The organism is Candidatus Poriferisodalis sp., assembly GCF_965203655.1.
In the GTDB taxonomy this organism is placed as follows: Bacteria; Actinomycetota; Acidimicrobiia; order Acidimicrobiales; family Poriferisodalaceae; genus Poriferisodalis.
Genome location: NZ_CBDBDD010000008.1, coordinates 401,556 through 516,190, shown reverse-complemented (window position 1 = coordinate 516,190; position 114,635 = coordinate 401,556). Strand labels below are relative to the sequence as shown.

Genomic DNA, 114,635 nt, shown 5'->3' with positions numbered 1-114,635 from the left:
CTCGACTTCCACCTGTCGAGCTCGCACCGACATGGCCAGCTCGCCTGCGTTCGCGCAGTCGGCACGGTGCACCGAGATGCCGCGCCCGCTGGTCGCGAACCCCAGCACCTCGTCGCCGCGCACGGGGCTGCAGCATCGCGCCAGGCGCACCAGCGCATCGTCGTGTCCGTCGACGTGCACACCTGCGGAGCGGCGGCGGCGCGAGCCGCGCTGACGAGCCGGGCGGGCCGGGAGCTGAACACCGTCGCTCTCGCCTCGCAGGTTGCTGACGAGCCGTTTGGCCACCGAATGGGGCCGTATGTCGCCCTTGCCGATGGCCTCGAACAGCAGGTCCAGGTCGGCACGACTGAACTGCTCCGCCACGGCCCGCATCTCGTCGCCGTCGATGAGCAGCGACGCCTTGAGCCCTTCCGACCGCAGCGAGTCCGAGACCGCCTCGCGTCCTGCGGCCACCCACTCCGACCGGTCGAGTCGTGCAAACCAGCGCCGGATGCTGTAGCGAGCCCGCGGCGTGACAGCGATCTCCAGCCAGTCACGCGATGGCCGAGTCCCGGGGTCGTCGGATGTGAACGCCTCGATCGAGTCCCCCGAGCGCAGGAGGCGGTCAAGCGGCACGAGCCTGCCGTCGATCTTCGCACCGATGAGCGAGTCGCCGATGTCGGTGTGGATGGCGTACGCGAAGTCGATGGGCGTGGCCCCTGTCGGAAGCGTCACCACGTCGCCCTTGGGTGTGAAGACGTACACCTCGTCGTGGCCCAGATCGCTGGCGATGGTGCGCATGAACTCGGCCGGGTCGTCCGACTCGGCCTGCCACTCGACCAGCCGGCTCAGCCACGGCATGTCAGCTTCGGCCGCTGCGCTGCTCTTCTGGTCTGACTTGTTGCCCGCCTTGCCGCTGCCGTTGCGCTCGGCCTTATAGCGCCAGTGCGCGGCCACGCCGTATTCCGCACGCTGGTGCATCTCCTCGGTGCGAATCTGCACTTCCACTGCCGTGCCGGACGGGCCAACCACCGTCGTGTGCAGCGACTGGTACAGGTTGAACTTGGGCATAGCGATGTAGTCCTTGAAGCGGCCGGTCACCGGCTTCCAGGTCGCGTGTATGGAGCCCAAGGCTGCGTATGCATCGCGAATGGTCGGCACCACGACCCTGATGCCCACGAGGTCGAAGATCTCGTCGAACGAGCGGTTCTTGATGACCATCTTCTCGTAGACGCTCCAGTGGTGCTTCTTGCGCCCGGTCACCGTCGCGTCGATCTTCATGCGCGAAAGCTGCTCGCGGACCTCCGAGAGCACCTGGTCGACGAATCGCTCTTGGGAGGGTGTGCGTTCGGCCAGCATCCGGTCGATCTCGGCGTAGCGCTTCGGGTACAGCGCAGCAAACGCCAGGTCCTCCAGCTCGTCGCGGACCTGCTGCATGCCCAGGCGGTTGGCGAGCGGGGCGTAGATGTCGAGCGTCTCGCGTGCCACGTCGGCTTGCTTGGCGCCATCGAGCGCTCCGACCGTGCGCATGTTGTGCAGCCGGTCCGACAGCTTGATCATCAGCACCCGGGGATCGTTCGCGATCGCCACCAGCATCTTGCGCAGGGTGGCGGCCTGCTGCGCCTGCTTGGACGCAAAGCGCACCCGGTCGAGCTTGGTGACGCCGTCCACGATGCCGGCGACCTCTGAGCCGAACTCGTCAGACAGCGCCACGAGCTCCACGCTGGTGTCCTCCACGGCGTCGTGCAGCAGCGCTGCGGCGATGGAGGTGTCGTCGAGACCGAGATCGGCGACCACGCCGGCGACTGCCACCGGGTGGGTGATGTAGGCCTCGCCGGTCTTGCGTCGCTGGCCCTCGTGCGCCGTGCGTGCTGCTTCGTAGGCGCGGATCACCAGCTCGGGCGAACGCTTGGGCCAGCGCTGGCGGTACTTCTCGACGACCGGCGAGATGTCGGCCGCGACCGTGTTCGCGATGCGCCGCCACGGCAGCACGCGCGACACCGCAGGCATGGTCCTAGCCAAGCCGGCCGGTGCGGTGTCCGACCCCAACAAGGCCGAACGTGCGAGAACTCACACCCTCATTCTGCCGTGCCCGCTCTGCGAGGACTGCCCAAATCAGATTGGCGCGACGACAGGCGTCCTAGGCTGGCAAGCGTGGGGACGGACCCGAATCTCAGTCTTACCGTCTTTGACTTGTTCGAGGCCGCTGAGCGGATGATCGAGGCCCGGCTTCGCCGAGAGAACCCGGCGGTCACGCAGGCAGAGATCCGAGCCGCCATCGACGAATGGGCCTCGGGAGGCGACCGCCATCTCGACGCCGACGGCTACCTGCGCGAGTTACCCGTTCCCCAGCACTTGCGGTGACCCGCCTCGACGACGCGCTCGGCGAGGACGTCATGAGTTGTACTTCGGCCGCCGCCAGCGACTATGAGGCCGACCACCGCGTGTTCGCACTGTCACCTGACGAGTGGGATCAGCTCAGCGACATCCTGGATCGGCCAGTCAGAGACAAGCCCAGGCTCTCAAGACTGCTCGCTGAGCCGACGGTGCTTGGATGTCATTCGCGAGGACCCGCAGCCGGCTGAGGCGGGTCGAAGTCGAACTGACTTGGCGCACACTGGTCAATCTGCTCCTCCAGCGCATCGCGTTCGGCTGCGTCGACGGACAGGTTCCAGCGAGACTTGACGGCGATCCAGTCCACTGCGTACTGACAGCGATACGACGAACTCGGCGGCCACCACTCGCCAGGGTCACGTGACCGCTTCGCGCGATTCGTCGACGCACTGACCGCAATGAGCGAGCGTGGATCGCCGAGGTCGTTCGCGAACCGGGTCCACGTGGCCTCGGTCCACAGATGCCCGCCGGACTCCCACGCTTCCGCCAGCGGCACGAGATGATCGATGTCGAGTTCAGCTGCTTCCGTGACGACGGCAGCGTCATAGACGGAGAGCCAGGTGCCGTCGCCGCGCTGCTCCTGGCGCAGCACTAGCTCCCGTGTGGACAGGCCGCCGCTGTAGAGCCACCCGTCAAACAGCGCCTCCCGGTCATAGCCAGCCTGGTGCTCTACGGCCACCCGCAGCCGCTCGAACAGCCCGATGACGCTACGCCGCCGCTCGAGGTCGGCTGCCTCGGCCTCCGGGTCGCGAACCGACGCTTCGGGGAACGTGACCGGCGGCAGCACCGCGGTGTCACCACCAGTCGGAGCAAGGCTGCGATCGCCGTCGCTGCCGTCGCCCGTCTGACGCTCGGCCGTCTCATCGTCGGGAGCAACTGCGCTGTCCGCTTGATCACGTTGCAGGTGAGTTGACGTCTCGTCCGGCTGCTCGACCTGCAGGTCGCGTTCGGCAGCGATGTCCAAATCTGTCGGGGGAGCGCTGTCAGGGATGAGACTGCTGGTTGTGCGTCCGCTCGGCTCCGCTGGAATCGAGTTCGCGCCTGCCGTGACGTGGTGAGCGGCCGGCGAGAAGGCCTGCGAACCCTCAGTGGCGTCGCAAGCACCGAGAAAGAATGCGGTTGCGAGCATCCAAATGCACCGCGGGCGTCGGAGTCGCGGCGCACCGCGGCGCATCATTCGGCGTGCCACTCCCGAACAAGTTAGGACACCTGTCTCAGATGCAGCATCGCCAAGCCGATTGATCAACGTGTGTGTCTCCACATGTTCCGGGCAGAATTGCGTGTTACCTCACGGGCAGGTCAGAGGAGCTGCCACGTGGCGTTCGCCGAGTGCTCGAGAGGACGCGGTGTGTCAGATATGGGCCGCGACGCAGCGTACGACGGAGCATTCGACACCGTCATTGGCTCGCAGTGGAAGTTGATCTCAGACGAGCAGCGTGCTGCAGCCGCCTCAGGCGGCCGACGGGGACGACTGGAGCCGGAAGCACCCGATGCCTACGCGGTACACGACACTCGTCGCTACCAACGAGGCCACGCAGATGTCTTTCGAGAGGTCTTCAACGAGGCGTACAAGGACTCTGGTCATGCCCCGCCAGTCAAGGGAGAGCGGCTGCTGGTCGTCGATGTCGGCGCTGGCGCAGCGACAGTTGCCGTGGCATTGCAAGAAGCCCTCGGCAATGCTCGACAAAGACGAATCGAATATGTGGCCTTCGATCCAAACCTGATGATGCGGACGCTCGGAGAGCGCATCCTCGATTATGTCGCCAAGGGATTCAGATCGGCCAAGTACGTGCCAACGCTCGATGATCTCGACCCCAACGACGGCCACCGAGTGCTCTTCGCGTTCAGCTACGTGGCCCACCAAGATGCGGTAACTACTGATCACCTCGAACAGTGGGCGTCAGTCATCGAGGAAGCCGTCGATGCGGCTGACCGAGCAGTGGAACTGATCTACACGACGGCAGCCAACCTCAGCGGTGACAAGTTCCCTGAACTCTGCGCAATGCTCAAACGAGCTGGCATCACACCAAAGACGAAGCCCGTTAGGGTCAAGGTTCAGAGACGGTATCCGAGCATGGACGGCAGTGACGGGCGCGTGGGTTGGGACTGGCAAGACCGAAACTGGCAGGTGCAGGCGGAGCATTGGGTCCTGCGGTCATGAGCATGCGACTCTTTGCGCTGGATGAGGAGAGCGTCACCGCGCCAGACGGTCTGGAGTATCACCCCGACTTCTTGCAGCCTGCAGAGGAGAGCGATCTACTTGAGCTTCTCGCGAGGATTGACGGTGCCAAATGGCTCGCCGACATCTCCCGACGGGTGCTGCACTTCGGATACAGGTACGACTACTCAAGCCGCAGCCTGGACGAATCGGCTTGTATCGGACCGCTGCCTGAGTGGCTGGACCGTCTGGCCCACAAAGTCCGCGAAGCCGCCTCGAGCGAAGCAAGGCAGCAGCTCCGCGCTGCACATCCGTTCGAACAGGCGATCATCAACGAATACTTGCCTGGGCAAGGAATCGCGCCCCACATCGACCGACACTGCTTCGGCCCTGTCATCGCGACGGTCAGTCTGGGCTCAGCGATCAACATGGATTTCTGCCGTGATCAGACCGGCGAGAGTCATGTGCAGCGTCTCGCGCCTCGCAGCCTCGTCCTCCTGCACGGCGATGCGCGCTCCAAGTGGCGTCACGGCATCGCCAAGCGACGCAGTGACATGTGGGATGACCGCAGGGTGCCACGCCAGCGACGCGTGTCCATCACGCTCCGCACGATCGCAGACCAGTAGAGGCTTCGGCGAGGCGAACGGTCGGTCACGCGCTGTGACCTGCGGCGTTGCCTGAACCACCCGCAGCCTGAACGACAGGCGCCAGGCGTCAGTGTCCCATTCCGCACGCCTTGAGAGACCATCTCTTTCCCATATGTTTGTCACAGACATGTGCGAATATGCACGCATGGCGATGGCTGTCAAGAGTTGGGCGTGAACAGCGATCCATTCAGCGACGACGCGTGGGGTCGACCGCAAGCTGGCGCCGACGGCGGACGCTCCGCGACAGCATCATCGTGGGACTGGGACGATGCCGACCCGCTGAGTGATTCGAGAGGCCCATCTGCCTCGCGGGACCCGCAGGGCCGAAGTAGCGGCCGGACGAGCTTCACGGTCGCCGCTCTCCTCGCACTGGTTTCCGTGATCGCCGCCTTCAGTTCGGCCTCGTCTGGCTCCAGCCGCACTGCCAACGTCGTGTGCTTCGTTCTGGCTCTTCTGTTTTACGCCGGCACATGGATCCTGTACACCGCCAAGCGGGTCGAGTCTCACCTCGTTGGCGGCAGACACCGCATGCCAAGTTGGATCGCCGTACGGCTCCTCGCACTTGCAGGCACGCTGTGGGCAGCGTGGAGCCTGGCTCAGGGGCTCGCTCTGTGAGCCGCCGTCGGTGCTGCCTCACAGCCAGCGTTCTTGCCGCTCTCTTGGTCGCGAGTGCCCTCGCGATCACCGGCGCGCCGCGCCACGCGCAGGCACAGGCACAGGCGCAAGCGCCGGCTGCGTGCGATGCCACTGAGGCGGTTCGCCTGCTGATGCTCTTTGACATCAGCGGCAGTCTCAAAGAGACCGACCCGAACGCCCGCCGGCGCGACGGTGGCTTGGCAGCGCTCGGTGATCTCCAAAGACTGCTGAGGCAGCCGAAGTACAGCGAGGTTCGGCTCTTCGTCGCCGCTGACAGCTTCGCGAGCGACTATGGCGAGAGTCCCTGGGTGCGCCTGACGGCGGCTGCTGACGCCGCCGGGGCGCAGCGCCTTGCTGCAAGCATCGAACAGGTCGCAACGCGCGTCGACGGTGGCAATACCGACTATCGAGAAGCCCTGTCGGGTGCCCTGCAGCGCTTCGTCAACGAACAGCAGTCCGAATGCAAACGCATTTTCTGGTTTACCGATGGCGCTCACCACACCGACCCATCGGTCAAGTCCGTCCTGACCGACGAGGAATCCCGTCAGATCGACGAACTGTGCGCGGCCGATGGCGCTGCGGCCCGCCTGAGCGAGGCAAGGGTCGAGGTCACAGCCGTGCATCTCTCCTCACCCGGAAAGGGTGTCCCCGAGACCCTGCGACGGCTGTACGGCGAGAGCTCGAAGCCCTGCGCTCATCCGCTTATGGGCGAGATCATCGATGTGGCCGAGGCCGGATTGCTCGCAGACCAACTCAGCGAGACAGTCGTCGACGACGCATTCGAGTCCATCGAGCAACCCAATCCGCCCGAGCCTTGCGTGGGAGCGAGCACCTCCGATGGGAGTCCGACGTGCGAATACGCGTTCCAGATCGGCCTTCAGACTCAGTCATTCGACCTCTTCATTCACTTGCGAGATCTTGACGAGCCCGAGAGCGTCGAGATCCTCATCCAGCGGCCCGGCGGCGATCCGAGCAAAGTCGAATTTCCTCAGGTGTTCGCCGAGGCCGAGTTACTGCACCGCCCAACCTTCCTGCTCACGCATGCGCCGACGTCCAACTGGCGCAAGATCAGTGCACACCAGGCCGCCCAGGCCTCGGTCAGCAGCCTGGGTTCGACACCTGCCGCCGGGTGGGAGGGCAAGTGGAAGGTGATCTTCCGCGGCCCAGAGCGACTGCTAGCGCGAGTCAGCCCGCCCCGCATCGAAGAAGAGGGCCTTCCCGAGTTGCGGGCTTTCTACGAGCGAGACCAATTGCGTGGCGAAGTGATCACCGAGCATGGCCCGTTCCAGGGCCACGTCGAGCTCAGCGTGGACGCATCCGAGACCAATCTGGATCGCCTGAGAGTTGGCCGAACCGACGGATACACGGTCATGAATGACCTGCGCTGGTCGGCCTCCGACATCGTGAGCGAACTCATGGAGGTGCCCGGCATGATGGGACACCTCGGCGAGACGCGCGGGGTGGTTCTCGTTCAAGCACAGCTCGTTCAGATTGTGGACTGGGGCGGAGAGTCGATTCCTTGGAAGGTGCCCCTGGCAACAGAGTCGCTGCTGATTGAAGTCGCCGGGGCCAGCGGATGGGAAGACGATTCCCCGCATCCCTTCATCGCCAACGTCACCCCCGACGATGAGCAGTGGTTGACATCGGCGGGGTCGTTCACCGTTGTCGCAGGGGCGGGCGCGCGCGATGGCCGCCTGGAGTTGGATCAAATCGAAGCCGCGGCAGCGGAAGGCCACTCGCTCGAACTCAGTGGTATTGCACCGTGGAGTTGCGACGTTCCATCTGGGGCACCTGGCGTCAGTGTCGACTGCCCTCCGATTCACGTCGAGGTCGAGGCCGACGATGACCTGTTCGCAGATTTCGTATTCCACTTCACCGCACGTGTCGTCGATGCCGAGGCACTGCTTGAGACTGCCGAAGCGCAAGGCTTCGGCGACGAGGCCGCTCGGCGGTATTCCCCGAGGCCACGCACCGCGCAGGCTTCCGGCGTCGAAATCCGAGTCGCTAGCGCCAGCGACACACGTGCATGGTTCGGGTTGCTTCTATTGATCGTCGCAATTGTGGCGTTGCTTCTTCGAGTGCATTCTGCGGCTCGAGTAAGACAGTGGCGACACCTCGACAATGATCAGGCGCTCGTCGCGCAGGTCCGGCTCGACGGCGATGAGCTCGTCCGGGTCGACGGTCGAGCCGTCACGCCGAGTCCCGATGAGATGACGTCTGCGCACGCGCTTACGCAACGAAGGACACAGGCCTCGGTCGGGCCGGTGAGGCTGCGGGCGCAATGGCTGAGTGCGCTGCTCGGCAACCGACCTCCCATCATCGCGACGACTTCGCAGGGGGTGTGCCTGGCCGCAATGGGCAGCAAGCGCAAGCGCGGAATCGTCGGCACGGAACTGCGTGACGGTTGGGCGATCGTCAAGTACGGGGACGACACTCGGTTGGTGATTTGGGACCTAGCAAGAGACCAGTCCGATGCCAAAGACGGCGTGGAGCGAGCCGCCCGAGCCGCTGCCAGCGCCTGCATCCGTAGCAATTTTCTTACAGGAGCCGCTCCGGACCCGCCGAGTGGGGAGAGCGGGGAACCTAATAGCGACGATGACCCGCCGCGGCAACTTAGCCCCGACTCGGGTCAACAGACAGACCCCTTGGGCGCCGCATCGACCGAACGGCTTGAAGCGTCGTCGGGGGAACGAATCGACCCGCTCGGAGGTGAGCATGAGGATCCCCTTGCCTAGCCCCCGCTGCATCGAACCGCTGGCCATGAACCCGAGTGGTTCAGCGAAACATGCCCCGACAGGAACGGAGACGAAGCGATGCTCAGACCAGCAATCCTGATTGGTTGCGGTGGTTCCGGCTCGAAGGCGATCCGCTACGTGCGCGACGCCGTCGAACGGAGGATTCGGCATGCCGGCTGGGCAGGTGCGATGCCGACCGGTTGGGAGTTTCTTGCGCTCGACACTCTGAACGTCCAAGAGGACCCGGCAGAGATTCCGCTGTTGCCTCAGTCCGACTTTCACTCAATCTCGCCTTCGCACAACAACTACCAACGACTCGAGCCAGCAGTGCTTGCCCAGCACGAGCCGACGCGAGCCCGGACGCTTGTAGTTAAGGATGACAGCGGCCGGGTCATTGCCTCGAAGAATGAAGGGGCCTACTTGGAGCTCGTGGGCTGGCGCCCACGACCGAGCGAGGTGCGCGTGCCACTGAAGACCGGTGCAGGCGCCAATCGCGCTATCGGACGCTTCGCAGGAATCGACTCGCTCCACCACATTCTGGAGCCGCCGATCAAGCGCGCATTCGAAGCTGCAGAGCAATCATCAGGTGACCTCGCCGAGCTCTCGGAGTTGCTCCGCGTACCGGTCAGGCCTGGCGGCGAAGTGCCGTCTCCAATGGTCGTGGTCTGCGCATCCATGGCCGGTGGCACCGGGGCCGGCGTCGCGCTCGATGTCGTGGAGATCATCAGAAACTCTCATCCCGATGGATCCTTCCCGTCACTCGTGCTTTTCACACCGGACATCTTCAATGAGCCCAAGTTCGACGCCCGTCGAAGCTCGATGGCCGGCAATGCGCTGAGTCTCCTGAGCGAGACCCTCAACGTCTACTGGGACAGCGAGCAGCAAGGCTTCCCGCTTTGGGCTGGGTCGCTGAATCAACCGGGACGCGGACCACAAGCCACCTTCTTGGTCGGCCGCCGCTCGCTGCGAGGGGGCGATCTGGGAACTGCGACTTCTGTGTATAAGGCAGTCGGCGAGTCGCTGGCGAACTGGGTCACCAACTACTCCGTCCAAGAAGCGGTACATCACTTTGTGACGGTCAACTGGGACGATCGGGCAGCTGACAGCCTCGGTGGCTACCCGTTCGGCAAGCAGCACCAAACGGGTGCTGTTTCGTCGTTCGGTGCCGCAACTCTCTCGGTCGGCCGCGACCGATTCGAGCGCTGGGCCACCGACCTGCTTGCACGGGAGGTGCTGGAAGCGCTCGCACACGGGCACTTGCGCAGCGAGTTGCAGGACCCGGGCCGCGGCAATCAACCCGAAAGCGCCATCGTTGAGGATCTGGCAGAGGCCGCATCGCAACACGTCGCTCGCGGTGACGCGACAACTCCTCTTCGGCAGCGGGCCTCCGACGACACGTCGCATCGCGGAGCTCTGTCGGCGAGAGACGCTTATGCGAATGACGATGCCGTTCGAAGTGAGCGCCGCAAGGTCGAATCAGACCTCCACGATGAGTTTCCGGCGAACACTGAAGGCAGCGGTGCCGATTGGCACTCGTGGCTGCATAGCGCAGCGCAGCAGCGGCGTAGCGAGTCTCTTCAGCGCGCTGGTTCATTCGATGCAACGACTTGGGGAACCGAGATGCTGGCGGCGACTTGCCGGGCACTCTCGGCAGTCGTGGCTCAATCCTCTCTCGAAGTCGCCCGCCACGCGGTCGAGCGAGCTGCCCGGTTGCTCAACGACGAGGCAGAGTCACTGCGACGACGCTCCGACGATGCGCGCCGTCAGTCTGACAACGAACTCTCAGAGGCGCTTCGACGAATCCAGGCGGTGCCTTCGACCAGTCGGGATTCCGAGGCATTCAATGAGGCAGTGAGGGGACTCGCGACCGGCATCGCTCGCGTTTGGCTTGCCGAGCGACTTGACATGGCTGCAATGGCTATCGAAGCGGCGAACCACCGAGTTTTCTTTCCGGCCGGTGACACGTTGCGAATGGCAGCGCGCAGCATCGGCATGTCGCTCGGACAACCCGATGTGGAAGCGTGGCCGCGGGCCAACGGCGGTGTGCCACCTCAGTACCGTCCTTCCTCCGTAGAGCTGCCGCTAGAGCAGCACGACACTTGGCCGAGCCTGCTTGACGAACTCTGCAAGGAGGCACAGTCTCCGCGAACCGCATCGTCGCTGCCCGTCAACGCAGCTAGGTTCGCACTCGTCGTCGGCGACGACTCGACCGAGCCGCTGCTGTGGCCCAAGAATGACGTTTGGTCTCCGACGGAAAGTAGCCAAGCTGTCTTCACCTGCCCGTCAAGTGCCTCAGAAATCGCGCAACGGGTGAGCACTTGGGCTCGTCGACCAAGCTCCCGTTTCGATCGCTTCGTCAAGGAGGGGTTAGCCAGCTACCTGGCAGAGCGAGACCCGGTTACCGGCAGCGTTCGCGCAGATCATGCAGACCGTCTGGCGAGGCTCCGCGCTCAGTTGGAGGCGGCCAAGCTGCAGTCGGCGCCGTTGGTGCGTATCGACCCAGCCGTTCACGGCGTGGTGTACCCAGGCCAGCCGCCAGTTGTCGGCGCTGAAGAGCTGCTGTGTGCTCCCTTTCCCTTCCCTGAAAGTCACCCAGCACACGACATCGCGCGGCAGATCATCGGCGAAGACAACTACCAACTGGCGGACTCAGACGTGTCTTCAGTTCTGGTGTCGTCATTTCTCAACAAGCCCGTTCATCCGATGACCTTGGCTTCGTTTACGGAACCGGTTGCAGACGCTGTCCTCGACGCGGCCGACGATCAGGCCGAACTGCAAGCCTCGTTTTGGCGATGGCGGCGCGCTCGTCGGCTCGACCAATTCGTTCCTCTGCCTCGAGTCCTCCGACAAGCGCTGATGCGCGGCTTCGCCGTAGCGCGGCTGTGCGGCTACATCACGTCGGATACCTCGAAACCGCTGCTGATCAGCGGCGACGGTGGACCGGTCGAGTTCCCATACCCACTGCTGACCCAAGTCGAGACCGACGATGTCTTGGCCGGGCTGCTCGAATCGTTCGGACTGACGTATGCCTTTGTGAGCCGCGACAAGCTCGCGGCCTATGAGTCCTACGGGCGCCTCCACGACCTCGGCGAGTCAGTTGGAATTGTCCACACCGATCTCGCCTCGTGGATTCAGACAGGCGACACGCCTCACGAACGAGTCGACGAGCCACGCGCCGTCGGAGATAGTGCACAAGAGCGCAGATCGGCCGCAGACAAGTACCTGTCGCTGAACTTGGAACATCTCGAGAGCGTCGCTGCACAAGCTTTGTCTGGCAGCGAGAGCGAGACGAAACCGCGCGACGGTCGCGCCGAGCGCGGCATTCCAACCCGAGAAGTCGTTGCAGAGGCAATCGGCTGCTACCAGCAGGTGAAGGACTCTCTGCGCGACGTTGACGAGAGTCCAGTCGTATGACTCCCGCCGCGCCGAATCGAAGACTCCTCGCGCCTACAGATGACAGCCTTACGATCTTGGTCGCACGTGACATCAGCGGACTCAGCACCGAATTCAGTGCGTGGTCGCGTGCAGGCTTATTGCGCCCGGTGCTGGTCTGCGGGCGCGACGAACTTGCGCTGTCGGAAGCCGATGTCAAGTGCCAGTCCAACGTCGCCGGAGACTGGTCGGAGCTGGATCTGTCTGAGGCGCTCCGGCAAAGGCCAGTCGAGTCGCTGACGATCGCTGCGCTGCGCCCGTGGACTCCCTCCGACACTGCCAAGAGCAGGCAGGGACTTGAGAACGAGATTCTTGTGCTCAAACGCCTGCAGGATCGGTTCCGCATCGCACAGGTCGAGTTTCAATCGCTGACAGTGTCCGTGCACGATGAGGCGACGTCGGTGGCACACGAGACGTTCTCGCCTCAGTTCGACATGCACCTGATCCACGACGTCGATTCAATCGCTCACCATCGACTGCCCGCCGAAAACGTTGTGAACTCCCATGACGTCGCTGGACGACTGACGTTGTGCGCGACGACTGCCTTGACGATGAGCGGCGCGTGGAGGTTCAGCCGAGGCCACCTGATCGAGACCGATCGCGGCGACGCAGCCGTGAACTCGATACGCGTCGTTCGCCCGCAGGTTCGCATCGTGTTTGCTGGTCGGCTGCTGCGGGAGGCCTCGACAGGGCTGCTGCCGCTCGCTCCGCCCTGGCCCCTGCCCAGCGGCTCCGGTGCCGTACGCGCACAGGCCGGTGCGGTGCCGCCACCCCAGACTGCCGAGGCGATGTGCGCAAGCCTCGGTCTCGATTTCAGCCCATTCGAACCGGAGCCTCAACCCCGAGTCTCATTGCACGAACGATTGAGGGCGGCGTGGCACTCGCTCACCCAGGAGATCGCGCCGCCGATCGACCCGACGAGAGACGAGCTCGCGCTGGAAGGACTGCGCGACCACATCGCCGCAGGCAGGTGGAAGGGATCAGGGCAAGGTCGAGTCGATCCAATCGCACTCCGAAGGAACCTTGAGCGGTCAGGGCTGTCCCACCTGGTAGGTGGCGCGCCGCGTGACCCAGTGCGTTGGGACGTTCTGCGGGAGTTTGCCATCTGCCTCGTCGATGGCGGGGAACCATCAGATGAGGTCGTTCGGCACTTCGAATTCCCAGTTGACGGTAAGGGCAAGCGGCTTGTCTGGAACGACCCGAACAGCATCATTGCGTCAGATCCCCTCGCCGAGCCCGAAGATTGCGCGACCGCCGGTCCAACGGGTGCAGCCGATGATGAACTGTTCGACACCGCTACCGAGGACAACCTGTTTCGACGGCTCCGGAACTACTTGGAAACTCAGCTGCACAGTGCAGCAGAGCGATGCACCGGTCGTCCACGGAACCCAGAACAAGAACTCGAGGCGTACGAGAAGGCGGTGTCAAGCGCGGCCAAGCTGCGTCGAGTTCGCAACATCGTCGCCAGCCTCGTGATACTTGCCGCGTTCATCGTCATCGAACGGTGGATCGGCATTGTCGGTTCGCTGACCGATTTGATCGGGATTGGCACGATCGGCGGCAAGACGTCAAATCCGATCGTGGACATTCTCGTTGGGGTCGTGGTGTCACTCTTGGCGCTGGTATTGCTGGGGGTCACAGCATGGCGGGCCGGCATTGCAGCATTGGAGCACTATGACACGCAGCGGTTGCGAAGATGGAGCGTCGAGTCGGGGCGGCATCACGCCACCGAGGCCACCCGGCTGTGCGCAGCATCCATCGAGTTTGACGACCACGCCGAGATCATCGCGGCCATGCTCCACCGTCCGTACAGCACTGGCGAGCCGAGCGCAAATCGACGCATGGACATCGCCGCAATCCCCCACCCGTTCCCCATGATGATCGCCGTTGCGAACCCACTGCCCGAGCGTGTCGCAACCATGCGCCGACACGGACGCGCCGCGACTGTCGCCAGCGGATGGATCGGCGGCGTCTTCGCCTCTGCCTTGGAACGATGGCAACAAGATTTTGAAGCTGCAGTCGCCGGCCCCTTCGATCATCCCGACGCCGACCACACGCCGCCGGGCTTCGCGAGGCACCGAGACGCGCGCACCAACGAGCCAATGCTCGGGCCTCGAGAGCACCTCGCGCAAGCCATCAAGGACGACGACGGACTGCGTCGCGAGATCACCTCCGACGCAGTCAGCGACATGCTGTCGACCGCTCTTCCGGACGCGTCAGATTCCCGAGGTCCCGCCCGACGTCTGTCCGAGCTATTGGGCTCCGTCACCGTGCCCAGCGCTCGCGCACTCGACGGCTTTGCGGTCGCCGAATTCCTCAACCTGAACCAGGAACCCGACGGCTTGAACTGGGAGATCCTTCGTCCCGGCAGCAGGCCGCCAGGCCAGCACCCATTGGGTCATCAGGTTCCCATCGAGATTCCCGAGGGCCCCGGACACCCAGAGACCCTCATCGCGTCATGGCGGGTTGTGATCTCGGACCCGTTCTCCCCCACTGACCTCGGTGCCTGGGCACCGGAGGGCTCTGCGGATGCAGCGCTTCGCGAGGAGGCACCACCCTCTTCGGTGGTGTGAGGCCCAACGAACCTGTGTTCGTCGGGCAGTCCGTTTTGCAAACTCGGCTGGATCGCTAGCTGGACTGGTTCGCAGGCTGCCTGATGATCGATGCAGACTAGGACCTGTCCCGTTTGGCACCGGCCGCTCGGCTAGCCCAGCCTTGCTCCTCAGCCGACACGGCCTGCGGGTGAGGAACGTCGCCGATCTGAACGTGTCACACCCCCCACATACGGTCGTATGCGTGACGAGTGAGACACACGCCAGCCACCAGCGGCGCACCGCGGCACCGGTGCGGGGGTTGCACGTGCCGGAGGTGGACGTGGCCGGGCTGTGCTCGGGGGGACTGCGGGCGCGGCTGGGAGAGATTGCCTGCGCCGAGTCACGGCTCGCAGCGATGAAGGCCGACGCGCTCGCCGAGATCGCCCGCCGCAGCGGCGACGGTGCTGCCGCGCATGCCGCTGCCGACAAGATGGCAGTGTCGGGCCGCACAGCGCGCAACGACGTCAAGAACGCTGTTCGACTCCGCGAGCTCGACGCCACTCGCGACGGGCTCGCAGCGGGCACAGTCCCGGCCGGGCATGCGCAGGTCATCGCTCGTGCCGCCGGCGACGCACATATTGACGAGGCGTTTCTGGCCGCGCGGGCCCAGCGCGAGGGCTACGACGAGTTCCGGCGCACTGTCGCCCGCCATGTCGCCGAGGTCAGCCGCGACGACGGAGCCTCGGTATTGGAGCGGCAGCGTCAAGCACGCAGCGGCACGATCCGTACTCGTGCCAGCGACGGCATGACTGTGCTGCACCTCGAAGTCGACCCCGTCACCGGCGCACACCTCGGCACCGTCATCGCTGCCGCCGAACGGCGCCTGTTTCGCGACGAAGACCCGACAGCGCAGCGCACACCCCATCAGCGCGCAGCCGACGCCATCACCGAACTGCTGCTGAACCCTCACGCCAAGCGGCCCAGCGGCGCATCGCTCATCGTTGTGGCCGACTACGACATGGTGAACCATCAACTCGCCAACGGGCGTCTCGCCGACGGCACGCCGATCCCCATCGGCGAGATCGCCCGCATCGCCGTCGACGCCGACGTGCTGCCCGCGATCTTCGAGGCAGCCACCGGAGACCTGCGCCTGGGACGCAGCCGACGCACCGCCAGCGATCTCCAGCGTGCCGCCTTGGCGTTACGCGACAAGGGCTGCGTCGGGTGCGGTATCCCGCCCGAACGCTGTCAGCACCACCACATCAACGAATGGCAGTACGGCGGGCCAACCGACTACGCCAACCTCCTCACCGTCTGCCACGACTGCCACACGCACAAGATTCACCAGCAGGGCTTTGTGGCCGAATGGGACCCAGACAAGCCCGGCTACGAACTCCAGCCACCATGACGCACATCAAAGGAAGCGCGGCTGGTGCAACGCACTGGCCGCTCGGGCTCAGCTGCGAACCCGTGTCTCGCGGCCGCCTGACCGCCCCGGCGATGGCGGCCGCTATGGCAGCGGGCTGTGGCCCCACAACTTGCGGGGTCAGCTCAGAGTGAGCCAGTCGGAGTTCTGGCACTGCGTGAACGACGAGATTACGACCGGGGCGGCCCGCCGCCGCGGGCGGCGGCGGATGAGCTGGAGTCCTGCCAATGCGTGAACGACGACATGACGACACCATCTCGCCAACGCACAGCAGGCCCTTTGCCCCGGCACGATCGATCCCCACAGCGCAGCACCAGAACAGCGCAGTACCAAGATATAGCAGCATCAAGATATAGCAGATAGTGCTAGCATCATGTGATGGCATCAACCCGAGCAACCTTCACGCTCGATGCCGAATTGGCGCACTCTGCGCGACGCCTCGGCATCAACGTTTCCGCAGCAGCCCGGCAGGGTCTCGAAGCGGCTGTCGAACGGGCGATGGCTGATGCCGATCGGGCCGCGTACATGGCCCAGCCGGAGCAGCCGGACGAATTCTGGGACCACGCGGAGGTCTGGAGCGAGGCATGAATCGCGGCGAGGTGTGGTGGGCCGAAGTCGGCGGCAAACGACGACCCGTGCTCGTGCTCACGCGCCCTGGGGTCATTGATGTCCGCCAACTCGTGACGGTCGCAGAAATCACCACCACAATCCGAGGACTTGCAGTCGAAGTCGCCATCAGCACCGACGAGGCCAATCTGCCCCAAGAGTCCGTCGTCAACTGCGACGGACTGCACACCATCCGACGCTCATCACTTGTCGATCAGGCCGGTCACCTCGACGCGTCCACTATGCACGACGTGTGTGGCGCTATCGGCTACGCGCTCGCCTGCTGACGGGCCCGGGCCAAGCACAGGTGCACTTGGCCACGCTGTAGAACCAGTAGAGCGTCAGCGGCGGCGTTGGGACTTTGAGCGGCGGGACTTGCGGGGACGGGGCGCGGCGCTGCGGGTGTAGCTCTCGGCGGCGAGCGCCTGGGTGGCGGCTTCCATCGAGTCATGGCGGCCTGCGGCATCGGCCGCAGCCTGCGCGGCGGCCCAGCCCGGCTCGTAGCTCTTCAGCCACGCCACGGTCGGCATCGCCACGAAGATCGAGCTGTACGAGCCGACGAGCAGGCCGATCAGCAGCGCCGTCGCGAACTCCGAGAGCGTGCCCGCGCCCAGGAACCCGGCGCCGACGACCAGCATCGACAGCACCGGCAGCACTGACGTGATCGAGGTGTTGACCGAGCGTGTCAGCACCTGGTTGAGCGACACGTTCGCGAGTGCCGCATAGGTGAAATGACTGCGCGCCGGCAGCGACCGCTCGTTGGTCTTGACGCGATCGAACACGACGATCGTGTCGTACAGCGAATAGCCCATGATCGTGAGGAAGGCCACCACGGTCGCCGGCGTCACCTCGAACCCGAACAGCGCGTACGCACCGACGGTCAGGACGATGTCGTGCCCCACGGCTACAAGGGCGCCGACCGACATCTTCCACTCGAAGCGGAACCACAGGTAGAGCGCGATCAGCACGAAGAACACCACGAGCGCCCGCCGCGCCTTGCCCGCCACCTCGTCGCCGAAGGACGGGCTGACCTGACGCGTCGACAGACTCTCGACGTCGACATCGGCAGCGGAGGCCAGCGCAGCGTTCACGTCGACCGCGCTCACATCGGGCCCGAGCACCCCGCGCACCCGGAAGATGTCCTCGGATCCGGTCACGGTCACGAGCTGCACCCGGGCGTCGGGCACGCCGGCGGCAGCAGCGGCAGCGGCGATGTCATCGGTCGTCGGGACGTCAGCCGCGGGCCCCGACGCAGCCTCGCCAGCATCGTCGGCGGCCTCCTGCGCGCTCGCTGGGACCGGGATCTCCCACACCGAGCCGCCCTCGAACTCGATGCCCAGATTGAGCCCGCGCACCAGCAGCGCCACGACACAGATGAGCACCGCCAGCGCTGAGCCCAGCACCACCTTGCGGGACACGCCCAGGATGTCCCAGGCATTCTCGCCCCGGTAGAAGGTCCGCAGCGCCGAGATCACGTCGCGCCTCCCATCACCGCAGCCGCAGTGGCCGCATCATCGGTACCGGGCAGCACGCCCAGCCGCCGGGGTTCCTCATTGACAAGCTTGCGAGCGATGAACACCACCAGCGGCCGCATGAAGAAGTACGACACCGCCAGGTCAATGAGCGTCGCGAGGCCCAGGTACAGCGCGAAGCCGCGGACGGTGCCGCTGGTGAGCTGGTACAGCACACCCGCACCGATGAGCGACGCTAGGTCGGCCCACACGATCGTGGAGAATGCGCCCTTGAAGCTGGCGTCCGCGGCCGAGCGAATCGCGCGCCCCCGCCGGACCTCTTCCTTGATCCGCTCGTAGTAGACGATGTTCGAGTCGACTTGGACGCCGATCGACACGATGATGCCGGTGGTGCCCGCCAGCGTCAGCGCGAGCCCCCGGCTCTCGCCCAGCCAGCTGATGAGCGACCACAAGATGGACCCGCTGATGGCCAGGCTGGCCACGGCCACGATGCCGAGCAGGCGGTAATACAGCAGCATGTAGATGCCGACGGCGATCAGGCCGACGATGCCGGCCACCACCCCAGCCCGCAGCGTTCCCTCGCCCAGGGTGGCCGACACCGTGCGCACGTCGTCCTGCTCGAATACCACCGGCAGCGCACCGAAGCGCAATGCCACGGCGAGGTCGCGCGCACCTTCCTCGTCGAAGGTGCCCGAGATGACCGCTGTGCCCCCGAATTCGGTGGCCCGGATGACCGGGGCCGACTCGACCACGCCGTCGAGCACGATGGCCACCTGCTGGCCGAAATGCCGGGCGGCGATCTCGTCGAAGCCGACTGCGCCTTCGTCGGTGAGATCGACGTTGACGACCCACTCGTTGTTGAACGTTGCTGCCGCCTCGGCGACCGCCTCGCCGGTCAGCTCGGCCGGACCGAGCACGTATCCCACTGGCTCGCCACGGCCCGGCAGCAGCACGGCCCAATCGGCGAGATCATCCTCGGGCGACGTGAACGCTGGCACGTCATCAACTTCGATCTCCGCCGGCTCGTCGGCCTCAGGTGCCGCGGCTTCGGTCTCGGGCTCGATGATCTCGGGCGGTTCGACCGTCTCTGGCGGTCCGCCCGCTTGATCTGCAGGGGAATCGCCCAATGCGTCGCCAGCCTCTGTTTCGAGTCCTGCCGCCGCCTCTGGGTCGATCAGCTCGAGCAGTTCCTGCGCGGTCATCTCCTGCTCCCCGACCAACTCCTCGTCAGCGGCCTCGGAAGCCGACTCGTCAACAGACTCGGGATGCAGCGATGCGTTGTATGCCTCTGCGAGCTGCTGCGCTCCGCCGAAGTCCACCTCGTCGAACGGATTGAACGTGAGCAGCACGGGCCGGAACCTCAGCTCTGCCGTCTGGCCCACGAGATCGACGGCGCGCTGCTTGTCCTTGACGCCTGGCAGCTGCACGACGACCTGCGCACCCTGGCGGGTGATGTCGGGCTCTGCCACACCGAGGGCGTCCACCCTCGACCGGATGATCTCGATGGCTCGATCGAGCTGCTCGTCATCGGCCGGGGTGGTCGGCCGCAGCAGCACCTCCACACCGCCCTGCAGCTGCACGCCCAGCACTGGCACCCACCCCGCGACGATCACGCCGACCAGCGAGCCGAAGCCGATGATGACGGCCAGCAGCAACGAGACGATCTGCGAGCGGCGCATCTTCGAGTTATCGACAGACCATGTCGGGAAGCGTCAAGCCTGGCTCACTCGGGAGGGTCAACGTCATCCGATTCGGGCGGTCCAGCGGGGCCGCCAGTACTGGCGGGAGTGATGATCTCGCCGATGGCGCGGCGCTGCACGCGCAGCTCGACATCGCTGTCCACCTCGAGGCAGACCACCTCGCCTGGCTCCTCCACCGCGACGATCTTGCCGATGACCCCGCCGACCGTGGCGACCACGTCGCCGACATCGGCACGACTCAGCATTGCCGCCCGCTCCTTGGCCCGCCGCTGTTGCGGCCGGATCATCAAGAAGTACATGAGGGCGAACAGTCCGACGAGCAGGATGATCGAGCCCATGGCGTGCTCCTCGAGGCGCGTAGTCCGACTGACCACCTCTTCGGCTGCAGCCGACGAGGTTCGGTGCGAATGGCCGCCGACTGCGACACCCTGCGTGCAGCATGCCGCCGATCGGAGACCGGCACGGCGGGTCAGCGTACCGGCGTATCAGCCCTCGCCGTCCCTCAGCTCCACACTTCGTTGACCTGGGTGCGAAACGCCGCGAACTGCCCCGCCTCGATGGCGGCACGCGCATCGCTGACGAGGTCAGCCAAGAAGGCGATGTTGTGCAGCGTGAGGATGCGGCCTGCGGTGGGCTCGTTGACGCTCATGAGGTGCCGCAGGTAGCCGCGGCTGAAGCGCACACCCGGTTGCGCCCGGCCATCGGGGCGTGGCGGGCGGTCGTCGAGCGGGGTGGAGTCGCATGCGAAGCGCGCATTGCGAATGTTGATGCGGCCGTTCGGCGTGAGCGCAGTGCCGTGGCGGCCGAGCCGGCTGGGCAGCACGCAGTCGAACATGTCCACTCCCGCTGCGATCGCATCGACGATCCGTGCAGGATCTCCGACGCCCATCAGGTACCGGGGCCGATCTGCGGGCAGCACGCCGGTCGCCGCAGCCAGCGCGGGGCCCATCTCAGCGCGGGACTCCCCCACCGAGAGCCCGCCGATGCCGTACCCGTCGAAGCCGATGCCGGCGATGGTCTCGGCGCTGTGGCGGCGCAACTCGGGATCGGCACCGCCCTGGCAGATGCCGAACAGGGCCTGCCCGCTGGCCGGGTTGTTGCGGCGTGCCTCCGACATTGCTGCAGCAGCCCTGGCTGCCCACAGGTGCGTGCGCCGGGCGGCTTCGCGCACCTCGCGCTGCGGGGCCGGCAGCTCGGGACAGACATCGAGCGCCATTTGGATGTCGGCTCCCAGGCGGCGCTGGATGTCAACAGCGTCCTCAGGCGTCATCCGCATCTTGGTGCCGTCATAGGTCGAGCGGAAGGTCACGCCCTCGTCGTCGACCTTCGACTTGGCGTCATGATCAGCGCCATCGCCACCGCCGGAACGGCCGTCGGGCTGATCGGCGCCGCCTGTTCGGCGGCCGGGCTGATCGGCGCCGCCTGTTCGGCGGCCGGGCTGATCGGCGCCGCCTGTTCGGCGGCCGAGCGACATGATCTGGAAGCCGCCGGAGTCGGTGAGGATGTGGCCGTCCCAGCCGGTGAAGCGGTGCAGCCCGCCCATCGACTCCACGACGTCGGTGCCCGGCCGTGCCTGCAGGTGGTACGTGTTGGCCAGCACGACCTCGAGGCCCAGCTCGTCATAGTCGGTGGCATCGAGGTGGATGACCGCACCTCTGGTCCCCACCGGCATGAACACCGGCGTCTGGAAGGTGCCGCGCGCCGTGGTGACGCGGCCCCGTCGAGCCTGGCCATCCGCAGCCAGCAGTTCGAAGTCGGCCGTACCGGTCGGCGACGCTGCGCTATCGCCGCCCGCTGCGCTCACGCTGCCTCGCTCTCGTTGCGTTCCAGCAACATCGCGTCGCCGAATGACAGGAAGCGGTAGCCGTCGACGAGTGCCCGTTCGTAGAGGTCGCGCCATCGAGGCCCTATGAACGCATCGATCAGCAGCAGCAGCGACGACCGGGGCAGGTGGAAGTTGGTGAGCATCGCATCAACCGCCAGGAACTCGACACCTCTGTGCAAGAACAGATCGGTCCACCCGCACACGTCGGCTGTGCTTGTCGGAGCCGCCGCAACGGCGGCTGGTCCGGCCGCACTCACTGGCCGAGGCTGTCGCGCTGCCGATTCGAGTGCTCGCACGGTGGTCGTGCCCACGGCCACGACCCGTTCGGCGGCAGCGCAGGCGTCGAGCGTGGCCGCGGGAACCCGGTAGTGCTCGGTGTGCATCTCGTGCTCATCGGCGTGCTCGACGGTGACCGGGGAGAACGTCGCCAAGCCAACCGTCAGATCGACGGTCGCAACCGTGACGCCGCTTGATCGCAGCGCGTCCAACACGCCGTCTGTCAGGTGCAGCCCCGCCGTGGGAGCTGCTGCCGAGCCATCCGAGCGCGCGTACACCGTCTGGTATCTCGCGGCCACAGCCGATCTGGCGGCGGAGCCGTCGGCACTGTCGAGCCCGGAGCGCTGCGCTATGGCTCGCCGGGTCACGTCAGGGTCGATGTACGGCGGGAGAGGTGCTTCCCCAGCACGCTCGAGCAGCGCAGCCTGCGAAACGCTGTCGAGCGGAACCCCTCCGACGCGAACGCTGACCGCCCGGCGCTGCTGGTCCATTCGCGGACCCACGATGACCTCCAGCTGCGGATCCCGATCTGAGACCAGCGCAGTGCCCTCAGCGATCCTGCGAGACGGCCGCACTAACGCAGCCCAGCCCGCGTCGCTGTGCGCCGGCGCTGCACGGGACGCCTCCGACGCGGTGCCGGGGAGCGCTGCGTCGGGGTCCGACAGTCCGCCGCCGAGTGGTTCCAGCAGCAGCACCTCGGCAGCGCCGCCGGTGCGCTTTCGCAGCGGCAGGCGGGCGGGCATCACCCTCGTCTCGTTCACCACCAGCACGTCACCGGCACCCAGCAGAGACGGGAGGTCAGAAATGTGCAGGTGAGCGGGCTCACGGCACGGTCCGCGGTCCACCAGCAGCCGGGCCGAGTCGCGTGGCTCCGCAGGCACTTGCGCGATGGCCGCCTGCGGCAGCTCGTAGTCGAACTCGTCCATCCGCATGCGCGCAGCGCTCACGCGTGCTGAGGCTATGGGCGCTCGCGGATCGAACTCACCATGGCGTGTCGTCGGCCAGCGGCTGCTCGCTCTCCGCCGGGGCCGCTGACTCGGCAGCCGAAGCATCCGCTGGCCCGGTGGTATCTGGCCTGGGGGCAGTCGCGGCTGCTGGGGATCCAGCCGCATCGAACAGCGTGATGTCCGCGTCGCTTCCCTCGGAAGCAGCCGCGAGTTCCGCGAGCGGCGGCACGTCCACCCCGAGGTGTGCGTAAGCGGCAGCGGTGGCGATTCGGCCGCGGGGTGTGCGCTGCAGCAGCCCACGCTGGATCAGGAACGGCTCGTACACGTCCTCGACGGTCTCGGTCTGCTCGCCGACGGTGATCGCCAGCGTCGACAGTCCCAACGGCCGCCCGGCATGGGTGACAGCGAGCGCGTCGAGGATCGCCCGGTCGACCTTGTCGAGGCCGAGCTGGTCGACGCCGAATGCGGCAAGTCCCTCCTGTGCCACCGTCACGTCGATGTCACCGCTGGCGCGCACTTCGGCAAAGTCGCGCACCCGGCGCAGCAGCCGGTTGGCGATCCGCGGCGTGCCCCGGCTGCGCGAGGCAATCTCCGCGGCTCCACCGGCATCGATGTTCACACCCAGAATCCCTGCCGCGCGGGTCACGATCGCCGTGAGATCTTCCGCTGAGTAGTAGTCGAGACGCTCGACCAGGCCGAAGCGGTCCCTCAGCGGTCCCGAGATGAGCCCGGTGCGGGTCGTGGCGCCCACCAAGGTGAACCGCGGCAGCTCGAATCTGATCGAACGCGCAGCCGGTCCCTTGCCCAGCACAATGTCGATCGCGAAGTCCTCCATGGCGGGATACAGCACTTCCTCGACCACTTTGGGCAGCCGGTGGATCTCGTCGATGAACAGCACATCGCCGTCTGCTAGGTTGGTGAGGATCGCTGCGAGGTCGCCCGCGCGCTCCACCGCCGGCCCTGAGGTGAGATGCAGTGCGGCACCCAGCTCAACGGCGATGATCCCCGCCAGCGTGGTCTTGCCCAGTCCCGGCGGGCCGGCGAACAGCAGGTGATCGGGAGACTGGCCCCGGGCCAGCGCGGCTCGCAGCGTGATGGCGACGTGCTCGCGTACTTCGGGCTGCCCGACGAAGTCCTCCAGCGACCGCGGACGCAGCGACGCCTCGGCATCGCCGTCGTCGCCGGGCGCACGGGCCGGGTCGGTGACTGCACTGCGACCGCCGCCCGGTTCAGCGGACGAGTCCACCCGCCGGTAACCCTCCGTGCGCGCCCCCCCGTTGCTCATCGCGGACCCAGCTCCTGCAGCGCCACACGCAGCAGCGCGCCGGTGTCGGCTTCGCCGTTTCGTGCCGCCTCGACGCTGACAGCGGCCATGGCGTCACGGATCTCCGACGGGCTGAAGCCCATCTGGCCCAAGGCCGCTCGAACTTCGGCAACTGCAGAACCCGCGCCGTCGCCGACCGCTGCCGCAGCACCGGCGCCAACTGTCTCAGGCGTACCGAGACGCGATTTCAGGTCCAGCACCATCCGCTTCGAGGTCTTGGCCCCGATGCCAGGCACCAGCTCCAGCGCGGCGGCGTCGTCGGCGGCCACAGCGCGCCGCAACTCGTCGGGTGGCAGGTGCGAGAGCACCGCAAGCGCCAGAGCGGGACCCACACCGTGCGCGCTCAGCAGCGCCTCGAAACAGCGCCGCTCGTCGAGCTCGGCAAATCCGTACAGGTCGGAGCTGTCCTCGCGCACGTGATGGTGCACGTACACGAAGCACTCGTCGCCCACCGGTCCGGCGCCAGCCAGCGCGGACGGCGCGACCGTGACGCGGTACCCCACACCGCCGGCCTCGATCAGCAGCTCACCACCAGGATCCTTGTCGAGCAGGCGTCCGCGCACTGAGCCGATCATGATGGGCCGATCATCGCGGGCCGATCATCGTGGCGAGTCTCCGGCCGAGGTCACTGTGCGCCAGGCGGAGCCGCGGCTGCGCCCGATGCGGGCAGCAGCACGCGCGCCCGGGCGCCGGTCGAAGCGCTGTGCCAAGGCGCCTGCGACAGGTGGCACAGCGCGACCGCCGCCGCGTCGGCGGCATCGGCCGGCTCTGGCGGCCCCGGCAGCGCGAGCAGCTCGGCGACCATGCGCTTCATCTGGTCCTTGTCGGCTCCGCCCCAACCCGCAACAGCCTGCTTGACCTGAGTCGGTGTGTACTCGACCACCTCCAGCCCCTCGGCGGCCGCGACCGCCATGGCAAGGCCAGCCACCTGCGCGACGCCGATCGCCGTGCGCGCGTTGACCTGGAAGAAGACTCGCTCCACGGCCACGACCGAGGGCTGGAACTCGGAGATGAGAGCCTGAAGCTCACGCAACTGAGTCGCGAGGCGCGCCGCTTGCGGCTCCGCCGGATCGGTGCGGATGACACCGAGGGCAACTGCCTCAGTGCGGGTGCGCTGCGTCCCAGAGCCCGAGAATTGCTCCAGCACGCCGTAGCCGCAGCGCGACAATCCGGGGTCGATCCCCAATACGAACATCAGTACGAACCGTAGCCCTTGGCATCGTCCGAACCGAGTATGCGCCGCGCCGCTCCGCCCTGTTGGGATGAGAGCCGAAAGGCACACGTGTTCAGCCGGCGATTGCCTCCAGCAGCGAGTCGCTGATGTCGAAGTTGGCGTACACGCCTTGTACATCGTCGTGATCGTCGAGCGCGTCGAGGACAGCCATCACCTGCTTGGCCTCCGACGCGCTGGTGAGCTCGATGAGGTTCTGCGGCGCGTAGGTCAGGTCGGCCGAGGTCACCGCGATCCCCGCTGCGGTGATGGCTTCGCGCACCGCCATCGTGTCGCCGGCGGCAGCGGTAACCCGCCAAGTGTCGCCCTCGCGTTCGACGTCCTCGGCGCCGGCGTCGAGCGCCACCAGGATCAACTCGTCCTCGTCGGGTACCGTGCCTTCAGCCGCAGACCCATCAGGCTCAGGCACCACCGCAGGCACCACCACCACGCCCTTGCGCTCGAATTGCCACGCCACCGCGCCCGGCTCAGCCAGCGAGCCGCCGGCACGGGTGAACAGGCTGCGGATCTCCGAGCCGGTGCGGTTGCGGTTGTCGGTGAGCACGTCCACGAACATGGCCACGCCGCCGGGTGCGTAGCCCTCGTAGGTGACCTGCTCGTAGGACACACCCTCAAGTTCGCCGGTGCCCCGCTTGATCGCCCGCTCGATGGTGTCGAGCGGCACCGAATTGTCGCGGGCCTTCTGGTACATGGTCCGCAGGGTGGCGTTGGCCTCGAGGTCGCCGCCGCCCTCACGGGCCGCAACCTCGACCTGGCGGATCAGCTTGGCGAACAGCTTCCCGCGGGCCTTGTCGGCAGCGCCCTTGCGGTGCTTGATGGTCGCCCACTTGGAATGACCTGACACAAGCCCCCTCCCTCATGCAACTCGACGAGCCACCGGACAGTCTGCCCGATGCGCCTGCTCAGCCGGAATGGCCCGAGGCGACCATGTCGAGGAACATGCGATGAATGCGATCGTCGGCAGTCAGCTCGGGATGGAAGCTCGACACCAGGATCGGGCCCGAACGGCACAGCACCGGCACCACGCCCCGGTGCCGCCAGCTTGCTGTCGCTCCCTGCGCTGACCCTGCCGCCCCCTTCACAGACGCAGTGGCGTCACGAGAGCCCGAGGCCGTGCTCACCGTCGCAAGCACTTCGACGCTGTCGCCGGTTCGTTCCACCCACGGGGCCCGGATGAACACAGCATGGAAGGGATCATCGAGGCCTCCAGAGTCGAGGTCCACGTCGAGATCGATGTCGAGGTCGGCTTCGAAACTGGCAACTTGGCGGCCGAAGGCATTGCGCCGCACCGAGATGTCGATCGCGCTGAAGAAGCGCTGGTCCTCCCGGCCGTCAAGCACTTCAGCGGCCAGCAGGATCATGCCCGCACAGGTGCCGAACGCCGGCATGCCATCGGCAAGGCGAGCGGCCAGCGGTTCGAACAGTCCGCTCGTGCCGAGCAGGTGCGACATGGTGGTCGACTCGCCACCGGGGATCACCACCGCGCCGACTCCTTCGAGGTCGGACGGCACGCGCACCTCGACCGCCCGTGCACCCAGTCGTCGCAACGCCGCGACGTGCTCGGCGGCGGCGCCTTGCAGCGCCACGACGCCGACGAGGGGCAGCCGCTCGGGCGCGTCGGGTGCCCCAGGACTGCTCAGCGTCTACCAGCCGCGGTCGGCGAGCTTGGTCTCGAGGCCTTCCATCTCGAGACCCGGCATCGCGCTGCCGAGGCCCCGGCTGACCTTTGCGACCACCGACGGATCGCGGTAGTGCGTCGTGGCCTCCACGATCGCCTCGGCACGAGGCCCCGGGTCTTCACTCTTGAAGATGCCCGACCCCACGAACACGGCCTCGGCACCGAGCTGCATCACCAACGATGCATCGGCAGGCGTGGCGATGCCGCCCGCGCAGAACAGCGGCACCGGCAGGCGTCCCGTCTCGGCGATCTCCTGCACCAGCCCGAGCGGGGACTGCAGCTGCTTCGCCCAGTCGAACAGCTCGGCGGGATCAGCCTGGGTGATCTTGCGAATGTCGCCCGTGATGGCGCGCAGGTGACGGACGGCCTCGACGATGTTGCCGGTGCCGGCCTCGCCCTTGGAGCGGATCATGCAGGCGCCCTCGGAGATGCGCCGCAGCGCCTCGCCCAAGTTCGTGGCCCCGCACACGAATGGCACCGTGAACGCCCACTTGTCGATGTGATGGGCCTCGTCCGCGGGAGTGAGCACCTCAGACTCGTCGATGTAGTCGACATCGAGGGCCTCGAGAATCTGCGCCTCCCCGAAGTGACCGATGCGGGCCTTGGCCATGACCGGAATAGTCACCGCGGATTGGATGCCCTCGATCATCGCGGGGTCGCTCATGCGTGCAACGCCGCCGTCTCGGCGGATGTCGGCCGGCACCCGCTCGAGCGCCATGACGGCTACTGCGCCAGCGTCCTCGGCGATCTTGGCTTGCTCGGGGGTGACGACGTCCATGATGACGCCGCCCCGGAGCATGTCGGCGAGTCCGCGCTTGACCCGAACGGTCCCGACCAGTTGGGTCTCTGCCTGCTGCGGATCGGAAGGTGTCGAAGCACCGGATTGGGCTGTGCTCGTCGGCCCTGAGTTCATGGGCTCAGTGTATGAGTTCGGCCGCCGCAGCGGCCCGAGTGCTGTCCTCAGAATTCCCTCAGGACGGCGACCCGTGTCTCGAGATCGGCCCGGTAGTCGGGCAGCTCGTCGGGATGGCTGGCCTCAGCCGCGCGCGGGTCGGCCAACCACAGGGGCCAGGTCACCTTCGGCGCGGGAGTGCGCACGCCTGCCCCCGACATCGCGTCGAGCGCATCGGCGAGGCCCGGCGGGTAGCGAGTCAGCTTCACGGCCTCCGCGTCGTCATCGAAGTCGCTGCCCGTGCTGGCCTCTCGTTCCAAGCGGACGTGCACCAGCGGCCACAGCGATCGCCACAGCAGCGCCGGCAATCCCACCGTGGTCACGGCGGTGGTCAGGTAGGCGACGCGGCCGTCGCGGACCTGGGTCAGCAGCCGCGCGACGACAGCCTCGAGCTCGATGCGGCCCAGCTCCGCGAGCAGCCCCCGGGTCACCACCACTGTCGTGCGGTCCGGGCGCCGGCCGAACGCTGCCGCGTTCGCTGCCGCCGCGGGGTGGACGATGATTGCCGGCCGTTCCACACCGACAAGCAAGCAGATGCCCTCGATGACGTTCGCCAGGCGGGGCTCGTCGGAGGCGCTGCACTCCTGAGAGCCTGCGGGCACCATCGCAGACCGCAGGCGGCGCTCGCCGACACTCAGCCAGAACGCAGCGAGCCCGCAAGCCGCGACAAGCGCAATCGGCATCGCCCACCAGCTCAGCGACGTGAACAAGGCGCAGATCAGGCCGGCGATCGCGCCGGCGGCGAGATGGACCGCCCACAGCTCGGCAACCAGCTTGTCGGCTCGGCTGCGGTAGATGGCGAACAGCGGGTCCACCCGCAGCATTCAACCGCCCGTCACGCCAACTGGCACCCTCGAACAGCTATCGGGCACGATCCCGTGCGATGGCCCGCTCGTACATGTCGATGTAGACCTCGGCCAACCGGGCCATGGAGAACTGCTCGGCGCGCTGGCGTCCCGCCGCGACAAGGTCGGCTGCGTGATCGGGACGCTGCAGCACCCGCAGGAGTGCCGCTGCCAGCGCTTCGGCGTCTCCTGGCGGCACCAGGTCGGCCTCGTCCCCGATACGGGCCACGTTGCGATAGCCGGGCAAGTCGCTGGCGACGACCGGCGTCCGGGCCGCCATGGCTTCCAGCAGCACCACGCCGAAGCTCTCGCCGCGCAACGACGGAACGCAGACCGCGTCGGCGCCTTTGAGGCGCGCCAGCTTCTCAGTCTCGCTGACCCTGCCCAGCCACTCGATGCGGGTGTCGCGCTGGTAGCGGCGCTGCAGCTCCTCGGTCTGGGGGCCGCGTGACATGACCCACAGCCGGATTCCCTCGGGCAGCCGCGCCATGGCGTCCAGCAGCACGGTGAGGCCTTTGCGGGGCTCATGGCGTCCGATGTAGGCGATGGTCGGCGCTGGGTTGCGCTTGGGCTCGACGCTGTCGAAAAGGTCCAGCTCGACCCCGTTGAAGACCAGCTCGTAGTCGCCGCCGACGCCGTTGCGGGCCATCTCGGCGGCATCGGCGGAGACTGCGGCCCGAACGTCTATCCGTGATGCCAGCCACCTGGTGCCCGGCACCAGGTAAGCCCGGCTGCCCCCCGCGGCATGCCAGGTGCCCACGATGGGTGCTGAGCGCAGGAACAGTGCCGTCTGCGTCGGCCCGGGGCAGAGAGGCTCGTGGAGATGCAGCACGTCGAATTCTTCGTCCCGCAGGGCCCGGACAGTGCGCAGCGTGCAGGCAAAGTCGGGTGCGATCGGGGCGATCGATCCATTCGTGAAGGTGGGAATGCTGGCGCCGAGCGGTGTGACGCCGGTCTGCGGGGGGGCACCGTCACACGGCGCCAGCACCCGCGCCTCATGGCCCTTGCCGGCCAGCGCGCGGGCCAAGCCGAGCACCTGTACCTGCACGCCGCCCGGGGGGGTCAGGCTGTACGGCGAGATGATCCCGATTCTCACGGGCCGTGCCTCATAGGCCGAACCTCACAGGCGATCCACGCAGGGATTCCCTCTGCGGACATGACGCTAGGCGCGCCGGAGCGTCGGAGGAAAGACCGATTACCGATCCGATGGCCAGTTGGGACCGAATAGGTGCCACTGGTGCGGTTCCGCGGCGATCAGGGCTGCTAGCTCGTCGGCGAGTCGCTGAGTCACGTCAGCGACATCGTCGCGCAGGCGTCCGTGCCGTGCGACATCCAGCGGCGGGCGCACGGTGCCGAGGTGCCTGCCGCCGGGCCGGAAGTACACCGCTGTCGGAAGCAGAGCCGCACCCGAGCGCAGTGCCAGCAGCGCGGGGCCGGCCGGCAGTGTGGTGCGCTCGTCCCCGAAGCTGACCTCGATCCCGTCGCCGCTCAGGTCACGGTCGCACAGCAGGCACACGATCTCGTTGCGGCTCAGCGCACCGAGCACTTCTCGACCCGCGTCCGGTCCCAGCGGCACCACCCGCATGCCCAACCGCTCGCGGAAGCGGACGAACCACTCGAAGAGCTCCGGGGGGTCCAAGGGCTCCACCACCACCGTGATCGGCAGCCGGTTGACCGTCGCCATCCAGAATCCGGCCCACTCCCAACCGCCCAAGTGGGGCAGCGCCAAGATGACGCCGTTGCCCCGCTCGAGTGCCTCTTCCACATGGTGATACGCCGGCACATCGATGCCGCGATCCAGTGTCTGCGGACTGAGTGCAGGGAGCCGGAATGACTCGATCCAGTAGCGGGCGTAGGAGCTGAACGCCTGGGCCGTCGCACGCTGGACTGCTCGCTCGTCGACCGGCGAAGGCGTCGTTGCAGCGACCGTGCTCGCGTTCCAGCGCAGCGCCCGCGCCTGATGCCGCCGGACCATCGCCGCCTTCGTCGGCATCAGCCGAGCCAGCGCTGGGCCCACCAAGGTGGCGACGCGTTCGCCCAGCCACAGCGGCACCGATCGGGCCACGGCCGAGCCCACCTGGTAGCCGAGCACTATGGCTCGGCGAGGGGCACGGCTCACTTCGACATGCGGGCGCTTGCCTGCCGCCACACCTTCACGAACCGCATCACCGCAGTGACAATCGAGAGTGCCAGCAAGACCCACAGCAGCGGGATGAGCAGCACCTCGAACGCCACCGCGACCGCCAGCACCACCGTGCGCTCGGCCCGCTCCATCAGCCCGCCCTTGGCCACGAAGCCCAGCAGCTCAGCCTTGGCTCGCTCGTAGGAGATCACGGCGCTGACGCCCAGCACGGCCATCGGCAACACTGCCCACTGCGAGCCGTGCTCGGCGGCCAGATACCACGCAATGCCGCCCAGCAGCAGTCCGTCGGTGACGCGATCGGCCGTCGAGTCGAAGAACGCGCCACGGTCCGACGAGGTGCCTCGTGCCACCGCCACCGGCCCGTCGAAGAGATCAGACAGCGCAGTGATCACCAGCAGCACGGTGCCGAGGCCGAGGCGACCCATGCCGATGGCCACCGCGCTGGCGGCTGCCATGACCAGCCCGAATCCGGTGAGCACGTCTGCGCTCAGTCCGATCGCGGCGAGGCCGCGACCGATCGGCGTCGTGACGCAGTCGACGCCCTTGCGGAACATGCCGTCGAACACCGTCAGCCCCCGTCCGCGGTGCCGTCCCCGGGATCCGACCCGTTGGCGGGATCGACGTCGGCAGCGGCCTCCGGCGCGGTGGCGATCCACGTCTCGGGATTGTCCTCCACCCAGTGCTCGAGCACCGAGCCATTCAATGCGTCCACCAGCACCAGGCCTCGCTGTGCCGGCGGGTCCTCGGCCGAATACACCAGCACCCGCCAGGTGGGCCGGCTCAGCCAACCCCGCCAGCCGAGCTGGGCGCTGGCGTGCCCCACGGCGAAGCCCACGTCGGCCACTGCCGCCACGAGCGCTTCGTTCTCGTTCACGGCGAATCGGCGTCCGGCGGCGAACTGGTAGAGGCCGAAGAGCGCGAGCAGCGCACCGCCCACGACAACGCCCCTGTTCAGCAGCACAGCGTCGCTGTCCGCGGCCAGTGCCGCCGTCGCAGCCCAGACGCCCGCGGCGAAACAGAGCGCGCCCGTGATGCGCCTGCGGGAATTGTCGGGGAACTTGTAGGCGCCGACGAAGCCTCGATCGAGGTCCTCGGGCAGTTCGTCACGCACCTCACCGAGTTCTTCTGGCTCGGCCATCGGCGCCAACGCTAGCGGCGCGCTGAGGGCGGCCCTGCTGCGCACTAGACGGCAACGCGAAAGCGACTGGAGCCGTCTGCAGCCCGGTTCGTAGGGTGCCGGAGGGACTGGCCCGCTGGCTCTGCCAAGCGACACAGCGGGCCGGTCCTCCTGCGCAGAAGCCTACAGCGCCACTCCCAGCAGGGCGGCTGCGTCGCTGACCGGCTCGCCGGCATCGGCGGCAGCGTCGATCGCTGCGAGCGCGCCCGGCGTGTCCAGGTCATCGTCCAGACAGGCACGCACCTGTGCCAAGGCTGCGTCGCCGCGCCCAGCGGCCCGCCAGCGCTCGAGCCGCTGCGCCGCCTCGGCGACACGCCCCTCGGTCCAGTCCCAGTCGGCGCGGTAGTGCGCTCCCAGCAGCGCCAGCCGCACCGCCATGGGCTCCCACCGGTCCCGCAGGTCGGAAACGAAGACGAGATTGCCCGCGGACTTGGACATCTTGGCGCCGTCGTGACGCACCATCGAAGTGTGCATCCAGTGGCGCACGAACTCCCGACCGGTCGCTGCTTCGGACTGGGCGCGGCAGCACTCGTGGTGCGGGAACACCAGGTCGCTGCCGCCGCCGTGGACATCGATCGTCTCGCCCAGGTGGGCCAGCGCCAGCGCCGAGCACTCGATGTGCCAGCCGGGCCGGCCCGGGCCCCACAGCGACGACCATTGCGGCTCGTTGCGCTCGGCCGGCTGCCACAGCACGAAGTCGAGCGGGTGGCGCTTGTGGGGGTCGTCGGGCCGGCCGCCGCGGCCGCGGGCCGTCTCGATCATCTCGTCATGGCTCAGCCGGCACAGGCTGCCGAAGGACGGCGCGGTGGAGATGTCGAAGTACACGCCGTCGCCGCTGCGGTACGCATGCCCGCTGTCGACCAGCCGGCCGACCAGCCGCCGGATGTCGGCGATGGCAGACGTGGCCCGGGGTTCGACGTCGACCCGCAGCAGGCCGAGTGCGTCCATGTCGGCATCGAAGGCAGCCAGCGAGCCCGCCGCCAGGTCCAGATAGTGCACGCCTTCTGCACGCGCCCGCGCCAGCAGGTCATCGTCGACATCGGTGATGTTGCGGACGCAGCGCGTGCGCGCCCCCTGGTCGCGCAGCCGCCGTTGCAGCACGTCATAGGTCAGAAACGTCGCCGCGTGACCGACATGGGTCGCGTCGTAGGGGGTGATGCCGCAGACGTACATCCGCACGGTCTCGCCCGCACCAGCACGCAGGGGCACGAGATCTCGCTGCTGCGTGTCGTACAGCTTCATCGCACTCAGCTTCATTCTCATTGCACTGCGCCCGCCCGCAGCACGAGCCGCCGAGTTCAGTCGGGAACGGTCTCGGCGACCGGCGCGGCCGCATCGGCGGTGCCCGGACCGCCGCCCAGCACGCTGATCGGTACGTGATCGAGGCCGACCAGCCGCAGCGCCACCCGTGTGCGGTAGCGGGTGTTGAGCTGCATCAGCACGGCGGTGAATGCCTCGATTGCGGTGGCGTTGGACAGGTTGCCGCAGTCGAGGGCGCGTGCCCCCGGCATGCGGTCGACGATCTCTGCGATGTGCCACGTGGCCTCGCGATGATCGCTGCAGATGAGGATGTCGCCGTGCACTGGTTCGTCGAGATTGCCGAGTTCGGTTGCCGGCACATGCTGCAGCGCAGCCGCGACCCGCGATTCGGGCAGCGTTGCCTGCACTGAGGCCGCCACCGAGCCCCGCGGCGGGATGAGCGGCACGAACTCGTCGTCGACGCGGGCGAGCGCGTTGGACATCGTGGCCACGACCTTGCCCCGCAAGTGCTCGGCCACGTCGCGCGCGGTGATGGCCGCAGCGTCCCACGGCGTCGCGATCACCACGGTGGGCTCCTGCGCGGCGAGACTGTTGGCGCCGGGCTGGATGCACAGATCGCGCTCACCCCAACGGTCGAGGATGTTGTCGACCACCTCCATCGAGCGGTACTTCGAGCGAGAGCCCAAGGTGACCTCGCAGCCGATGTCGGCCAGCCGGGCCGCCAGCGCGGCACCCGCCGGGCCGGTGCCGCCGATGATGCCGATCCGGGTCGGTTCGCCCGCCGTGCCCGGTGCCGCTGCAGCAACTCCGCCTGCTGTTCCGTTGCCTGTCGCGTCCGCCGGCACGGCGGCCACGCTACTGGGGCGTACCTCGATGACGCGAACGCCTGCATTACGCGAACGATGGTCGCCCAGCGCGGCAGCAGTAGCGTCCCCCAGGAGAAACACACGTCAACAGCAGCACGTCAGGCTGGCAAGCCATGAACGGGAGCGGAGGCAGGCCGATGGCCGGAGACGGGATCGTGGCAGGCAAGAAATTCCTCATCACCGGCGTGCTGACCGATGCATCGCTGGCGTTCAACGTGGCCCGTCTCGCCCAGGAACAGGGTGCCGAGGTGGTGCTCACAGGTGCGGGCCGGGGCCTGCGGCTGACCGAGCGCACCGCCCGCAAGCTCCCCGAGCCTGCCGACGTACTGGCCTGCGACGTCACCGTGCCCGAGGAGATCGACGCCGTGCGCGCCGACCTCGAACAGCGTTGGGGATGCCTGGACGGCCTGCTGCACGCCATCGGTTTCGCCCCCCAAAGCTGCTTGGGCGGCAACTTCCTGGACGCTCCTTGGGACGACGTCGCCACAGCGGTCCACATCTCCGCCTACAGCCTCGCTGGGCTCACCTCGCCAATGGCGCCGCTGCTGGCCGAGGCGAAAGGTTCGGTGGTCGGGCTCACATTCGATGCCAGCGTGGCGTGGCCCTTCTACGACTGGATGGGCGTCGCCAAGGCCGCTTTCGAGTCGACAGCCCGCTATCTGGCCAAGTCGTTGGGACCGCAGGGCATCCGGGTGAACCTGATCTCAGCGGGCCCGATCCGCACGATGGCCGCCAAGTCCATATCGGGCTTCGAGCAATTCGAAGACGCCTGGGCCGAGCGAGCCCCGCTGGGCTGGGACATCACCGACAGCGAAGCGGTTGCCCGCAGCACGCTGGCGCTGATGTCGGACTGGTTCGGCGGCACGACCGGCGAGATCGTCCACGTAGACGGCGGCTACCACGCCATCGGCGCTTGACCGCCCGCCGCTGCGGCTCAGCAGGGCGGTTCCTACAGATCAGCCTCCGCGCCCGGCACGACCGGATCGCCGATCAGGCGCCGCAGCAGGTCGTCGAGCGCGAACACTCCCAGCGTGCGGCCCGCTGTGTCGGTCACCACGGCGAGGTGGATGCGGCGGCGCTGCATCACCCGCAACGCCTCGTCGAGCGTTGTGTCGCCGCTGAAGCGCAGCATCCGACGGATCAGGCCCCGGCCGGAGAGCTCCGCGGCGGCGAGGCGGTCGGCCTCAGCCAGGTCGCGGGCGTCGCTCACCGCTGAGGTGGCCAGGTCGTTGCTGTGCAGCATTCCTCGCACATCGTCGGGCCCGTCGCCGAGCACGACGAGCCGTGACCGGCCCGTGCGAGCGAACTGCTGCTCCACTTCGGCGACCGGGTCGGCCAGTCGTACCGCCGAGACCTCGCCCGCGGGCGCCATGACGTCGCTCACTCGGGAGGCCTCGAACCGCATGGCCCGCTCCAGCAGTGCCACATCAGTCGCTGCAATGTGGCCTTCGGCGAGCGATTCACGGGCCATGAGCGTCAGCTCGGCAGGTGTCGCCACATCGGCAAGCTCCGTGGTCGGCTCGACTCGCAGCATGCGGGTCATGCCATTCGCCACCCACTGCAGCGCCCGGGCGATCGGGCGGGCAACGTACAGATACGCAGCCATGGGCCGGGCCAGCACCATCAAGGTGCGCTCGGGCCCGATCAGCGCCAGGTTCTTGGGCACCATCTCGCCGAACACCATGTGCAGCACGGTCACGATCCCCAGACCGACTCCGAAGCCGATGGTGTGCAGCACAGCATCGGGGATCTCGACGATGCCGTGCACTGCCCGTTCGATGAGCCTGGCAATCGCCGGCTCGGTGAGGCGCCCGACGGCGAGCGAGCACAGGGTGATGCCCAGCTGCGCGCCCCCGAGCGTGGTCAGCACGTCGGTTTGCATGTGCTGCGCTGCCAGCGCCGAGCGCTTGCCGGTGGCCGCCTGGGAGTCCACGGCCGCTCGCTTCGCGCCGATGAGGCCGAACTCGATGGCGACGAATGCACCGTTGAACACGATGAGCACGAGACCCACTGCAATCGCCAGCGTTGTCATGGCGCGTCACCCGTGGGGTATTCGTTGCCGGTTGCGGCCTCAGCCGGAGCGATGACGCGCACTTCGGCCACGCGAAGCCCGTCCACCGCGGTGACCTCCAGGCGCCAGCCTTCCCAAGTGGCGACTGCTCCCACCGCGGGAATGTCGCCCAAGCGTTCCAGCACGAAGCCCGCCAGCGTCTCATAGGGACCCGGCGGCGGCGCCAGGCCCGAAGCCTCCTCGACCTCGTGGAGCGTGGCAGTGCCCGCGAGCGTTACCGGCTGGCCAGGCCGCCGGGGGGTGAGCTTGGCCGGCTCGTCAAATTCGTCGGCGATGTCGCCCACGAGTTCCTCTGCGATGTCCTCCCGGGTGAGCACACCGGCGGTGCCGCCGTGCTCGTCCACCACCACGCACAGCCGGCAGTCCGACGCCGCCATGTCGGCCAGGACTCCGTCGAGCGTTCGGCTCTCGGCCACGGCCACCACCGGGCGCATGATGGACTCCACCGGTGTTCGTGCCCGTTCTTCTGCATCCACCCCGAAGATGTCGCGCACCTCGGCGACGCCCAGCACATCGTCGGAGTTCGTGCCGAGCACCGGGAAGCGGGAATGCCCGCTGGTGCGCGCCAGCTCCGCCAGTTCGGTGAGGGTCGCAGCAGCGCCGATGGCCGACATCGCTGTGCGCGGCGTCAGCGCGTCGGCAGCGTCCTTGCGCCCCAGGCGCAGCGTCCGCACCAGCAGATCGGCCTGGTTCTCGCTGAGCGTCCTGCGACGCGACGAGCGCACCACGTATTCCAACTCGTCGCGCGTGCGTACGATGCGGAGTTCTTCGGTGGGCTCGAGTCCGAGGCCGCGCACTGTGGCGTTGGCGATACCGTTGAAGGTCAGCGTGAGGGGCGCAGCGACCGTGCCATAGAGCCGCAGGACCGGCGCCAGCGCCAGGGCGGTCCCGAGCGGGCGCGAGACGGCCAGGTTCTTGGGCAGCAACTCGCCGAACACCATCTGCATGGCCGCAGCCAGCACGATCGCCACCACGGCGACCGCGCCAGCCGATGCCAGCGAGGCGCCCCAGCCGCCCAGCAACCATTCGATCAGCCTGCCGACGGTGTCTTCAGCGATGATGCCGAGCACCAGCGAGGTGAGCGTGATGCCGAGCTGGGCGCCGGCGAGATGGAAGTTGAGTCGCCGCAACAGGGCGCGTACCCCGCGGGCGCGTCGCTGCCCCCGGGCGGCCAGCACGTCGACCTGAGAGGTGTCGACGGCGAGCAGACAGAATTCACCCGCCACGTACACGCCGTTCAAGACGATGAGCGCGACGACAATCCCGAGTCCTGCGATGAGTCCCAGCGTCATGCCGGTGCCGTGCACCCCCGAGCGCCCCAGTGGCCGCGTCCACGGTACCCGCGAGCACCGGCCTGCAGAACAGGGTCGCCGGTAGCCTCGCCGGGATGCGGGTGGCCCCACCCACTGCGCCCGCGGAGTCCGCTGCGCAGCCCGATCCTGACGCAGACTGGATCCGCGCCGACCCGTCGCTGAGCTGGATCCGGCGGCTCGGGCCGTTGCTGCGGCACCAGCGGGCGCGCATCGTCAGCGCGGTGATCGCCGCCATCTTGGCGACGGGCGCGGGAGCCATCGCTCCATGGATCGCCGGCTTGGCCGTCGACGCCGCAGTGACCGGTCTCGAAGGCGCCGGCTCGGGCTCGTTGTGGGCGTTTGTCATCGCCCTGGTGGGGCTCGGCATCGCACGCGGCATCTTCACCTACGCCTACCGCTACGGGCTCTTCTCCATGGGCCACCGGGTGGAGTTCCAGCTGCGCACGCTGCTCTTCTCCCACCTCAGCCGGCTGTCGTTCGCGTTCTACGACAGGGTGCAGACCGGCGAGATCATCTCCCGCTCCAACTCCGACATCCGCTCGGTGCAGATGTATCTGGCTTTCGCGCCGATTGTGTCAGTGCAGCTCTTGAGCTTCGTGGTGGCAATCGCGGTCATGGCATGGATCAGCCTGCCGCTGACCGCCATCACGATGCTGATCATGCCCGCCGTCTACGTGCTGGGCCAGCGGCTGCGACGCATCATGTTCCCGCTGTCGTGGATCATCCAGTCACGCAACGCCGAGGTCGCCACCGTCACCCACGAGAGCGTGAACGGCGTGCGTGTCGTGAAGGCCTTTGCCGCCGAGGCCCGTCAGGTGGAGGAGATGGCCCGGGCGACCCAACGGCTGCGCTGGGCCAACATGCTGCAGCACAACACCAGGGCGCACTACACGCCGGTCGTCGAGAACCTGCCGAACTTGGCAATGGCGATGGTGCTGCTGGTGGGCGGTCACCTGATCATCGGCGACACACTCTCGGTGGGCAATCTGGCCACCTTCTACCTGTACATCCTGCTGCTGCAGGCGCCGTTCCGGTTCATCGGGATGCTGTTCATCTTCGGCCAGCGGGCCAAGGCGTCCGCAGAGCGCATCTTCCAGGTGCTCGACGAGCCGGTGCTCGTGGCAGACCGTCCCGGCGCCATCGATCTGCCGCAGCGAGAGGGCTCGCACGGCGGGCCTTCGGGCATGGAAGTGCGATTCGACGACGTGCGATTCGCCTATGGCACCGAGACGGTCGGGGGCGTCGCGGGTACTGCGAGCGCCGATAGCGATGCGCCGCTGGTCTTCGACGGGCTCGACCTGCACATCGGCGCCGGCGAGCGGGTCGCGGTCGTCGGGCGTACCGGCTGCGGCAAATCGACGCTCGCCCGGCTGCTGATGCGCTTCTACAGCCTCGGCGACGGCACGATCTCCGTCGGCGGTCACGACGTGAACGCCCTCACGGGCGACAGCCTGCGCCGGGCCGTCGGCCTCGTGCCCGACGAGCCGTTCTTGTTCTCGGCCAGCATTCACGACAACATCGCCTACGCACGGCCCGATGCCGCCAGGTCAGATGTGGTCGCCGCTGCCACCGCGGCACAGGCCCACGACTTCATCAGCGAGCTCGACGAGGGTTACGACACCGTGGTCGGCGAGCGCGGCTACGACCTCTCAGGCGGCCAGCGCCAGCGCATCGCCATCGCACGGGCGATCCTCGCCGATCCCGCCGTGCTGATTCTCGACGACGCCACGAGCTCCATCGACGTGGCGCACGAGGCGAAGATCCACGAGGCACTCACCGAGCTGCTCGCCGAGCGCACGACCATCGTGATCGCTCACCGGCTGTCCACGATCAGCCTGGCTGATCGGGTGATCCTGCTGGACGGCGGGCGAGTTGCCGCCGACGGCACCCACGCAGAGCTGATGGCCACCGAGCCCCGCTATGTCGAGGTGCTGGCCGCGGGGGGCGACACCGCCGATCCCGGCCGATTCGCCACCGCCGACGGCACGCCCGGGAGCAGCAGATCATGGTGATGGTCGGCGGCCCCGGCCACATGGGGCCGACTGCGACACAGGCCAGCGCCGCGGCGGGGCTGCCGTTCGCCGGCGTGCCGACCGAGATGCAGGAAGGCGCGAACAAGCTGCTGGAGGCCGAGCCGGCCCACCCCGAGCCGGACGTCGACTTCGACCATGTGGCCGGAGGTGCCGGGGGCGGGCGGGCGCGCCCGTTCGGCCTGCGGGACATGCTGGTGCCGCACAGCTGGAGCGTGGGCCTGGCACTGCTGCTGCTCTGCCTCGAGACCACGGCGATGCAAGCGGTGCCGGTGCTCTTCCAGCAGGGCATCGATCGCGGCATCGAAGCGGGCGACCGCTTCGCGCTCAACATGGTGGTGCTGATCTTTCTCGGCGTGGTCGCAGTCAGCATCCTGCTCAGCCGGCTGCGTCAACGCCTGAACGGGCGCATTGCCGAACAGGTCATGTTCGACCTGCGGTTGCGCCTGTTCAGCCACTACCAGCGGCTCTCGCTCGACTGGTACACCACGGCCAAGTCCGGCGTGCTGCTCAGCCGCATGACCTCCGACATGGAGTACGTGGCGTTGCTCATCAACGAAGGCTTCGTGAACCTGCTGATCCAGGTGCTCACGGTGTGCGTCGTGACCGTGGTGCTGTTCACCTACAACCCGGTTTTGGCGGTGATCCTGCTCGTAGGGATCGTGCCGCCTTTGGTGGCCCTGACGCTGTGGTTCCGGGCCCGCAGCGAGGCGGGCTACGGCGAGATCCGCGACCGCATCGCCGACGTGCTGGCCGACCTGTCCGAGAATCTGGCCGGGATCCGGGTGATTGCGGCCACCGGGCGTCGCCTGGAGAACGCCCTGCGGCACCGCAAGGTGACCGCTCGCTTCCGCGACGCCAACCTGTCCATGTCCAGGGTGCAGGCGATCTACGGGCCCAGCACCGAGGCCATCGGCATCGCCGCCCAGGGACTGGTGCTGGCAATCGGCGGCGTGATGGTGGTGCGAGGCAGCCTCAGCGTCGGCGAGCTGGGCGCGTTCGTGCTGTATGTCACCAGGTTCTTCGCCCCGATCCAGCAGCTCGCCCAGCTCTACAGCACCTACCAGCAAGGCCAGTCCGGTCTCCGCAAGATCAGCGAGGTCCTGGCCACCCAGCCGACCGTGCGCCAACGTCCCGACGCGGCCGAGCTGCCGCCGGTGAGCGGTCACATCCGGCTCGAGAATGTCTCGTTCGCCTACGACGACGATGCGGCCACCGCGGGCACTGCCGGCGACGGCAGCAACAGCACAGCCGGCGACAGGGTGAATGGCGACGCAGACGAGTCGCGACGGATGCGAGTGTCGTTCGACCCACTGGGGATGGGGCCGACGGCGAATGGCGAGCACGCAGAGCGCAACGGCGCCGGCCAGCCACCCTTTGGCGATGCCGAGGGCGGCATTGCCGGCAGCGACGAGCCGTTTGGCGATGACCCGCCCGAGGTGCTGAGCGATGTCAGCCTCGACATCCGCCCCGGCGAGACGTTCGCCCTGGTGGGGCCGACGGGCGCGGGCAAGAGCACCATCGCAAAACTGATCATCCGCTTCTATGACCCGACAGCAGGCCGGATCACGATCGACGGCTGGGACCTGCGTGACGTCACGCTGTCGTCGTTGCGCAATCAGCTCGGCGTTGTTCCCCAGGAGCCGTTCCTGTTCCACGGCACCATCCGCGACAACGTGGCATTCGGCCTGCGCGACCGTGCCGGCAGCGAGGGCGACACGCAGCTCGACGCCGACATCGACGCGGCGCTCGACCTGGTCGGACTGCGCCGCTTGATCGACAGCCTGCCCGAGGGCGCGGACACCCAGGTGCACGAGCGGGGCGTGTCGCTGTCGGCCGGCGAGCGGCAGCTCTTGGCGCTGGCCCGGGCGTTCGTGGCGCGGCCGCGGGTGATCGTGCTCGATGAGGCCACGTCCAGCGTCGATCTCAGCACCGAGGCCGAGATCGAGGGTGCGCTGGACCTGCTGCTGGAAGGCCGCACAGCGGTGCTCATCGCGCACCGGCTGGCCACGGCGATGCGGGCCGACCGCATCGCCGTGATCGACGAGGGCGGGGTGGTGGAGCTGGGCACCCACGACGAGTTGGTGGCCCTCGGCGGCCGCTACGCCGAGATGTACGCCACGTGGGTGTCCCATGCCGGCGAGGGCTCCCGAGACCGCCCATGAGCGAGCGCCCGACCGTCTCGCTGCGCGACGTGTCTGTTGTTTACGACGGCACCACGGTGCTGGGCCCGCTCGACTGGGACATCGCTCCGCACGAGCGCTGGATCGTGCTCGGCCCCAACGGGTCGGGCAAGACGAGCTTGATCAAGGTCATTTCGCTCTACCGCTTCCCGACAACCGGCACCGTCGAGGTGCTGGGCGAGCGGTGGGGTGCGGTCGATGTGCGCGAGCACCGGCGACGCATCGGGCTGGCCAGCTCGTCGCTGCGAGACCAGTTCCGGCCCAACATCAGCGCGCTCGACATCGTGATGACGGCGCGCTATGCGGCGCTGGAGACCTGGTGGCACAGCTACTCCGACGCCGACCGGTCGAGCGCAAGGGCCTGCCTGGAGCGCGTGGGCGCAGCACGACTGGCTGATCGGGCATTCTCGACCCTGTCCTCAGGCGAGCAGCAGCGGGTGCAGCTTGCCCGCACGCTCATGAGCCGTCCCGATCTGCTGCTGCTCGACGAACCGACGGCCGGCTTGGACCTCGCAGGCCGCGAGCAGCTGGTGGCCAGCCTGGAATCGCTCGCCGCTGACCCCGAGACGCCGGCCACCGTGCTCGTGACGCACCACACCGACGAGATCCCCCCCTCGTTCACCCACGGCCTGCTGCTGCGCGAAGGTGTGCCGCTGGCGTGCGGCGCCTTGGACGATGTGCTGACAGCCGAGTCGCTGTCGGAGTGCTTCGCGCACAAGCTGCAACTCGAGCGGCGCGACGGTCGCTGGCTGTCCTGGGCAGTCAGCTAGCACCGCCCGTACCGGCTGCGAGACTTGCATCATGAGCAAGCGGGATGCTGCGCGGGGAGATCTGCATCTGATCTATCCCGATCCGCAATTTGCAGAGCGGAGCACCGCCGCGGGTGCTCTGAGGCGGCTGGCACACGCGTTTGTCCGGCACCGCACCGACTCCGGGACCCTGGCGGAGATCGCAGCTTGGGCGGACGCGACGGCTCAGCAGCTCGAAGCAGGATCTCCACCGGTCCCCCGCCCGGAGGACTACTTCGCGCGCCGCTACGTCGATCCGCCGCCACCCGATGGCGCCGAGGTGATGGCCTTCGGCGACCGCGCCTTCAGCGGGCCAGCCAATCCCACCGCGATGGAAGTGGACATGCGCCGACACGGCGACGGGGTCCGCGCCACCGCGACGTTCGGCGCCGCGTTCGAGAGCGCCCCGGGCCGGGTGCACGGCGGGGCGGTGTGCGCCGTGGTGGACGACGTGCTGGGGTATCTGATGGTGTGCTTGGGGATTGCCGCCTACACCGCTCGTCTCGAGATCGACTACCGGGGCGGCGTCCCGATCGACGAGCCGGTGATCTTTGACGGACGTGAGACTCGCCGCGAGGGGCGCAAGTCCAGCGTCGAGCTGACGGTGCGTGCCGCCGCCGCGCCGCCGGACTCCGCAGCGCTGATTGAGGCCGCCGGGCTGTTCGTGATCGTCACCGCCGACCAGCTTGCGTGAGTCTGGGTCTCGCCTGCGTCCTACGGAATGGCGCGCAAGATGATGTGCTCGAGCGGCTCGCCGACGCGGGCCCGACCGGAGGGCAGCTGTCCCGGCCCGGCCTCGACATCCCACACCATGACGTCATTTTCGAGCGTGTACAGCAGGAACCGGCTGTCGGGTGCCCACGCCATGTTTCCGAGATCGACGCCGATCTCGGGCGAATGACGTCCCCATCCTTCGTCGAGGTCCACGACCACCACGCCTGTGGGCGTCGAGTTGCCGTGCAGTAGCCGGATCGCGACACGGTTGCCGTCGGGCGACATCAGGCCTTGCTCACTCCAGCGCTCAGGCGGCGCTGCCGCCAGCTCTGCCGGCAGCTCGATGATGCGCTCGGAAATCGTTCCGGTGACAATGGGGTATCCCTCGCAGATCGCTTCGCATTCCTCGGTCCGCTCGGCTTGGTCGCGATCGCCGAATTGCCCCGCTGCCTCTGCACAGATGTCTTGGCACCACTCGTCACGGCGATCTGCGCCGACGCTGGCGCTGAAGCTCGTGTCGGTGATCTGGCAGCCGTACGCCTCGCATTGCAGCCGCACGACGTGGCTGTCGCCCACCGCCAGCACGCGCCCGGCCCCGAGCTGGAGCGCTTGATTGCGGCCGTCCACCGCCATGACGCGACCGGCCATGGACACCACGACATGGTCCCCAAGGGCTCCGTGCACTCGAGCCTCGTTCGGCAATTGCACTGCCGAGCGAAACACTCCGTCGGGCCCGACGACTCGGGCAAACAGGTGCTCGGTGCTGCGAACGACGGCGACGATTCCCGGTGGGCTGTAGGCGGGCAGCACGTCCTGGTTGTCTTCGGCGATGACGACGGTGACCCCGGTTTCGGGCTCGACCCGCATGACGTCTCGTCCGATGCCCACGGCGATGGCGCCGTCCAGGTCGATCAGCGTGTGCGGCAGTCCTGGCAGCGGCACATAGGTCGCTGCGCCGCTCAGCAGGTCGAGGCGAAACAGGAAACCGCGAACATCGCCTGTCGGATCGCCCGCCAGCGTGGCGATCATTTCTGCGTCAGGCCGCACCGGCGGCAGGCCGCCCACCGGTCCGTCGAGCGCGGTCGGCGGGGGAAGCGTCGTGCGAGGCGGACGCTCGGGCGCCACTGTCGTGGTCGTCGCCGGGGGCGACGTCGTGGTGGTCGCAGCCGTCGCGGCCTCGTCCGTTTCGGGGTCGCCGCCGCGCAGCCACGCCACGATTGCTGCAGCGGCGGCCAATGCGAGCAACAACACCAGCAGGGCTATCAGGCGCGGAGGCACCGGCGATGGCTGGCGTTCGATGACCGACTCCTGGACACCGGCAAAGTCGGCCCCGCCTTCGGGCAGGATCTCCAGGCCCCGAGGCGGTTCAGGAGTGCTCACCGCTTGACATTCTGCGCCGCGTCCCGCGCCCGCGCGTGCCGAGCCAGACCGTTACCAGGAGGTCGCGTTCTGGGCGAGCTCCCGGAACGGCGTAGCGGGATCAGGGCCAGGTTCACGGGGAAGCCCGAGCACCCGCTCGCCCAGGATGTTGCGCTGGATCTCATCGGTGCCGCCATAGATCGACGGGGCGGGCGAGAACACCGCCATCTCCTGCAGCACGCCGTCGGTCGCGGCGGATTCGCCCCACAACGTCATGTCAGCGCCGAGGATGGTGCTGGCAAGCGATCGGGCACGTCTCAATGCGGCCGTCATCCGCAGCTTCGCCAGATTGCCCTCGCCGCCGGTGCGCTGAGATCGCTGCCGCCCGCGGATCGAGGAGAGCCGCATGAGCTCGAGGTCGACGTGCAAGGCAGCAAGCTCCTGCCGCACGAGCGCATCGTCGGCGCGGCCGCGGGCGCGGGCTTCGGAGCTGAGCTGATTGAGGGTGCCCGGTCCCACTCCCCCGGCCGCGAGCGGGAGCCGTTTGCCGCGAAAAGTGCCAGCAGGTCGGTCGAGATGGCCGGCGATTGAGCCGGGGTGCGCGGCGGCGAATGCGAGTCCGTGGCTGCCGCCGATGCCCGCCCGCTCGACCATGAGCGTTGTATTGGTCACCCGCCAGCCATCGTTCAGGTTGCCGATGACGTTTGCGTGCGGGACGCGAGCCCCGTCGATGAACACCTCGTTGAAGAGCGACCGGCCGGTCATCTCGCGCAGCGGTCGCACCTCGACGCCGTCCTGATCCATCTCGAAGGCGAACCACGTGAGTCCGCGGTGCTTCGGCGCCTCGGGATCGGTGCGGGCGACCAGCATGCCCAAATCGGCATGAGAGCCTTCGGAGGTCCACACCTTCTGCCCGGTGATGATCCACTCGTCACCGTCGCGGACAGCCTTGGTCTGCAGACCGGCGAGGTCGCTGCCCGCGCCCGGCTCAGAGAACAGCTGGCACCACGATTCGGTCCCATCGAGGATGGCGGGAACGAAGCGCTCGATCTGGGAGGGCGTGCCGTGCTCGAGGACGGTGGGCGCCGCCAGCAGCATGCCCAGCCCGGCCGGCGAGCCAATGGCGCCAGCGGCGCGAATCGCATCGACCAAGACACGGGTTTCGGCGCGTCCCCAGCCCCGGCCGAACGGCTCAGCCAGCGTCGGGTTGGCCAGGCCAGCAGCAGCCAGCCGCGCCCACCATTCCCGCACGCTGATGTCGGGATCCCAGTTGACAGCCATCCACGCATCGAGCTCCGACCGGATCTCCTCAGCCGATGCCGACGGTGTTGCAGCTCGCCGCTCGCTCATGGCGCCGAACCCTACCGGCGGCCCCGTTCAGCCTTCCTCCGCAATGCGGAGCTGTCTCAACCTTCCTCCGCAAAGCGGAGGCTGCGTCATTCTTCCTCCGCAAAGCGGAGGAAGATGGCCGTGGTCGGGGCGAGGAAGAGGCGCCACGCTTGCAGAATGCCGCCGTTCGGGCCGCAGATCATGCGGGTCTCGGTGCCGGCCGGCAGCTCAACCACCACCTTGGGGCTGAAGATCCACATCAACCGCAGACGCAGCATGTAGCTGCCCGGACGCAGAACGAAGCGCTCGGTGCGGTCGTCGCGGATCTGCCCGACTCGCTGGCTCTCGATGAGGACCTGATAGCTGCGGATCGTGTCCCGGTAGTGATGGATGCGCTCCAGCACAAGCTCGGCGGTCGCCCCTTCCGGCGTATCGGTGCCAGCATCGTCTGTGTCGTCGTCAGCGACAACTTCGGGCATTCCCATGGGTGTGCGCGGGGCCTTGGCATTGTGGTCGGCCATGCCGCGCCGCATCCGCTCCCAGATTGACGGATTGGGCGACGCCGCCTCGCCCGCCGAACCCCCCTGTTCGGATTCATCGCTGCCGGGCTCCGAGGTCATGAGATTCCTTTCAGCAACTGCTCTATCACCGCCGCCACGCCGTCGTCATGATGGTTGGGCGCCACGACATCGGCCACCGCGCGCACCTCAGCAGGCGCGTTCGACATCGCGACCGCCAGACCGGCCCAGCGCAGCATGTCGATGTCGTTCAGCCCGTCGCCGAAGGCAATCGTGTCGGCGGCATCGATGCCGTAGCGCTGGCAGATGACTTCGAGCCCTGCTGCCTTGTTCACGCCAGCGGCCGCGATCTCTGCCATGTCCAGGCCGGACGGGCGGATCTCGGTGCCGAGCGGCATCTCGGGTGCGAGCTCGTCGATGAGCGCCAGCGTGTCGACGCTGGGCGCGTGTACCAGCCACGTCAGAGCAGGCCCGTCGACGGCGGCGACTGCATCGTCGACGCGGGCAACGCTGATGTCGGCGAGCAGGTCAATGGGCATATCCGGAGCGAAGCCGTGCTCCCAAATGTGCCGGCCGTCGGCCAAGTCGAGGCCGAGACGGATATCGGGTACCAGCTTGCGGGCGATCTCGGCCGCTTCAATGGCCTCGATGTGCGTCATCGCGCGATCCGCGATCTGCTCGCCCGCGACGGCGTCCATGACCACGGCCCCATTGAGACATACCGCATAGGCCACGCCGGGGGCCCTGCGCAGAACCGATTGGGCCTGGGGCCACGGGCGACCGGTAGCCAAGGCGGCAACCACACCCGACTCGGTCAGCGCGCGCAGTGCCGAAGCTGTCCGCTCAGTGAGCACACCCTGACGGTTGATCAGCGTGCCGTCGACATCGAATGCCGCCAGCCGCGGCAGCCCGCCTCGTGACCTCAGCCCGGTGCCTCCTGCCGCCGTGTCCATGCCCTGCACGGTAGAGGGCCGGTGTGACACGGCGGATGCGGTGTCGGCTCGTCTTGATGCGATCGGCCGCCTGGGGGCCGGATCGGTCAGTCCAGGTAGGCCGCGGTCGCAGTGGCGGTCTGCAGCAACCGGTCGGTGCCCCCGGCAGTCTCGAAGATGCGGGTGCGGCTGGTGACGAGGTGGTCGGTGCGAGCCAGCACTTCCCCATCCACCCGGAACGGTCCGCCCCGGCCCGGCGCCAGGTAGTGCATGTCGGCGAACACGCAGCGTGAGCTGCGCTCGCCGCCCGCCTCCAGGCCGGCGAGGTGGTTCGCCATGACCTCGGCCACCACGATCGAGGCGCCCCCTTGCAGCGAGCCGAATGAGTTGCGGATGCGGTTGTGCATCGGCAGCTCGATGCGCGGCGCACCCGGCACTGGCGTGATGCGCAGGTAGTCGTCGAGGGGCGGCCGGGGGTCCAGCTCGTCTTCCTCCCGGTAGTCGACGGCGTTCTCCCGGGCGGTGGAGTCCACGACCGGCGTGTCGTCGCGCCGCGGCAGCCGCGCGTAGGTGCAGGTCGAGCGGGCAATCTCGGTTCCGGCCTCGTCGGTCACCGAAGTCTCGGTGACGACCTGGTTGCGACCGACCCGCAGCGGCGAGCACCGGGCCGTCACTGCCTCGCCGGTGGCACGCGCTGCCAAGACCGTAGACAGGTGCAGCGTGGCCGACCAGTCGGGCGTCACCTGCAGCACTGCGTGGTGACCGGCCACCGAGTCGACCAGCGTGGCGAGGGCGCCGAGCCGCAGCCAGCCGCCGTCGGCCAACGGCCCGTCGGCAAGGTCGTCGAGAACCGGCATGGTGGCGGTCAGCGTGCCGTCACCCGCCATCTGGTGGCTGAGCCGCAGGTGCCGCAGGATGTGGTTCTGTGGCGGGTAGCGGGCCGGCGGCGCCTCCGGGCTCATGCGGAGCGCTCGTGTGCCAGCCTGCACAGGGCATCCCACAGCTTCGTCGTGGCATCGGCCAGCTCATCGCTCCCGCCGCCGTTTCCGACGACGAAGTTCGCAGCTTCCCGCCGTTGCTCGTCGGTGGCCTGGGACGCCAGTCGCGCCTTGGCATCGTCGGCGGTCATGCCGCGCTCGATGAGCCGCTCCAGCCGTATGTCGGGCGGCGCCTCAACGGTCACCACGACCTCATAGGGGAAGCGGGTATTGCGGCCCAGCGTGCTCTCGGTGAGCACGGCCATGTCGAGCACGACGACGTCGGTCGCGCCGGCCTCCCCGATGGACTCGATCCGCTCGTCGAGCAGTTCGTTGATCGCCGGATGGCTGATCTCATTGAGCGCCGCTAGCTCGTCGGGATCGCTGAACACGATCGACGCGAGCGCAGGACGGTCAATGCCGCCGTCGGGACCCGCCAGTTCGCTGCCGAATCGCTCAATCACGGCCTGCACCGCCGACCCGCCGGGAGCGATGATCTCGCGGCCCAAGGCATCCACATCCACCACCGCCGCTCCGTGACCGGCCAGCAGTCGCGCCACGGTGCTCTTGCCGGAGCCGATGCCGCCCGTCAGACCGACGATCAGCACTGCACTTCCTGCGCGCGCCTCAGCACGGTGCCCAGTTCGCCGCGCCTCAGTAATGCGTCCGCCAACGCGCCGATCCGCATCGCGCTCAGGCGGCGCGGCGGCTTTCGGCGTCGGTCGGCGGCCCAGCGAACGCCTGGGCGATGTCCATCCACCCCGTCGCCAGCGGGCCGGTGACCGACAAGCCGGTCTCGGTGTGGTGTCGGCGCTGCGTCACCGCCAGGCAGAACTCGTAGCCGTCGCCACTCACCTTGTCGGACGCATCTTCAGGACCCCACGTCCACACGTCTCCGCTGGGGGCATCCAGCTCGACTCGTACCGGCCCCCCGGGCACGTCGAGGCCCCGGTTCGCGTAGCTCCAGCCACGGGTGCTGACCCCGATGTGGGCAACGTGGCGGAGTCGATCGGTGCGTGGCAATTCCCGGCCGTGGGTGTCGGCAACGTCATGCCCGTGCGACCAGGTCTCCATGAGCCGGGCAGTCACAAACGACAGCGCCCCCATGGACGGCCCGAACCAGGGAATCCGGTCCTTGGGATCGAGCGGGCGCACAGCGTCCAGCATCTTGGTGCGTTCGGCACAGAGCCAGTCCCAGATCTCCGCCCCGGACATGGAGGCGAAGTCGAACCCGGCTGCGGTGTGCAAATCCATCTCACCGCGCGCCGCAGCGGCCTTGAAGTCATCGAAGTGCTCGGGATCGACGACGGCCACCGTTGCCACCCAGTCGGTCATGCCCAGATGCACCATCGTCTCGCGGCTGTCCCAGCCCTCTGCGGGCGTGGGCAGGCGCCACTGCTCCTCGCTGAGGTCACCGACCACGTCGCCGAGCGCGTCGTTCTCTGCCTGAAGGTCGTCGCAGATGCCGTCCATGGATGGGGACACTACCCCTCGGCGGATCGCCGATTCATTGCCTGTCACAGCGGCTGGGTAGCTTGCGCTCGATGAGCAGCGCAGCAGGCAGCGAGAACCCCGCAGTAGCCGACGCACCCGTGCTGTGGCGGCCCGACGCCGGGCGACGTGCGGGGACGCAGCTCTGGCAATTCGCCGAACGGGTGGGGATCGGGCTCGACCGCAACACCTATGCGGATCTGCACGCGTGGTCGGTGCAGCATCCCGGAGCGTTCTGGCGCGCCGTGTGGGAGTTCTGCGACGGCATCGGCGAACTCGGCCCGGACTTCATCGCCGCAGGATCGCACGACGAGAGCGACTCGGCGGCTGGCGCTGGCGCGTTGCCAGGCCCCGGTCTGGAGTTCTTCGCCGGCTCCAGCCTGAACATCGCCGAGCACTACCTGCGGCCCGCCGCTGCGGGCGGACCGCAGCCCGATGACACAGCGCTGGTGTTCATCGGCGAGGACGCCGCGCAGCTGACCATGACCCACGGCGAGCTGCGAGCCGAGGTGGCAGCGTGCCAGCGAGCGCTGGCAGCCGATGGCGTCGGCGTGGGTGACCGGGTCGCCACGATGCTCCCCAACGGACCCGAAGCGCTCGTCGTGTTCCTGGCGACGGCCTCGCTGGGTGCGGTGTACTCGTCAGTCAGCCCGGACTTCGGCATCGACGGCGTGCTCGACCGCTTCGACCAGATCTCCCCGACCGTCATGGTTGCCGTCGACGGCTACTACTACAACGGCGTCCGTCATCACACGGCCGCCAAGGCCGCCGAGGTGGCCGCCAGTCTCGAATCAACGGGTGCGTCGTTCTGCCGCTTGGTCATTGCGCCGTACGACCGCAGCGCACCCACGCCATCGGGCGACAGCCCGAGTTCGGCGACATCGTGGTCCGAGTGGCTGGCGCCTCATCGCGCCGCCGGGGGCGACGACCTGACGTTCGAACGGCTGGGCTTCGACCAGCCGGTGTACATCCTGTACTCGTCGGGCACCACGGGGAAGCCGAAGTGCATCGTTCACCGGGCCGGCGGCGCGCTGCTGAAGCTGTGGAGCGAGCAGCGGCTGCACTTCGACGTGCGCTCCGGCGACCGCGTCATGTACTTCACCACCACCGGCTGGATGATGTGGAACTGGCTCGTCGCGGGGCTGGCCAGCGGCGCATCGCTGGTGCTGTACGACGGGTCGCCATTCCACCCGAGTCCGGCGCGGCTCTTCGACGTGGCCGACGACTGGGGCGTCACGCTGTTCGGCGTCAGCGCCAAGTTCATCGAGGGTGCGATGAAGGCTGGCCTGCAGCCAATGCAGACCCATGCGCTGGACACGGTGCGCACGATCTCCTCCACCGGTTCTCCCCTGGCGCCCGAGGGCTTCGACTGGGTGTACTCCCAGGTCAAGGCCGACGTTCACTTGGCCTCGTTCTCTGGGGGCACCGACATCTGCGGCGGCTTCGTGATCGGCGACCCGACGGGGCCGGTGCGCCGCGGCGAAATCCAGGCGCCCGCGCTCGGCCTCGATGTCGACGTGGCCGATGCCGACGGCGCCCCGCTCGGCGCCGGCGCCCAGGGCGAGCTGGTGTGCCGCAATTCGTTCGTGTCGATGCCGCTGCAGTTCTGGGACGACCCTGACGATGTGCGCTACCGATCTGCCTACTTCGAACGCTTCGAGGGCGTGTGGCATCACGGCGACTTCGCCGAATGGACGCCCAGCGGCGGGATCATCATCAGCGGGCGATCCGACGCCACGCTGAATCCTGGCGGGGTGCGCATCGGCACCGCCGAGATCTACCGCCAGGTCGACCAGATCGACGAGGTGCTCGAGAGCGTGGTCATCGGCCAGCGAGTGCCTTCCGGTGCCGGAACAACAAGCAGCAGCGACACCCGTGTCGTGCTGTTCGTGAAGCTGCGCGAGGGCCTGACGCTCAACGACGAGCTGACCGGCAGGATCCGCTCGCAGATCCGTTCAGGAGCCTCGCCCCGGCATGTGCCTGCAGTGATCGCCCAAGTGCCAGCAATCCCGCGCACCCGTTCGGGAAAGCTCGTGGAGCTGGCGATTCGAGACGTCGTCGAGGGCCGACCAGTGGCCAACGTTGAGGCCATCGACGACCCCGACGCGCTCGACCACTTTGCCGACCATCCCGCATTGACCGTCTGAGCGACGCGACCGCACATATCGTGCACCCATGATCCTCGCGAAGCCCCTTGCGATCTACTTCAAGCTGGTTGCCGCCGCCGTGGTGGTGAACTTCTTCGTGTTCCCGTTCTACGGGCCCGGCGACGAGCCCGGCGATCCCGCAAATCTCGATGTGTGGAACGTCCTCGACTGGTTCATGGCTGCTGCGCTGGCGCTGGTGCTGATCACGACCTGGCAGCGGAGGTCGGCGGCCAGTTCCAACGACCGCAGCGCCCGGGCCATGTTCATCTTCGCTGTCGCCGTGACGATCGCCTTCGTGCCGAACTGGTTTCGGGCGATGGTCGACGGCGGCGACAACTTCACGATCTGGCACCTGATCGACACCGCGCTGCCGATCCTGCTGTGGACCGAGGGGCACCGCCTCTGGAAGGCGTCCTAGAACAGCGACTCATCGGTGCGGCGCAGGCCTTCGATGACCAGCACCGACGCAGCCGTCGCAGCCATGAGCACCACGGCGAGCGCCATCGCCTGACCTTGCAGGGTGTCGCCGGGCGTGCCGAGCAGGCGGAAGAGCGCCAGCGGCGCGGTCAGCGTGTCGGGCCGCCGCGGCAGGAACGCAGTGGCGCCGAATTCGCCGAGTGACACGGCGAAGGCGAAGGCGGCACCCACTGCAACAGCCCGTGAGGCGATCGGCACGTCGACCTCCCGGCGCGTGCGCAACGGCGATGCCCCGAGGACCGCCGCCGCTTCGCGCAGCCGGTCGTCGATGGACCGCAACGTCGGCACCAGGGTCCGCACGACGAACGGCATGCCCACCAAGGCGTGAGCGACCGGGATGATCCACCACACCGTGCGGAACTCGAACGGCGGTGTGTCGAGCGCCAGCAGCATGCCCAGCCCGACGGTCACCGCAGAGACACCCAACGGGAGCGTCAAACCCACATCGAACAGCCGCCGCAGCCACGCCGTGCCGCGCGCCGCGATCGCTGCGCGGGCGCGGCCTCCCACCACGACGATCGATGCAAGGACGCCGACAACTGTCGCAATGGCCATGGCCAGCGCAGCGAAGCCCAGCGAGTGCCACAGCGCAGCGAGTGCAGTAGCGGGGAGCATCTGCACCCGTTCGCCGAGCGCGACGAAGTTGGCCAGCCCATAGCCGCCGCCGGTGGCGAATGCCCGCTCGATCAGTGATCCGATCGGCACCCCCAACAGGAGCAGGGCCACCACCGCATTGGGGACGATCACGCCGGGGCGGCGCCGCGGCGCAGTGCGACCCGGTGCCCGGCGGGCGACTGCTCTGCGCCGTTCCGCCACGCCGGCGAGCGCGACCAGCGCCGCCACCGCCACGAGCTGGCAGAGCGCCAGCGCAGATGCCGTGGCGAAGTCGAGCCGCGTGATGGCGTAGCGGTAGATCTCGGTCTCGACGGTGGCGCGTGCGGGGCCCCCGAGGATCAGGATCACCCCGAAAGAGGTGAACGAGAACAGAAAGGTCACTGCTGCTGCCGCGGCGACAGCGGGACGCAGCAGGGGCCAAGTGACATGAGCGAACGCACGGGCGGGAGTGGCGCCCAGCACCGCTGCCGCGTCCGCGTTGCGCCCGTCGAGTCCGGCCCACCACGAGCCGACGGTCCGCACGACGACGGCGTAGTTGAAGAAGACGTGCGCCGCCAGGATCGCCCACACGGTGTGATGCAGCGACAGCGCACCCGAATCGAGGCCGAACCGGTCGAAGGTGGCGTTGAAGGCACCGGCCACGACCACCGTCGGCAGCACGAACGGCACGGTGATCACGGCACGCACGATTCGCCGGGTCCGCGGCTGCAGCCGGGCCAGCATCGCCGCAGCGGGAATACCGACGGCCAGGGTGAGCGCCGTGGAGGCGGCCGCCTGCCAGAAGGTGAACCACAGCACACCGCGAATGGCAGAACGTCCCAGCACGTCGACCAGCCCGCCGAGCCCGTCTGCGACGACGGTCAGCACGGGGTACACGAAGAACAGCGCCATGAAGGCGAGCGGCGCTGCTGCAGCGGCCACCCATCCGATGGCCGGCGGTGCGGAGCGCCGCGAGGGCGCCCGGTTGTCGGTCGCCTGAGGAGACATGCGGGCCTGGCCCAGCAACGCCCTCAGCGCAGGACGATCTCCACCCAGCGCTCGGTCCACGCGTCGCGGTTGGCCTCGATCTCAGCCGGGTCGAGCATCAGCGGATCCTCGGGCACCGCAGTGTGCTCGACGAACTCGGGCGGCAGCGTCGCGCTCTCGATGACGGGATACACGAACATGTTGAGCGGCACGTCGTTCTGCCACGTCTCGCTCAGCATGAAGTCGATGAGCGCCTGAGCGCCGGCTTCGTTGTCGGTGCCCGACAGGATCCCGGCGAATTCGATCTGGCGGTAGCACGACTCGGTGATGACTCCAGTCGGGGCGGTATCGGTCGGCGGGTCGGCGTAGATCACCTCCGCCGGCGGGCTGGACGCATACGACACGACCATTGATCGGTCGCCCCCGCCGGAGACGAACTCGCCGTAGTAGGCGTCCTCCCAGCCGGCGGTGACCGTGACGCCGTTGTTGCGCAGGTCCTCCCAGTACAGCTCCCAGCCGTCGCCGAAGGCCGCAATGGTGGCGAGCAGGAAGGCCAGGCCCGGCGAAGACGTCTCGGGGTGCTGCACCACCAGTTGGTCGGCGAACTCGGGGAAGGTCAGCTCGTCGAGCGTGACCGGCTCCCAGGGCACCGCGTCCTTCCAGTAGTTGACGCACACGTCGCCGTAATCCACCGGAGTGACCCGGTGGCGCGAATCGAGCTGGAAATCCTCGGGCACGCCGGCGAGCGCCGGCGACTCGTATCGCAGGAAGATGCCGGCGTCGAGACCGCGTTGGAGGAACGTGTTGTCGATGCCGAACAGCACGTCGCCCAGCGGCGCGTCCTTGGTGAGGATCGCCTCGGCCACGAGCGTGCCGGTATCTCCGACTTCGAGCAGTTCGACGGTCACCCCGGTCTGGGCCGTGAACTCGTCCAGAGTGCCGTCTGACAGGTTGAACGAATCGTGGCTGATGAGCGTGACCGTGGTGCCCTCAATCGACGGCTCGGTTGTGGTCGCAGGCGTCGCATCCTGCGACGGGGACTCCGTCTCAGGAGGCGGAGCCGGGATGTCGGTCTCCGGGATGTCGTCGCTGCCGCATGCGGCAACCAGCAGCATCGCTGCTGCAACCGAAACAGCAATGCGATACGACTTGCGCAGTTGATGGGTGGTCATGAGCTTCCTCCGCTGGCATTACCCAGATCAGGTTCTCGGGTCGGCGACCGCACTGCTGTCGCCCTCTCAGCCCCGTGGGCTCCCCGGTATGTGTTGTCGTCGCCACCCTACCGTGCGATGCCGATGGGCCAGTCTCAGAACCGGCCTCAGAACCAGCGCCGCGAAGTATGCAGCGGTGTCAGCACCGGTGCCGTGGAGATGAGATCCAGCAGCTCCAGTTGGTCCTCGCTGAGATAGCGGGTGCGGCCTGCGACTTCGGCCAGCGGTTGCAGGGCGATGCCGGTGGAGTGCACTCCCACCATGCATCCCGATGTGCCCTCCATGAGCACCTCGACTGCACGGGCTCCGAGCCGGCTGCCGAGCAGCCGGTCGGCCGGCGTCGGCGGCCCGCCGCGCTGGATGTACCCCAGCACGGTGGTGCGCGTGTCGTAGCCGGTGCGCTCCGCGAGCAGGTCGCCGACGAACTGCCCCATGCCGTCGAGGATCCGATTGCCCCATTCGTCGGTGCCGGTGTCGGGCGCCTCGACGCTGCTGTCGGGGATCGCTCCCTCGGCGACGACCACGATGGACGCGTTGCGGTCGCGGTGATGCCGTGCGATGAGACGCTCGGCGATGCCGTCGATGTTGAACGGCGCTTCGGGGACCAGGATCGCGGCGGCGCCCCCGGCGATGCCCGCACCGGCCGCGATGTGGCCGGCTTGGCGGCCCATCACCTCGAGCACCATGATCCGGTTGTGCGACTCGGCGGTGGTGTGCAGCCGGTCGACCGCCTCGGTGGCCACTCCCAGTGCCGTGTCGAATCCGATGCAGACGTCGGTGCCCTCCACGTCGTTGTCGATCGTCTTGGGCACTGCGATCACCGGGAACCCGGCCTCGGAGAGCCGCCCGGCGGTGATCAGCGTGCCGTCGCCGCCGATCGTCACCAGCGCGTCGACGCCGTCTCGCTCGAGCTGTGCTATCAGCGGCGCCGCTCCCTCGGTCTCGAGGCGGCGGCTGCTGCGAGAGGTGCCGAGCATGGTGCCGCCGCGTGGCAGCGCGCCCCGCATTGCCTCGGAATCGAGCTTGACGCTGTCTCCCTCGAGCACGCCGTTCCAGCCGCGCCGGTAGCCGATGACGCTGCGGTCCAGCTCGTGTCCGGCGGCGCGCACGACCGCCCGGATCGCCGCGTTCAGGCCTGCGCAGTCGCCCCCGCCGGTGAGCACCCCGATTCGCACGGGCTCAAGCTAATGGCAGTGCCGATCGAGCGAGCTCAGGCGGCGACGAGCACCCCGGCAGCTTCGAGCTGGTCGAGGCGCTGGTTTCCAAGCCCGAGCAGGCCGCCGATGACGGTGCGGTTGTCGGCGCCGCGGGCCGCGACGTGGCCATCAGTGCCGATGCCCGAGCCGAGCGCCGGGCGCGCTGGCACGGCGAAGCCCGAAGCGGTCTCGGCCAGCAGCCCGCGATGCGCCGCCCAGTCGGTCTCTGCCAGCTCGGTGATCGAGCGCATTTCCGCCACGCTGAACGGCGTGCCGGCCTCGATTGCACGCCGGAAGTCCTCCACGTCGGCGAAGCCTGCTGCCCATTGGGTCATCTCGTCGTACAGCTCGTAGCGGTTGGCCATGCGTGCGGCAGGCGTGGCGAATCGAGGCTCATCGGCCAGCTCGGGGCGGCCCATGGCCTTGAGCAGGTCGTCGAACCAGGCCGCGGGATTGCCGGCGATGGCCCACACCCGCCCGTCGGGCAGCACCAGGATCGGGCATTCGTGGGCGAGCCCGGCATTGGGCTCGTCCCAACCGCCCGACAGCTCAAGCGCCGACCACTCCTGGATGTACACCATCGCTTCCACCATGCAGACATCGATGTGACCGCCTCGGCCTGTCCGGGCCGCCTTGACCAGCATGGCGTTGATGGTTGCTGCAGCCGACATCGCCGTCACGATGTCGCCCACCACCAGCGGCGGGTTCTCAGGCCGGGCGCCGGTCTCGCGAATGGCGTAGTCGATGTAGCCCGACTCCATGTGGCCGACGGGTGCGTACGCCCGCTTGCCGGCCCACGGACCGGTCTGGCCGAATCCTGTGACCGAGCAGTACACGAGCTCTGGGTGCGCGGCGCACATCTCGTCAGGTCCGAGTCCGAACCTGGCCATGACGCCGGGCCGGTAGTTCTCCACGACGGCATCGCAGCGGCCGACGAGGTCCCGCACGAGTTCGGGAGCCCCGGGCGCGCGCAGGTCGATCGAGCAAAAGCGCTTGCCGGCGTTCTGCTGGGAGAAGTACGGGTTGACATCGCCCGGCACATAGGGCGGGAACGTGCGGCTCAGATCGCCGTCGACCGGCTCGATCTTGATGACCTCGGCTCCCATGTCGGCCATCATCCGGGTGGCCAGCGGTCCCGCCACCACGCGTGTGAAGTCCAGCACCCGGATGCCGTCAAGCGGCCGCTCCCCAGCCGCGCCCCCGCTGCCGTCGCCCATAGCGCCGCGAAGTCTGGCACGCCCCGCGGCTGCGCGTCCTATTCGACTCTGGTCGGGTCGGCATTGGGGTCGAACCCGGGGGTCGGAACGGTCTGTGCAGTTCAGAGTCCCGTACCATCTGACGGCTTCGGAGTCTGAGCGAATCGAGTGTCATGCCTGAGACGGTTGCGTCGCTGAGGGCGCGAGCGCTGCGCTTTGGGCAGATCGGGGCTGCGGTGGCTGCCGCGGTAGTGCTGGGCTGCGGTTGCGCAAGCGACACCGCAGCTCCGTCAGAAAGCGACGCGCCGACGGCGGCGACTCAATCTCGAGCCACTTCACCTGCAACAAGCGTCGCTTCGACGGCCGCAACGACACAGCCCCCAGTCGCCGCGGCCGACTCGCAGCCCGAACCGACCATGACTGCCCAACGCGCCGATGACGCCTCCTCAGCGCCCGAAACCGAATCCGATGATGCTGAGACTGCAGCCGCGCACGATGCATCTGACTCAGCCACTGCCGACCACCGAGACAGCAGCGCAGACGAAAGCTCATCCTCGGACGCCGCAGAGTCCGACGACGACAACGGGGCGGGAGGGACAACTGAGACCGAAGCCGAGCAAGGGGAGCCTCACACAGCCGAACCGGCGCCTGAGCTGGTCCGCTGGGACAGAGCCAAACTGGAGGCATTGTTCCCGCATTGCCCGCCGCCGTACGCCGGTGATGCGGACGTATGGGCAAGGTGGTTCGGAATCTATGACGAGTTCACAGAAGCGCACCTTGACCGACGTCACATCGCTCCGAAGTGGCCGCGGCTGACCAGCGGGGTGCTGCCTGCGTTGTATGCCCGGATCAGCCGCGACGGTTATCGGCCGGGCGATGACGCGTCGGACTGGGCGCACGCGGAAGGCATCGTGCCGCCTCGCGACATCTCGCACATGACCCAGGCCCAGATCGCAGCAGTGCTGCACGACTGGATGTCGTACCGCCATCAGTTCGCCCCCGAGGGCGACCACGCCCCGGCTGCTTGGGGGCTGCGGATCGTGGCTGAGGTGTCCTCGCTGTCGTGCGTTGCGAACACGATGCGCAGCGCCTGTGGCGAGTTCAGCGACCTGACGCACCCCTTCTTGCAGAAGCCGCACCTGCGGTACGACGCAGATTCTTCATCGCTCGGGCGGGCGCTGTGGAGCATCGTCTGCGGACAGGCACCCACGGAAGAACGGCTCGGAGGGGGCTCATGATGCACACCGCAACGCTGCCAGTGTGGGCGATACAGGAGTCGAACCTGTGACCTCTTGCGTGTCATGCAAGCGCGCTAACCAACTGCGCCAATCGCCCTGAGGGCGACTCACGCTAGCACCCTGTCCACGCCGCTCGGCCGACGCCTCGGGCCCCGTTCAAGCCCGGCCGGCCAGCGAGGCGGAGACCGGATTCGAACCGGCGTACACGGCTTTGCAGGCCGCTGCCTAACCACTCGGCCACTCCGCCCGGGCTTCCGCAGGGTAGTGGTCTGCCCCCCGAATGACGGCAGCATTTCCAGCGGCGCCAGCCGCGGCACATCAACAGTCGATCGGGGCGTCACACCCCGAGCGCCGCCGTCCCACCCCTCTGCTCCCATACACTCGGCAGCCAAGGCAGTTCGCCGTGTGGCCCCACTGCCCAGCGTTGCCGCAGCTCACGTCGCTGGCAGCACCACCCTCTGGGCCACGACCCTCGAAGAGACCCCTGTGAAGACATTCAGTGAACTAGGCGTACCCGAACCCCTCTGCGACACCCTGGCTGACCAAGGAATCACCGAACCGTTCGCCATCCAGGAATTGACCATCGGCGAGGCGCTCGCCGGACGGGATGTTTGCGGCAAGGCCAAAACCGGCTCCGGCAAGACCCTGGCATTCGGCCTGCCGATGCTCGCACTCACCCCCCGAGCCAAAGACGGGCATCCCACAACCCTGATGCTCACCCCGACCCGCGAGCTGGCGAACCAGATCGCCGCCGTCGTTGAACCGCTCGCCAAGGCGGCTGACCTGCGCTCGATCGCCACCTACGGCGGCACCAACATCGAGCGCCAGATCGAACTGCTCGCCGGCGGCATGGACGTCGTGATCGCCACGCCAGGCCGGCTCATCGATCTCATCGAGCGCGGCGCCATCAACGTGTCAGGCATCAAGCGCGTCGTCGTGGACGAAGCCGACCGCATGGCCGACATGGGCTTCCTGCCCCAGGTGGAGTGGGTGCTGCGCCACATCGACGGTCAGCATCAGACGCTGCTGTTCTCGGCCACGCTCGACGGCGTCGTCGACACGCTCGTCAAGCGCTACCTGCGTGACCCCGTCTTCCACGAAGTCGTCGAACGCGAGGTGACCGTGGCAGAGATGGGCCACCTCTTCCTGTCGGTGCACAAGATGGACCGGGTGCGCGTCGCAGCGCGCATCATCGGCGCCAACGGCCGCACCCTGTTGTTCACCCGCACCAAGCGAGGCGCCGACCAGCTCACCCGGGAGCTGCGCGAGGCCGGCGTGCAAGCGGGCGCCATCCACGGCGACCTGCCGCAGGTCAAGCGCGAGCGTGCACTCGCCAGCTTCTCCAAGGGCAAGCTGGCCGCCCTCGTCGCAACTGACGTCGCCGCTCGGGGCCTGCACATCGACGACGTCGACGTTGTTGTGCACTACAACGTCCCGCCCGAGCACAAGACCTACCTGCACCGCTCGGGCCGCACGGCGCGGGCAGGGCGCAGCGGCACCGCGGTGACGATGTTCCTGTGGGACGAGGAGCTCGAAGTCCGCCAGCTCCAGCGGCGGCTCGGACTGCGCCTGCCCCTCCATGACATGTTCTCGAACGACGAACGCCTCGACGACCTCGTGGCGTTCGCCGACAGCCCGGACAACCTCGGCACAGCGGGCACCCGCGCATCTGGCACCGGCCGCTGAAAACCGCTTCAGGCCTGCAGGGGTCGACAGGTACCCTTGACCGTCCACAGGACGGGATTTCCCACGGCACGAAGGCGCAGTTGTGGACGGTGCGAGGCGCGCAGGCGCCCCCAGCGATGAACCGGCGGTATGGCGGCTGCCTGCCTCGGGTGCATGGCACCCCGGTCTCGGCGCGGCCGAACGGCAGTTCTTCGAGCTCTCCCCGGATCGGCCGTTCACCCTCGAAGGCGGCGGCGTGCTGCACAAGCCAGTGCTCGCGTACGAAACCTGGGGAGCGCTCGACGCTGACGCGTCCAACGCCGTGCTGGTCTGCCATGCACTGACCGGCGATGCACACGCCCACGGCGCCGCGCACCCGCCCGCTCAGATCACCGAGGGCTGGTGGAACGACTTCATCGGCCCCGGCCGCCCGCTCGACACCAACCGCTACTTCATCGTGTGCGCCAACGTGCTCGGCGGCTGCCAGGGCAGCACCGGCCCGTCGTCGCTGAACCCGTCCACCGGCGAGCGCTACGGGCCCGATTTTCCCGTGGTCACCAACCGCGACGTCGTGCGGTCGCAGTGGGCGCTCGGGCGGCACCTCGGAATCAATCGCTGGCTCAGCGTCGTCGGCGGCTCGATGGGGGGCATGGCCGTGCTGGAGTGGGGCATCACCTACCCCCAGCGGGTCGGCTCGCTGGTGGTGATCGCAGCCTCAGCGGAGGCGTCCGCGCAGCAGATCGCCTGGAGCAAGGTCGGGCGGCAGGCCATCTATGACGACCCGAACTTCAGGGGCGGCCGCTACTACGACGCGCCCGACGGGGAAGGACCCCATCGCGGCCTCGCCAACGCTCGGCGGATCGCGATGATCCACTACCGCTCCGGCGACGAGTTCGATCGCCGGTTCGCCCGCCACAGCGAAGACCCGGTGCTTCCGCTGCGGCTCGAGCAGCGCTTCGACGTCGAGAGCTATCTCGACTATCAGGGGGCGAAGTTCGTGCCCCGCTTCGACGCCAACACCTACCTAGTGCTCAACAAGATGATGGACCTCCACGATGTCGGGCGGGGCCGCGGCGGCATCGACGCGGCGCTCGCGCGCATCGTGGCGCCGACCATGGTGATGAGCGTGCGCACCGACTTCCTCTACCCGCGGCCCCAGCAGCTCCGCATCGTCGAAGCGCTGCGGCGCCGGGACGCGATGCGGGTCGAACACGTCGACATCGACAGCGACAACGGCCACGACGGCTTCCTCACCGAGCCAGATCAGACCGGCCCGCCGATGGGCGAGTTCATCGACGACATCTACAAGAGCGCTGCGGGCCCCCCTGGAGCGGCCCGTTGAGCGGATGGGCCGCGGCGATCCTGGCGGAGGGCCACGCCAACGTGCCCTCCGAGGCAGTCGGCTCGGGCCTGGGGGTGTGGTGGCTGCTAGTCGCGCTGTGCGCACTGCTGACCGTTGCGTGCGCCGTGGGCTTTTTCTTGTACCTGCGGCGAACAGCCCCAGATCAGTGGCAAGGTGAAGACAGCACCGTAGGGGAGGCTCCATGAGCGACACCTTCGACCCGCAGGAGATGATCGATCGCTTCGCCGAGCGCGCACAGGCCGTCCGGAAGCGGAATCTGCCCGCCATCGGCGGCGAGGAACGGCGCCACTTCATCCGCCAGGCAGAGCTGGACTTCATGGACTTCGCCATGATCGGCGACGCCGAGGCCGCTCTCGCCGACGGCATCCTGACGCTGCGCATCGACCTGCGCTCCCCAGCGGAATAGCGCCGCCGCGACGGGGCTGAGCAGGCGCTAAGGCGGGTCGATCTCACGCGTCGCTCCGGCAGGTGCTTGCTACAGTGATCGGCCCACGCGGATGTAGCTCAGTTGGTTAGAGCGCAACCTTGCCAAGGTTGAGGTCGCCGGTTCGACCCCGGTCATCCGCTCCACACTGTCTCGACAGCGCGGGCAGCCGCAGCGGGCGTCGCACTCGACGCCCGGATGTGCCAACCTTGTGCGGCTTTTGCGGGCTCCGCAGCAGCCAGACACCAATTCAGGGCGGCTCGTGCGGCGCGCCCAGCGATCATCGGGAACGGGAGAACAACATGGGTGCACTCGACGGGCGTGTCGTGCTGATTACCGGCGCCGGCCGTGGAATCGGCCGTGAGCATGCACTGCTGATGGCGTCCGAAGGGGCGAAGATCGTCGTCAACGACCTCGGCGGCTCCGCCGACGGCACGGGCGCAGATCAAGGACCGGCACAAGAGGTGGTATCCGAGATCGAGGCCATGGGCGGCGAGGCAGTTGCGAACGGCGACAGCGTCACCGACTGGGAGGGCGCCCAGCGCATGGTGAATGCGGCCGTCGAAGCCTTCGGCGACCTGCACGTGCTGGTCAACAACGCCGGGATCCTGCGCGACCGCGTCGTGGTCAACATGACCGAGCCGGAGTGGGACGCCGTCGTGGAGGTGCACATGAAGGGCCACTTCTGCCCGACCCGCTGGGCTGCTGCCTATTGGCGCGAGCAGTCCAAAGCAGGCAAGGAAGTCAGCGGCTCGATCATCAACACGGCATCGGGCGCAATGCTGGGCAACCTCGGCCAGTTCAACTACTCAGGCGCCAAGGCGGGCATCGCTGCGATGACGCTCGTGGCAGCCGGCGAGCTCGCTCGCTACAACGTGCGCGTCAACTGCCTGGCGCCGGTGGCACGCACACGCCTGACGCTGCAGACGCCTGGGCTGGGTGACGTGGTGAAGGCTCCTGACGACCCGGCGGAGTTCGACGTGTACGACCCGGCCAATGTCAGCCCGCTGGTGGCGTACCTGTCGACCGCAGACTGCCCGTTCACCGGCGGGGTGTTCCATGTGGGCGCCAATGAGGTGGGCCTGTATCAGGGCTGGTCGCTGGCGGATGACGACATCATCGTCACCGAAGGGCGCTGGACCGTCGAGGGGCTGGCCGCCATGGCTCCGCGGCTGAATGAGGGCCGTTCGAAGCTGGCCTCGGTGGCAACCTCGATCGGCGACACCTTCAAGAACTACGGCCAGCGCGAGCCGACGGCGTAGCACATTGGGTGCTCCGCGCTCCCGGGGTGCACGGGGGCAGGGGCACCCATGCTCAAACAGATGAAGCGCCTTGTGGTCACGTCGCGTGGGCTTGGGGGCGCTTCATAACTGCGCGTGGGCACCCCTGCCCCCGCCCACCCCTCGGCGGTCCGGTTCATTGCCCTACCTGAGAATTCGCTCGTGAATTTCCGGGTTCAGGTGTGACAATGGACCTGTGGACACGCTCCGACTTGCCAAGCACCACGCGCTGCGCAACGATTTCTTGATCCTGCTGCTCAGCGCTGACGAGAAGTCCACGCTCGACGCGAGCCTGCTCGATTGGTCCGGCCTAGCTAAGAAGGCTTGCGACCGGAGGAGCGGCATCGGCGCGGATGGACTGATTCTCGGCATGATCCAGTCGTCGCCGCGGGCGCAGTGGGAGGAAAGCACGTTTGAGAACTCCCGATACGTCGACGGCACTGCCCGTATCCGCATGGTGTTGTACAACTCGGACGGCTCCGACGCTGAAGTAAGCGGCAACGGAGTTGCTTGCCTCGCCGACGCGCTCGCGCACTCGCAGGAGCCATGGCGCACTGCCTACGACGAACTTCGTGAGGCCTATCTCCGGGTTGAAGTCGAGACGGATGCCGGGGACCGAACAGTCGCATGGCGCAACTCAGTCTTCGACACGCCGCATGAGGGTCGCGTCGTACTCGACACAAACGTCGATGTGAACATGCCATTGGTCATGCCTGGACCCGAAATCAGTCCAGCGCTTGACGCGCTCATCAGCGAACGGTTCGGCGGGGCGGCGAGAGGAACCGGCGATGTCGGTAATCCTCATCTCGTTATCAACGCCGGAGGGCAGATTGACGAAATCGAAACTGCACAACTCGGCGCGCTGTATGAGAGTTACTTTCCCAGGGGCATCAATGTGGAGTTCATCTGGTCTAGGGGAGACGAACGCCCTTCGATTGGAATGTCCGTGTGGGAACGAGGTGCCGGGATTACTCAAGCTTGTGGCACAGGCGCGGTCGCAGCTGCCGTGCGCGCTGGTGACTGGGGAGTCGTGCCGCGTGACTTCGGCACGTACGTACATATGCCTGGCGGCGACTTCGCACTGGTAGTGCAGCTCGGACCGACGAATAAGCCACAGTTGCAGGTGCACGCAGAGCGCATTGCGGACATCGACTGGCCGTTGCGTGGACCTTGGCTGGATGCTTGATGGCTGAAGCTGACGACGTGGGCCAAACGGTGGACGAGAGTCATCGGGGGGGCTTTGGGGAGTTTGGGGGGGCTGAGTCGGGGCTTATTGATCGGGCCTTTCGGGAGCAGATCGTGCTGGTGGGGGTGCAGCTGGCGGAGCGGACTGCTGACGAGGTGGACGCCAATCTTGACGAGCTGGAGCGGTTGGTCGACACTGCCGGGGCGGACTCGGTGGAGCGGATTGTTCAGCGGCGGGATGCGCCCGACCCGGCGACGTTTGTGGGGCGGGGGAAGGCTGACGAGATCCTCGATGCGTCGCTTGAGCACGATGCCGACACGGTGGTGTTCGACGACGAGCTGTCGCCGGCGCAGCAGTTCAACTTGGAGCGGATACTGAAGCGCACGGCGCTCGACCGCACGGCGGTCATTCTTGACATCTTCGCCCAGAACGCCACGACGCTCGAGGGCAAGGCCCAAGTCGAATTGGCTCAGCTTCGCTACCGGCTCCCCCGGCTGCGCGGCCGCGGGCGTCAGCTCTCCCAGCAGGCTGGTGGCATCGGCACGCGGGGGCCGGGCGAGACCCAGCTCGAGGTGGACCGGCGTCGTATCCAGCGACGGCTGGCCAGGCTCGAGAAGGACCTGCGGGGGCTGCGGCGCACCCGGCTGAACCAGCGCAAGTCGCGCCGGCGCTCCCGTTACCACACAGTCGCGATCGTGGGTTACACCAACGCCGGCAAGTCAACCCTGCTGCGGCGCCTCACGGGGGCCAACGTGCTGGTGGAAGACCGGCTGTTCGCCACGCTCGACGCCACTACCCGGCGGCTGCAACTACCTGGCGGCGAGACGGTGCTCGTCACCGACACGGTCGGGTTCATCAAGAAGCTGCCCACTTCGCTGGTCGAGGCGTTCATGTCGACGCTGGAGGAAGTGGCCGAGGCCCACCTGCTGGTGCACCTCGTCGACGCCTCGGCGGCGGAACCGGAGATGCACATCAATGTGGTGCGCTCGGTGCTGCGCGAGATCGGCGCTGGGGACATCGACGAACTCATCGCGTTCAACAAGTGCGACGTTGCCGACGACGGCACAGTTGGACAGCTGCTGGAGCGTTACGAAGGCTCCCGTGCGATCTCAGCCGGCAGCGGCGACGGTGTCGAGGATCTCCTGCTCGCTGTCGGAGATCGGTTGCGACATCTCACGGAAGTCACCGAGTTGCGCATCCCTTATTCCCGCGGCGACGCCCTCGCAGCCGTCCACCGCGAAGGCGAGGTCCTCTCGGAGACTCATGACGACGGCGGGACCGTGGTGCGCGCCCGGCTGGACGACGTCGCCCGCAGCCTGTTCGCCGAGTTCGTCATCGACGTTGACGCCTGGGAATGAGAACCTAGCGCCGGTGCCATTTTGTACAATTCGTACATGATGGAAGTTGCAGTGAGCGAAGCACGAAACCGGCTTGCCGAGGTGATCGACGACACTCGCCGGTCAGGCGAACCGGTCTCAGTGACGAGACGCGGCCGACGCGTGGCAGTGATACTGAGCTCGGAGGCCTTCGATCAGCTCGTTGACCGCGCCGACGAGCTCGATGACCGCCGTGAGCTTGAGGCAGCTCGAGCTGAGGACGACTACGTGCCCTGGGACGAGGTCAAGGCCGCGCTGGGACTCGGGTGAGCCGATACCGCGTTCACCTAGCACGCCGCGCGGTCAAGTCGATTGCTCGGCTGCCGCGCACAGAACAGCAGCGCATTCGAGCAGCCATCGACTTGCTCGCGGATGAGCCGAGACCTCCCGGATGCGTGACACTCACGGGCGAGGAGGGCGTGTACCGGGTGCGGGTGGGCAACTATCGCATTCTCTACGAGGTCGTCGACGACCGCCTGCTCATTCTGGTGGTCCGTGTCGGCCACCGCCGCGATGTCTATCGGCGCTGATGAGGCCTGCGACGGGTGCCCTCGCTGCGCGGATCGACATCGCCTCCACGTCAACGGGACTGTCTGGCCGCAGATCAGTGCACACTGATGCGGTGAACGCACGCGCCGGGTATGTGCCGCCGCCGTATCCCTATGACCGGCTGGACGAGCTGAAGCCGCTCGCTGAGCGGCATGACGGCGGGCTGGTGGACCTCTCCATCGGCACGCCGGTGGACCCGCCCACGCCGGCTGTGCTGGCAGCGCTGGGAGGGTCGGATTCCGAGCGCGGCTACCCACCGTCGATCGGTACGCCCGAGCTTCGAGAGGCCGCCACGCGCTGGTGCGCCGAACGGCTCGGTGTGCAAGTCGACGCCGCTGCAGAAGTGGCAGCGACGATCGGCTCGAAGGAGTTCGTGGCCGGGCTGCCGCATTGGCTGCGCCTGCGCACCCCCGAGCGGGACACCGTACTGTTCCCGGAGATCAGCTACCCCAGCTATGCCATGGGGGCTGAACTGGCCGGCTGCCGGGCAGTGCCCGTGCCGGCCGACGAGCACTGGTCGATCCGGCTCGACGCCATCAGCGATGCAGATGCCGAGCGGGCACTGGTGCTGTGGGTCAATACGCCGGGCAATCCCGCTGGCGGCCTTGACGATCTCGATGCCGCTGCGCGCTGGGGACGCGAACGGGATGTGCCTGTCTTCAGCGACGAGTGCTACGCCGAGTTCACCTGGGACGGACCTCCACGCACCATCCTGACGCCGGCCTCCGCGGCCACGGCCGGCGACTCAACTGGCGGCGATGAGTGCGGTGCAGAGTCGGGCAGCAGCGTGCGCGCTGAGGTCGACGGCGTGGTGGCAGTTCATTCGTTGTCCAAGCGGTCGAACCTGGCCGGGGTGAGGGTGGGCTTCTACGCAGGTGATCCCGAACTTGTCCACTACCTGCGAGAGGTTCGCAAGCACGCCGGTTTCATGGTGCCGGGGCCCGCGCAGGCGGCGGCGGTCGCAGCGTTGGCAGACCAGGTCCATGTTGCTGCGCAGCGAGAGCGGTACCGGAACCGCTTGGAGCGCCTTGCGCGGATCGTGGGCCGTTTCGGTCCCGAGCCTGCGCTGCCCCGCGGCGGGTTCTACCTGTGGGCCGCAGCTCCCGACGGCGACGCGTGGGCGTTCACTCGCACGCTGCTCAGCGAGGTGGGCATCCTCGTGTCGCCGGGCGAGTTCTACGGACCGGCCGCGGCCGAACGTGTCCGGGTCGCTGCCGTGCTGACCGACGACGCCCTCGACATGGTCGAATCCCGCCTGAGCTAAACATTCGACCAAAACTCGAGACTTGTCGTGGCCCGGGGCCATCAAGGTTCGAGTTGCGCTATCCGGTCGGCCATCTCGGCAGGGTCGCCGTGCGGGATCCAGGTGATCCGGGGGTCCCGAGCGAACCAGCGCTGCTGGCGGCGGGCGAATCGCCGGGTGCGTGCGATCGCTACGTCGAGTGCCTCGTCCAGCGTGCACTCCCCTGCCAGATGCGCCCGCAGCTCCTTGTAGCCGAGGGCTTGCGCGGCCGTGCGCGACAGCGATGCAGCGGGCTGCGACAGCCCAGCGGTTGCCGACCCCAGCTCGTGTGACGCGTGGTCGACCATGAGTCGGCAGACCTCGTCCACGAAGCCCATCTCGATCTGCTGCCGGTAGCGCTCCGCGATACGTCGATCGAGTGTGTCTCGGTCGATCTCGATGCCGACGATGCGGTAAGGCACCGGTGCATAGTTCGTCAGGCCAGGGCCGAACGATGAGAACGGACGCCCGGTGCCCATGCACACGGACAGTGCCCGGACGATCCGGCGCAGGTTCGTCGGCTCCATGCGTGAGGCGGCCAACGGATCCAGCTCAGCCAACCGACGGTGCAATTCGGCTGCGCGCTCGTCCTGTGCGGCCGCAGCATCGGACGTGACGACGGCTTCGGCTTCGAGCTCGGCGGCGATCGAGGGGAATTCCGGGGGCGGCGTCAGGCCGTCGACGACGGCGCGCAGGTACAGGCCGGTGCCGCCGACCAGTAGCGGCGCCGCACCGCGGCCGGCAATGTCGGACATCGCAGCTTCGAACGCAGTGGCGTAGTCGACGACGGTGAATCGCTCTGCGGGATCGACGAGGTCGATGAGATGGTGCCGCACCTCGGCCTGTTCGGCGGCAGTGGGCTTGGCGGTGCCGATGTCCATGCCCCGGTACACCTGCATCGAATCGACCGACACCAATTCCGTCGGATCTGCGATGTCCGACCGGGGGTAGGCGCGCCTTGCCAGCTCCAGCGCGAGCGCCGACTTGCCCGACGCCGTCGGGCCCACGATGACCAAGGGCCGATGGCCGCCGTCACCACCCATGGCGTACCGCCTCTCAGCGGGCGGCAACCGGGATGCGCGTGCGGTGTCGCGCTGGGGCGGTGACCTCGATGAGCTCGCCGCTGAGGTGGAACGTGGCGGCATCGGTCACGCGCACGCGGGCGTAAGTGCCGGTTCGCAGCGGCTTGGCGGCGGCGAAGTGCACCAGGCGGTTCTGGCGGGTGCGACCGGTGAGCGTGCCCGGATCTCGCTTGGACGGTCCCTCCACCAGCACCTCTTCGACGCGTCCCACTCGCGACTCGTTGCCCAGTCGGGCGGAGCGCTCGATCACGGTTCGCAGCTGCTCCATGCGCCCCGCTGCGACGTCGGGGGCCACGAACCGGTCGACCAGCTCTGCGGCTTCGGTGCCCGGCCGCGGCGAGAACACGAACGTGAATGCGCTGTCGAATCGGGCAGCCGCCGCCAGTTCGAGCGTGTCAGCGAAGTCCCGCTCGGATTCGCCGGGAAAGCCCACGATGATGTCGGTGCTGACAGCGAGGTCATCAACGGCGGCGCGGGCGGCCTCCAGCCGCTCCAGGTAGCGCTGGGCGGTGTAGCCCCGGTGCATTGCCCTCAGCACTTCGTCGCTACCGGACTGCAGGGGCAGGTGCAGGTGCTCGCATACCGCAGGCGTCTCGGCCATGGCTGCGATGACGTCGGTCCGCAGGTCCTTCGGATGCGGGCTGGTGAATCGCACCCGCTCGATGCCGTCGACTGCGCCAACCGCCCGCAGCAGATCGCCGAACAGCGGGCGGGCGGTGCGTCGCCCGTTTGCCCAGCCGCCGCCGGCCCGCCACATGACATCGGCGGAACTGTTCACACCGGGTGAGCTGTTCGTGCCGCGGAGCGCGAGGGTCACGTCACGGCCGTAGCTGTTGACGTTCTGGCCCAGCAGGGTCACCTCGCTGACGCCATCGGCCGCCAGGCGTTGCACCTCGTCGATGAGCTCGCCGAACGGTCGGGAGATCTCCCGACCTCGCACCGAGGGCACGATGCAGAACGCGCACGTGTTGTCGCAGCCGATCTGGATGGTGACCCATGCGGCGTGCTGGGCATCCCGTCGCACGGGCAGCGCCGAGGGGAACTCGTCGGACTCGGCCAGGATCTCCGTCACCGGGCCCGAGACGCGGGCCTCGCTCAGCAGGTCGGCAGCACGGGCCACGTTGTGCGTGCCGAACACCACGTCCACGTGAGGCGCTCGCTGGCGCACGAGATCCTGGTCCTTCTGCGCTAGGCAGCCGGCGACGGCGATCTGTACCTCGGGTCGTTCCTCTTTGAGTCGCTTGAGGTGTCCGAGCTGCCCGTAGAGCTTGTTGTCGGCGTTCTCGCGGATGCAGCAGGTGTTGAGCACGATGACGTCGGCGTCGGCCATCGTCGTCGCGGCCACGAGATCGTCGGCTTCCAGCAGGCCGACGATCCGCTCGGAGTCGTGCTCGTTCATCTGGCACCCGTAGGTGCGCACGAAGTAGCTGCGCCGGCCCCCGTTCTCGCCCGCTCGCTCGCCCGCAGTCACGGCGTCAAGGCTAGGGGCGCGCCCAGAGGCGGAAGGCAGGTTGAACTCAGTCAGATCAGGCCGCGATCAGCGCTGTGTGAAAGCGAAGTTCTCCGACATGTTCTCGCGGGCGTGGGCCATGAAGCCCAGGTACTGCTTGATGTTGCCGTTGAAGTTGCCGTCCTGTCGGCGGTTCTCGGCGCCCTCGAAGTTGTAGTAGCCGGGTGTGCAGTCACGGTTGCGGGTGGTCTTGCCGCGGTTGGCGATGACTTGCTGCACCCACCATTCCTCGGCCTCGGGCAGGCAGTCCATGGTCTGCAGTCCGCCCCGGCGAACGAAGTCGATGCACTCGGAGATGTGCTCGCCCTGGCTGTTGAGCACGTCGGTCAGGTTGAACGCGAAGAACGCCTGGTAGCCCCCCATGATGAACAGGTTCGGGTAGCCGGCGGTGTGGATGCCCAGCAGCGTGCGGATGCCGTCTGCGTACTTGTCGGTCAGCTCCAGGTCGTTCTCGCCCACGATGCGGTTGTAGATGCCGGTCTGCTGCACCTCGAACCCGGTGGCGTAGATCAGCAGGTCGAGCTCGTACTGGATGCCGTCGAAGAGCGGGCCCTGCTCGGTGATCTGGGTGATGCCCTTGCCTTGGGTGTCGACCAGGTGCACATTCGGCCGGTTGAACGTCGGCAGGTAGTCGTTGTGAAAGCACGGCCGCTTGCACATGAGCATGTACCAGGGCTTGAGCGCCTCGGCCGTCGCGGGGTCTTCGACGACCTCGTCGATGCGCCGGTGGATGCGCATCATGGCGTCGATATTGGCATTCTCCTGGCGGCGGATCTTCTCTTCGCGCGACATCGCCGCGCGGCGCGCCTTCTGCTCGTCGCTGAGGCGAGGTCCGGCCATCGCTCGCTCGCGCCGGCGTGCCTGCCAGCCCGGCTTCAGCTTCGCCGCCCAGTCCTGGTCGGTCTCCCAGTCGTCACGGATGTCGATCGAGGACGGCGTCCGCTGGAAGACGTACAGCTCCCTGGACATCTCGCCGAGCTGCGGGATGGCCTGCACCGCCGTCGCACCCGTGCCGATGATGCCGACGCGCTTGTCGGTGAGGTTCTCGAGATCGGCACCGGTGTAGTCGTAGTCCCACCGAGATGTGTGGAACGAGTGCCCGGTGAACCGCTCCATGCCCTCGATGACGGCCAGTTTCGGCTTGGCAAGGGTGCCGTTCGCGCAGATGACGAACTGTGCCGTGATCTCATCGCCACGGTCGGTGCCGATGCGCCACACCTCGGCCTCACCGTCCCAGACGGTTGACGTCACGGTGGTCTGGAACATCGCCAGGTCATAGAGGTCGTACTTGCGGGCGATCAGCCGGCAGTACTCGTAGATCTCATCGCCGGTGGCGTAGTGCCGCGACGGCACGTAGCCGGTCTCGTCCAGCAAGGGCAGGTAGTCGTACGACACGACGTCGCAGGCCACTCCCGGGTACCGGTTCCAGTACCAGGTACCGCCGACATCGGCACCGCGCTCGACGATGCGGATGCTCTCCACGCCCTTCTGACGCAGCCGGGCTGAAGTCAGCAGTGCCGAGAACCCGCCCCCGATGAACAGCACCTCGACCTCGTCGTGCACGGGCGGGCGCTCGATGCGCTCGCTCGCATACGGATCCTCCTCGTAGCGAGCGAATTCGCCGACGAACTCGGATGTGTAGATCTGCGTTCCCGGAGGCCGGTAGCCCAGCCGCAGGTCGCGTTCTTCGGCGAACCGCTGCTTGATGTCGTCGTAGTACGACTGCGGCGGGCGGCCGTCGACATCACGGGAATAGTCGAAGTTGAAGACGTTCTGCGGCTTGTCGGTCTTCTGTTGCCCGGTCTTCTGCGCCACCTGACTCTCCCCGATCCGAGGCGCCTGATCCAAATCCGGATCGCCCCGCTCGCCTACGACCGAATCAGGCTACGGCAACACCGTCGTGCGGTGCCGGTTCGTCAGGACGGCCAGCGAGCGCCGGCTGTTGCACCTGTGCTGGGCAGATCGGAGCGTCAGTCGACGCTGGCGCCCTCGGCCCGTGCTGACTGCGCATCGTCGAGGCGGTCGAGCACGTCGGCATCGTCGTCTGCGTCGCCATCGGCCCCGATGCCGAGCGCCGTGCGGATCCGGCCGTCGATCTCGACCGTGACCTCGGGGTTGGCGATCAGGAATCTCTTGGCGTTCTCGCGGCCCTGACCCAGCTGCTCGCCCTCGTAGGTGTACCAAGCACCCGACTTCTTCACGATGCCGTGCTCGACCCCCACGTCGAGCAGCGAGCCCTCACGGCTGATGCCCTGCCCGTACATGATGTCGAACTCGGCCTGGCGGAAGGGAGGCGCCACCTTGTTCTTGACGACCTTGACGCGGGTGCGTCCGCCCACGACCTCGCCCTCGACCTTGATGGCCTCGATGCGGCGGATGTCGATCCGCACGGACGAATAGAACTTCAGCGCCCGGCCGCCCGAGGTGGTCTCGGGACTGCCGAACATCACGCCGATCTTCTCGCGCAGCTGGTTGATGAACACGCAGATCGTCTTGGTCTTGTTCAGGTTGGCAGTGAGCTTGCGCAGCGCCTGGGACATGAGGCGCGCCTGCAGGCCGACATGGGTGTCGCCCATCTCGCCCTCGATCTCTGCCCGTGGCGTAAGCGCCGCCACCGAATCGACGACCACGACATCGATGGCGCCCGAGCGGATGAGCATGTCGGTGATCTCGAGTGCCTGCTCGCCGGTGTCGGGCTGGGAGATCAGCAGCTCGTCGACATCGACGCCGATGTTCTTCGCGTACACCGGATCCATCGCATGCTCGGCGTCGACATAGGCGCATACACCGCCGGTTCGCTGCGCCTCGGCCACCAAGTGCATGGCGAGCGTGGACTTGCCCGATGCCTCAGGGCCGTACACCTCCACCACCCGGCCGCGGGGAAAGCCCCCGATGCCGAGCGCCAGGTCGATCGCGAGGCTGCCCGAGGAGATCGCCTCGACCGCCATGTGGTGCTTCTCGCCCATCTTCATCACGGATCCGTCGCCGAACTGGCGGCGGATCTGCGTGAGCGTCATGTCCAGCGCCCGGTCCCGTTCTGTGTCTTGCTGACTCATGTCGTCCTCCTCGGACTCCCATTCGGCCGCACCCGGTGTGCGATGCCGTCTTGGGGCACCGTAGAAGCGGGGTGTGACAACTCACGGGTGATTTTCTGCCGTGCGCGAATGACAGCAATGTAGTTCCGAACATCAGTTCGTGTCAAGCCAGGACGGGTACACGAATGCACGTCACAGCTATGTGGCACGCTGCGCCCCATGAACTCCCCTGCTGAGAAATCCGCTGTGATGACCGATGACGACTTCGAGCTGCTGGTAATCGAGCGCGACGCAGGTGTCGTGTTCGCCACCATCGACGCTCCGCCCATCAACGTGATGACTCCGGCGCTGTTCCGCGAACTCGCCAAGTTCAGCGTTCACGTCGCCGATGACGACTCGGTGCGGGTGGTGGTGCTGCGCAGCGACAACCCCGACTTCTTCATCGCCCACTTCGACGTCACGGCGATCCTGGGCTACCCGACCGACGGTCCCGCCGAGCGACCCACCGAACACGTCGGGTTCCACGCCATGTGCGAGACGTACCGCACGATGCCCAAGGCCACCATCGTCGAGATCGGCGGGCGGGTCGGCGGCGGCGGCAGCGAGCTGTCAATGTCGTGCGACATGCGCTTCGGCGCGCTCGACCGCACGGTCATCAACCAGATGGAGGTGCCGATCGGCATCCTGCCCGGCGGCACCGGCACCCAGCGGCTCCCCCGTCTGGTCGGGCGCGGCCGCGCCATGGAGGTGATCCTCGGCGGCGTCGACATCGATGCGCGCACCGCCGAGCAGTGGGGCTACCTCAACCGGGCGCTGCCCGCCGACGAGCTGCGGCCGTTCGTCACCGAGCTGGCATACCGCATCGCGAAGTTCCCGCCCGAGGCCGTCGCCCTGGCCAAGCAAGCCGTCAACGCGGCCGACGAGCTCCCCCTCAACGAGGGGCTGTTCGAGGAGCGGTATCTCTTCCAGCGGCTCCTGCGCACACCCGAGGCGCAGCCCGCCATGGAGCAGTTCATCGAGTTGGGCGGGCAGACGCGCGACGGCGAGATGCGGGTCGGCGATCTCGTGGCCGAGATTCGCAGCGAAAGCTGAACGCTGTTGTGATGCCGACCGTCTGATGGCCCCCCGCTGATGGCACTGACCTCTGCGCCGCTCGCGAGCCGGCCCGAACTCATCGACTCGTGGCGCGCCTGGCTGGTGGCGGTCGGCGCCGGCCTGTCATGCGGCGTGGCCTTCGGCACCATCTACACGTTCGGCGCGTTCATAGAGTCGATGTCGGCCGAATTCGGGACCGGCCAGGGCGGCACCTCGGTGATGATCGGGATCGCCACGCTGCTGTTCTTCAGCACCGGGATCATCTCGGGCCCGCTGCTGCATCGGCTGGGGCCGCGGCCGTTGTTGGCGGTGGGCGGCACGATGTTCGTGGCCGGCTTGGTGCTGACCTCGGCGGTGTCGCAGATCTCGCACGGTTACGTGGTGTACGGCATCGGCTGCGGATTCGGCGCCGGGCTGTTCGTCTCGCCGTTGTTCGCGACAGCAGCATCGTGGTTTGTGCGGAACCGGGCTGTGTCTCAAGGGCTGGTCGCGACTGGACCCGGCCTGGGCACCATGTTCTTGGTACCGCTCGCCGAGCGCATGATTGAGATCTTGGGCTGGCGCGAGGCGTTCCGGTGGCTAGCCGTCATCGCAGCGGTCACCTTCGTCGTGTGCTTCGTGCTGGTGCGGCGCACGCCGATCGTCGCGACCGCTCATCCGCGCGAGCACGTTCGCCGCGTCTGCCGGACGAAGGCGTTCTGGCTGTTGACGATCGGCTCCGCGCTATTCGCCGTACCGGTGATCGGCTCGCTCGCTGCGATCATCCCGTTCGCTCGGTCGGTCGGCATCAGCGCCAGCGCGGCAGCATTGCTGCTGTCGGTCGTCGGCGGCGCGAGCATCGTCGGGCGCCTGCTGCTGACCAGTTTCGCTCGGGCCCTCGGGTCGGTGCGCTTGCTGACGATCTCCTTCGGGATGCTGCCGGTCGCGTACGTGATCTGGTTCTTCGCGTCCGATCGCTACTGGCAGATCGTGGTGTTCGCCGTGTTGCTGGGCGTCGGCTACGGCGGTTTCGTCGCTCTGCAGGGCGATGTCACGCCGCATCTGTTCGGCGTCGCAGGCATAGGGTCGGTGCTGGGCCGACTGTTCTTCTGCTACGGCATCGGCAGCATGGTGGGCCCGATCCTGATGCTCACCATGCAGGAACAAACCGGCGGGACGCTCGTGCCCATTGCCGTCGTGGCAGTGTTCGCCCTGGCGGGAACGCTGGTCATCTCGAGACTGACCCGCGACCCGGTGCCGCTCGAGCCTCCCGACGCGGCACCGGCGCCCCGGGTGCCCTCGCAGCTGTCCCCGCCCAGCGTCTGGATGCCGGTGCCGGCGAGCAGTGACATCGCCCGCTGAGAGCGGGCAGTGACACCGGCCGCTGAGGACGGGCAACGAACGCTGCGCGGCTCTATCGTCGTGCGCCGTGGAACGACCGCTCGAAGACGTACTCGTGCTGGATCTGACCCGCGCCGTGGCGGGGCCGATCACCGGTCGCCTGCTGGCGGATCTAGGCGCCCGCGTGGTGAAGATCGAGCCTCCTGATGCCGATCTCACCAGGTTCATCGTTCCCAACGTCGACGGGTTCTCGCCCTACTTCGCCCAGTTCAACGTCGGCAAGGAATGCATCTCGCTCGACTTGACCCAGCCCGCCGGCCGTGACGTGCTGCTGTCGATGGTCCCCAAGGCCGACATCGTGCTGGAGAACTACCGGCCGGGAGTGCTCGAGAAGCTGGGGCTGGGCTTCGATGTGCTCAGCGAGATCAACCCCGGCATCATCGTGGCGTCGGTGTCGGGCTGGGGCCACGGCAACAGTCGCAGCGACCGGGGAGCCTTCGCGTCGGTGCTGCACGCTGAAGCCGGAGTGACCGAGATGGTCTCCAGGCGCCGGGGCGGGGACGCCTACCGCAACGACCCGATGTCCCACGCCGACACCTACACCGGGCTGCACGCACTGGGCGCCGTGCTGGCAGCGATGCACATGCGTGTGCGGACCGGGCGTGGCCAGACCGTGGAGGTGTCGATGGCCGAGAGCACGCTCATGTGCAACGACCAGGCCGCGACCGACCTGACCGGCCAGGATCCGATGATCGGCTTCAAGGGCGGGCAGAACTGGGCCGCGGTGTACCCGCTGTCGAACGGCCGCCACGTCACCGTGACGCTCGACCTCACCGCCAACTTCGGCTTCAAGGTCATCGCGGCTGCGATGAACCGGCCAGACCTGCGCAAAGACCCGCGTTTCGCACGCATCGAGGACCGCGTCCTGCATCGCGACGAGATCGAAGCCATCTTCGGCGAGTGGGTGAGCCAATTCGACAGTGCCGAAGCAGTCGAGGCGGCGATCGGCGTGAAATCGGTCATGGCAGCAGAAGTACGCACGGTGGCCGAACTCGCCGCGACCGACTGGGCCGCCGAGCGCGGTGCATTCGTCGACATCGTGGGGGGCGAGACCGCGGCACCGATGACCGTTCCGCAGTCGCCGTGGCGCTTCAGGGCGGCTGAGTCCGGTGTCGTGCCGGGAGCCGTCGCCGGTGACCGGGGTCAGCACAATCGCGAAGTGCTGCGCGAACTCGCCGGCCTCGACGACGGGGCCATCGATGCGCTCGAAGACGAGGGCATCGTGTCAGCCGGCGAGGCAATCCGCCGCCCGAGCGCTCCTGGGCGCCGATAGGTAAAGGTTCGACTGCCGCACGCGCAAGACCCGGCCGCTCACCGTCCGGAGAGGAGCCGGGCCTACTTCCGCGGGCTACTGCCCTCGGCCTCGCCAGTCTCGCTCGACCCCTCGCCAGTTGCAAGGGGATTCGCCCCGATGCTCCCGAGACGGCGTGCCGCTCATGACAGCAGCGTGGTGCCGATGTGCTCGACGAAGGTGGCGATCTCGTCGACGGTTTGGCCATTCGGCAGCAGCACGAGCCGGTCCACGCCCATCTCGGCGAAGCGTTCGACCATCTCCGGTGTCGGGCGCACCCTAGGCGTGACCGTGATCTCGAGCCTGCCGAGCTCGGCAGGTCGCTCGTAGCGGGCGCCAGCCTCGGACAGCCCGTCAATGCAGCGCTGTGTGGCGTCGTAGTCGAGCGCGAACCCGTACCAGCCCTCGCTCATCGTGACCGATCGGCGGTAGGCGGGCGCCGTGTGGCCGCCCATCACCACCGGCGGACCCGGCTGCTGGATGGGTCGGGGCCGCGCCTGCACGTCTGCGAACTTCACGAAGTCGCCGTCGTAGGCCGGTTGGTCCATCGACCAGATGGCGCGCATGGCCTCGATGTACTCCTCAGTGCGGCGGGCACGGTCTTCCATCGGTATGCCCAGCGCCTCGAACTCCGGCACGAGATACCCCACGCCCACGCCGAACAGCAGCCGGCCGCCCGACAGCACGTCCACGCTGGCCAGCTCCTTGGCCAGCACCAGCGGGTTGCGCTGGGGGACGATGATGATGCCGGTGCCCAGCTTGATCTCGCTAGTGAGCGCGGCGACATACGCGAGCGCAACGGCGGGGTCGAGCATCGGGTGCAGCGGCGGCAGCGGCGAGGGCGGCGCCTGTGGATCGGGAAGCACCACGTGCTCCCCCGTCCACACCGACTCGAAGCCGGCTTGTTCCGCGGCTACGGCAATGCGTCCAGCGCCCTCGGCGCCGGCGGCATCGCCCAGCGCACCCATGTTGATCTGAAACAGACCGATCTTCATCTCGTTCTCCCGTCGTCGGAGTGTCGTGTGGTGTGGTGTTGCGTTGCCGTCAGCGGAAGTTGGGTGCTACCTCGTTGATGAACAGGTCCATGGAGTGCTTCTTGGCTTCCATGGGGCCGAAGGTGAAGTCGGGGATGATCAACTCGTCGACGCCCACCTGCCGGTACTGCTCAACGACCTCGCTGACCTCGTCGGGAGTGCCGACGATCGTGGCCCGGCCCAGGTCCATGGCACGGAAGCGGTCCAGCTTGGCCGAGTCCTCATTGATGAACAGCAGTGCGCACGCCGAGCGGCTGATCTCGGCGGGGTCGCGGCCGATCGCCTCGCAGTGCCCGTCCAGCACGCTGCACAGGTCCGCTATGTCATCGGGCATGCCCCAGTAATTCCATTCGGTGGCCCAGCGAGCAGTGGTCCGCAGCGTGCGCTTCCGACCGCCGCCGCCGATCAGCAGCGGGACCGGCGACTGCACCGGCTTGGGGTCGAGCGGCGCCCCGGCCAGCGTGTAGTGCTCGCCGTCGAAGTTCGTGCGTGTGTTCCCGAGCAGCGAGCTGATGATCTCGACGGCCTCGTCGAAGCGATCCATGCGGCTGCGCAGCGTGCCGAACTCGAATCCGTACGCCTCGTGCTCGTTCTCCTGCCACCCGGCGCCGATGCCCAGCACCACCCGGCCGCCCGACAGGTGGTCGATCGTGGTGGCGATCTTGGCGGTCAGCGCCGGGTTGCGGTAGGTGTTGCCGGCCACGAGCGGGCCGAGGCGCACCCGGGGCACGGCCACCGCGAGCGCCGCGAGCACCGACCACGCCTCGTGGACCGGCTGGTCCACGTTCTCCTCGTTGGGCATGAAGTGGTCGGCGAACCACAATCCGTCCCAGCCCGTGGCCTCGGCGTGCTGGCAGCACTCGATGACCGCCGAGGTCTCTTGGTCGTTCTTCGTCCAGAATCCGAAACGCATCGGGACAGCCTGCCAGTTCGCTGCGCATGCCGCGCCGGGCTCGTCGGCGAGATCCCGACGACGCCCGCGCAGCAGCTAGCGGCGGCCTTGGAGGATGAGGCGCAGCAGGTTGAGCGCGGAGATGGCGCTGTAGTCGGCGAGGCGTTCGCGGTCGCCGGGCAGGCGGATCTCGTCGGCCTTGTCGCGGTGAGCGATTGCGGGAATGTCGCCGCGCGCAGGCTGCGCCGAGATCGACACTGCCAGGAACGCCGTGCCGAAGGGATGCTCAGGAGTGGCGGCGGCACGGTCTTCGATCGCCGTGACGGCGAGGCCCACGCTGGCACCGGTGCGCAGGCGGGCCGCACGGGCGAGCGCCTCGGCGCCAGCGGCGGAGGCGAGTGGCGGCACGAGGTCATCGCCCAGCGGGGAGACCTCCGACGAGCCGGCGTGCAGCAGGTACTCCGTGAGGTGTTCTGACCGGGCCACGATGCCGCCCGCGAAGATGCCTGGGCCGGTCCCGCCGTCGGGCTGGTCGGTGTCGCCGGCAGGCGCCAGTCCGGGATCGCCGAGCTTGGCGCCGTCCGGCGCCTGGCCGGTGCGCATTGCCGCCTCTGCCGACGACAGCCGGTTGGCCATCCGGCCACCGGTGATGGTCTCGGCGACACCGAGTGTCAAGCCCAGCCGGCCGAGTTCAGCCAGCACCGCCGTCTCCATGTTGTCGTCGTCGTAGGCGAAGACCAGGTCGCCCAGCAGCGGTTCGAGCACTGCCTGCTCGGCCTCGATCAGGCGCCACGCTTCGGCCGAGTCAGCACCTTTCGCCGTGATCCGCACCTTGATGCCCTCGATGCCGCTGGCCAGGAACGCCAGCGTCGGGTTGCCTGCTTCGTCCAGCTCGTCGATGCGGCCCGCCAGCATCTCCGCGAGGCCCGATTCGCTCTGGCCCCACGTGCGCAGCACCCGGCTCTCGATGGTTGCGCTGACGCCGGCACGCCGCTGCAGGTCGCCCAGCACCGTGCCGTTCATCATCTCGCGCATCTCGTAGGGCACACCGGGCACGACGTATACGACGCGTTCGAGTACCTCGGCCCCGTCCAGCGGCTCGGCGCCGGGCGCGACTGCGCCGACGCCCTGCACCCAGCGGATGGGCGCCACCAGGCCGGGCGCGGTGCCGGGCTGCTGCGGGATCGGCGACGCCCCGACGGGCACCATGGCCTGGCGCAGGTTGTTCTCGGGCATCGGGCGGCTGCGGCTGGCGAACATCGCCCGGATCCGCTCGGCGATGCGCTCATCGAGCACCAGCTCGACGCCCATCACCGATGCCAGCACCTCGCGAGTGATGTCGTCCTGGGTGGGTCCCAGCCCGCCGCAGACAATGACGGCGTCGCTGCGGTCGAGCGCCAGCCGGAAGGCGTCCTCGATGCGATCCCAGTTGTCCCCCACCTTGGTCTGGTAGTGGCTGTCGATGCCGGCCAGGGCGAGCTGCTCGCCCATCCACGAGGAGTTCGTGTCGACAATCTGCCCGAGCAGCAGCTCGGTCCCCACGGCAACGATCTCGGTCTTCATCGGGGGTGAACCTAGTAGTGCGACTGGGGTCCCGGCCGAGAATCCGGCAGGCCCTGACGCCTCAGTGACACTTCAATGACGCCTCAGTCGCCCCGGTCGTCGCCGGGCTGGGGCGCAGCCGCGCCGCGAGCCGAGCGCAGATATGACCAGCCGGTCCACACGGTGAGAACCACCGCAACCCACAGCGTCAGCGTGGCCACCCAGTGGGCGTGTGTCGCGAGCGATGGCATGACCGCGAAACCGATCGCCCACAGCTGCACGAACGTCTTCCATTTCGCGAGCTGGGTGGCAGGCACCGAGATGCCCTTGCGCCCGGCACGCGACCGGTAGGCGCTGATCGCCAGCTCACGTACCGCAATGACAATGACGGGCACCGCATGGAACTGCCCGTTCCACGCCAGCGCGGCGAGCCCGCCGAGCACGAGCACCTTGTCGGCGAGCGGGTCCAAGAAGGCGCCCGCCCGGGTCGCTCCGTGCCGGCGCGCCAGCAGACCATCGAGATAGTCGGTCATCGCGATGGCGAAGCCGGTCCAGAATGTGGCCCAGCGGGGCCCCCACGCTGCGATCATCCAGATGAACACCGGCGACGCCGCGATGCGGGCAACGGTGACGAGATTGGCAGGCGTCGCGAGCGCTGTCGGCCCGAACGTCGGGGGCGTGTCCTGCTCCTCCGGCACCCCCATCCATGGGGAGGCTACGCGGGCCCGCCGGGGCGGGACGGTCATCGTTCTCATTACGCTGCGCCCATGAGCCGCGCTGCGGCAGTCGGCGACGACGTCGACGCATCATCTCCCCTCGAATTGGAGCTGCCCATTGAGGGCATGACCTGCACGAACTGCGCGCACCGCATCGAGCAGGAGCTGAATTCACAGGCCGGGGTGACCGAGGCCACAGTGAGCTTCGCCACCCGGCGGGCGCGGATCCTGGGCTTTGAGGACACGCCGGGCAAGCTCGCGAGCCGTGCCGCGGCGACCGTGGGGTCGCTGGGCTACTCGGTGCCCCCGGCCGGGCTGGCCAGACTGACCCGACAGACCGGACTGGCTGCTGAATCATCCGGTGCGGCGACGACACAGCAGCGGTCGGAGGGCGCAGAGGCCGACGCAGCGGCAGATGCCGGCGGGAGCACGGCCGGTGATCTCACGCTGGCATGGCACGACTGGCCGCTGACGGCCGTGCTGGCGGTGGGCTGCTGGCTGGTCTCGATGATCGATGCGTTGCAGTTCGCGGGCTGGCGGTTCGCTGTCGGCGCCGCCGCTTCGATCGCCCTGTGGTGGGGCGGACGCCGGGTGCTGAACAACGCTTGGAGTGCCGCGCGCCACCGCAGCACCACCATGGACACCCTGATCTCGCTCGGCGCGCTGACGGCGTGGACGTGGTCGGCGGTGCGGTTGGTGTCTGGCAGCAGTTCGCACTTGTACTTCGACGCAGCAGCGGTGATCCTCGCCTTCGTCACGCTGGGCCGCTGGCTGGAAGACCGGGCGATGAGGCGCACCGGCGATGCCGTGCGAGCGCTGGCAGAACTGACAGTTCCCAGCGTCCGTCTTGTCGACGGGACCGAGATCGACGCCGCCGAACTGGCCGTTGGGATGCAGTTCGTGGTCCGGCCCGGCGAGCGCATCGCCACCGACGGCGTCGTGGCTGAGGGCATCTCAACGGTTGACGTCTCGATGATGACCGGTGAGCCCGTGCCCGTCGACGTGACACCGGGTGATGAGGTTGTCGGCGGCACGCAGAACGGCAACGGCGCGCTGGTCGTACGCGCGACGGCCGTCGGCGCCGACACCGCTCTCGCGCGCATCACCGAGCTGACCCGGCGAGCGCAAGATTCACGTGCGGATGTGGGGCGCCTGGCTGACCGGGTGTCTGCTGTCTTCGTCCCGATCGCAGTGAGCGTTGCCCTGGTGACGTTTGTGGCCTGGCTCGCGGTCGGCGGACTCGGGAGCGGCGATGGTTCGACACTCGAGACGTTCGGCGATGCGGTCACCGCCGCTGTCGCCGTGCTGGTCATCTCGTGCCCGTGCGCGCTCGGTCTCGCGACGCCGGTGGCGCTGGCCGTGGGCGTCGGACGCGCCGCGCAGCTCGGTGCGCTGGTTCGTGGCGCGGGTGTCTTCGAGGACAGCCGTCACGTCGACGCGGTTGTCTTCGACAAGACCGGCACCGTCACCACAGGACAGATGACGGTGACCTCGGTCGCTGCGCCCGCCTGGCGCGGTCCCGACACCGATGGCACGGCTGCATTGCTGGAGCTCGCGGCATGTGCCGAATCGGCGTCCGAGCACCCGATCGGGCGGGCCATCGCAGCGGCTCCGGCCGCGTCCGGCGAGCACGCACCGATGCTGGCCGGCGCAGAGGCCGTTCCGGGCCTGGGCATCCGGGCGTCGGTTCGCGTGCCGGCGAGTACTGGCGTTGCCGACGCACGCCACGGCAACGCTGAGGCTGCCGTCGAGTCCGATGCCATGACCGAGGTCTGCGTGGGCAAGCGGGCGCTGTTCGCATCTGTTCCCGATGCGGTCGACGAACTGGCCAGCGAGGCCGAGGCCGGCGGAGCGACGGCCGTGCTGGTCGGCCGTGACGGCGACGCCGAGGGGGTCATCGTGCTCACCGACGGCATCGAGCCGACCGCGGCTGCGGCGGTCGCGGCGCTGCGCACGGCCGGCATCGGGCCGCACTTGCTGACCGGCGACAACGAACGCACTGCGCTCGCGGTCGCCGCCGAGATCGGCATCGACAACGTCACCGCGGGGGTGCTGCCCGCGGACAAGGCAGCAGCAATTGCGCGCCTGCAGGCGGACGGGGCTCGTGTGGCGATGGTGGGCGACGGCATCAACGACGCGGCTGCGCTGGCCACCGCAGACGTCGGCATCGCCGCGGCAGCGGGCACCGACATCGCCCGGTCGGCGGCCGACATCACGCTGCTCAGCCGTGACCTGCGGCTGGTGCCCGCCACCCTGACGCTCTCGCGGCGGGTCCTGCGCACGATCCAAGGCAACCTCTTCTGGGCCTTCGCCTACAACGTGGCAGCGATCCCGCTGGCGGCAACCGGGGTGCTGGATCCGATGGTGGCAGCAGGAGCGATGGCCGCATCGTCGCTGTTCGTCGTGGGCAACTCCCTGCGCCTGCGCCGTTTCGCCGCCGGCGCTCCCGAGCCGAGGGCTTCCTGAGCCAGGCGACCCGGCCCACGTATCATCGACGACGTGGCGCTGCGGACGGCTTCAATCGCCAATGAGCAGGGCGGCGGCAGCGCCGACGTATCGGGTGAACCTCCGGACGGCCTGCGCCCCGCCCAGCGGATCCTCAGCCCGGCCGAAGCCTTCGAGCGGATGACGGCCCGCCGCAGGGGCAAGCGCGGCTGCTACGCCATGTTCAGCTCGTACCTCGGCGGCGTCGTGACCGATCCGGAGGTCATGACGGTGCCCCTCGACGACCACATGGTGCACCGGGGCCACGGCGTCTTCGACACCTGCTCGCTGGTGAACGGGCGCCTGTACCGGCTGGGCATCCACATCGACCGGCTGCTCGCCAGCGCGTCGGGAGCACGCCTCCAGATCCCATGGACCCGTGACGAGCTCATCCAGATGGTGGCCGACACGGCGGCCGCGTCGGGCGCCCGCAACGGCATCGTGCGGTACTGGCTGACGGCGGGCCCGGGAGGATTCTCGTTCATGCCTGCCGAGTGCGAGGAGCCGTGCTTCTACTGCGTCGTGCTCGACCCGATGAGCTTCGGCTCGGGCGGCTTCGATCCGATGCGGGATGGCTTCCGCGAAGCAACGGTGCGCGAGACGCCCCAAAAGCCCCCGTTGCTGGCCCAGATCAAGTCGAATAACTACCTGCTGAACGTCCTGACCCACCTCGAGGCTGCGGACGGGGGCGGCACTTTCGGCATCATCGTCGACGATGACGGCTTCATCGCAGAAGCGTGCGTGCTGAACATCTGCAGCATCAGCACCGACGGCGTGTTCGTCACTCCCCCGTTCGAGGGCATCCTGCACGGCACCACCATGCGCCGCCTGCTCGAGCTGGCCCGCGGACCGCTGTGCGACGAGGGCCTGCTGCGTGACGTGCAGCAGCGGCCGCTTCGGGCAGACGAGGCGCGAGCGGGCGCTGAGCTCATCATGTCCGGCGGCGACACCCACGTCTTCCCGGTCGTGGAGTGGGACAGCGCCCCGATCGGCAACGGCACGGTCGGCCCGGTGGCGAAGCGCCTGCACGATCTCATCACCTCCGAGACCGAGGCGGGCGACGGCTCACCCGACGACTTCATCGAAGTCCGCTACTCGTGAGGTGCACCCGGCGCTGAGCCGGTCGCCGGGCGCGATCGGCGGGCCGACATCGCGACCGTTCTGAGCGTCGTGGGCGCTGTCCGGTGGCTGTGACAGGGCCGTCGTAGGGTGCGCTCGTGAACGTCGTCAGCGATCACGCCGGCACCTGGACTGATACCCGCCGGCTCGATCCGCGTCCTGACGCGACACGAGACCCGGCCCAGGTGCCTCTCACGGTCGTCTACCCCGATGATCTCGGCGATCTGGTCGATGCCCTTGCCGCGTCAGAGGCCCGAGCGGTGGACACCGAGACGGTCTACGAACCGCGCGAGGCCGCCACGCGCGGCAAAGTCCCCAAGCTGCGGGTGATCTCGGCGGCAACCCGCGGAGCGGACGGCACGGAGCGCGCTTGGGTGATCGACGTCGCTCGGCATGACCTGTGCGAGCTGGCCACCGCGCTCGTCGACGGCCTTGTGGCACGCGATCTGGCATCCGACGCTTGGAACGCCACTTTCGACGACCAGGTGATCGACACCCATCTCATCTACCCGGCCCGTGACGCTGGTGCGTCGGTCCGATCGTTGCGCTGGTGGGATGCCCAGCTCGCCGATGCCCTGCTGCATCAGGGCTTGACGGGGTTCAGCTTCTTCCATGGGCTGGCGTGGGCGGCCGAGCGCTACCTGGGATTGCGTGTCGAGGGCAAGGCCACCACGCAGCTCTCCTATTCCGCTGACGGGACGCTCAGCGACACCCAGGTGGCCTATGCAGCAGCCGACGCGGTGGAGACCCTGTGGGTGTCGACGGTGCTGCGCGAGCGTCTGGCCGAGGCGGGCCTGGAGGGGGTGTGCCGGCTCGAGCAGGATGCCCGGCCATTCCTGGATCGCATGGAGCGCGCCGGGCTGCCCTTTGACGCAGACGGTTGGGAAGCCGAACTGGCCGAGTTGGCGGAACGGCGAACCGACGTGCTCACTCATCTGGCCGAGCTGACCGGCGGCGGCCAAGGCGACCTCTTCGGCGGCGGCCTCGAGCCCAGCTGGAACCCCGACAGCGAGCAGCAGGCACGTGGCGTGCTGAACCGTTTCGCGGCCGACGAAGTGGAGGCATGGACGACCAAGACCGACGGTCTCGCCCGGCCGCTAGTGCCGACTGATTCGCTCGGCGCATCGGTGCTGGCGGGTATAGGCGGCGAACTCTGCGATGCGCTGCTGGCCTATCGCGACCTGTCAAAGACCTTGAGCACGTATGGGCACACGATGGCCGAGCACCTGTGGTCCGATGGCCGGCTGCACCCCGAGTACCTGCAAGTCGTCGGCACCAACACCGGCCGGCTGGCCAGCCGCAACCCGAATGCGCAGAACTTCACGCCACGGCTGAAGCCCTACATGAAGCCCCCGCCAGGTCGGGTGTTCGTGTATTCCGACCTGAGCCAGGCCGAGCTGCGCTTCGCCACCCAGCTCGCCGGCGACGAGGGCCTGCGAGCGGCGTTCGAGCAGGGTCTCGACATCCATACCGCCACCGCCGAGCGGATGTTCGGCGTGCAGCTCGACGGGCCTGCGGGATTGGCAGCACTCGACCGTCCGCGCTACGAGGAGTTCCGCACCAAGGCCAAGCGCATCAACTTCGGGATCCTGTATGGCCAGCGGGGTGCCGGACTGTCACGGGGACTGACTGATGCGGGCGTGCCCACGAGCCGGGCGGAAGCGGACGAGCTCATCGAGGCTTACCTCGAGGCCTACCCCGGCATCGCTGCGTGGGTTGACGAGCGCGACCGCTTCATCGGGCACTTCGCCGCGACCGAACTCGATGCCGACTGGCAGCTCACGCTGAGGCTCGGGCAGCTGTGGCCGCGCACTGACGAAGCACGGCGGGCGCTGAGGAACCAGCAGCGGCGGCATCACAGCGCGGAAGAGGTGCACGACGCCGTCCTCGCCAGCAGCAGCACTGCGGCCATCGACTCTGGGCAGCTGCGGGGTGGTGGCGGCACTGCGATCGGCGACATCGATGTGGCCGAAGTGGCGTGGGCGCTGTCGTTCTCCGCGCCGGTGGTGGTGCGATCTGACGGTTCGCCGCTGTCGTTCAGCTCCCGCACACCCGTCGGCCGCCGCCAGCGGTTCACCTTCTCGGTCGACTGGGTGCTGGGTGAAGCCGCTGCGGTGGTCGGCTGCTCGACAAAGCCCCGTCCCGCTGCGGTCTGGCAACGGGTGCTGCAGCGATTCGAGCTTGCGCCCCCGGACCCTGCGACCGCGGGGACGCTGCGCCCAGCGGTCGAGAAGCTGCTCGAGCAACGGCACCTGCGGCGTGCGGTGGTCGACGAGGTCGGCGCCTCGATGGGTGCAGACGACCAGCAGTTCCTGCTGCAGCGTGCCCTGCACACTCGCGTCGGTCAGATGGCCAACGCCTACCGCAACGCACCCGTCCAGGGCGGTGTTGCAGATGTGATGCTCGACGCCTACGGCCGGTTGGCGAGGGTGCTGGCGCGGTATCCGTCGGCTGCTGCGGTGCAGACCGTCCACGACAGTGTGGTCATCGAGTGCGACGAGTCCGACGCCCGTGCTCTGGCCGTCGAGGTCAAGCAGGCGCTCGAGGACGCAATGTCACGCTGGTGCCCCGACGTTCCCACCCGGGCCGACACCGACCTGCGCACGAGCCTGTCGGAGACCTCGATCGTCGAACAGATCGGCTGAGAGCGCCGGCGCCTACGGCGAACCGGTCGGCTGGGGCAGCCGGCGGTCACTCAGGGCGGCCATCGAGTAGACGACCATGCTGAGCGTGACGGCAATTCCCATGGTCAGGAACATGGCCCGCACGCCAGCCCATTCCGCCAGCACGCCCAGCGGCGCGGCGGCAATGGCGAATGCCGCGAACGGCAGCTGCACCAGCGATTGAACGCGCCCCTGGTAGGCCTCGTCGGTGGCCCGCATGACGATGGTCTGGATGAGCGAGATGAACCCGGTCGACGCCCCGCCGACGACTGCGGTGATTGCTAACGCCCAGATGTAGGTCGGGGCCCAGCTCAGGATGATCACCGAGGCACCGAAGGCATACCCCAAACCGATGAGAATGGTGCCAGCGGCAGGCGAGTCGGCACGCGAGGCGAGAACGATCGACGCAGCAACCGCACCAATCGACGACGCCCCGGAAATGAACCCGACCTGCCGGTCGCCGAGGCCGAAGACACCCTCGACCAGCGCGGGCTGGAAGGCGATATAGCTGAAGCCGAACATGATCACGACGATCGACGTGAGGATCGGCCGCCGAAGCTCGGGACGGCTCATCGCGTAGCGAATTCCCTGGCGGATCTCGGCCAGAGGATTGCCGACAGCGAGACGAGCCAGACGGGCGGTACCAGCCGGCGAAACCTCCCGCGTGCTCGTCTCCGGCAAGGGCAGCAGCAGCACGTAGCTCAGCGTCGCGATGGCCGCGGAGACGAAGTACGCCCCGGCGAGACCGAACAGCGCCCACCCTGCCAGCAACCCGGCGCCGGTCGGGGCGATGACCCGGCTGCCGCTGAGCGACAGCGACGAGAGCGTGATCGCGTTGCCCAGCCGCTCGCGCCCCACCAGCTCAGTCGTCATTGAGATGCGAGCCGGTCCGATGAGGCCGAACATCAGGCCCTGCAGCGCGCTCGACACGAGCAGCATCCAGAAGTGGATGACGCCGGTCGCCAGCGCCACACCCATGCCGATCGAGCCGAGCAGCAGCACGAGCTGCCCAAACAGCATGAGCCGCCGCTTGGAAAGTCGATCCGCTGCCACGCCCCCGAACAGGGTCGACACGCCTAGCGCCAGGCCGAACGCGAAGAACACTATGCCCAGTGCCCCTTCGCTCTCGGTGAGGTCCCAGGCCAGCAGCGCACGCAGCAGGAACTGCATCTGGATGCTCATGAACGAGAACACCCCGCTCAGCCATAGAAGCCGGAACCCGGGGACCCCCAGCGCGGCGAATGTCGCAACCCGCTCGCTCTTCATCGCGGTGGACCCTCCGACATGCCGAATGCCGACGCTAGCTTCGATCCGGCGCAAACGACTTGGAGGACTGCAACATGCCGCGTCTCGATCTCACCGGAGCTTCAGCCATCGTGACCGGCGGAGCGTCGGGCATCGGCGAGGCCAGCGCCCGCCAGCTTGCCGACGCAGGCGCCCACGTCGTCATCGCCGACCTGCAGGACGACCTCGGCACTGAGGTGGCCTCGTCGGTCGGCGGTCTGTTCGTGCGATGCAACGTCACCGACATCGACGACGCCCGCGATGCGGTGGATGCCGCATCGGAGATGGGGCCGCTTCGTGCGCTGGTCAACTCGGCCGGGCTGGGCCGTGCCGGCCGCACTATCGATCGCAACAACGTGCCGATGGATCTCGAACAGTTCCGGTTCGTGATCAACGTGAACCTGATCGGTTCGTTCAACATGCTCGCCCAGGCAGCGTCGGCGATGGCCAAGACCGACCCTGTCGACGAGGACGGATCCCGGGGAGCCGTGGTCAACATGGCCTCGGTCGCGGCGTTCGACGGTCAGATCGGCCAGGCGGCGTACTCGGCCTCCAAGGGCGGCGTCGTGGGCATGACCCTGCCCGTCGCCCGGGACCTGTCCGCCACCGGCATCCGTGTCAACACGATCGCCCCGGGCCTGATCGACACGCCGATCTACGGCGAGGGCGAGCAGTCAGATCAGTTCAAGGCGCACCTGGGTCAGAGCGTGCTGTTCCCCAAACGTCTGGGCTACGGCGAGGAGCTGGCCTTCATGGTGATGGAGTGCATCACCAACCCCTACATGAACGGCGAGGTCATCCGGGTCGACGGCGGCATCCGGATGCCCCCGCGCTGATCGGCGCCTCGCGCCGAATTCTCAACCCGTCAGGTGCTCGGCAGGAAGTCGGCGATGACGTCGTTGAATGCGTCGGGCTGCTCCTGGTTGGCGAGGTGGCCGGCATCGGCGATCTCCACGTAGCGGGCACCGGGGATTCCCTCGGCGAGCCGCTGCGAGGTGCGGGGCGGGGTGACCTCGTCGTGTTCGCCCACGACCACCAGCGTCGGCGCAGCGATGCTCCCGAGATCTGGGTAGTGGTTCGACTCCGCCATCGAGTCGCAGGCCCACTGGTAGCAGGGCATGCGGATCGACGGGACCATCATTTCGGCGACGTGGGCTCGCAGTTCGTCGGAGGCGTCAGGGCTCACCAGCCGTTGCGCCCGGGCCGCGGCGAATCCCTCGGGTCCGAGGTCGACGAAGTCCACGGCGCGCGCCCGCATGGCCTCCGCCTGCTCGGGCTTGGTGCCGGCCCCGGCACTGGAGTCGGCCAGCACGAGCGCCGAGACCAGCTCGGGGTGTCGCAGCACCAGCCGAGTGGCGGTGACGCCGCCCCACGAGACCCCCAGCACCGCGACCGGGCCGTCTGATTCGGCCGTGATCAGCGACGCTGCCGCATCAGCCCAGCCGTCGATGCCCGGGGCATCGGCAGGGTCGGCCGAATAGCGGTATCCGGGTGCGTCCCACGCCACCAGCCGCATCCCCAGCCGCTCGGCGAGCGGGCGCTGACCCAGAAAGGCATCTGCGCACGAGCCGATGCCGTGCAAGCACAACAGCACCGGTGCGTCATGCGCACCGTAGGACCAGCGGAAGAAGGGGTTCATTGGACTGGGCTCATCGGACGGGGCTCACCGGCCCGAGCGCACCCGAGCCAGCGGGGTCGGGACGCCGGCAACGGGGGCGCGAGTGCGGAAGATGCAGCCGCCGCCGGAGGTGCCGCCGCCGTCCGACGGCCCGCCGGTCACGATGTAGAGATCACGCATGTCGGCGCCGCCGAAGCAGACGCTGGTGACGAACTGGTCGGGAACCGGAACGGCGAGATCGGGCTCGCCGTCGGGTGTGTAGCGCTGCACGCGTGCGCCTTCGGCCAGCGCGACCCACACGCCTCCCTCGACGTCTACGGCCAGGCCGTCGGGCACCTTGCCCTCCCGCACAAACTCCCGGCGGTTGGTCACCGCATCGCCGTCCACATCGGACACCCAAACCCTGCCCGGCATGCTGTCGGAGTGGTACAGCCGCGACCCGTCAGGCGAGAAACCGATGCCATTGGTGAGTTGCACGTCGCCATAGACCTCATCGGCTGTGCCGTCAAGGTTGATGCGGTACAGCTCGCCGGCCTCATCGGGTGCCGACAGATCGAACGGGTTGCGCCGCAGCGAGCCAACATAAACGCGCCCCAACGAATCAGTGTGCATGTCGTTGAACCCGGCGACGTCGGGAGCGAACAGCACCTCCGAGCCGGCGTCGGTGACGTGCTGGATGTTGCGCCCGCTCACCACGACCCCGCCGTCGGCGTGCAGCACCATGCCGCCCACTCCCCGGCGCTTGGGGACCACGATCTCGATCTCGCCGTCGGGCCTCCGACGGCGCACGCCGCCGTTGGGCACGTCAGAGAAATAGAAGTTGTCGTGCTCGTCCACCCGGGGACCCTCGATGAGGCCCCACCCCGAACTCAGCAGCTCCAATTCGAAATCAGCGCTCATCGACGTCTCCCCTGCTCCGAGCCGTGACGCTCATCGGCAGCCCCGATCCAGGGACCTGCGGTGTGCGGACACTAACGAACCGGGAGTTGGCTGGCACAGGGCTGGCACAGGGCCGACGAGCCGACGAGATCGCACTGTCTCGAGCCCCGGCAATCCCCATTCCCCAGGCTCCCCGTCACAGCCCCTCGGTACTCTGCGGCCGTGCGCATCCTGCATACGTCTGATTGGCACTTGGGTCGCAGCTTCCACGGCGCGTCGCTCATGCACGAGCAGGAAGAGGCCATCGAGCGGATCGTCGAACTGGCAAGCGACCAGAAAGTCGATCTTGTCGTGATCGCGGGCGACTTGTACGACCGGGCGATCCCGCCCACCGATGCCGTGCGACTCTTCGACGAGGCGCTGGTGCGTCTGCACGGGACCGGCGCGCAGATTGTCGCGATCGTCGGCAATCACGATTCACCGTCTCGCGTCGCCGTCGCAGATCGGGTGCTCGAACGGGCGGGCGTTGTCGTGCGCGGCGATGTCTCTCGGTGCATACAACCGCTGCAGTTCGATCCCGAAGACGGCGGGCCACCCGTCAGCGTCTTTCCGGTGCCATACCTCGAGCCGTCGCTGGCCCGACCAGTCCTTGACCTGCTCGACGGCGATTCAGAAGCAGCAGACTCAGAGCAGCCTCGCGATGCGAGCCGCCAAGAGCCAGTCATCGCGCAATCGGCCGGGCACGAGACGCAGGAGATCGAAAAGTCCCAGCCAGCGGGTCATCGCCGCATCAGTCACCACGACGTCACGGAACTCGCCACAACGCTGATCCGCGGGGCGGCGGCAGCCGGCGGTCCGACTCGCACCGTCGTGGTGGCACACACTTTCGTAGACGGGGCAACGCCGACCGATTCCGAACGCGATCTCAGTATCGGCAACATCGACAGGGTGGGCCTGGACGTGTTCGGCGGGTTCGACTACGTGGCACTGGGGCACCTGCACCGCAGCCAAGCCTTCGACGGTGGCCGCATCGCGTACTCCGGCAGCCCGCTCCCCTACTCGTTCTCCGAGGAGAACGACACCAAGTCAGTACGCATCATCGAGATGAACGCCGAGGGCCGATGCAGTACCGACGTTGTCCCGCTGGACGTCGGCCTCCCGCTGCGTACCTTGCAGGGCCGGCTCGAGAACCTGCTCGACAGCCCTGAATTCGACGCTGCCGAAACGGCTCGGGTCCGGGTGCGGCTCACGGACCCCGAATTGCCCCTGCAGGCGATGGCGCAGATCCAACGGCGCTTCCCGCACGCCGCCGTGCTCGAGCACGTTCCCGACGGTCGCAAGGCGCCCGGCGGTGGTGACGTGGCTGAGGCGGTGGAGAACTCGGAACACCCGCTCGAACTCGCGCTGCAATTCTGGGCTGACCAGCACGGTCGAGAGGCCTCAGCGGCGCAGCGAGACGTGCTGACCTCCGCGCTCCAAGCGGCAACTGGCGAGCACGACGCATGAGGCCGCACCGGCTCGCGTTCTCCGCTCTGGGTCCCTACCCGGGCGATGTGGAGGTCGACTTCGACCGGCTGGTCGTCGACGGACTCTTCTTGATTTGGGGGCCCACAGGCGCCGGCAAGACGTTCCTGCTCGACGCACTGTGTTTCGCGTTGTATGGCGAGGTGCCCGGAGAGCGCCGCCATGACAGCCTCCGGTCCGACCATGCAGCACCCGATGCGTCGCCCTGTGTCGAGCTCGAGTTCACGGCACACGACGCGCGCTGGCGCATCAGACGCAGCCCATTGCACGAACGCGCCAAGAAGATCGGAGAAGGCACCACCAAGGTCCAGCCCAATGCCACGCTCGAACGGCAGGACGGCGACGGCTGGCAGCCGGTGGCTCAGAAGCTGACCGAAGTCAACGACGAGGTCGCCCGACTGATCGGCCTCACCAGCTCGCAGTTCCAGCAGGTTGTTCTCCTCCCACAAGGGAGATTCGAGAAGGTGCTTCGGTCGAAGTCCGAAGACCGAGAGAAGCTGCTGCGCACCCTGTTCGACACGTCTGTCTTTGCGTCGGCCGCCAGCTGGCTGGACGACGAAGCCAAGCAACGCCGAGAGACCGCAGCGAGTCTCGAACAGGAACTCCTCGACCTACGCAACCGGGCCGCTGAGAGATGGAGGGAGGTACGCCCAGCGATCGAAGGCAGCGACCCGCTCGGCACACCTGCCGAAGCAGCCGATGAGACCGACCACGAAGCACCCGTCGACGCAGGTGCGGAAACCGACAGTCCGTGGCCGGCGAACCAAACCGACTTCGACGAGCTGGCTGCCCGCTCATTCGCCGAGGCGGAGCGAGCCTCCCGCGCGAACGATGCTGCGGCACAGCAGCTCGATTCGATCCGCCGACAATCTGACGAAACGCGCCAGATCGCTGAGCGTTGGGACCGGCGGGAGGCTCTGCGGCAACGGCGCGACCAACTCGCTGACGAAGCCGCAAGCATCGAGACTCGCCGGGAGAGGCTGCGCTCGGCCAATGCGGCAGAAGACCTGCGGCAGTCGCTCATGGAGATGGAACGCGGCCGCGAGCGCCTTGACGAGAACGCCCGCGAGTTGTCAGAGCGTCACGCCGCACTGCAAGCACACTGGGCCGACGCGTTGAGCCTTCCCGACGGCCTAGCTATCCCATCTGCTGACGACCCAGAGCTGCCGCTTCAACTTGCGGCGATTACGACGGCACTCGCGCTTCACCGAGACCGGCTCGAGACCTTCGTCGGGGACGCCGAGACGGCAGCGAAGAACGCATCCGAGGCCACTGCCATGAGGCAGACAGCTGATGAGCAGTCCGGGATTCGCGATGCGCACGACGACGCTGCAGCAGAGCACGAGCGGCTTCGCGAAGGGGCCATCGCGCAACTGCGCAGCGCCGAGTCGGCCGCCGGTCAAGTGCCAGCCCTGGAAGACGCGGCGCGGCGAGCGCTCGAACGCGCTGAAGCTGCGACGCTGCTGCAACCCCTGCATCCCGACCGAGAAGCTGCCAACGACGCTCTGGTGCGCGCCACCGAAACGGCCCAGGCTCACCGGACAAGATGGCTCGATCTGCGCGAGCGCTACCTCGACGGGATCGCCGCGGAATTGGCCGGTCAGCTGAGGGACGGCCAACCATGCTCAGTGTGCGGATCCAAGCATCACCCCGATCCGACCCGACACGCAGATGATTCGGTGCGGATTGAAGAAGTCGAGGCCGCCGAAGCCGATATCGAGAATGCTGACGGGGCCGTGGACTCTGCACGTGAGGCACTCCATCTGATCGACTCGCGGATCGCGACGCTCAGCGGACGCGCCGGTGATGCGGCCGGCGATCCCGACGCTGCGGCCGAGCACGCCAAGGGCCTGGCCAACGCAGCGCAAGCTGCCGCCGAGCTGGCGCGCGAGGCGGACGGTCTGCGCGCAGCAGCGGATCATCACAGCAATGCGGCATCTGTGGATCGGACAGCGGCCCGACAAGCCGAGAAAGCCGCTAGTGCTGCGGAGGAACGTGCCCGCGCCGCCACGGAGACCGCGACCGACCTGCGACAGCGCATCGAAGCCGAGATCGGTCACATTGATCCCGCCGAAGCTCTTGATGATCTCGCCGCAGTGGAGACGGACTTGAGCAGCCTGGCAGGTGCAGCTGCAGACCGAACTCAGGCCAGAACGGAGCTAGCGACATTGGACGGCACCTTGGCCAAGCGGCTCAGAACATCGCCCTTCGCCACTTCCGAGGAGGCCCGATCTGCACTTCGCGAGGAAGCCGAGCGGGACGAGTTGCAGGGTGCAGTGACGAACTACGACCAGAGCAAGCACGACACTGCGCGTGATCTCGGTGCCGAGGAAATGCAGGGCCTTCCTGACGAACGCCCGGACACCGAAGCGGCTCAAGCCACCTTCGAGAGCGCTGAACAGCAGGCCAACTCGGCGCGAGATCGGCACACCCGTGCCGTAGATGCCTATAAGGCGATCAGCGATTGGGCTGACAAGCATCGGAACACGACCGCGACGCACAACGACGCCATGGCGGACGCCAACAGCTGGTCCGCCGTCGCAAACCGTTGCAACGGACGACTGCCACCGAAGGTGTCGCTGCAGCGCTGGGTGCTGTCGGCCTACTTGGAGCAGATCTGCGAATTCGCCAACCGGCGGCTCAGCTCGATGACTGGTGGCCGATACCGGCTCAGCGTGTACCGCGAGAGCGAACGGCGTGGCGCCCAGGCCGGCCTCGGCTTGCGTGTCCACGACACCTTCACCGGAGCAGAGCGGGAAGTGTCAACGCTCTCGGGTGGCGAGACCTTTCAAGCGTCGCTGTCACTGGCGCTCGGCGTCGCAGATGTGGTTACTCAGCGCAGGGGTGGTGTGCATCTCGACGTTCTCTTCGTCGATGAAGGCTTCGGGACACTCGACAGCGAAGCGCTGCAGCTCGCCATGGATGAACTGGACCGATTGCGCGAGGGTGGTCGCGCCGTCGGCCTCATTAGTCACGTTTCAGAGCTGTGCGAACGCATCCGCACTGGCATCCAGGTCCACCCAACGGATGAGGGATCCGCGATCAGCGTCGGCCCGATCTCCGAGCCTTGACTTCCAAGTGTGCACGGCCCACGCGCGCCGCGTTTCTAAGCAACCCGTCGTGATGGCTGCGTGCGCGTCATCTGCTCGGCGCACCCGCCTAAGCACGGTCTCTGCCGACGGCGGCATCGCGGCCCGCATCGACCAGTGGGCCGAAGCCGTCATTGAGGACGCCGAAGCCGAATCGACTGGTGGCTGCGACGACAGTGCTGCCTCAGAGGCTCACACCGGCCCCATTACGCACGCTGCGGACCCGACGACGCGATGAGACCAGTGCTTCCGTTTGTCGCGTCGTCACTTCGCGCCCGGAACCCTCCTCGGCGTACTATCACAGCCTTGTCTCCACAGAAGGACAGTCCGCTTGCCAAGGAAGGTTCGGGTTCACGAACTCGCTCAGGAGTTGCGCATGTCGCTCACCCAGGTGCTCGACGTGTGCGAGTCGCTGGGCATCAGTGTGAAGACGCACTCGTCCAGCATGGAGGATGCTCAGGCTGATCGCGTTCGGCGCAAGGCCGCGCGTGAAGGACGAGTCGGCGAGGAACCGTCGCCAGAGGAAGCCCAGCGCACAAAGGCCGCGGACGTCACCGCCGCGCCACCACAGCGCACCGCTGAGACAAGGCAACAGCAGGCCGCCCCTGCAATCCGTCCGCCACAGCCCACCACGCGACCGGCCGCGACGCCACCGCCATCCCAAGGTAGACCTGCACCCGGGCACCCAGTGACTTCCACCACAACGTCTGATGAGGCGCAGCCGGGCACAATGCCGCGGGTTGCCCCGCTACCGCTGCGCCGCGGAGGATCCGAAATGGGAATCGTCCGAAGTCGATATCTTGCCATTTGTGACGACCTGATTTCAGACTTTGAGGCTTCACCGTCGACCTACACGGTTCTCAAGAACGCGAGCTTCCAAGACTGTCTCGGGTACTTGCAGCGCTACATTGTCGATAAACGTTCCCATTATCGCTTTGATCGTTATGCTGCTCTGTTGAACCCGTGGTATCATGAGAACGCATTTCCGACGGAATTGGCGGAGCACTATTGGGATAGCGGACGCAGCAGGTTGCGCCTCTTACATATAGATCTCGGATCGGGACCCGGCTTGTTCACGTGGGTTGTTCGAGATTATCTCGATGACGTATTCTGGGGCCCAAGCTGGGAATACGAATCAATGCACATTGGTTATGACCATAGCGCCTCAATGGTCGACTTAGCGACGGTGATTTGGGGCCGCCTGGCAATAGGTTCCAAAGCTGTTTGGTGCAGCAGCCAGGAGTCTCTATTGGCCGTAGCACAACGGCCGATTTCGAGTTGTGATTATCTTCTGATCACGATGGGCCATGTCATCATCCAGTTATCCAATCAGGGCAAAGCAGTACTCGATAACTTAGCCGATTGCGTCAATCAGCTACTGAATGACTACGACGCGCCGCCGACAGATGTCCTAATTGTCGACGCACACTCCGGTTCCCGGCCGCAGCAATTCGAGCGGGCACTGCAACAGTTCGTGGCAGTCCTCGACACTCCGAGAGATGACGCGCATCGAGATCACTCTGCTTGGCATAGGATGGACTTGCCATCTCACGTCTTGCCGGAAGGCTCTCGGGCTGCCATTAGCAACTGGCGAGGTCAAGCGCTATTGCGAAGCACCTCAACAGGAGAATTCACCGCACCCGAGTCAAGCGAGGAGAATCCCTTTTGACCAACGAAGAAGGCGCAAGGTTGGACTTTGACGCTTTTTGAGCTCACAGGTGACGACGACCATCGGACAGGCCACTCGTTGTCGAAGCTGCCTAAGGGCTGCATCTACTTGAGTCAGTATCTTGGCCCCTCCGTAGCTGGCGGGCTTTTGCATTGGCTTGATGGATTGGCAAGTTCGGAGTGGCGCGTGGACCTGTCGCGGCGGGTCATTCATTACGGTTGGCGCTACGACTATCGCTCCAAAGCAATCACGCCTGATATGGAGATCGGCCCTCTACCGGCCGAAATTGACGACCTAGCAGTGGCCCTGTTCGAGGATGAACACTTCGATCGAGTGCCCGATCAAGTGATCGTCAACGAATACCTACCCGGCCAAGGTATCGCCATGCACACTGATCACCCGGACTTTGGCCCTACGGTCGCGACGATGTCGCTTGGGGACGCTTGGACTATGGAGTTTCGGGATCCGAAGTCAAACGAGCAGCGCTCACATCTACTAGAAGTAGGCTCGATTCTGATCCTCTCAGGCGAAGCGCGACATCAGTGGCAACACGGGATCGCAAAACGAAAGACCGAGCCGGATGGCAGGAAGCGTCAACGGCGAGTATCCCTGACGTTTCGAACCGTCGACGGAGTCAGATGAGCGGACTCAACTGGACGGTCTGAATTCGCTAGGGGAACAGGGCAGGTTCACGGGCCCGATCGAGTGTGCAGGTCGGGACGGCGTCTTGCAGCGGCGCAGGGTTGTGGCGCGGGGTCGGCTTCTTGGATCTGGCGGGGTTGGGCGCCGCCGCCGCATCGGGCGGTATGAGCCGGTAGCGGCCGTTGCGTTTGATGACCTGCCAGTTGTGGTCGTGGATCTTGTCATGACAGGACCAGCACACCAGCACGAGGTTGTCGATCTTGGTGGGGCCGCCACAGAGCCAGGGGATGATGTGGTGCGCTTCGCAGTCGCCGGGCGGGGCGCCGCAGCCGATGCAGGCGCCGTCGCGGGCGATCAGGGCGCGGCGCTGGGCTGCGGTGGGCGCTCGTGCAGCGACGGCCTCGTAGAGGGGTGTGAGTTCTTTGCCGAACAGCACGACGGAGATGTCGGCGTTACAGCAGAGCCGGTCGACGACGCTGGCGGGCACCGGGCCGGTGCCGGCGATCTCTCCGATACCGCCGTGGTCGTCGAGCAGGTCTGCGAGGTCGGCTCGCACGATGATCTGGGTCGTTTGGGCTTTGTGACCCGCAGAGCCCGTGCTGCCGGCGGCCTTGTGGCAACAGCCCGTGCCGATACCGCCGCATGTGGGGTCGCCGGACGCGCCATCGCCTGCGGCGGTGCAGTCAGTGACGGTGTCGTAGCCAGCTGCGCAATCGGGAAGCGATGCGGGCACGGGTGTGCGGTGGGTGAGGATGCCGTCGAGGGCATCTGCCATGCGCTGGTCGCGGGTGCGCACCACGCCACCGGCTGTCGGACCGTCATCTGCAGTGCCGGTGTGCCCGGTGTCGGGGCCGTCTGTGCTGGCAGCAGCGCCCCTGCGTTGCAGGCGGCGGTCGGCTTGGCGGAGGCGTTCGGCTTCGTCGCGGATGCGGGCTTGGATGCGGGCGCCCATCTCGGCGTCGAACGCTCCGCGCATCTGCACCGTCCCATCGTCACCGTTCCAAAAGCGCACATTGCGGTTGCGGCGGTTGCGGCGGTGCCGCTCGGCGAGGCTCGCAGCGCTCTGGTGCTTCGCGGCCCAGCGCGCTGATGCCTGGGCGAACTCATCAGGCGGCAGCGTCTTTGCCAGGTTCACCAGTTCGGCGTCGCCCTGCACTGCTTCGGGGCTGGTCTGGCGCGCGGCGCGGGCGAGGCGGGCGGCGTTGGCCATGCACATCTCTCCATCAGCCAGCGCGGACTGGGCAGTGGGCAACTGCTCGAGCTTGGCAGTCGTTCGTACGTTGCGCGCTGCATCGGAACGCGGGACTGCGGCGATCTGGTGCAGTACACCCGCGCCGCCGTCGCCGTGCCGCTCTCGCGACGCGATCTGCGACGCAAGGGCGGTCTCAAGCGTCTCAAGCCGGGCGCGCAGCGGCTTGGCCAGCCCCAACGCCTCGCGCAGCTCACCGGTGGGCGCACCCTCGACACCGTCGAGGGCCGCTGCGAGGGAGTCGAGCGCCTGCCGCACCTGAGAGAACATGCGTTCACCTTAGCGGCCCGGTGTGACAAACGAACGTTTACGCGCCACAAGATAGATTACAGCTATGTGACATTCAGTTTCATTAGTTTATATTAGTTTTCAATAAGTTCCCAGACCTGGCCCGCAGCCGTCGCTCGCCACTGATCACTCGACTTCAGACGCTGTGCCAGCACCGACGCCGCAATCCCGTCGATCGTCACGCCCGAACGCACGGCCGCAGCGGCGGGGCTTGCTCAGCTGGACGGGCTGAATTGGATCGGGAGGGGGTGGCCGGTGCGGGTGAACAGGTCGTGCAGCATCCGCAGCGTCATGCCCCAGATCACCCGTCCGTGGCCGACTTCGATGCCGGGGAAGCGCTCGTCGGGTCGGGGCGGGTAGTGGTAGTCGATGTGGTGTCGAGGGTCGGCCAGTTCTGCCACTGGCACCCAGAACGCGTCGGCCACTTCGTAGTTCAGCGTCAGTGCGGGGCGGGCGCCGTCGAGCCAGCACACGTGTGGCGTCACCCGCAGCGCCGCGCCGCGCCAGCGCGGATTGCCTTCGAGGTCGTTGAGCCGGCCGAGCCAGCGCACGCCGGCGTGCGCTGTGATGTCGAATCCGATCTCTTCGCGGCTCTCGCGCACTGCCGTGTCGAACGTGTCGTCGTCGTCGGGTTCGGTGCGCCCGCCCGGAAACGCCATGTGGCCCGACCACGGGTCGCCGTCGCGGGTGGCTCGTTCGATGAAGAGCATCTCTGGGCCGCTGTCTCCCGAGCGCACCACTGCGGCGACGGAGGCAGTCGGGCCGTGATGCGGTGTGTCGAGGTCCTGGCTGAGCACGGCCGACAGGCGTTCAGCTTCGAACGCCTCGGTGACAGGGTGCAGGCCGACCACGGCCTCGCAGCGTAGGTCGGACGCATGCGACGGCTCTCGGTTCGCTTCCGGACGCCGCTGCTACCGTCGCCGCGATGACTGCTGCCGACGTTGACAACTCGATCGCTGCAGACGATCCGCTGACGGGCATGGACGCTGGATCGTTCGAAGCGTTCGTCGGCGAAGTCGCGCAATTCCGCGACAGCGTGGTGGCGCCGAATGTGAACCGTTGGGAGAGCGAGAAGCGCATGGCGCCCGAGGCCCTGCAAGACGCCTCGGCGATCGGGCTGCTGGCCATGGAGGTGCCCACCGAGCTGGGTGGACTCGGGATGAGCTTTGCCCAGAAGTGCCGCATCGTCGAGGTGCTGAGCGCCGTGTCGATGCCCTTCGCCTTCAGCTTGGTGAATACCGGCAACGTCGCCGCGCGGGTGGCGCGGCTCGGCAGCGACGCTCACCGCGAGCGCTACCTGGCCGACCTGATGGCCGGACGCCGGCTTGGATCCACAGCGCTGACCGAACCGGGCGCCGGCAGCGACTTCGCCAATATCGCAACCACGGCGACGCCCGTCCAGGGGGGCTGGCGACTCGACGGCGCGAAGGCTTGGATCACCAACGCCGCGCACTCCGACGTCATCTTCTGCTACGCGCAGACGCAGCCCGGCTCCCGAGGTCGAGGCATCGCGCTGTTCCTCGTCGACGGCACCCAGCCCGGCTTCGAGCGGCTGCCGCCGTACGAGCTGGCCGGAGGCCACCTGATCGGCACCGGCGGGTTCCGACTGGATGGCTACATCGCCGCCGGCGAAGACCTTCTCAGCCCTGCAGGGGAAGCCTTCATCGCAGCCCTGTCGAGCGTGAACGGTGCCCGCACCTACGTCGCCGCCATGTGCTGCGCCATGGTGAAGGCCACCCTCGCGAGCGCAGTCCGCTACGGAGCCGAGCGTGAGGCATTCGGCAAACCCGTCATCGCCCATCAAGGACTGGCGTGGAAGCTGGCGGGAGTGCAGAACCGCCTCGAAGCCGCCCAGCTGCTCACGGCCCGCGCCATCGAAGCCGTCACGGCCTCGCTGCACACGGGTGATGCGAGCGGGGCGATCCTGCCGGCTGCGCACGCCAAGAAGTTCGCGACCGAGACGGCCGAAGCCGACATCGCCACCTGCATCCAAGCCATGGGCGCCGAGGGCCTGCGCAGCGACCACCCGGGGGGTCACCACCTCGCAGGTGCGCGCATCGCCAACTATGTGGACGGCAGCACCGAGATCCAGACTGACCGCATAGCCCGCTCCCTCGCTGCCACGTACGCGGCGAGCTGAACTCGCCGCAGCACCCGCTCCCCCGCCACGCCGCACTCGGCAAGTTGAACATGCCCGTTGCCGCTCCCCCGCCGCGACACACGTGACGGGCTGAGTCACAGCACCCTCAGCCGAAGACGCCTTCTTCACGCAGTGCGGAGATGTCATCCCACGTGTATCCGTGCTCGAGCAGCACTTCCTCGGTGTGCTGCCCGAGTTCCGGAGCGACGGCGCCAGGCTTCAGCGGCGTGGCTGACATGCGGATCGGGGTGCCGATCACCGTGCGTTCGCCCTCGGGGTGCTCCACCCGTTGCAGGTAGCCATTCTCGTACATCGACTCGTCGGCCATGATCGCCTCGTAGTCGCGGACCAGCCCGTAGCGGACCCCGGCCCCGGTGAGCACTGCCTCCCATTCGTCGAGGGTCCTAGTGGGGAAGACCTCGTCGATGATGGCGACCAGCTCGGCCCTGGCTTCCGAGCTCAGGATGAGGGCCAGGAAGCGTTCGTCGTCGGCGAGGTCTGGCCGTTCGAGCAGCTTGGCGAATTCGGGCCAGCCTGGTCCGGTGCCGCTCAGCAAGTGGATCCAGCCGTCAGCCGCCTCCACGGTGTGGAGCAGCGTGGGAACGAAGGCGTGCCCCGAATCGATCCGTTCGGGGTTGCGACCGGTCAGCAGCGTGTAGGTCATCTCCGACGCCTGGGCGTAGATCATGCCGCCCACGAGCGACACATCGACCCGCTGTCCCTGCCCGGTCTCGGTGCGATGCAGCAGCGCAGCAAGAATGCCGGTGACCATGTTCTGGCAGCCGACATGGTCGGAGATGACGGCCCCATTCATGATGGGGGGTCCGCCGTCGATCCGGGTGGCGAACATGAGCCCGCCCTCTGCCTGACCGGACGAGTCGGCCCCCTCGCGTATCGACTTGGGGCCGACCGGCCCGAAGGTCGAACCGGTGGCGTACACGAGCCGGGGATTGATGGCCGACAGGTGTTCATATGACAGGCCCCAGGCCTCCATGGTCCCGGGCACGAAGTTGTGAATCAGGACATCAGTCGTCTCGACGAACCGCTCGAGCGCTCGCTTTCCGCCCAGGGTGCGCAGGTCGAGGGTGACCGAGCGCTTCCCCCGGTTGCACGCTTCGTAGTACGGATTTCGCGGATCGGTAGGCGACACGGGGATCACCCGGGCGAGATCGCCCATGCCCGGCAGCTCGATCTTGACGACCGAGGCTCCCATGTCGTGCAAGGTCGCCGCAGCTTGAGGACCCTGCACGAGGATGGACAGGTCGAGAACGGTGTAGTCGTCAAGCGCTCCCATCGCCGGATCGTAACCCCCGCCGTTCGCACGGCACTTCCGATCGGGGTTTGCCAGACTGCGCAGACCACACCTCACAGGACGGTGAATATGTCAGCCGCATCAGCGCACACACCTTCAGCTGATCTCTACGAGGCCATGAGCACGCTGCGGGCCGTGCGCCGTCTTCGCACCGATCCGATTCCGTCCGATGTCCTCGAACGGGTACTGCAGGCCGCATGCTGGGCGCCGACCGGCGGCAACCAGCAGCCATGGCGAGTGGTCGTGGCCACCGACCCGGCCATCAAGCAGGGCTTGGCCGACATCTACGCGCCGGAGTGGGCGAAGTTCGCCAGCGGGTTCTTGAAGCGATTCGAAGGCCTTCCTGCCGACGAAGTCGCCAAGTGGGAGCGAGTCGTAGCTGCGGGCGACTACCTCGCCGATCATCTGGGAGATGCCCCAGCCATCCTGGTGTTCTGCGCCAACCCGGAGAAGATGGCGATCACCGATGCGAATCTGGATCGAGTCAGCATGGTCGGCGGCGGCTCGGTGTACACCGCAGTGCAGAACTCGATGCTGGCGTGCGTAGCCGAAGGGCTGGGCAGCACGCTCACGACGCTGCACTGCCTGCGCGAGCACGAGGTGAAATCGTTGCTCGGCGTGCCCGACGGATGGGCCACCGTCGCGATGGTGCCGATCGGGTACCCGGTGGGCAGGGGCAACGGCCCGATCACCCGGCAGCCGCCGGCCGAGATGGCCTACCGCGACACGTTCGGCGAGGCCTGGACGGGCTGATCGCCACGACCCGACAGGGCACTCGCTCATCGCCTCGCGGGCACGTCCCCACAACCCGGTCTGCCGCCTGGTGCGGCTGCTGCGATCCCGCATGCGGTATGTCAGGCTCTAGCTGCGTTCACAGGGGGTAGGTCATGAGCGAGCCGATGCAGACTTCGAGGTCCCGCGAGCTCTACGAGCGGGCACAGGCGGTGATCCCCAAGGGCGTGTACGGCCACTACGGCCCAGCGGTGATCGACGATGGACCGGTGTTCTTCTCGTCTGCCGAAGGCGCACGGTTCACCGACGTGGACGGGAACTCCTACATCGACTGGATGTGTGCGTACGGCCCGAACATTCTGGGCTACAACCATCCGGGGGTGGAGGAGGCGGCCGAAAAGCAGGCCGCCGATGGCAGCACGGTCAGCCTCGCCGCGCCGGTCATGGTGGAGCTGGCCGAGGAGCTCGTCGACCTCGTGGACGGGGCCGACTGGGCGCTGTTCGGCAAGAACGGGGCCGACGCGACCGGGTTGGCCGTAATGATTGCCCGCGCTGCGACGGGGCGGCGGTACATCCTCAAGATCCAGGGCGGATATCACGGCTCGGCCCCGTGGATGCAGGCGCCTGGGAACAAGGGCACCATCGCGGAGGATCAAGCCTTCGTCATCGAGGTGCCATGGAACGACGCGCAGGCTGTGCAGACCGCTATCGATGCTCACCCGGGCGACATCGCCTGCTTCATTTCGTCGCCGTATCACCACCCCGTCTTCGCCGACAACGAACTGCCCGCCGAGGGCTACTGGGATGCAGTTGAGGGCGCCTGCCGGGCTGCAGGGATTGTCGTGATCGTGGACGAGGTACGCAGCGGGTTCAGGATCGACTTGGCAGGCGCGCACGTGGCGTACGGATTCACGCCGGACCTCATGTGCTTCGGCAAAGCGATCGGGAACGGGCACCCGGTGGCGGCATTGGCCGGCAGCGACGAGCTGAAGGAAGCCGCAGGCGAGACGTTCTTCACTGGAACGCAGTTCTTCAATGCCGCGCCCATGGCAGCTGCCCTCGCGACGCTGCGGGAACTTCGCTCGACTGATGCCGCGGCGGCCGCGACCGAAACCGGCATTCGACTGGGCGAAGCCCTGACCGATGTGGCGGCAGCTCATGGGCACGAACTGCGAGTGAGCGGCGTGCCCGCCATGCCGTACCTGCGCGTCGTGGGCGAGGGAGGCTCGAAGTTCCATGCCCGCTGGATATCCGAGTGCATCCGCCGGGGCGCATACCTGCTCAGCTACCACAACAACTTCGTGTGCACCGCGCACACCGACGACGACATCAAGCGCACCTGCGACATTGCTGACGCAGCGTTCACGGCCCTCGCGTAGCGCCACGGCCCCTCAACGAACTGCAACCGCTCCGGTGACCAGCATTCTGATGCCCAGAAAGGAACGCGCATGAAGTTCGGCTTCACCGTGCCCAACAACTTCGGAGTCGATGATCCCGCGGAGGTGGTCGCTCTGGCTGTCGAGGCCGAGCAGCTCGGCTTCGACTCGGTGTGGGTGAACCATCACGTCCTCAACGTCGGCTACGTGTGGGACCGGCTGGGCGAGCGGCCCTACCACGATGCGCTGGTGACGCTCACGTGGATGGCGGCACACACGTCACGGGTGCGCCTGGGCACCAGCGTGCTGGTGATGCCGTACCTGCACCCGATGGTGCTGGCCAAGGAGCTGGCCACGCTGGACCGCCTGAGCGGCGGCCGACTGGTGGTCGGGCTGGGGGTTGGCAGCCTGCCCGAGGAGAACGAGCTGCTGGGCGCGGAATACGACGACCGGGGTCGGCTCAGCAACGAGTTCGTCGAGGTACTTGACCTGCTGTGGACACAGCCGAGCGCCAGTTACGACGGGCACTACTACTCGTTCGAAGGCGCCGTGAGCTCACCCAAGCCCCTGCAGCAGCCCCGACCCCCGATCCTGATCGGCGGCAACCGTCCGCCGGCGCTGCGGCGCGTCGGCCGGCTGGGCGACGGCTGGCATCCGATGATGCTGTCGCCCGAGAGCGTCGCTAAGCGCCTGCCGGTGATCCGCGAAGCCGCAGAGGCGGCAGGCCGCTCAGGCATCCCTGCTGAAGTCTCCGTGCGGCGGACCGCAAGCGACGTGACGCCGGAGCTAGCTGCCAGCTATGCAGCCGTCGGGGTGACCGAGCTCGTGGTCTCCTGGAACACCGGCGACGTCGCCCAGATCAGCGAGGGCCTCGCCGCCTTCGCCGCCGAACACGGCATCGGCGGCTGAAACGCCGGGCCGTTCGGTCTGGCTACTTCGAGCGGAACGAGGCTTCCATCTCGTCGATGTCGAAGCCGCCGTGCGCCACGCCGTCGACGGCGTACTCGTACAGCGCGGTCTTGAAGTAGAGGCTCAGCGCGCTCACCACAACGCTCACGGCGAGAACGCCGATCACGCCGACGGCGATGCCGATGTACAGGCCGATCCCGGGCACCAACGTGGCGATCAGCACCGCGACCAGGATGATCGGCAGGGCGATCACGAAGCCCAGAATGCCGAACCCCGCCTGGGCGATGAGATTCTCGCCCCAGGTGCGGCGGACCAGCGACATGGAGTGCTTGACACTGGCGAACGAGCGGTAGTCGTCGATGATGATGGCGGGCACGACCAGATAGGTGGCCACGCCCCACGCCGCCTCGGCCAGGAACGTCAGCATCTGGCCCAGCCAGCCCAGGCGCTCGCGCAGGAAGCGCAGCACCAGCCCGACGGTCAACGTGATGAGCGCCCAGCCGAGCAGGCTCGGCAGCCGTGACGCTGCCTTGCCCATGGCGCTGCGCACGGTGGGATCGCCGCCGGTCATGCGCTCGTGCGCGCCGGCCACGAGTGCGCCTTCGAAGTACACCACTGTGGCTGTTGCCACGAAGGCGAATACGAGCCCGAGCACGACTGCGCTGCCTTCGACACTCTCGGCGCCCCCGCTTGCATCGAAGCTGCCGGTGACGAAGCCGACCACCGCCGCCGCAGCGACGATGGCCAGGATGGTCAGCATGCTGAGAACGGGCAGCCACAGCAGCTCGCGATCCTGTTTCAGCAGCGACCACGAGTTCTTGGTCAGCCGCCACGTATTAGCGAATCGGCCCATTGAGATGCTCCCCGGGGAAGGTCGGCATCGCGCCGACGGGACGAACGCAGCACCCGCTGATCAGACTCCAGCGCCGCGTCGAACCTGAGCGTATCCAGCCTGCGCGGCACCAGATCGTCAGTTATGTGAACGCGCAGCGACAGGCGCTTCGGGTTCAGCGGCCTGCTCGACCGGAGCAGGCGCAGCCCGCGATCCGGCTGGCGTGCGGATGACCATGGCCACCGAGAACAGCACGACGGCGCCGCCCAGGAACTGCATGGGCGTCACCGGCTCTCCGTGGATGAGCCAAGCCGTCCCCACAGCCACGATGTGCATGGCCAGCACGTACAGCGAGGATCGGGCCACCTCGATGTGACCGTGGCACCACGTCATCAGCACATGACCGAACACCCCGGTCACGAAGGCCACGATCACGATCCACAGCCAATCCAGCCCGCCGAATTCGAAGAATTGGCTCGGTGTCACCATCAGCACGGTGGGCGGGACCGCGGCAACAAACGACCAGAAGTTGATGCCCGCCATCCACTCGATCGGGTCCACGTCGGTGGACGCTCTGGCCATCCGGGTCAGCACGAAATAGACGGTGAACGTCAGCACCGACATCGCCGTAAGGAACAGCCCGAACCCGCTGGCACGGAACTCGCCGCCGGCACCCATGATCACGCCGACTGCACCGCCCACCCCGATCAGCGTGAAGACGATCTGGCGAACGCTCACCCTGTCACCGAAGATCGGACCCACCAGCGCCAGGAGCATGGCCGGCTGCAGGGCCATCATCACCGACATCACCGAGATCGTGACTTCCTGCACGGCAGCGAAGACAAAGACCATGTTGATGCCGAACGACAGTCCCGGCAGCGCGGTTTGCCAGAACACCCGCCGCGACAACCACCGGCCTCGCAGCGCCAGCACCACGAGCAGGAACGGCGTGGACATGCCGAAACGGATGAAGGCGCTCACCATCGCCGGTGCAGTGAGCAGCTTGGAGATCGGCGGCCCGAGGCCCCACGAGACGACCACAAGGCCCATGACCAGCAGCGGCAGCGCGCCGCCGGCGGTCCGCACCGGTGCCGTCTCACGAACGGGTGTCACCTCGAATACCGGGGCGCCGTTCTTCGGGATGGCTCGCGCGCCGTTGCCTGCTGCAATCTGCTGGCGCGAGCCCCTCACCGGAGCGAGGTTACGACGATCACACGGGCCAATACCCTGCCAGCCTGAGAGCGCACCGCTGCTGCGGAGGGAGACACCATGAACGACGACGCCAGCGCCGGAGCCGAGGTCAGCCTGCCGCCCCAGTGGTCATCAGACCTCAGCGGGCAGACGGCATTCGTGACCGGCACCACGTCAGGCTTGGGCCGCCGTTTCGCCACGGTGCTCGCTGCCTGCGGTGCGAGCGTGGCCATCTGCGGCCGACGTGTGGAGCGGCTGAATGCGCTCGCCAGCGAGCTCGAGGCCGACGGCGCCACCGTGCTGCCCATCCCCCTCGACGTAACCGACACCGAGGCGCTGTTCGAGGCCGTCGCCACCGGCGAATCCCAACTCGGGACCGTGCAGATCCTCGTGAACAACGCCGGCAAGCCCGACGCCCGCCTGGCGCTCAAGATGGACCCGGCCTTCGTCGACGAGATGATCTCCACCAACCTCACGTCGCTGTTCCACCTGTCGTGCGAGGTCGCACGCCGCCTGATCGCCGCCGAGCTGCCCGGCCGGATCGTCAACATCTCTTCGGGGGCCGCATTCAGGGCACCGCTGGGCACCTCGATGTACGCCATCACCAAGAGCGCCGTGGTGCGCATGACCGAAGTGCTGGCCCAAGAGTTCGCCCGCTACCACATCAACGTCAACACCATCGCCCCAGGCGCGTTCGACAGCGAGATGATGGATGGGATGCTCGAGCGCATGGGCGACTTCACCCAGATGTTCCCCCGTCGCCGCCTCGGCAAGCCCTCGCAGCTCGACTCGACGCTGCTGTACCTGGTGTCACCGCTGTCGGACTTCGTGTCCGGCACCTGCATCACCGTCGACGACGCACAGGGCGCCGACTGAGCTCGTGAGCACGCCCGTCGATCGCACCGACGCCGACGCCACGAGCGTCGGCATTGCCGATCTCGACGAGGCGGCGCAGCACTGGCGTGAGCACGGCTGGGTGCTCGTGGACGGACTCGTGCCGGCCGCAGACATCGACTCTGCCGTCGAAGAGCTCTGGGACCTGTATCCGCGCCCCGAGGAATTCCACTCGGGCGACCCGGCACTTCGGGAACGCTTCGTCGGACGCAGCTACAACCAAGGCCACAAGTTCCCCGAGACCGACCCCGAGGGGGCGGCGTTCCGCCCTGAGCAGTTCCTGGGCCACATCCTGTTCCCGTACACCTCGCACCGGCTGAACCGGCTGCAGGTACACGCCGATGTGCTGCGGTTCGCCCGCAAGGCGATGGGCATCGACGACATCCGCATCTACCAGGCCCGTATCTGGGGCAAGTACACCGGAGTCGCCAACTACGAGCAGCCGTTCCACCAGGACCGCAACCACAACGTGGTGCCCGACCGTCTCGAAGCCGGCTGGTGGAATCTGGAGGGCTTCCTGTACCTGAGCGATGTGGATGACGGCGTGGCGCCCACCGAGTTGGCCGGAGGCCCTGCCGACGCCACCCGACCCTACGACGGCCCGCCTGACGGAGATCGGATCTCTGCCGCAGGAGTGCGCGGCTCGTTCTTGGCGTACCGGCCAGACGTGTGGCACCGCGGCGTCGACCTCACTCGGCCCGGCGGCAGCCGATTCCTGATGAGCGCTTCCTTCAAGCCTGGCGGCGCCGACTGGATCGGCTACGACAACGTGCAGCCGGTCTCGAACGGACCCCTGTGGTCCAAGTTCGCCGCCTCCTGCACACCCGACGAGCTGTCGTTGTTCGGCGCCCCGCTGCCGGGCCACCCGTACTGGACACCCGAACTGGTCGACGCTCTCGAAGACCGCTACCGCGGGATCGACGCATCGCCCTGGCGCGACGCGCTGCGCTGACAGCCCTGCAGCACTGGCTTGGCAGGAAGCCGGGCATGGTCGCGAAGTAGCGTCGGCGGCCATGAGCTTTTTCGGATCTGACCACTTTGAGACGATCACCGACGAACTGATCTTCCCCGAAGGACCAGTGGTGCTGGCAGACGGTTCGGTGGCCGTTGTCGAGATCGGGCGCGGCACCATCACGCGCGTCGACGTGACCGACGGCCGAAAGGACATCCTGGCCACGCCAGGCGGCGGGCCGAACGGCGCCGCTCTGGGCCCCGACGGGGCGCTGTACGTGTGCAACAACGGCGGCTTCGAGTGGATCACCGTGCGGGGCCGCACCGTGCCCGGCGAGGTGGCTTCCGACTACACCACCGGCCGCATCGAGCGCATCGATCTCGAGACCGGCGAGGTGGACATCCTGTATGCCGATGTGAACGGCGTGTCGCTCAAGGGACCGAACGACATCATGTTCGACTCCACCGGCGGCTTCTGGTTCACCGATCACGGCAAGACCCGCACCCGCGACCGGGACCGCGGCGGGCTGTACTACGCCACGGCCGACGGCAGCCACATCGAAGAGATCGCGTTCCCGATGGACGGCCCGAACGGCGTGGGCATCTCCCCCGAGGAAGACCGCGTCTATGTGGCCGAGACGTTCCAAGGCGCCATGTTCGCCTTCGACCTCGAGGGCCCGGGCAAGGTTGCCGCCGGTGTACCGGCACGGGGCTGGTTCCTGGCCCGACCGGCCGGCCGCAAGTACTTCGACTCGCTGGCGATGGACGCTGAGGGCAACGTGAGCGTGGCCACGATCCTCACCGGCGGCATCAGCACCTTCACACGCGACGGCGACGAGCTCGAGTTCGCCCCCACCGACGACTCGGCGACCACCAACATCTGCTTCGGCGGCGACGACATGCGCACGGCCTACGTCACCCTGTCTGGCACCGGCCGCCTCGCCGTCGGCGACTGGCCCCGCCCCGGCCTCAAGCTCCCGTTCTAGGCCACATAACGAAGCAGGGCGGCGCCGTTGTAGGCGACGTGCTTGATGAGTCGCCTACGGCCGGCGCACGCTGCTACGCCACACAACGCGGCAACGCACCGCCGTTGTAGGCGACCATGTCCATGATCGCCTGGGGGACGCCGGGGAATTCGTAGCCGCCCGACGTTGCCTCGCGGTAGGCGACGTGAAGGTTGCCGGCGAGACGCTCGGGGTCGGTATAGCGGCCGTGGAGGCCGAGATCGGTGGCCTGGGCCTGCTCGAGCGGCGTCCTGCCTGCTGTGAGCCCCTCGGCGGCCGCCTCCTGCACGAAGCCGAGGTACGAGCGCTGCTCGTCGAGCACCCGCGCAATGTCGTCGCCGCCGAAGTGCGGGCCGTGGCCCGGCACGATCACATCTGCTCCGAAGCTCTCGATGACATCCATCGCCTGGATCGTCCCGGACACCGACCCGAACAGCGCGAAGGGCGTGCCGCCGTGGAAGATCAGGTCGCCGCAGAACAGCACCCGGCAATCGGGCAGCCACGCCACGATGTCGCCGTCGGTGTGGGCTACGAAGCCCAGGTCCGACAGCTCGATGCGACGGTCGTCCAGATGCAGCACCATCGAGCCTTCGAAGGTCACGTCAGGCGCCCGGAACTGCAGGTCGCCCCACTCGACGCCGGGGAACACGGCGCTGTAGTCGGGAATGCCGGCGGCCACCATCACGTCACGGCACTTGGCGTGCGAGATGATCGTGGCGTCAGTGAACTGGTAGTTGCCGTGGGTGTGGTCGGCGTGATGATGCGTGTTGACCACAGTCTTCACCGGATTCGGCGTCACCGACGCGATGGCATCGAGATACGCCCTGTTGCGACGCTCTGTCGAGGTCGTGTCGATCGAGATGACCGCCTCTGAACCCACCACGAATCCCATGTTGTTGATGAACCAAGTGCCGTCGGGCTGCACATAGCTGTACACGCCCGGGGCCACCTCGCTGAGCTGCGCCGCCTCGACAGCCGCGTGTGCTGCATCTCCTGACATGTGCCCCCCTCGAACCTCCGAGCCGGCCTTGTCATTCGGCCGGTACTACGGCGCAGCGTAGAACCCGTCGCCTACGCTGGGAAGCGCCTCGGACCGCGCCCGCGGGCACTCAAGGGAGCCGCCATGAGCACGACTGCTGACACCGACAGCGCTTCTGCAGAGCGGGACTTCGACGTCTACAGCGACGAGTACATCCAGGGCGCGGCAGACGTGTGGGACGAGCTGCGCGCCGAATGTCCCGTCGCCCACAGCCCCCACAATGACGGGCACTGGATGCCCACGACGTGGGACGACATCGCAGCGGTCGCCTACGACACCGAGAACTTCAGCTCTCGCGACATCGCCGTGGCACCCACGCCTGAAGGCGTCGGGCTGCTCACCGCCCCGCCGATCACCTCGGATCCCCCCTTCCACACCGACGCGCGCCGCTTGCTGCTGCCGTTCTTCGGTCCGACAGCCGTGGAGGAAATGGTCGAGGTCACTCGCAGCATCGCCCGCGAGCGCATCGACGCCATCGCAGCCGAAACCGGGGCGGACGAGGGCCGCAGCGGCGTGACGGATGCCGCCGACACCTATTCCAAGCACATTCCCGTGCGGGTCATTGCCCGCATCCTGGGACTGCCCGAGTCGGACGAGCCCAAGTTCACCCGTTGGGCGGTCGACGTGCTGCAGTCCAAGGGCGACGAGTTCGACCGGCGGGCGAATGCGACCCGTGAGGTGCTCCACTACTTCGGCGAGCTCACCGACCAGCGGCGCCAAGAACGCGCAGACGACCTGCCGTCGAAGCTGCTCGACATGAAGCTGCCCAACGGCGACCCGCTGGCCAACCACCACATCACCGGCGCCAGCTTCCTGTTGCTGCTGGCGGGAATCGACACCACGTGGAGCTCGATCTCGGCCAGCTTGATGCACCTGGCCATGAACCCCGCTGACCGCGAGCGGCTCGTGGACGAACCCGAGCTCATCCCCACGGCCATCGAAGAGTTCCTGCGTGCCTACTCCCCGGTCACCATGGCCCGCGTCACCGCCACTGACGACGCAGACATCGGCGGCTGCCCTGTGGCCAAGGGCGACAAAGTGCTGCTCCCGTTCGGCGCCGGCAACCGCGATCCGTCCAAGTTCGACCGTCCCGACGAGGTCGTCATCGACCGCGCCGAGAACCGCCACTTCGCGTTCGGGCTCGGGATCCACCGCTGCCTGGGCTCCAACCTGGCCCGCATGGAGCTGAAGGTCGCCATCGAGGAGTGGCTGGCCCGGTTCCCGAACTTCGAGCTCGCCACCGATGTCGGTGATGGCGGCGTGGAATGGGGCGGCGTGCAGGTGCGCGGCCCCCGCAACCTGCAGATCCGCGTCGGAATCTGAGCCGGCAACGAGCGGAGCCGCCCGCCGTCACTCTCCCAGCGCGTTCGACAGTTCCTCGGGTGTCATCAGCACGTCGCGGGCCTTGGAGCCTTGCGACGGACCCACCACGCCCCGCTGCTCGAGCAAATCCATCAGCCGTCCGGCGCGAGCGAAGCCCACTTTCAGCTTCCGCTGCAGCATGGATGTCGAGCCGAGCTGGGTTTCCACCACGATGGCCATTGCCTGGCGCAGCAGCTCGTCGTCGTCGGCATCGCCGGTGGTGCCGCCGGGCAGGATGCTGCTGCCATCCGAATCGTCGGTGCCCTCCACGCCTTCCACGTAGTCGACCTCGGGCGCCTGGCGGCGCCAGTGAGCCACCACGTGGGCGACCTCCGACTCGCTCACCCACGCACCCTGGATGCGGCGCGGCGTGCTGGAGTTCGCCGACAGCAGCAGCATGTCGCCCTGGCCGACCAGCCGCTCGGCGCCGGGCTGATCCAGGATGACCCGGCTGTCAGCCAGGCTGGACACGGCGAATGCCAGCCGGCTGGGGATGTTGGCCTTGATCACCCCGGTGATGACATTCACGCTCGGGCGCTGGGTGGCAACGACGAGGTGGACGCCGACGGCACGGGCCATCTGAGCCAGCCGTGTGATGGACTCCTCGACGTCGCGGGCCGCCACCATCATGAGGTCGTTCAGCTCGTCGACGACCACGACGATGAAGGGCATCGACTCGTGCGGCTGGT

Annotated in this window: 98 protein-coding genes, 3 tRNA genes and 1 riboswitch (2 of these 102 cut by a window edge); of the genes, 48 read left to right on the top strand and 53 right to left on the bottom strand. The window is 67.6% G+C overall.

Translation table 11 applies throughout. The annotated features are described in order from the left end of the window. A protein-coding gene (locus ACOGW9_RS10975; RefSeq protein WP_419911174.1) for a RelA/SpoT family protein crosses the window boundary here: on the bottom strand, positions 1-1,989 show its 5' portion. It extends 285 nt beyond the left edge of the window; the window shows 1,989 of its 2,274 coding nt (coding positions 1-1,989); it begins with the start codon at positions 1,987-1,989; its stop codon lies off the left edge, out of view. 144 nt (positions 1,990-2,133) lie between these two features. Here ACOGW9_RS10975 and ACOGW9_RS10970 point away from each other — a divergent pair, with 144 nt between their 5' ends. Both ACOGW9_RS10970 and ACOGW9_RS10965 read left to right on the top strand, forming a co-directional pair. Then, entirely contained in the window at positions 2,134-2,343 is a 210-nt protein-coding gene (locus ACOGW9_RS10970) for a hypothetical protein (protein WP_419911172.1), read from the top strand. Further along, complete coding sequence (locus ACOGW9_RS10965) at positions 2,265-2,564, top strand: DUF1778 domain-containing protein (protein WP_419911170.1); 300 nt, start codon at positions 2,265-2,267, stop codon at positions 2,562-2,564. Before ACOGW9_RS10970 ends, ACOGW9_RS10965 begins: the two co-directional genes overlap by 79 nt. Here ACOGW9_RS10965 and ACOGW9_RS10960 read toward each other — a convergent pair. After that, entirely contained in the window at positions 2,537-3,502 is a 966-nt protein-coding gene (locus ACOGW9_RS10960) for an HNH endonuclease family protein (protein WP_419911169.1), read from the bottom strand. The genes ACOGW9_RS10965 and ACOGW9_RS10960 overlap by 28 nt on opposite strands. Positions 3,503-3,688: 186 nt before the next feature. Between ACOGW9_RS10960 and ACOGW9_RS10955 the strand changes: the two genes are divergently transcribed. From ACOGW9_RS10955 to ACOGW9_RS10920, 8 genes are all read left to right on the top strand, one after another. Then, positions 3,689-4,534, top strand: coding sequence for a hypothetical protein (locus tag ACOGW9_RS10955; RefSeq protein WP_419911167.1), 846 nt, complete (start codon positions 3,689-3,691; stop codon positions 4,532-4,534). Then, the gene (locus ACOGW9_RS10950) at positions 4,531-5,157 is read left to right on the top strand and encodes an alpha-ketoglutarate-dependent dioxygenase AlkB (RefSeq protein WP_419911165.1); all 627 of its coding nucleotides are present in this window, start codon (positions 4,531-4,533) and stop codon (positions 5,155-5,157) included. The genes ACOGW9_RS10955 and ACOGW9_RS10950 overlap by 4 nt, the downstream gene beginning before the upstream one ends. A 632-nt stretch (positions 5,158-5,789) precedes the next feature. Continuing rightward, a complete protein-coding gene (locus ACOGW9_RS10945) occupies positions 5,790-8,549 on the top strand; it encodes a hypothetical protein (RefSeq protein ID WP_419911163.1) in 2,760 nt (919 codons plus the stop codon). A gap of 78 nt (positions 8,550-8,627) precedes the next feature. Continuing rightward, complete coding sequence (locus tag ACOGW9_RS10940; protein WP_419911161.1) at positions 8,628-11,963, top strand: tubulin-like doman-containing protein; 3,336 nt, start codon at positions 8,628-8,630, stop codon at positions 11,961-11,963. 56 nt (positions 11,964-12,019) lie between these two features. Beyond that, on the top strand, positions 12,020-14,554 hold the full coding sequence (locus ACOGW9_RS10935; protein WP_419911159.1) for a hypothetical protein: 2,535 nt from the start codon (positions 12,020-12,022) through the stop codon (positions 14,552-14,554). Between the two features lie 223 nt (positions 14,555-14,777). Next, positions 14,778-15,923 (top strand): DUF222 domain-containing protein, encoded by a 1,146-nt coding sequence (locus tag ACOGW9_RS10930; RefSeq protein ID WP_419911157.1) that lies wholly within the window; start codon positions 14,778-14,780, stop codon positions 15,921-15,923. Positions 15,924-16,319: 396 nt separating this feature from the next. After that, entirely contained in the window at positions 16,320-16,529 is a 210-nt protein-coding gene (locus ACOGW9_RS10925) for a type II toxin-antitoxin system CcdA family antitoxin (RefSeq protein ID WP_419911155.1), read from the top strand. Next, complete coding sequence (locus ACOGW9_RS10920; RefSeq protein ID WP_419911153.1) at positions 16,526-16,834, top strand: type II toxin-antitoxin system PemK/MazF family toxin; 309 nt, start codon at positions 16,526-16,528, stop codon at positions 16,832-16,834. The genes ACOGW9_RS10925 and ACOGW9_RS10920 overlap by 4 nt, the downstream gene beginning before the upstream one ends. Positions 16,835-16,888: 54 nt before the next feature. Here the strand turns inward: ACOGW9_RS10920 and secF are convergent, their stop codons facing one another. The 18 genes from secF to npdG all read right to left on the bottom strand — a co-directional run bounded on the left by secF (position 16,889) and on the right by npdG (position 34,222). After that, complete coding sequence (secF, locus tag ACOGW9_RS10915) at positions 16,889-18,022, bottom strand: protein translocase subunit SecF (RefSeq protein ID WP_419911151.1); 1,134 nt, start codon at positions 18,020-18,022, stop codon at positions 16,889-16,891. Then, entirely contained in the window at positions 18,019-19,698 is a 1,680-nt protein-coding gene (secD, locus tag ACOGW9_RS10910; RefSeq protein ID WP_419911149.1) for a protein translocase subunit SecD, read from the bottom strand. The genes secF and secD overlap by 4 nt, the downstream gene beginning before the upstream one ends. Positions 19,699-19,742: 44 nt before the next feature. Further along, on the bottom strand, positions 19,743-20,057 hold the full coding sequence (yajC, locus tag ACOGW9_RS10905) for a preprotein translocase subunit YajC (protein ID WP_419911147.1): 315 nt from the start codon (positions 20,055-20,057) through the stop codon (positions 19,743-19,745). 164 nt (positions 20,058-20,221) lie between these two features. Next, a complete protein-coding gene (gene tgt, locus ACOGW9_RS10900) occupies positions 20,222-21,523 on the bottom strand; it encodes a tRNA guanosine(34) transglycosylase Tgt (RefSeq protein WP_419911145.1) in 1,302 nt (433 codons plus the stop codon). Further along, positions 21,520-22,767, bottom strand: a complete 1,248-nt coding sequence (locus tag ACOGW9_RS10895) for an S-adenosylmethionine:tRNA ribosyltransferase-isomerase (RefSeq protein ID WP_419911143.1) — start codon at positions 22,765-22,767, stop codon at positions 21,520-21,522. The genes tgt and ACOGW9_RS10895 overlap by 4 nt, the downstream gene beginning before the upstream one ends. 34 nt (positions 22,768-22,801) lie before the next feature. Further along, entirely contained in the window at positions 22,802-24,052 is a 1,251-nt protein-coding gene (gene ruvB / locus ACOGW9_RS10890; protein WP_419911141.1) for a Holliday junction branch migration DNA helicase RuvB, read from the bottom strand. Beyond that, entirely contained in the window at positions 24,049-24,666 is a 618-nt protein-coding gene (gene ruvA / locus ACOGW9_RS10885) for a Holliday junction branch migration protein RuvA (protein ID WP_419911139.1), read from the bottom strand. The genes ruvB and ruvA overlap by 4 nt, the downstream gene beginning before the upstream one ends. A gap of 50 nt (positions 24,667-24,716) precedes the next feature. After that, positions 24,717-25,286, bottom strand: coding sequence for a crossover junction endodeoxyribonuclease RuvC (gene ruvC, locus ACOGW9_RS10880; protein ID WP_419911137.1), 570 nt, complete (start codon positions 25,284-25,286; stop codon positions 24,717-24,719). 91 nt (positions 25,287-25,377) lie between these two features. Then, positions 25,378-26,166, bottom strand: a complete 789-nt coding sequence (locus ACOGW9_RS10875; RefSeq protein ID WP_419911135.1) for a YebC/PmpR family DNA-binding transcriptional regulator — start codon at positions 26,164-26,166, stop codon at positions 25,378-25,380. 58 nt (positions 26,167-26,224) lie between these two features. Next, on the bottom strand, positions 26,225-26,908 hold the full coding sequence (gene pdxT / locus ACOGW9_RS10870) for a pyridoxal 5'-phosphate synthase glutaminase subunit PdxT (protein ID WP_419911133.1): 684 nt from the start codon (positions 26,906-26,908) through the stop codon (positions 26,225-26,227). Between the two features lie 57 nt (positions 26,909-26,965). After that, positions 26,966-27,913, bottom strand: coding sequence for a pyridoxal 5'-phosphate synthase lyase subunit PdxS (gene pdxS, locus ACOGW9_RS10865; RefSeq protein WP_419911131.1), 948 nt, complete (start codon positions 27,911-27,913; stop codon positions 26,966-26,968). Positions 27,914-27,960: 47 nt separating this feature from the next. Then, on the bottom strand, positions 27,961-28,776 hold the full coding sequence (locus ACOGW9_RS10860) for a hypothetical protein (RefSeq protein WP_419911129.1): 816 nt from the start codon (positions 28,774-28,776) through the stop codon (positions 27,961-27,963). A 37-nt stretch (positions 28,777-28,813) separates the two neighbouring features. Then, positions 28,814-29,893 carry a glycosyltransferase family 4 protein gene (locus ACOGW9_RS10855; RefSeq protein ID WP_419911127.1) on the bottom strand — a complete coding sequence of 360 codons (1,080 nt, stop codon included), beginning with the start codon at positions 29,891-29,893 and terminating at the stop codon, positions 28,814-28,816. 99 nt (positions 29,894-29,992) lie between these two features. After that, positions 29,993-30,916, bottom strand: a complete 924-nt coding sequence (locus ACOGW9_RS10850; protein WP_419911125.1) for a phosphatidylinositol mannoside acyltransferase — start codon at positions 30,914-30,916, stop codon at positions 29,993-29,995. Further along, positions 30,913-31,506 (bottom strand): CDP-alcohol phosphatidyltransferase family protein, encoded by a 594-nt coding sequence (locus ACOGW9_RS10845; RefSeq protein ID WP_419911123.1) that lies wholly within the window; start codon positions 31,504-31,506, stop codon positions 30,913-30,915. The genes ACOGW9_RS10850 and ACOGW9_RS10845 overlap by 4 nt, the downstream gene beginning before the upstream one ends. A gap of 2 nt (positions 31,507-31,508) precedes the next feature. Then, the gene (locus ACOGW9_RS10840; RefSeq protein WP_419911121.1) at positions 31,509-32,078 is read right to left on the bottom strand and encodes a hypothetical protein; all 570 of its coding nucleotides are present in this window, start codon (positions 32,076-32,078) and stop codon (positions 31,509-31,511) included. Positions 32,079-32,240: 162 nt separating this feature from the next. Beyond that, positions 32,241-33,359, bottom strand: a complete 1,119-nt coding sequence (locus ACOGW9_RS10835) for a cysteine--tRNA ligase (protein WP_419911119.1) — start codon at positions 33,357-33,359, stop codon at positions 32,241-32,243. Positions 33,360-33,415: 56 nt separating this feature from the next. Further along, positions 33,416-34,222, bottom strand: coding sequence for an NADPH-dependent F420 reductase (npdG, locus tag ACOGW9_RS10830; RefSeq protein WP_419911117.1), 807 nt, complete (start codon positions 34,220-34,222; stop codon positions 33,416-33,418). Between the two features lie 134 nt (positions 34,223-34,356). Between npdG and fabI the strand changes: the two genes are divergently transcribed. Further along, positions 34,357-35,160: an enoyl-ACP reductase FabI gene (gene fabI, locus ACOGW9_RS10825; protein WP_419911115.1), complete on the top strand. Its 804-nt coding sequence runs from the start codon at positions 34,357-34,359 to the stop codon at positions 35,158-35,160. A gap of 32 nt (positions 35,161-35,192) precedes the next feature. On the opposite strand, the gene ACOGW9_RS10820 is transcribed toward fabI, so the two are convergent. Together ACOGW9_RS10820 and ACOGW9_RS10815 are read right to left on the bottom strand one after the other, a co-directional pair. After that, positions 35,193-36,275 carry a hemolysin family protein gene (locus ACOGW9_RS10820; protein ID WP_419911113.1) on the bottom strand — a complete coding sequence of 361 codons (1,083 nt, stop codon included), beginning with the start codon at positions 36,273-36,275 and terminating at the stop codon, positions 35,193-35,195. After that, positions 36,272-37,606 carry a hemolysin family protein gene (locus ACOGW9_RS10815; RefSeq protein ID WP_419911111.1) on the bottom strand — a complete coding sequence of 445 codons (1,335 nt, stop codon included), beginning with the start codon at positions 37,604-37,606 and terminating at the stop codon, positions 36,272-36,274. The genes ACOGW9_RS10820 and ACOGW9_RS10815 overlap by 4 nt, the downstream gene beginning before the upstream one ends. A gap of 95 nt (positions 37,607-37,701) precedes the next feature. Here ACOGW9_RS10815 and ACOGW9_RS10810 point away from each other — a divergent pair, with 95 nt between their 5' ends. From ACOGW9_RS10810 to ACOGW9_RS10795, 4 genes are read left to right on the top strand one after another with little or no spacing between them, the layout of a single operon-like run. Continuing rightward, positions 37,702-39,639: an ABC transporter ATP-binding protein gene (locus ACOGW9_RS10810; protein ID WP_419911109.1), complete on the top strand. Its 1,938-nt coding sequence runs from the start codon at positions 37,702-37,704 to the stop codon at positions 39,637-39,639. Further along, positions 39,633-41,822: an ABC transporter ATP-binding protein gene (locus ACOGW9_RS10805; RefSeq protein ID WP_419911107.1), complete on the top strand. Its 2,190-nt coding sequence runs from the start codon at positions 39,633-39,635 to the stop codon at positions 41,820-41,822. The genes ACOGW9_RS10810 and ACOGW9_RS10805 overlap by 7 nt, the downstream gene beginning before the upstream one ends. Further along, positions 41,819-42,610: an ABC transporter ATP-binding protein gene (locus ACOGW9_RS10800; RefSeq protein WP_419911105.1), complete on the top strand. Its 792-nt coding sequence runs from the start codon at positions 41,819-41,821 to the stop codon at positions 42,608-42,610. Before ACOGW9_RS10805 ends, ACOGW9_RS10800 begins: the two co-directional genes overlap by 4 nt. Positions 42,611-42,641: 31 nt before the next feature. Beyond that, positions 42,642-43,322, top strand: a complete 681-nt coding sequence (locus ACOGW9_RS10795; protein WP_419911103.1) for a PaaI family thioesterase — start codon at positions 42,642-42,644, stop codon at positions 43,320-43,322. A 20-nt stretch (positions 43,323-43,342) separates the two neighbouring features. Here the strand turns inward: ACOGW9_RS10795 and ACOGW9_RS10790 are convergent, their stop codons facing one another. From ACOGW9_RS10790 to ACOGW9_RS10760, 7 genes are all read right to left on the bottom strand, one after another. Next, positions 43,343-44,722, bottom strand: a complete 1,380-nt coding sequence (locus ACOGW9_RS10790) for a hypothetical protein (RefSeq protein ID WP_419911101.1) — start codon at positions 44,720-44,722, stop codon at positions 43,343-43,345. 51 nt (positions 44,723-44,773) lie between these two features. Beyond that, positions 44,774-46,051 carry an acyl-CoA dehydrogenase family protein gene (locus tag ACOGW9_RS10785; protein WP_419911099.1) on the bottom strand — a complete coding sequence of 426 codons (1,278 nt, stop codon included), beginning with the start codon at positions 46,049-46,051 and terminating at the stop codon, positions 44,774-44,776. Positions 46,052-46,137: 86 nt separating this feature from the next. Next, entirely contained in the window at positions 46,138-46,650 is a 513-nt protein-coding gene (locus ACOGW9_RS10780; protein WP_419911097.1) for a hypothetical protein, read from the bottom strand. After that, positions 46,647-47,501 (bottom strand): HAD family hydrolase, encoded by an 855-nt coding sequence (locus tag ACOGW9_RS10775; protein WP_419911095.1) that lies wholly within the window; start codon positions 47,499-47,501, stop codon positions 46,647-46,649. The genes ACOGW9_RS10780 and ACOGW9_RS10775 overlap by 4 nt, the downstream gene beginning before the upstream one ends. Before the next feature lie 86 nt (positions 47,502-47,587). Continuing rightward, on the bottom strand, positions 47,588-48,442 hold the full coding sequence (locus ACOGW9_RS10770) for a PaaI family thioesterase (protein WP_419911093.1): 855 nt from the start codon (positions 48,440-48,442) through the stop codon (positions 47,588-47,590). Then, a complete protein-coding gene (gene coaE / locus ACOGW9_RS10765) occupies positions 48,439-49,065 on the bottom strand; it encodes a dephospho-CoA kinase (RefSeq protein WP_419911091.1) in 627 nt (208 codons plus the stop codon). The genes ACOGW9_RS10770 and coaE overlap by 4 nt, the downstream gene beginning before the upstream one ends. Positions 49,066-49,150: 85 nt before the next feature. Continuing rightward, the gene (locus tag ACOGW9_RS10760) at positions 49,151-49,930 is read right to left on the bottom strand and encodes a TIGR03084 family metal-binding protein (protein ID WP_419911089.1); all 780 of its coding nucleotides are present in this window, start codon (positions 49,928-49,930) and stop codon (positions 49,151-49,153) included. 71 nt (positions 49,931-50,001) lie between these two features. On the opposite strand from ACOGW9_RS10760, the gene ACOGW9_RS10755 reads away from it, so the two are divergent. Next, positions 50,002-52,095 (top strand): acetoacetate--CoA ligase, encoded by a 2,094-nt coding sequence (locus tag ACOGW9_RS10755; protein ID WP_419911087.1) that lies wholly within the window; start codon positions 50,002-50,004, stop codon positions 52,093-52,095. A 28-nt stretch (positions 52,096-52,123) separates the two neighbouring features. Next, positions 52,124-52,513 carry a hypothetical protein gene (locus tag ACOGW9_RS10750; protein ID WP_419911085.1) on the top strand — a complete coding sequence of 130 codons (390 nt, stop codon included), beginning with the start codon at positions 52,124-52,126 and terminating at the stop codon, positions 52,511-52,513. On the opposite strand, the gene ACOGW9_RS10745 is transcribed toward ACOGW9_RS10750, so the two are convergent. The 4 genes from ACOGW9_RS10745 to ACOGW9_RS10730 form a co-directional block, all read right to left on the bottom strand. Further along, positions 52,510-54,174 carry an ABC transporter permease gene (locus tag ACOGW9_RS10745; protein ID WP_419911083.1) on the bottom strand — a complete coding sequence of 555 codons (1,665 nt, stop codon included), beginning with the start codon at positions 54,172-54,174 and terminating at the stop codon, positions 52,510-52,512. The two genes, ACOGW9_RS10750 and ACOGW9_RS10745, sit on opposite strands and share 4 nt — an antisense overlap. Before the next feature lie 23 nt (positions 54,175-54,197). Beyond that, the gene (locus tag ACOGW9_RS10740; protein WP_419911081.1) at positions 54,198-55,325 is read right to left on the bottom strand and encodes a thiamine ABC transporter substrate-binding protein; all 1,128 of its coding nucleotides are present in this window, start codon (positions 55,323-55,325) and stop codon (positions 54,198-54,200) included. Further along, a riboswitch (TPP riboswitch) is annotated at positions 55,311-55,421 on the bottom strand. Its footprint overlaps the gene before it by 15 nt. A 50-nt stretch (positions 55,422-55,471) precedes the next feature. Continuing rightward, on the bottom strand, positions 55,472-56,539 hold the full coding sequence (locus ACOGW9_RS10735) for a 6-phosphofructokinase (RefSeq protein ID WP_419911079.1): 1,068 nt from the start codon (positions 56,537-56,539) through the stop codon (positions 55,472-55,474). A 35-nt stretch (positions 56,540-56,574) separates the two neighbouring features. After that, positions 56,575-57,777 (bottom strand): CaiB/BaiF CoA transferase family protein, encoded by a 1,203-nt coding sequence (locus tag ACOGW9_RS10730; RefSeq protein ID WP_419911077.1) that lies wholly within the window; start codon positions 57,775-57,777, stop codon positions 56,575-56,577. Positions 57,778-58,172: 395 nt separating this feature from the next. Between ACOGW9_RS10730 and ACOGW9_RS10725 the strand changes: the two genes are divergently transcribed. Continuing rightward, the gene (locus ACOGW9_RS10725; protein WP_419911075.1) at positions 58,173-58,994 is read left to right on the top strand and encodes a hypothetical protein; all 822 of its coding nucleotides are present in this window, start codon (positions 58,173-58,175) and stop codon (positions 58,992-58,994) included. Between the two features lie 23 nt (positions 58,995-59,017). On the opposite strand, the gene ACOGW9_RS10720 is transcribed toward ACOGW9_RS10725, so the two are convergent. Both ACOGW9_RS10720 and ACOGW9_RS10715 read right to left on the bottom strand, forming a co-directional pair. Next, positions 59,018-59,091: transfer RNA gene (locus ACOGW9_RS10720), tRNA-Val, on the bottom strand. Positions 59,092-59,170: 79 nt separating this feature from the next. Continuing rightward, positions 59,171-59,241: transfer RNA gene (locus ACOGW9_RS10715), tRNA-Cys, on the bottom strand. 239 nt (positions 59,242-59,480) lie between these two features. On the opposite strand from ACOGW9_RS10715, the gene ACOGW9_RS10710 reads away from it, so the two are divergent. The 11 genes from ACOGW9_RS10710 to ACOGW9_RS10660 all read left to right on the top strand — a co-directional run bounded on the left by ACOGW9_RS10710 (position 59,481) and on the right by ACOGW9_RS10660 (position 68,101). Beyond that, positions 59,481-60,680, top strand: a complete 1,200-nt coding sequence (locus ACOGW9_RS10710) for a DEAD/DEAH box helicase (RefSeq protein ID WP_419911073.1) — start codon at positions 59,481-59,483, stop codon at positions 60,678-60,680. A gap of 82 nt (positions 60,681-60,762) precedes the next feature. Then, entirely contained in the window at positions 60,763-62,001 is a 1,239-nt protein-coding gene (gene metX / locus ACOGW9_RS10705; RefSeq protein WP_419911071.1) for a homoserine O-acetyltransferase MetX, read from the top strand. Further along, positions 61,998-62,207, top strand: coding sequence for a DUF2834 domain-containing protein (locus ACOGW9_RS10700; protein WP_419911069.1), 210 nt, complete (start codon positions 61,998-62,000; stop codon positions 62,205-62,207). The genes metX and ACOGW9_RS10700 overlap by 4 nt, the downstream gene beginning before the upstream one ends. Further along, positions 62,204-62,428: a hypothetical protein gene (locus ACOGW9_RS10695; protein WP_419911067.1), complete on the top strand. Its 225-nt coding sequence runs from the start codon at positions 62,204-62,206 to the stop codon at positions 62,426-62,428. Before ACOGW9_RS10700 ends, ACOGW9_RS10695 begins: the two co-directional genes overlap by 4 nt. 87 nt (positions 62,429-62,515) lie before the next feature. Then, positions 62,516-62,592 (top strand) — tRNA-Gly (locus tag ACOGW9_RS10690). Between the two features lie 156 nt (positions 62,593-62,748). Continuing rightward, complete coding sequence (locus tag ACOGW9_RS10685; RefSeq protein WP_419911065.1) at positions 62,749-63,708, top strand: SDR family oxidoreductase; 960 nt, start codon at positions 62,749-62,751, stop codon at positions 63,706-63,708. Between the two features lie 214 nt (positions 63,709-63,922). Beyond that, positions 63,923-64,912 (top strand): diaminopimelate epimerase, encoded by a 990-nt coding sequence (dapF, locus tag ACOGW9_RS10680; RefSeq protein ID WP_419911063.1) that lies wholly within the window; start codon positions 63,923-63,925, stop codon positions 64,910-64,912. Then, on the top strand, positions 64,912-66,270 hold the full coding sequence (hflX, locus tag ACOGW9_RS10675; RefSeq protein WP_419911061.1) for a GTPase HflX: 1,359 nt from the start codon (positions 64,912-64,914) through the stop codon (positions 66,268-66,270). Before dapF ends, hflX begins: the two co-directional genes overlap by 1 nt. A gap of 36 nt (positions 66,271-66,306) precedes the next feature. Continuing rightward, complete coding sequence (locus ACOGW9_RS10670) at positions 66,307-66,558, top strand: type II toxin-antitoxin system Phd/YefM family antitoxin (RefSeq protein WP_419911059.1); 252 nt, start codon at positions 66,307-66,309, stop codon at positions 66,556-66,558. Beyond that, positions 66,555-66,818 (top strand): type II toxin-antitoxin system RelE family toxin, encoded by a 264-nt coding sequence (locus ACOGW9_RS10665; protein WP_419911057.1) that lies wholly within the window; start codon positions 66,555-66,557, stop codon positions 66,816-66,818. Before ACOGW9_RS10670 ends, ACOGW9_RS10665 begins: the two co-directional genes overlap by 4 nt. Before the next feature lie 92 nt (positions 66,819-66,910). Next, the gene (locus ACOGW9_RS10660) at positions 66,911-68,101 is read left to right on the top strand and encodes an aminotransferase class I/II-fold pyridoxal phosphate-dependent enzyme (RefSeq protein WP_419911055.1); all 1,191 of its coding nucleotides are present in this window, start codon (positions 66,911-66,913) and stop codon (positions 68,099-68,101) included. 41 nt (positions 68,102-68,142) lie between these two features. On the opposite strand, the gene miaA is transcribed toward ACOGW9_RS10660, so the two are convergent. From miaA to recA, 4 genes are all read right to left on the bottom strand, one after another. Further along, positions 68,143-69,162 carry a tRNA (adenosine(37)-N6)-dimethylallyltransferase MiaA gene (gene miaA / locus ACOGW9_RS10655; protein WP_419911053.1) on the bottom strand — a complete coding sequence of 340 codons (1,020 nt, stop codon included), beginning with the start codon at positions 69,160-69,162 and terminating at the stop codon, positions 68,143-68,145. 13 nt (positions 69,163-69,175) lie between these two features. Continuing rightward, positions 69,176-70,672: a MiaB/RimO family radical SAM methylthiotransferase gene (locus ACOGW9_RS10650; protein WP_419911051.1), complete on the bottom strand. Its 1,497-nt coding sequence runs from the start codon at positions 70,670-70,672 to the stop codon at positions 69,176-69,178. A 66-nt stretch (positions 70,673-70,738) separates the two neighbouring features. Continuing rightward, positions 70,739-72,526: a flavin-containing monooxygenase gene (locus ACOGW9_RS10645; protein ID WP_419911049.1), complete on the bottom strand. Its 1,788-nt coding sequence runs from the start codon at positions 72,524-72,526 to the stop codon at positions 70,739-70,741. A 155-nt stretch (positions 72,527-72,681) separates the two neighbouring features. Beyond that, positions 72,682-73,767, bottom strand: coding sequence for a recombinase RecA (recA, locus tag ACOGW9_RS10640; protein ID WP_419911047.1), 1,086 nt, complete (start codon positions 73,765-73,767; stop codon positions 72,682-72,684). Between the two features lie 198 nt (positions 73,768-73,965). Between recA and ACOGW9_RS10635 the strand changes: the two genes are divergently transcribed. The 3 genes from ACOGW9_RS10635 to ACOGW9_RS10625 all read left to right on the top strand — a co-directional run bounded on the left by ACOGW9_RS10635 (position 73,966) and on the right by ACOGW9_RS10625 (position 77,494). Then, a complete protein-coding gene (locus ACOGW9_RS10635; RefSeq protein WP_419911045.1) occupies positions 73,966-74,838 on the top strand; it encodes an enoyl-CoA hydratase/isomerase family protein in 873 nt (290 codons plus the stop codon). A gap of 39 nt (positions 74,839-74,877) precedes the next feature. Beyond that, the gene (locus tag ACOGW9_RS10630; protein ID WP_419911043.1) at positions 74,878-76,182 is read left to right on the top strand and encodes an MFS transporter; all 1,305 of its coding nucleotides are present in this window, start codon (positions 74,878-74,880) and stop codon (positions 76,180-76,182) included. Positions 76,183-76,249: 67 nt separating this feature from the next. Beyond that, positions 76,250-77,494 carry a CaiB/BaiF CoA transferase family protein gene (locus ACOGW9_RS10625; RefSeq protein ID WP_419911040.1) on the top strand — a complete coding sequence of 415 codons (1,245 nt, stop codon included), beginning with the start codon at positions 76,250-76,252 and terminating at the stop codon, positions 77,492-77,494. Positions 77,495-77,655: 161 nt separating this feature from the next. On the opposite strand, the gene ACOGW9_RS10620 is transcribed toward ACOGW9_RS10625, so the two are convergent. The 4 genes from ACOGW9_RS10620 to pgsA form a co-directional block, all read right to left on the bottom strand. After that, entirely contained in the window at positions 77,656-78,507 is an 852-nt protein-coding gene (locus ACOGW9_RS10620; RefSeq protein WP_419911038.1) for a TIGR03619 family F420-dependent LLM class oxidoreductase, read from the bottom strand. Positions 78,508-78,556: 49 nt separating this feature from the next. After that, the gene (locus ACOGW9_RS10615) at positions 78,557-79,459 is read right to left on the bottom strand and encodes a TIGR03560 family F420-dependent LLM class oxidoreductase (RefSeq protein WP_419911036.1); all 903 of its coding nucleotides are present in this window, start codon (positions 79,457-79,459) and stop codon (positions 78,557-78,559) included. A 75-nt stretch (positions 79,460-79,534) separates the two neighbouring features. Continuing rightward, positions 79,535-81,001 (bottom strand): molybdopterin-binding protein, encoded by a 1,467-nt coding sequence (locus ACOGW9_RS10610; protein ID WP_419911034.1) that lies wholly within the window; start codon positions 80,999-81,001, stop codon positions 79,535-79,537. 83 nt (positions 81,002-81,084) lie between these two features. Continuing rightward, positions 81,085-81,684, bottom strand: coding sequence for a CDP-diacylglycerol--glycerol-3-phosphate 3-phosphatidyltransferase (gene pgsA, locus ACOGW9_RS10605; protein WP_419911032.1), 600 nt, complete (start codon positions 81,682-81,684; stop codon positions 81,085-81,087). 63 nt (positions 81,685-81,747) lie between these two features. On the opposite strand from pgsA, the gene ACOGW9_RS10600 reads away from it, so the two are divergent. The 3 genes from ACOGW9_RS10600 to ACOGW9_RS10590 all read left to right on the top strand — a co-directional run bounded on the left by ACOGW9_RS10600 (position 81,748) and on the right by ACOGW9_RS10590 (position 87,944). Further along, positions 81,748-84,162, top strand: a complete 2,415-nt coding sequence (locus ACOGW9_RS10600; protein ID WP_419911030.1) for a heavy metal translocating P-type ATPase — start codon at positions 81,748-81,750, stop codon at positions 84,160-84,162. A gap of 33 nt (positions 84,163-84,195) precedes the next feature. Further along, positions 84,196-85,281 carry an aminotransferase class IV gene (locus ACOGW9_RS10595; RefSeq protein WP_419911028.1) on the top strand — a complete coding sequence of 362 codons (1,086 nt, stop codon included), beginning with the start codon at positions 84,196-84,198 and terminating at the stop codon, positions 85,279-85,281. A 116-nt stretch (positions 85,282-85,397) separates the two neighbouring features. Then, positions 85,398-87,944 carry a DNA polymerase gene (locus ACOGW9_RS10590; protein WP_419911026.1) on the top strand — a complete coding sequence of 849 codons (2,547 nt, stop codon included), beginning with the start codon at positions 85,398-85,400 and terminating at the stop codon, positions 87,942-87,944. A gap of 12 nt (positions 87,945-87,956) precedes the next feature. Here ACOGW9_RS10590 and ACOGW9_RS10585 read toward each other — a convergent pair whose 3' ends face one another. Then, positions 87,957-89,228, bottom strand: coding sequence for an MFS transporter (locus tag ACOGW9_RS10585; RefSeq protein ID WP_419911024.1), 1,272 nt, complete (start codon positions 89,226-89,228; stop codon positions 87,957-87,959). A 74-nt stretch (positions 89,229-89,302) separates the two neighbouring features. On the opposite strand from ACOGW9_RS10585, the gene ACOGW9_RS10580 reads away from it, so the two are divergent. Then, positions 89,303-90,082: an SDR family NAD(P)-dependent oxidoreductase gene (locus ACOGW9_RS10580; protein WP_419911022.1), complete on the top strand. Its 780-nt coding sequence runs from the start codon at positions 89,303-89,305 to the stop codon at positions 90,080-90,082. Positions 90,083-90,111: 29 nt separating this feature from the next. Here ACOGW9_RS10580 and ACOGW9_RS10575 read toward each other — a convergent pair whose 3' ends face one another. Continuing rightward, entirely contained in the window at positions 90,112-90,885 is a 774-nt protein-coding gene (locus ACOGW9_RS10575; protein WP_419911020.1) for an alpha/beta fold hydrolase, read from the bottom strand. A 24-nt stretch (positions 90,886-90,909) separates the two neighbouring features. After that, the gene (locus tag ACOGW9_RS10570; protein WP_419911018.1) at positions 90,910-91,764 is read right to left on the bottom strand and encodes an SMP-30/gluconolactonase/LRE family protein; all 855 of its coding nucleotides are present in this window, start codon (positions 91,762-91,764) and stop codon (positions 90,910-90,912) included. 201 nt (positions 91,765-91,965) lie between these two features. On the opposite strand from ACOGW9_RS10570, the gene ACOGW9_RS10565 reads away from it, so the two are divergent. From ACOGW9_RS10565 to ACOGW9_RS10550, 4 genes are all read left to right on the top strand, one after another. Further along, positions 91,966-93,249 (top strand): exonuclease SbcCD subunit D, encoded by a 1,284-nt coding sequence (locus tag ACOGW9_RS10565; protein ID WP_419911016.1) that lies wholly within the window; start codon positions 91,966-91,968, stop codon positions 93,247-93,249. Then, positions 93,246-96,338 (top strand): AAA family ATPase, encoded by a 3,093-nt coding sequence (locus ACOGW9_RS10560; RefSeq protein ID WP_419911014.1) that lies wholly within the window; start codon positions 93,246-93,248, stop codon positions 96,336-96,338. Before ACOGW9_RS10565 ends, ACOGW9_RS10560 begins: the two co-directional genes overlap by 4 nt. Before the next feature lie 271 nt (positions 96,339-96,609). Then, the gene (locus ACOGW9_RS10555) at positions 96,610-98,025 is read left to right on the top strand and encodes a translation initiation factor IF-2 N-terminal domain-containing protein (protein WP_419911011.1); all 1,416 of its coding nucleotides are present in this window, start codon (positions 96,610-96,612) and stop codon (positions 98,023-98,025) included. 27 nt (positions 98,026-98,052) lie between these two features. After that, entirely contained in the window at positions 98,053-98,667 is a 615-nt protein-coding gene (locus ACOGW9_RS10550; RefSeq protein ID WP_419911009.1) for an alpha-ketoglutarate-dependent dioxygenase AlkB, read from the top strand. A 28-nt stretch (positions 98,668-98,695) separates the two neighbouring features. On the opposite strand, the gene ACOGW9_RS10545 is transcribed toward ACOGW9_RS10550, so the two are convergent. Both ACOGW9_RS10545 and ACOGW9_RS10540 read right to left on the bottom strand, forming a co-directional pair. Continuing rightward, positions 98,696-100,186: an HNH endonuclease gene (locus tag ACOGW9_RS10545; RefSeq protein WP_419911007.1), complete on the bottom strand. Its 1,491-nt coding sequence runs from the start codon at positions 100,184-100,186 to the stop codon at positions 98,696-98,698. Positions 100,187-100,419: 233 nt separating this feature from the next. Next, positions 100,420-101,055, bottom strand: a complete 636-nt coding sequence (locus ACOGW9_RS10540) for an NUDIX hydrolase (protein ID WP_419911005.1) — start codon at positions 101,053-101,055, stop codon at positions 100,420-100,422. A 74-nt stretch (positions 101,056-101,129) separates the two neighbouring features. Between ACOGW9_RS10540 and ACOGW9_RS10535 the strand changes: the two genes are divergently transcribed. Beyond that, positions 101,130-102,344, top strand: a complete 1,215-nt coding sequence (locus ACOGW9_RS10535; protein WP_419911003.1) for an acyl-CoA dehydrogenase family protein — start codon at positions 101,130-101,132, stop codon at positions 102,342-102,344. A gap of 106 nt (positions 102,345-102,450) precedes the next feature. On the opposite strand, the gene ACOGW9_RS10530 is transcribed toward ACOGW9_RS10535, so the two are convergent. Beyond that, positions 102,451-103,638, bottom strand: coding sequence for a CaiB/BaiF CoA transferase family protein (locus ACOGW9_RS10530; protein ID WP_419911001.1), 1,188 nt, complete (start codon positions 103,636-103,638; stop codon positions 102,451-102,453). Between the two features lie 87 nt (positions 103,639-103,725). On the opposite strand from ACOGW9_RS10530, the gene ACOGW9_RS10525 reads away from it, so the two are divergent. From ACOGW9_RS10525 to ACOGW9_RS10515, 3 genes are all read left to right on the top strand, one after another. Next, positions 103,726-104,409, top strand: coding sequence for a nitroreductase family protein (locus ACOGW9_RS10525; protein ID WP_419910999.1), 684 nt, complete (start codon positions 103,726-103,728; stop codon positions 104,407-104,409). 134 nt (positions 104,410-104,543) lie between these two features. Beyond that, complete coding sequence (locus ACOGW9_RS10520; protein ID WP_419910997.1) at positions 104,544-105,767, top strand: aminotransferase class III-fold pyridoxal phosphate-dependent enzyme; 1,224 nt, start codon at positions 104,544-104,546, stop codon at positions 105,765-105,767. A gap of 69 nt (positions 105,768-105,836) precedes the next feature. After that, positions 105,837-106,673: an LLM class F420-dependent oxidoreductase gene (locus ACOGW9_RS10515; protein ID WP_419910995.1), complete on the top strand. Its 837-nt coding sequence runs from the start codon at positions 105,837-105,839 to the stop codon at positions 106,671-106,673. A 22-nt stretch (positions 106,674-106,695) separates the two neighbouring features. On the opposite strand, the gene ACOGW9_RS10510 is transcribed toward ACOGW9_RS10515, so the two are convergent. Continuing rightward, the gene (locus tag ACOGW9_RS10510; protein WP_419910993.1) at positions 106,696-107,526 is read right to left on the bottom strand and encodes a DUF6159 family protein; all 831 of its coding nucleotides are present in this window, start codon (positions 107,524-107,526) and stop codon (positions 106,696-106,698) included. A gap of 117 nt (positions 107,527-107,643) precedes the next feature. After that, complete coding sequence (locus tag ACOGW9_RS10505; protein ID WP_419910991.1) at positions 107,644-108,696, bottom strand: DMT family transporter; 1,053 nt, start codon at positions 108,694-108,696, stop codon at positions 107,644-107,646. A gap of 78 nt (positions 108,697-108,774) precedes the next feature. Between ACOGW9_RS10505 and ACOGW9_RS10500 the strand changes: the two genes are divergently transcribed. The 3 genes from ACOGW9_RS10500 to ACOGW9_RS10490 all read left to right on the top strand — a co-directional run bounded on the left by ACOGW9_RS10500 (position 108,775) and on the right by ACOGW9_RS10490 (position 111,527). After that, positions 108,775-109,572 carry an SDR family NAD(P)-dependent oxidoreductase gene (locus ACOGW9_RS10500; protein ID WP_419910989.1) on the top strand — a complete coding sequence of 266 codons (798 nt, stop codon included), beginning with the start codon at positions 108,775-108,777 and terminating at the stop codon, positions 109,570-109,572. Positions 109,573-109,576: 4 nt separating this feature from the next. Further along, positions 109,577-110,542: a hypothetical protein gene (locus ACOGW9_RS10495; protein WP_419910987.1), complete on the top strand. Its 966-nt coding sequence runs from the start codon at positions 109,577-109,579 to the stop codon at positions 110,540-110,542. Positions 110,543-110,603: 61 nt separating this feature from the next. Further along, on the top strand, positions 110,604-111,527 hold the full coding sequence (locus ACOGW9_RS10490) for an SMP-30/gluconolactonase/LRE family protein (protein ID WP_419910985.1): 924 nt from the start codon (positions 110,604-110,606) through the stop codon (positions 111,525-111,527). 73 nt (positions 111,528-111,600) lie between these two features. Here ACOGW9_RS10490 and ACOGW9_RS10485 read toward each other — a convergent pair whose 3' ends face one another. Continuing rightward, entirely contained in the window at positions 111,601-112,545 is a 945-nt protein-coding gene (locus ACOGW9_RS10485; protein WP_419910983.1) for an MBL fold metallo-hydrolase, read from the bottom strand. Between the two features lie 123 nt (positions 112,546-112,668). Between ACOGW9_RS10485 and ACOGW9_RS10480 the strand changes: the two genes are divergently transcribed. Beyond that, positions 112,669-113,907, top strand: a complete 1,239-nt coding sequence (locus ACOGW9_RS10480; protein WP_419910981.1) for a cytochrome P450 — start codon at positions 112,669-112,671, stop codon at positions 113,905-113,907. Between the two features lie 27 nt (positions 113,908-113,934). On the opposite strand, the gene ACOGW9_RS10475 is transcribed toward ACOGW9_RS10480, so the two are convergent. After that, a protein-coding gene (locus tag ACOGW9_RS10475; RefSeq protein ID WP_419910979.1) for a DNA translocase FtsK 4TM domain-containing protein crosses the window boundary here: on the bottom strand, positions 113,935-114,635 show its 3' end. The gene runs 1,666 nt beyond the window's last position; only the last 701 of its 2,367 coding nucleotides appear in the window; the start codon falls outside the window, past its right edge; the stop codon is at positions 113,935-113,937.

What these genes read in the sequence shown, in the direction of transcription:
- ACOGW9_RS10965 (WP_419911170.1), top strand. Translation starts at nt 2,265, where the DNA reads ATGGGCCTCGGGAGGCGACCGCCATCTCGACGCCGACGGCTACCTGCG.
- pdxS (WP_419911131.1), bottom strand. Translation starts at nt 27,913, where the DNA reads ATGAACTCAGGGCCGACGAGCACAGCCCAATCCGGTGCTTCGACACCT.
- ACOGW9_RS10480 (WP_419910981.1), top strand. Translation starts at nt 112,669, where the DNA reads ATGAGCACGACTGCTGACACCGACAGCGCTTCTGCAGAGCGGGACTTC.
- ACOGW9_RS10725 (WP_419911075.1), top strand. Translation starts at nt 58,173, where the DNA reads ATGACTGCCCAACGCGCCGATGACGCCTCCTCAGCGCCCGAAACCGAA.
- ACOGW9_RS10950 (WP_419911165.1), top strand. Translation starts at nt 4,531, where the DNA reads ATGAGCATGCGACTCTTTGCGCTGGATGAGGAGAGCGTCACCGCGCCA.
- ACOGW9_RS10940 (WP_419911161.1), top strand. Translation starts at nt 8,628, where the DNA reads ATGCTCAGACCAGCAATCCTGATTGGTTGCGGTGGTTCCGGCTCGAAG.
- ACOGW9_RS10685 (WP_419911065.1), top strand. Translation starts at nt 62,749, where the DNA reads ATGGGTGCACTCGACGGGCGTGTCGTGCTGATTACCGGCGCCGGCCGT.
- ACOGW9_RS10815 (WP_419911111.1), bottom strand. Translation starts at nt 37,606, where the DNA reads ATGACGCTGGGACTCATCGCAGGACTCGGGATTGTCGTCGCGCTCATC.
- ruvC (WP_419911137.1), bottom strand. Translation starts at nt 25,286, where the DNA reads ATGTTCGTATTGGGGATCGACCCCGGATTGTCGCGCTGCGGCTACGGC.
- ACOGW9_RS10610 (WP_419911034.1), bottom strand. Translation starts at nt 81,001, where the DNA reads ATGAAGACCGAGATCGTTGCCGTGGGGACCGAGCTGCTGCTCGGGCAG.
- ACOGW9_RS10530 (WP_419911001.1), bottom strand. Translation starts at nt 103,638, where the DNA reads ATGGGAGCGCTTGACGACTACACCGTTCTCGACCTGTCCATCCTCGTG.
- ACOGW9_RS10805 (WP_419911107.1), top strand. Translation starts at nt 39,633, where the DNA reads ATGGTGATGGTCGGCGGCCCCGGCCACATGGGGCCGACTGCGACACAG.
- ACOGW9_RS10795 (WP_419911103.1), top strand. Translation starts at nt 42,642, where the DNA reads ATGAGCAAGCGGGATGCTGCGCGGGGAGATCTGCATCTGATCTATCCC.
- ACOGW9_RS10785 (WP_419911099.1), bottom strand. Translation starts at nt 46,051, where the DNA reads ATGAGCGAGCGGCGAGCTGCAACACCGTCGGCATCGGCTGAGGAGATC.
- ACOGW9_RS10780 (WP_419911097.1), bottom strand. Translation starts at nt 46,650, where the DNA reads ATGACCTCGGAGCCCGGCAGCGATGAATCCGAACAGGGGGGTTCGGCG.
- ACOGW9_RS10600 (WP_419911030.1), top strand. Translation starts at nt 81,748, where the DNA reads ATGAGCCGCGCTGCGGCAGTCGGCGACGACGTCGACGCATCATCTCCC.
- ACOGW9_RS10525 (WP_419910999.1), top strand. Translation starts at nt 103,726, where the DNA reads ATGTCAGCCGCATCAGCGCACACACCTTCAGCTGATCTCTACGAGGCC.
- ACOGW9_RS10755 (WP_419911087.1), top strand. Translation starts at nt 50,002, where the DNA reads ATGAGCAGCGCAGCAGGCAGCGAGAACCCCGCAGTAGCCGACGCACCC.
- ACOGW9_RS10520 (WP_419910997.1), top strand. Translation starts at nt 104,544, where the DNA reads ATGAGCGAGCCGATGCAGACTTCGAGGTCCCGCGAGCTCTACGAGCGG.
- ACOGW9_RS10920 (WP_419911153.1), top strand. Translation starts at nt 16,526, where the DNA reads ATGAATCGCGGCGAGGTGTGGTGGGCCGAAGTCGGCGGCAAACGACGA.
- secD (WP_419911149.1), bottom strand. Translation starts at nt 19,698, where the DNA reads ATGCGCCGCTCGCAGATCGTCTCGTTGCTGCTGGCCGTCATCATCGGC.
- ACOGW9_RS10510 (WP_419910993.1), bottom strand. Translation starts at nt 107,526, where the DNA reads ATGGGCCGATTCGCTAATACGTGGCGGCTGACCAAGAACTCGTGGTCG.
- ACOGW9_RS10925 (WP_419911155.1), top strand. Translation starts at nt 16,320, where the DNA reads ATGGCATCAACCCGAGCAACCTTCACGCTCGATGCCGAATTGGCGCAC.
- ACOGW9_RS10820 (WP_419911113.1), bottom strand. Translation starts at nt 36,275, where the DNA reads ATGACAACGCTGGCGATTGCAGTGGGTCTCGTGCTCATCGTGTTCAAC.
- ACOGW9_RS10730 (WP_419911077.1), bottom strand. Translation starts at nt 57,777, where the DNA reads ATGGGCGACGGCAGCGGGGGCGCGGCTGGGGAGCGGCCGCTTGACGGC.
- fabI (WP_419911115.1), top strand. Translation starts at nt 34,357, where the DNA reads ATGAACGGGAGCGGAGGCAGGCCGATGGCCGGAGACGGGATCGTGGCA.
- ACOGW9_RS10840 (WP_419911121.1), bottom strand. Translation starts at nt 32,078, where the DNA reads ATGGCCGAGCCAGAAGAACTCGGTGAGGTGCGTGACGAACTGCCCGAG.
- ACOGW9_RS10635 (WP_419911045.1), top strand. Translation starts at nt 73,966, where the DNA reads ATGAACTCCCCTGCTGAGAAATCCGCTGTGATGACCGATGACGACTTC.
- ACOGW9_RS10770 (WP_419911093.1), bottom strand. Translation starts at nt 48,442, where the DNA reads ATGAGCCCGGAGGCGCCGCCGGCCCGCTACCCGCCACAGAACCACATC.
- ACOGW9_RS10670 (WP_419911059.1), top strand. Translation starts at nt 66,307, where the DNA reads ATGATGGAAGTTGCAGTGAGCGAAGCACGAAACCGGCTTGCCGAGGTG.
- ACOGW9_RS10485 (WP_419910983.1), bottom strand. Translation starts at nt 112,545, where the DNA reads ATGTCAGGAGATGCAGCACACGCGGCTGTCGAGGCGGCGCAGCTCAGC.
- ACOGW9_RS10835 (WP_419911119.1), bottom strand. Translation starts at nt 33,359, where the DNA reads ATGAAGCTGTACGACACGCAGCAGCGAGATCTCGTGCCCCTGCGTGCT.
- ACOGW9_RS10800 (WP_419911105.1), top strand. Translation starts at nt 41,819, where the DNA reads ATGAGCGAGCGCCCGACCGTCTCGCTGCGCGACGTGTCTGTTGTTTAC.
- pgsA (WP_419911032.1), bottom strand. Translation starts at nt 81,684, where the DNA reads ATGGGGGTGCCGGAGGAGCAGGACACGCCCCCGACGTTCGGGCCGACA.
- ACOGW9_RS10630 (WP_419911043.1), top strand. Translation starts at nt 74,878, where the DNA reads ATGGCACTGACCTCTGCGCCGCTCGCGAGCCGGCCCGAACTCATCGAC.
- yajC (WP_419911147.1), bottom strand. Translation starts at nt 20,057, where the DNA reads ATGGGCTCGATCATCCTGCTCGTCGGACTGTTCGCCCTCATGTACTTC.
- ACOGW9_RS10515 (WP_419910995.1), top strand. Translation starts at nt 105,837, where the DNA reads ATGAAGTTCGGCTTCACCGTGCCCAACAACTTCGGAGTCGATGATCCC.
- ruvA (WP_419911139.1), bottom strand. Translation starts at nt 24,666, where the DNA reads ATGATCGGCTCAGTGCGCGGACGCCTGCTCGACAAGGATCCTGGTGGT.
- ACOGW9_RS10490 (WP_419910985.1), top strand. Translation starts at nt 110,604, where the DNA reads ATGAGCTTTTTCGGATCTGACCACTTTGAGACGATCACCGACGAACTG.
- ruvB (WP_419911141.1), bottom strand. Translation starts at nt 24,052, where the DNA reads ATGAGCAACGGGGGGGCGCGCACGGAGGGTTACCGGCGGGTGGACTCG.
- ACOGW9_RS10570 (WP_419911018.1), bottom strand. Translation starts at nt 91,764, where the DNA reads ATGAGCGCTGATTTCGAATTGGAGCTGCTGAGTTCGGGGTGGGGCCTC.
- ACOGW9_RS10560 (WP_419911014.1), top strand. Translation starts at nt 93,246, where the DNA reads ATGAGGCCGCACCGGCTCGCGTTCTCCGCTCTGGGTCCCTACCCGGGC.
- ACOGW9_RS10620 (WP_419911038.1), bottom strand. Translation starts at nt 78,507, where the DNA reads ATGAAGATCGGTCTGTTTCAGATCAACATGGGTGCGCTGGGCGATGCC.
- ACOGW9_RS10615 (WP_419911036.1), bottom strand. Translation starts at nt 79,459, where the DNA reads ATGCGTTTCGGATTCTGGACGAAGAACGACCAAGAGACCTCGGCGGTC.
- ACOGW9_RS10535 (WP_419911003.1), top strand. Translation starts at nt 101,130, where the DNA reads ATGACTGCTGCCGACGTTGACAACTCGATCGCTGCAGACGATCCGCTG.
- ACOGW9_RS10750 (WP_419911085.1), top strand. Translation starts at nt 52,124, where the DNA reads ATGATCCTCGCGAAGCCCCTTGCGATCTACTTCAAGCTGGTTGCCGCC.
- hflX (WP_419911061.1), top strand. Translation starts at nt 64,912, where the DNA reads ATGGCTGAAGCTGACGACGTGGGCCAAACGGTGGACGAGAGTCATCGG.
- ACOGW9_RS10775 (WP_419911095.1), bottom strand. Translation starts at nt 47,501, where the DNA reads ATGGACACGGCGGCAGGAGGCACCGGGCTGAGGTCACGAGGCGGGCTG.
- ACOGW9_RS10695 (WP_419911067.1), top strand. Translation starts at nt 62,204, where the DNA reads ATGAGCGACACCTTCGACCCGCAGGAGATGATCGATCGCTTCGCCGAG.
- miaA (WP_419911053.1), bottom strand. Translation starts at nt 69,162, where the DNA reads ATGGGTGGTGACGGCGGCCATCGGCCCTTGGTCATCGTGGGCCCGACG.
- ACOGW9_RS10740 (WP_419911081.1), bottom strand. Translation starts at nt 55,325, where the DNA reads ATGACCACCCATCAACTGCGCAAGTCGTATCGCATTGCTGTTTCGGTT.
- ACOGW9_RS10810 (WP_419911109.1), top strand. Translation starts at nt 37,702, where the DNA reads ATGCGGGTGGCCCCACCCACTGCGCCCGCGGAGTCCGCTGCGCAGCCC.
- ACOGW9_RS10760 (WP_419911089.1), bottom strand. Translation starts at nt 49,930, where the DNA reads ATGGACGGCATCTGCGACGACCTTCAGGCAGAGAACGACGCGCTCGGC.
- recA (WP_419911047.1), bottom strand. Translation starts at nt 73,767, where the DNA reads ATGAGTCAGCAAGACACAGAACGGGACCGGGCGCTGGACATGACGCTC.
- ACOGW9_RS10960 (WP_419911169.1), bottom strand. Translation starts at nt 3,502, where the DNA reads ATGCTCGCAACCGCATTCTTTCTCGGTGCTTGCGACGCCACTGAGGGT.
- ACOGW9_RS10545 (WP_419911007.1), bottom strand. Translation starts at nt 100,186, where the DNA reads ATGTTCTCTCAGGTGCGGCAGGCGCTCGACTCCCTCGCAGCGGCCCTC.
- ACOGW9_RS10580 (WP_419911022.1), top strand. Translation starts at nt 89,303, where the DNA reads ATGCCGCGTCTCGATCTCACCGGAGCTTCAGCCATCGTGACCGGCGGA.
- ACOGW9_RS10860 (WP_419911129.1), bottom strand. Translation starts at nt 28,776, where the DNA reads ATGCTGCGGGTGGACCCGCTGTTCGCCATCTACCGCAGCCGAGCCGAC.
- ACOGW9_RS10575 (WP_419911020.1), bottom strand. Translation starts at nt 90,885, where the DNA reads ATGAACCCCTTCTTCCGCTGGTCCTACGGTGCGCATGACGCACCGGTG.
- ACOGW9_RS10500 (WP_419910989.1), top strand. Translation starts at nt 108,775, where the DNA reads ATGAACGACGACGCCAGCGCCGGAGCCGAGGTCAGCCTGCCGCCCCAG.
- ACOGW9_RS10745 (WP_419911083.1), bottom strand. Translation starts at nt 54,174, where the DNA reads ATGTCTCCTCAGGCGACCGACAACCGGGCGCCCTCGCGGCGCTCCGCA.
- ACOGW9_RS10585 (WP_419911024.1), bottom strand. Translation starts at nt 89,228, where the DNA reads ATGAAGAGCGAGCGGGTTGCGACATTCGCCGCGCTGGGGGTCCCCGGG.